Annotated in this window: 113 protein-coding genes, 3 tRNA genes and 3 pseudogenes (2 of these 119 only partly in view); 44 read left to right on the top strand and 75 right to left on the bottom strand. The window is 67.8% G+C overall.

Annotation, left to right across the window (positions count from 1 at the left end; translation table 11 throughout):
- The 16 genes and pseudogenes from hypD to OHA40_RS26665 form a co-directional block, all read right to left on the bottom strand.
- On the bottom strand, positions 1 to 220 hold the 5' end (the start) of the coding sequence (gene hypD / locus OHA40_RS26735; RefSeq protein WP_330229609.1) for a hydrogenase formation protein HypD. It extends 893 nt beyond the left edge of the window; 220 of the gene's 1,113 nt are visible here — the first part of the coding sequence; its start codon is at positions 218 to 220; the stop codon falls past the left edge of the window.
- On the bottom strand, positions 217 to 543 hold the full coding sequence (locus OHA40_RS26730; protein WP_067473178.1) for a HypC/HybG/HupF family hydrogenase formation chaperone: 327 nt from the start codon (positions 541 to 543) through the stop codon (positions 217 to 219). The genes hypD and OHA40_RS26730 overlap by 4 nt, the downstream gene beginning before the upstream one ends.
- A 16-nt stretch (positions 544 to 559) precedes the next feature.
- On the bottom strand, positions 560 to 2,953 hold the full coding sequence (locus OHA40_RS26725; RefSeq protein ID WP_330229608.1) for a carbamoyltransferase HypF: 2,394 nt from the start codon (positions 2,951 to 2,953) through the stop codon (positions 560 to 562).
- Positions 2,950 to 3,192, bottom strand: coding sequence for a HypC/HybG/HupF family hydrogenase formation chaperone (locus OHA40_RS26720; protein ID WP_330229607.1), 243 nt, complete (start codon positions 3,190 to 3,192; stop codon positions 2,950 to 2,952). Before OHA40_RS26720 ends, OHA40_RS26725 begins: the two co-directional genes overlap by 4 nt.
- Before the next feature lie 87 nt (positions 3,193 to 3,279).
- Positions 3,280 to 3,738 (bottom strand): annotated as a pseudogene (locus OHA40_RS26715) (hydrogenase maturation protease); the annotation flags it as partial.
- A 13-nt stretch (positions 3,739 to 3,751) separates the two neighbouring features.
- Positions 3,752 to 4,069, bottom strand: coding sequence for a hypothetical protein (locus OHA40_RS26710; protein WP_330229605.1), 318 nt, complete (start codon positions 4,067 to 4,069; stop codon positions 3,752 to 3,754).
- Positions 4,070 to 4,091: 22 nt separating this feature from the next.
- Positions 4,092 to 4,211 (bottom strand): DUF6893 family small protein, encoded by a 120-nt coding sequence (locus OHA40_RS34785; protein WP_442943819.1) that lies wholly within the window; start codon positions 4,209 to 4,211, stop codon positions 4,092 to 4,094.
- Between the two features lie 13 nt (positions 4,212 to 4,224).
- Positions 4,225 to 5,553 carry a hypothetical protein gene (locus tag OHA40_RS26705; RefSeq protein WP_330229604.1) on the bottom strand — a complete coding sequence of 443 codons (1,329 nt, stop codon included), beginning with the start codon at positions 5,551 to 5,553 and terminating at the stop codon, positions 4,225 to 4,227.
- Entirely contained in the window at positions 5,550 to 6,197 is a 648-nt protein-coding gene (locus OHA40_RS26700) for a DUF6084 family protein (RefSeq protein ID WP_330229603.1), read from the bottom strand. Before OHA40_RS26700 ends, OHA40_RS26705 begins: the two co-directional genes overlap by 4 nt.
- A complete protein-coding gene (locus tag OHA40_RS26695) occupies positions 6,194 to 6,823 on the bottom strand; it encodes a DUF5947 family protein (protein WP_330234394.1) in 630 nt (209 codons plus the stop codon). Before OHA40_RS26695 ends, OHA40_RS26700 begins: the two co-directional genes overlap by 4 nt.
- A gap of 2 nt (positions 6,824 to 6,825) precedes the next feature.
- Positions 6,826 to 7,743: a NifU family protein gene (locus OHA40_RS26690; RefSeq protein WP_330229602.1), complete on the bottom strand. Its 918-nt coding sequence runs from the start codon at positions 7,741 to 7,743 to the stop codon at positions 6,826 to 6,828.
- Between the two features lie 25 nt (positions 7,744 to 7,768).
- Positions 7,769 to 9,565 (bottom strand): nickel-dependent hydrogenase large subunit, encoded by a 1,797-nt coding sequence (locus OHA40_RS26685; RefSeq protein ID WP_330229601.1) that lies wholly within the window; start codon positions 9,563 to 9,565, stop codon positions 7,769 to 7,771.
- A gap of 9 nt (positions 9,566 to 9,574) precedes the next feature.
- Complete coding sequence (locus OHA40_RS26680) at positions 9,575 to 10,630, bottom strand: hydrogenase expression protein HypE (RefSeq protein ID WP_330229600.1); 1,056 nt, start codon at positions 10,628 to 10,630, stop codon at positions 9,575 to 9,577.
- 86 nt (positions 10,631 to 10,716) lie between these two features.
- Positions 10,717 to 11,562, bottom strand: coding sequence for a hydrogenase nickel incorporation protein HypB (gene hypB, locus OHA40_RS26675; RefSeq protein WP_330229599.1), 846 nt, complete (start codon positions 11,560 to 11,562; stop codon positions 10,717 to 10,719).
- Positions 11,520 to 11,894: a hydrogenase maturation nickel metallochaperone HypA/HybF gene (locus OHA40_RS26670; RefSeq protein WP_330229598.1), complete on the bottom strand. Its 375-nt coding sequence runs from the start codon at positions 11,892 to 11,894 to the stop codon at positions 11,520 to 11,522. The genes hypB and OHA40_RS26670 overlap by 43 nt, the downstream gene beginning before the upstream one ends.
- A gap of 232 nt (positions 11,895 to 12,126) precedes the next feature.
- Positions 12,127 to 12,498 carry a PepSY domain-containing protein gene (locus OHA40_RS26665; protein WP_330229597.1) on the bottom strand — a complete coding sequence of 124 codons (372 nt, stop codon included), beginning with the start codon at positions 12,496 to 12,498 and terminating at the stop codon, positions 12,127 to 12,129.
- A 118-nt stretch (positions 12,499 to 12,616) separates the two neighbouring features.
- Here OHA40_RS26665 and OHA40_RS26660 point away from each other — a divergent pair, with 118 nt between their 5' ends.
- The 5 genes and pseudogenes from OHA40_RS26660 (at position 12,617) to OHA40_RS26640 (ending at position 21,292) form a co-directional block, all read left to right on the top strand.
- A complete protein-coding gene (locus OHA40_RS26660) occupies positions 12,617 to 13,291 on the top strand; it encodes a response regulator transcription factor (protein ID WP_330229596.1) in 675 nt (224 codons plus the stop codon).
- Positions 13,292 to 13,326: 35 nt separating this feature from the next.
- On the top strand, positions 13,327 to 14,763 hold the full coding sequence (locus OHA40_RS26655; protein WP_330229595.1) for a sensor histidine kinase: 1,437 nt from the start codon (positions 13,327 to 13,329) through the stop codon (positions 14,761 to 14,763).
- 403 nt (positions 14,764 to 15,166) lie between these two features.
- Complete coding sequence (locus tag OHA40_RS26650; protein WP_330229594.1) at positions 15,167 to 19,897, top strand: DUF3710 domain-containing protein; 4,731 nt, start codon at positions 15,167 to 15,169, stop codon at positions 19,895 to 19,897.
- Positions 19,894 to 20,412: a DUF4760 domain-containing protein gene (locus tag OHA40_RS26645; protein ID WP_330229593.1), complete on the top strand. Its 519-nt coding sequence runs from the start codon at positions 19,894 to 19,896 to the stop codon at positions 20,410 to 20,412. The genes OHA40_RS26650 and OHA40_RS26645 overlap by 4 nt, the downstream gene beginning before the upstream one ends.
- Positions 20,413 to 20,542: 130 nt before the next feature.
- A pseudogene (locus tag OHA40_RS26640) lies at positions 20,543 to 21,292 on the top strand (sensor histidine kinase).
- A gap of 182 nt (positions 21,293 to 21,474) precedes the next feature.
- On the opposite strand, the gene OHA40_RS26635 reads toward OHA40_RS26640, so the two are convergent.
- From OHA40_RS26635 to dhaL, 3 genes and pseudogenes are all read right to left on the bottom strand, one after another.
- Complete coding sequence (locus OHA40_RS26635; RefSeq protein ID WP_330229592.1) at positions 21,475 to 21,909, bottom strand: zinc-binding dehydrogenase; 435 nt, start codon at positions 21,907 to 21,909, stop codon at positions 21,475 to 21,477.
- Positions 21,910 to 22,027: 118 nt separating this feature from the next.
- Entirely contained in the window at positions 22,028 to 22,720 is a 693-nt protein-coding gene (locus OHA40_RS26630) for a hypothetical protein (protein ID WP_330229591.1), read from the bottom strand.
- A gap of 86 nt (positions 22,721 to 22,806) precedes the next feature.
- A pseudogene (dhaL, locus tag OHA40_RS34780) lies at positions 22,807 to 24,501 on the bottom strand (dihydroxyacetone kinase subunit DhaL).
- A gap of 199 nt (positions 24,502 to 24,700) precedes the next feature.
- Here dhaL and OHA40_RS26615 point away from each other — a divergent pair.
- From OHA40_RS26615 to OHA40_RS26580, 8 genes are read left to right on the top strand one after another with little or no spacing between them, the layout of a single operon-like run.
- Positions 24,701 to 26,062, top strand: a complete 1,362-nt coding sequence (locus OHA40_RS26615; RefSeq protein ID WP_330229588.1) for an MFS transporter — start codon at positions 24,701 to 24,703, stop codon at positions 26,060 to 26,062.
- Position 26,063: 1 nt separating this feature from the next.
- Positions 26,064 to 26,600, top strand: coding sequence for a VOC family protein (locus tag OHA40_RS26610; protein ID WP_330229587.1), 537 nt, complete (start codon positions 26,064 to 26,066; stop codon positions 26,598 to 26,600).
- The gene (locus OHA40_RS26605; RefSeq protein ID WP_330229586.1) at positions 26,597 to 27,385 is read left to right on the top strand and encodes an SDR family NAD(P)-dependent oxidoreductase; all 789 of its coding nucleotides are present in this window, start codon (positions 26,597 to 26,599) and stop codon (positions 27,383 to 27,385) included. The genes OHA40_RS26610 and OHA40_RS26605 overlap by 4 nt, the downstream gene beginning before the upstream one ends.
- Positions 27,382 to 28,677, top strand: a complete 1,296-nt coding sequence (locus tag OHA40_RS26600; protein WP_330229585.1) for a 3-keto-5-aminohexanoate cleavage protein — start codon at positions 27,382 to 27,384, stop codon at positions 28,675 to 28,677. The genes OHA40_RS26605 and OHA40_RS26600 overlap by 4 nt, the downstream gene beginning before the upstream one ends.
- Positions 28,671 to 29,084, top strand: a complete 414-nt coding sequence (locus tag OHA40_RS26595; protein ID WP_330229584.1) for a hypothetical protein — start codon at positions 28,671 to 28,673, stop codon at positions 29,082 to 29,084. The genes OHA40_RS26600 and OHA40_RS26595 overlap by 7 nt, the downstream gene beginning before the upstream one ends.
- Positions 29,081 to 29,968 (top strand): 3-keto-5-aminohexanoate cleavage protein, encoded by an 888-nt coding sequence (locus tag OHA40_RS26590; RefSeq protein WP_330229583.1) that lies wholly within the window; start codon positions 29,081 to 29,083, stop codon positions 29,966 to 29,968. Before OHA40_RS26595 ends, OHA40_RS26590 begins: the two co-directional genes overlap by 4 nt.
- A complete protein-coding gene (locus OHA40_RS26585) occupies positions 29,965 to 31,680 on the top strand; it encodes an IlvD/Edd family dehydratase (RefSeq protein WP_330229582.1) in 1,716 nt (571 codons plus the stop codon). The genes OHA40_RS26590 and OHA40_RS26585 overlap by 4 nt, the downstream gene beginning before the upstream one ends.
- 8 nt (positions 31,681 to 31,688) lie before the next feature.
- Complete coding sequence (locus OHA40_RS26580; RefSeq protein WP_330234393.1) at positions 31,689 to 32,438, top strand: SDR family oxidoreductase; 750 nt, start codon at positions 31,689 to 31,691, stop codon at positions 32,436 to 32,438.
- On the opposite strand, the gene OHA40_RS26575 is transcribed toward OHA40_RS26580, so the two are convergent.
- Positions 32,435 to 33,217, bottom strand: a complete 783-nt coding sequence (locus tag OHA40_RS26575; protein ID WP_330229581.1) for an IclR family transcriptional regulator — start codon at positions 33,215 to 33,217, stop codon at positions 32,435 to 32,437. The two genes, OHA40_RS26580 and OHA40_RS26575, sit on opposite strands and share 4 nt — an antisense overlap.
- 75 nt (positions 33,218 to 33,292) lie before the next feature.
- Between OHA40_RS26575 and OHA40_RS26570 the strand changes: the two genes are divergently transcribed.
- The 4 genes from OHA40_RS26570 to OHA40_RS26555 all read left to right on the top strand — a co-directional run bounded on the left by OHA40_RS26570 (position 33,293) and on the right by OHA40_RS26555 (position 39,100).
- A complete protein-coding gene (locus tag OHA40_RS26570) occupies positions 33,293 to 34,171 on the top strand; it encodes an acetaldehyde dehydrogenase (acetylating) (RefSeq protein WP_330229580.1) in 879 nt (292 codons plus the stop codon).
- Positions 34,168 to 35,205, top strand: a complete 1,038-nt coding sequence (gene dmpG / locus OHA40_RS26565) for a 4-hydroxy-2-oxovalerate aldolase (RefSeq protein ID WP_330229579.1) — start codon at positions 34,168 to 34,170, stop codon at positions 35,203 to 35,205. Before OHA40_RS26570 ends, dmpG begins: the two co-directional genes overlap by 4 nt.
- 331 nt (positions 35,206 to 35,536) lie before the next feature.
- Positions 35,537 to 36,487, top strand: coding sequence for an MBL fold metallo-hydrolase (locus tag OHA40_RS26560; protein ID WP_330229578.1), 951 nt, complete (start codon positions 35,537 to 35,539; stop codon positions 36,485 to 36,487).
- A gap of 309 nt (positions 36,488 to 36,796) precedes the next feature.
- A complete protein-coding gene (locus tag OHA40_RS26555) occupies positions 36,797 to 39,100 on the top strand; it encodes a LuxR C-terminal-related transcriptional regulator (RefSeq protein ID WP_330229577.1) in 2,304 nt (767 codons plus the stop codon).
- Positions 39,101 to 39,365: 265 nt separating this feature from the next.
- Here the strand turns inward: OHA40_RS26555 and OHA40_RS26550 are convergent, their stop codons facing one another.
- The 3 genes from OHA40_RS26550 to OHA40_RS26540 all read right to left on the bottom strand — a co-directional run bounded on the left by OHA40_RS26550 (position 39,366) and on the right by OHA40_RS26540 (position 41,110).
- A complete protein-coding gene (locus OHA40_RS26550) occupies positions 39,366 to 39,605 on the bottom strand; it encodes a hypothetical protein (RefSeq protein WP_330229576.1) in 240 nt (79 codons plus the stop codon).
- 88 nt (positions 39,606 to 39,693) lie between these two features.
- Entirely contained in the window at positions 39,694 to 40,272 is a 579-nt protein-coding gene (locus tag OHA40_RS26545) for a hypothetical protein (RefSeq protein ID WP_330229575.1), read from the bottom strand.
- A 502-nt stretch (positions 40,273 to 40,774) separates the two neighbouring features.
- Positions 40,775 to 41,110: a hypothetical protein gene (locus tag OHA40_RS26540; protein ID WP_330229574.1), complete on the bottom strand. Its 336-nt coding sequence runs from the start codon at positions 41,108 to 41,110 to the stop codon at positions 40,775 to 40,777.
- A 282-nt stretch (positions 41,111 to 41,392) separates the two neighbouring features.
- On the opposite strand from OHA40_RS26540, the gene OHA40_RS26535 reads away from it, so the two are divergent.
- Together OHA40_RS26535 and OHA40_RS26530 are read left to right on the top strand one after the other, a co-directional pair.
- Positions 41,393 to 42,283 carry a helix-turn-helix domain-containing protein gene (locus OHA40_RS26535; RefSeq protein WP_330229573.1) on the top strand — a complete coding sequence of 297 codons (891 nt, stop codon included), beginning with the start codon at positions 41,393 to 41,395 and terminating at the stop codon, positions 42,281 to 42,283.
- A complete protein-coding gene (locus OHA40_RS26530; RefSeq protein ID WP_330229572.1) occupies positions 42,280 to 42,483 on the top strand; it encodes a DUF397 domain-containing protein in 204 nt (67 codons plus the stop codon). Before OHA40_RS26535 ends, OHA40_RS26530 begins: the two co-directional genes overlap by 4 nt.
- A gap of 101 nt (positions 42,484 to 42,584) precedes the next feature.
- On the opposite strand, the gene OHA40_RS26525 is transcribed toward OHA40_RS26530, so the two are convergent.
- From OHA40_RS26525 to OHA40_RS26495, 7 genes are all read right to left on the bottom strand, one after another.
- On the bottom strand, positions 42,585 to 43,730 hold the full coding sequence (locus tag OHA40_RS26525) for an acyl-CoA dehydrogenase family protein (protein ID WP_330229571.1): 1,146 nt from the start codon (positions 43,728 to 43,730) through the stop codon (positions 42,585 to 42,587).
- 620 nt (positions 43,731 to 44,350) lie between these two features.
- Positions 44,351 to 45,247, bottom strand: coding sequence for a lysophospholipid acyltransferase family protein (locus OHA40_RS26520; RefSeq protein WP_330229570.1), 897 nt, complete (start codon positions 45,245 to 45,247; stop codon positions 44,351 to 44,353).
- A gap of 248 nt (positions 45,248 to 45,495) precedes the next feature.
- On the bottom strand, positions 45,496 to 46,944 hold the full coding sequence (gene hflX / locus OHA40_RS26515; protein ID WP_330234392.1) for a GTPase HflX: 1,449 nt from the start codon (positions 46,942 to 46,944) through the stop codon (positions 45,496 to 45,498).
- Between the two features lie 198 nt (positions 46,945 to 47,142).
- Positions 47,143 to 48,024, bottom strand: coding sequence for a diaminopimelate epimerase (dapF, locus tag OHA40_RS26510; RefSeq protein WP_330234391.1), 882 nt, complete (start codon positions 48,022 to 48,024; stop codon positions 47,143 to 47,145).
- Between the two features lie 35 nt (positions 48,025 to 48,059).
- Positions 48,060 to 48,896, bottom strand: a complete 837-nt coding sequence (locus OHA40_RS26505; RefSeq protein ID WP_330229569.1) for a TrmH family RNA methyltransferase — start codon at positions 48,894 to 48,896, stop codon at positions 48,060 to 48,062.
- On the bottom strand, positions 48,893 to 49,831 hold the full coding sequence (miaA, locus tag OHA40_RS26500) for a tRNA (adenosine(37)-N6)-dimethylallyltransferase MiaA (RefSeq protein WP_330229568.1): 939 nt from the start codon (positions 49,829 to 49,831) through the stop codon (positions 48,893 to 48,895). The genes OHA40_RS26505 and miaA overlap by 4 nt, the downstream gene beginning before the upstream one ends.
- Positions 49,828 to 50,583 carry a hypothetical protein gene (locus tag OHA40_RS26495; RefSeq protein ID WP_330229567.1) on the bottom strand — a complete coding sequence of 252 codons (756 nt, stop codon included), beginning with the start codon at positions 50,581 to 50,583 and terminating at the stop codon, positions 49,828 to 49,830. The genes miaA and OHA40_RS26495 overlap by 4 nt, the downstream gene beginning before the upstream one ends.
- Positions 50,584 to 50,823: 240 nt before the next feature.
- On the opposite strand from OHA40_RS26495, the gene OHA40_RS26490 reads away from it, so the two are divergent.
- Positions 50,824 to 52,200: a DUF349 domain-containing protein gene (locus OHA40_RS26490; RefSeq protein WP_330229566.1), complete on the top strand. Its 1,377-nt coding sequence runs from the start codon at positions 50,824 to 50,826 to the stop codon at positions 52,198 to 52,200.
- Positions 52,201 to 52,677: 477 nt separating this feature from the next.
- Here the strand turns inward: OHA40_RS26490 and OHA40_RS26485 are convergent, their stop codons facing one another.
- Together OHA40_RS26485 and miaB are read right to left on the bottom strand one after the other, a co-directional pair.
- A complete protein-coding gene (locus OHA40_RS26485) occupies positions 52,678 to 53,412 on the bottom strand; it encodes an Rv2732c family membrane protein (protein ID WP_330229565.1) in 735 nt (244 codons plus the stop codon).
- Complete coding sequence (gene miaB, locus OHA40_RS26480; RefSeq protein WP_330234390.1) at positions 53,409 to 54,875, bottom strand: tRNA (N6-isopentenyl adenosine(37)-C2)-methylthiotransferase MiaB; 1,467 nt, start codon at positions 54,873 to 54,875, stop codon at positions 53,409 to 53,411. Before miaB ends, OHA40_RS26485 begins: the two co-directional genes overlap by 4 nt.
- Positions 54,876 to 55,224: 349 nt before the next feature.
- On the opposite strand from miaB, the gene OHA40_RS26475 reads away from it, so the two are divergent.
- The 7 genes from OHA40_RS26475 to OHA40_RS26445 all read left to right on the top strand — a co-directional run bounded on the left by OHA40_RS26475 (position 55,225) and on the right by OHA40_RS26445 (position 61,443).
- On the top strand, positions 55,225 to 55,953 hold the full coding sequence (locus tag OHA40_RS26475) for an amino acid ABC transporter ATP-binding protein (RefSeq protein WP_330234389.1): 729 nt from the start codon (positions 55,225 to 55,227) through the stop codon (positions 55,951 to 55,953).
- Positions 55,954 to 56,005: 52 nt separating this feature from the next.
- Complete coding sequence (locus OHA40_RS26470; RefSeq protein ID WP_330229564.1) at positions 56,006 to 56,842, top strand: glutamate ABC transporter substrate-binding protein; 837 nt, start codon at positions 56,006 to 56,008, stop codon at positions 56,840 to 56,842.
- 104 nt (positions 56,843 to 56,946) lie between these two features.
- On the top strand, positions 56,947 to 57,627 hold the full coding sequence (locus OHA40_RS26465; RefSeq protein WP_330229563.1) for an amino acid ABC transporter permease: 681 nt from the start codon (positions 56,947 to 56,949) through the stop codon (positions 57,625 to 57,627).
- A 67-nt stretch (positions 57,628 to 57,694) separates the two neighbouring features.
- A complete protein-coding gene (locus tag OHA40_RS26460; RefSeq protein ID WP_330229562.1) occupies positions 57,695 to 58,597 on the top strand; it encodes an amino acid ABC transporter permease in 903 nt (300 codons plus the stop codon).
- Positions 58,594 to 59,028, top strand: a complete 435-nt coding sequence (locus OHA40_RS26455) for a DUF1801 domain-containing protein (protein ID WP_330229561.1) — start codon at positions 58,594 to 58,596, stop codon at positions 59,026 to 59,028. The genes OHA40_RS26460 and OHA40_RS26455 overlap by 4 nt, the downstream gene beginning before the upstream one ends.
- A gap of 363 nt (positions 59,029 to 59,391) precedes the next feature.
- A complete protein-coding gene (locus OHA40_RS26450; RefSeq protein ID WP_330229560.1) occupies positions 59,392 to 60,912 on the top strand; it encodes a flavin monoamine oxidase family protein in 1,521 nt (506 codons plus the stop codon).
- A 78-nt stretch (positions 60,913 to 60,990) separates the two neighbouring features.
- Positions 60,991 to 61,443, top strand: coding sequence for a GlcG/HbpS family heme-binding protein (locus OHA40_RS26445; RefSeq protein WP_330229559.1), 453 nt, complete (start codon positions 60,991 to 60,993; stop codon positions 61,441 to 61,443).
- Positions 61,444 to 61,936: 493 nt separating this feature from the next.
- On the opposite strand, the gene recX is transcribed toward OHA40_RS26445, so the two are convergent.
- The 5 genes from recX to OHA40_RS26420 all read right to left on the bottom strand — a co-directional run bounded on the left by recX (position 61,937) and on the right by OHA40_RS26420 (position 66,044).
- Positions 61,937 to 62,524, bottom strand: coding sequence for a recombination regulator RecX (recX, locus tag OHA40_RS26440; RefSeq protein ID WP_330234388.1), 588 nt, complete (start codon positions 62,522 to 62,524; stop codon positions 61,937 to 61,939).
- A gap of 391 nt (positions 62,525 to 62,915) precedes the next feature.
- Complete coding sequence (gene recA / locus OHA40_RS26435) at positions 62,916 to 63,959, bottom strand: recombinase RecA (protein WP_330229558.1); 1,044 nt, start codon at positions 63,957 to 63,959, stop codon at positions 62,916 to 62,918.
- A gap of 227 nt (positions 63,960 to 64,186) precedes the next feature.
- Positions 64,187 to 64,636, bottom strand: coding sequence for a nuclear transport factor 2 family protein (locus tag OHA40_RS26430; RefSeq protein ID WP_330229557.1), 450 nt, complete (start codon positions 64,634 to 64,636; stop codon positions 64,187 to 64,189).
- A gap of 29 nt (positions 64,637 to 64,665) precedes the next feature.
- Positions 64,666 to 65,550 carry a pyridoxamine 5'-phosphate oxidase family protein gene (locus tag OHA40_RS26425; protein ID WP_330229556.1) on the bottom strand — a complete coding sequence of 295 codons (885 nt, stop codon included), beginning with the start codon at positions 65,548 to 65,550 and terminating at the stop codon, positions 64,666 to 64,668.
- Positions 65,551 to 65,582: 32 nt separating this feature from the next.
- Complete coding sequence (locus OHA40_RS26420) at positions 65,583 to 66,044, bottom strand: VOC family protein (protein WP_330229555.1); 462 nt, start codon at positions 66,042 to 66,044, stop codon at positions 65,583 to 65,585.
- A 156-nt stretch (positions 66,045 to 66,200) separates the two neighbouring features.
- Here OHA40_RS26420 and OHA40_RS26415 point away from each other — a divergent pair, with 156 nt between their 5' ends.
- The gene (locus OHA40_RS26415; RefSeq protein ID WP_330234387.1) at positions 66,201 to 66,716 is read left to right on the top strand and encodes a CGNR zinc finger domain-containing protein; all 516 of its coding nucleotides are present in this window, start codon (positions 66,201 to 66,203) and stop codon (positions 66,714 to 66,716) included.
- A 19-nt stretch (positions 66,717 to 66,735) separates the two neighbouring features.
- On the opposite strand, the gene OHA40_RS26410 is transcribed toward OHA40_RS26415, so the two are convergent.
- The 8 genes from OHA40_RS26410 to OHA40_RS26375 form a co-directional block, all read right to left on the bottom strand.
- Positions 66,736 to 67,980 (bottom strand): phosphotransferase, encoded by a 1,245-nt coding sequence (locus OHA40_RS26410; protein WP_330229554.1) that lies wholly within the window; start codon positions 67,978 to 67,980, stop codon positions 66,736 to 66,738.
- Positions 67,977 to 68,171 carry a DUF3046 domain-containing protein gene (locus OHA40_RS26405; RefSeq protein ID WP_330229553.1) on the bottom strand — a complete coding sequence of 65 codons (195 nt, stop codon included), beginning with the start codon at positions 68,169 to 68,171 and terminating at the stop codon, positions 67,977 to 67,979. Before OHA40_RS26405 ends, OHA40_RS26410 begins: the two co-directional genes overlap by 4 nt.
- A 55-nt stretch (positions 68,172 to 68,226) precedes the next feature.
- Entirely contained in the window at positions 68,227 to 69,384 is a 1,158-nt protein-coding gene (locus tag OHA40_RS26400; protein WP_330229552.1) for a glycosyltransferase, read from the bottom strand.
- Between the two features lie 123 nt (positions 69,385 to 69,507).
- Positions 69,508 to 70,218, bottom strand: coding sequence for a PIG-L deacetylase family protein (locus OHA40_RS26395; RefSeq protein WP_330234386.1), 711 nt, complete (start codon positions 70,216 to 70,218; stop codon positions 69,508 to 69,510).
- Between the two features lie 80 nt (positions 70,219 to 70,298).
- The gene (locus tag OHA40_RS26390) at positions 70,299 to 70,472 is read right to left on the bottom strand and encodes a hypothetical protein (protein ID WP_169811181.1); all 174 of its coding nucleotides are present in this window, start codon (positions 70,470 to 70,472) and stop codon (positions 70,299 to 70,301) included.
- Between the two features lie 247 nt (positions 70,473 to 70,719).
- A complete protein-coding gene (locus tag OHA40_RS26385; RefSeq protein WP_330229551.1) occupies positions 70,720 to 71,358 on the bottom strand; it encodes a PRC-barrel domain-containing protein in 639 nt (212 codons plus the stop codon).
- A gap of 79 nt (positions 71,359 to 71,437) precedes the next feature.
- Positions 71,438 to 71,605 carry a hypothetical protein gene (locus tag OHA40_RS26380; RefSeq protein WP_330229550.1) on the bottom strand — a complete coding sequence of 56 codons (168 nt, stop codon included), beginning with the start codon at positions 71,603 to 71,605 and terminating at the stop codon, positions 71,438 to 71,440.
- Positions 71,606 to 71,770: 165 nt separating this feature from the next.
- Positions 71,771 to 73,309 carry a bifunctional phosphatase PAP2/diacylglycerol kinase family protein gene (locus OHA40_RS26375; protein ID WP_330229549.1) on the bottom strand — a complete coding sequence of 513 codons (1,539 nt, stop codon included), beginning with the start codon at positions 73,307 to 73,309 and terminating at the stop codon, positions 71,771 to 71,773.
- Between the two features lie 254 nt (positions 73,310 to 73,563).
- Between OHA40_RS26375 and OHA40_RS26370 the strand changes: the two genes are divergently transcribed.
- Entirely contained in the window at positions 73,564 to 73,764 is a 201-nt protein-coding gene (locus tag OHA40_RS26370; RefSeq protein ID WP_330229548.1) for a hypothetical protein, read from the top strand.
- 10 nt (positions 73,765 to 73,774) lie between these two features.
- On the opposite strand, the gene pspM is transcribed toward OHA40_RS26370, so the two are convergent.
- The 5 genes from pspM to pgsA form a co-directional block, all read right to left on the bottom strand.
- Complete coding sequence (gene pspM, locus OHA40_RS26365; RefSeq protein WP_330229547.1) at positions 73,775 to 74,740, bottom strand: phage shock envelope stress response protein PspM; 966 nt, start codon at positions 74,738 to 74,740, stop codon at positions 73,775 to 73,777.
- Between the two features lie 139 nt (positions 74,741 to 74,879).
- Entirely contained in the window at positions 74,880 to 75,701 is an 822-nt protein-coding gene (gene pspA, locus OHA40_RS26360) for a phage shock protein PspA (RefSeq protein WP_330234385.1), read from the bottom strand.
- Positions 75,702 to 75,901: 200 nt separating this feature from the next.
- A complete protein-coding gene (locus OHA40_RS26355) occupies positions 75,902 to 76,366 on the bottom strand; it encodes a helix-turn-helix domain-containing protein (protein WP_330229546.1) in 465 nt (154 codons plus the stop codon).
- Between the two features lie 112 nt (positions 76,367 to 76,478).
- The gene (locus OHA40_RS26350; RefSeq protein ID WP_330229545.1) at positions 76,479 to 77,000 is read right to left on the bottom strand and encodes a CinA family protein; all 522 of its coding nucleotides are present in this window, start codon (positions 76,998 to 77,000) and stop codon (positions 76,479 to 76,481) included.
- The gene (gene pgsA, locus OHA40_RS26345) at positions 76,997 to 77,656 is read right to left on the bottom strand and encodes a CDP-diacylglycerol--glycerol-3-phosphate 3-phosphatidyltransferase (protein ID WP_330229544.1); all 660 of its coding nucleotides are present in this window, start codon (positions 77,654 to 77,656) and stop codon (positions 76,997 to 76,999) included. Before pgsA ends, OHA40_RS26350 begins: the two co-directional genes overlap by 4 nt.
- Positions 77,657 to 77,781: 125 nt before the next feature.
- On the opposite strand from pgsA, the gene OHA40_RS26340 reads away from it, so the two are divergent.
- Both OHA40_RS26340 and OHA40_RS26335 read left to right on the top strand, forming a co-directional pair.
- Positions 77,782 to 78,348, top strand: a complete 567-nt coding sequence (locus tag OHA40_RS26340; protein WP_330229543.1) for an amino-acid N-acetyltransferase — start codon at positions 77,782 to 77,784, stop codon at positions 78,346 to 78,348.
- Between the two features lie 25 nt (positions 78,349 to 78,373).
- Positions 78,374 to 78,658, top strand: coding sequence for a YciI family protein (locus OHA40_RS26335; protein ID WP_330229542.1), 285 nt, complete (start codon positions 78,374 to 78,376; stop codon positions 78,656 to 78,658).
- A 4-nt stretch (positions 78,659 to 78,662) separates the two neighbouring features.
- On the opposite strand, the gene OHA40_RS26330 is transcribed toward OHA40_RS26335, so the two are convergent.
- Positions 78,663 to 79,643, bottom strand: a complete 981-nt coding sequence (locus OHA40_RS26330; protein WP_330229541.1) for a TerC family protein — start codon at positions 79,641 to 79,643, stop codon at positions 78,663 to 78,665.
- A gap of 704 nt (positions 79,644 to 80,347) precedes the next feature.
- Between OHA40_RS26330 and OHA40_RS26325 the strand changes: the two genes are divergently transcribed.
- Positions 80,348 to 80,420 (top strand) — tRNA-Trp (locus tag OHA40_RS26325).
- A 30-nt stretch (positions 80,421 to 80,450) separates the two neighbouring features.
- A tRNA-Leu gene (locus OHA40_RS26320) sits at positions 80,451 to 80,527 on the top strand.
- A gap of 6 nt (positions 80,528 to 80,533) precedes the next feature.
- On the opposite strand, the gene OHA40_RS26315 is transcribed toward OHA40_RS26320, so the two are convergent.
- Together OHA40_RS26315 and OHA40_RS26310 are read right to left on the bottom strand one after the other, a co-directional pair.
- Positions 80,534 to 83,125, bottom strand: a complete 2,592-nt coding sequence (locus OHA40_RS26315; RefSeq protein ID WP_330229540.1) for a DNA translocase FtsK — start codon at positions 83,123 to 83,125, stop codon at positions 80,534 to 80,536.
- A gap of 407 nt (positions 83,126 to 83,532) precedes the next feature.
- Positions 83,533 to 84,156 carry a TIGR03085 family metal-binding protein gene (locus OHA40_RS26310; RefSeq protein ID WP_330229539.1) on the bottom strand — a complete coding sequence of 208 codons (624 nt, stop codon included), beginning with the start codon at positions 84,154 to 84,156 and terminating at the stop codon, positions 83,533 to 83,535.
- Between the two features lie 423 nt (positions 84,157 to 84,579).
- On the opposite strand from OHA40_RS26310, the gene OHA40_RS26305 reads away from it, so the two are divergent.
- Complete coding sequence (locus OHA40_RS26305; RefSeq protein ID WP_330229538.1) at positions 84,580 to 84,960, top strand: DUF4189 domain-containing protein; 381 nt, start codon at positions 84,580 to 84,582, stop codon at positions 84,958 to 84,960.
- 29 nt (positions 84,961 to 84,989) lie between these two features.
- Positions 84,990 to 85,547, top strand: a complete 558-nt coding sequence (locus OHA40_RS26300; RefSeq protein ID WP_330229537.1) for a hypothetical protein — start codon at positions 84,990 to 84,992, stop codon at positions 85,545 to 85,547.
- 66 nt (positions 85,548 to 85,613) lie between these two features.
- On the opposite strand, the gene OHA40_RS26295 is transcribed toward OHA40_RS26300, so the two are convergent.
- Together OHA40_RS26295 and dapA are read right to left on the bottom strand one after the other, a co-directional pair.
- Positions 85,614 to 87,596, bottom strand: a complete 1,983-nt coding sequence (locus OHA40_RS26295; protein WP_330229536.1) for a ribonuclease J — start codon at positions 87,594 to 87,596, stop codon at positions 85,614 to 85,616.
- Positions 87,593 to 88,501 (bottom strand): 4-hydroxy-tetrahydrodipicolinate synthase, encoded by a 909-nt coding sequence (gene dapA, locus OHA40_RS26290; protein ID WP_330229535.1) that lies wholly within the window; start codon positions 88,499 to 88,501, stop codon positions 87,593 to 87,595. The genes OHA40_RS26295 and dapA overlap by 4 nt, the downstream gene beginning before the upstream one ends.
- Before the next feature lie 147 nt (positions 88,502 to 88,648).
- Between dapA and OHA40_RS26285 the strand changes: the two genes are divergently transcribed.
- Complete coding sequence (locus tag OHA40_RS26285; RefSeq protein WP_330229534.1) at positions 88,649 to 89,092, top strand: hypothetical protein; 444 nt, start codon at positions 88,649 to 88,651, stop codon at positions 89,090 to 89,092.
- Positions 89,093 to 89,116: 24 nt separating this feature from the next.
- On the opposite strand, the gene OHA40_RS26280 is transcribed toward OHA40_RS26285, so the two are convergent.
- The 7 genes from OHA40_RS26280 to OHA40_RS26250 all read right to left on the bottom strand — a co-directional run bounded on the left by OHA40_RS26280 (position 89,117) and on the right by OHA40_RS26250 (position 95,081).
- Complete coding sequence (locus OHA40_RS26280) at positions 89,117 to 90,316, bottom strand: winged helix-turn-helix domain-containing protein (RefSeq protein ID WP_330229533.1); 1,200 nt, start codon at positions 90,314 to 90,316, stop codon at positions 89,117 to 89,119.
- Positions 90,317 to 90,353: 37 nt separating this feature from the next.
- Entirely contained in the window at positions 90,354 to 91,376 is a 1,023-nt protein-coding gene (locus OHA40_RS26275) for a hypothetical protein (protein WP_330229532.1), read from the bottom strand.
- Complete coding sequence (locus OHA40_RS26270) at positions 91,369 to 92,661, bottom strand: ATP-binding protein (protein ID WP_330229531.1); 1,293 nt, start codon at positions 92,659 to 92,661, stop codon at positions 91,369 to 91,371. The genes OHA40_RS26275 and OHA40_RS26270 overlap by 8 nt, the downstream gene beginning before the upstream one ends.
- Positions 92,658 to 93,359: a response regulator transcription factor gene (locus tag OHA40_RS26265; RefSeq protein ID WP_330229530.1), complete on the bottom strand. Its 702-nt coding sequence runs from the start codon at positions 93,357 to 93,359 to the stop codon at positions 92,658 to 92,660. Before OHA40_RS26265 ends, OHA40_RS26270 begins: the two co-directional genes overlap by 4 nt.
- 193 nt (positions 93,360 to 93,552) lie before the next feature.
- Positions 93,553 to 93,930, bottom strand: a complete 378-nt coding sequence (locus OHA40_RS26260; RefSeq protein WP_330229529.1) for a hypothetical protein — start codon at positions 93,928 to 93,930, stop codon at positions 93,553 to 93,555.
- A 169-nt stretch (positions 93,931 to 94,099) separates the two neighbouring features.
- Entirely contained in the window at positions 94,100 to 94,552 is a 453-nt protein-coding gene (locus OHA40_RS26255) for a flavodoxin family protein (protein WP_330229528.1), read from the bottom strand.
- Between the two features lie 28 nt (positions 94,553 to 94,580).
- Positions 94,581 to 95,081 carry a hypothetical protein gene (locus tag OHA40_RS26250; RefSeq protein ID WP_330229527.1) on the bottom strand — a complete coding sequence of 167 codons (501 nt, stop codon included), beginning with the start codon at positions 95,079 to 95,081 and terminating at the stop codon, positions 94,581 to 94,583.
- A gap of 313 nt (positions 95,082 to 95,394) precedes the next feature.
- On the opposite strand from OHA40_RS26250, the gene OHA40_RS26245 reads away from it, so the two are divergent.
- Complete coding sequence (locus OHA40_RS26245; RefSeq protein ID WP_330228174.1) at positions 95,395 to 96,597, top strand: IS110 family transposase; 1,203 nt, start codon at positions 95,395 to 95,397, stop codon at positions 96,595 to 96,597.
- Between the two features lie 179 nt (positions 96,598 to 96,776).
- Here the strand turns inward: OHA40_RS26245 and dapB are convergent, their stop codons facing one another.
- Together dapB and OHA40_RS26235 are read right to left on the bottom strand one after the other, a co-directional pair.
- Positions 96,777 to 97,523, bottom strand: a complete 747-nt coding sequence (gene dapB, locus OHA40_RS26240) for a 4-hydroxy-tetrahydrodipicolinate reductase (protein WP_330229526.1) — start codon at positions 97,521 to 97,523, stop codon at positions 96,777 to 96,779.
- A 34-nt stretch (positions 97,524 to 97,557) separates the two neighbouring features.
- Positions 97,558 to 98,031, bottom strand: a complete 474-nt coding sequence (locus OHA40_RS26235; protein WP_330229525.1) for a hypothetical protein — start codon at positions 98,029 to 98,031, stop codon at positions 97,558 to 97,560.
- A gap of 76 nt (positions 98,032 to 98,107) precedes the next feature.
- Here OHA40_RS26235 and OHA40_RS26230 point away from each other — a divergent pair, with 76 nt between their 5' ends.
- On the top strand, positions 98,108 to 98,542 hold the full coding sequence (locus tag OHA40_RS26230) for a MarR family winged helix-turn-helix transcriptional regulator (protein ID WP_330229524.1): 435 nt from the start codon (positions 98,108 to 98,110) through the stop codon (positions 98,540 to 98,542).
- A gap of 53 nt (positions 98,543 to 98,595) precedes the next feature.
- Here the strand turns inward: OHA40_RS26230 and OHA40_RS26225 are convergent, their stop codons facing one another.
- Positions 98,596 to 99,708 carry an alcohol dehydrogenase catalytic domain-containing protein gene (locus OHA40_RS26225; protein WP_330229523.1) on the bottom strand — a complete coding sequence of 371 codons (1,113 nt, stop codon included), beginning with the start codon at positions 99,706 to 99,708 and terminating at the stop codon, positions 98,596 to 98,598.
- A 185-nt stretch (positions 99,709 to 99,893) separates the two neighbouring features.
- Here OHA40_RS26225 and OHA40_RS26220 point away from each other — a divergent pair, with 185 nt between their 5' ends.
- The 3 genes from OHA40_RS26220 (at position 99,894) to OHA40_RS26210 (ending at position 101,233) form a co-directional block, all read left to right on the top strand.
- Complete coding sequence (locus tag OHA40_RS26220) at positions 99,894 to 100,283, top strand: VOC family protein (protein ID WP_330234384.1); 390 nt, start codon at positions 99,894 to 99,896, stop codon at positions 100,281 to 100,283.
- Positions 100,284 to 100,308: 25 nt separating this feature from the next.
- Positions 100,309 to 100,701 (top strand): hypothetical protein, encoded by a 393-nt coding sequence (locus OHA40_RS26215; RefSeq protein ID WP_330229522.1) that lies wholly within the window; start codon positions 100,309 to 100,311, stop codon positions 100,699 to 100,701.
- Positions 100,702 to 100,798: 97 nt separating this feature from the next.
- On the top strand, positions 100,799 to 101,233 hold the full coding sequence (locus OHA40_RS26210) for a YbaB/EbfC family nucleoid-associated protein (protein WP_330229521.1): 435 nt from the start codon (positions 100,799 to 100,801) through the stop codon (positions 101,231 to 101,233).
- Between the two features lie 257 nt (positions 101,234 to 101,490).
- Here OHA40_RS26210 and OHA40_RS26205 read toward each other — a convergent pair whose 3' ends face one another.
- The 5 genes from OHA40_RS26205 to OHA40_RS26185 all read right to left on the bottom strand — a co-directional run bounded on the left by OHA40_RS26205 (position 101,491) and on the right by OHA40_RS26185 (position 104,182).
- The gene (locus tag OHA40_RS26205; RefSeq protein ID WP_330229520.1) at positions 101,491 to 101,979 is read right to left on the bottom strand and encodes an FBP domain-containing protein; all 489 of its coding nucleotides are present in this window, start codon (positions 101,977 to 101,979) and stop codon (positions 101,491 to 101,493) included.
- Positions 101,980 to 102,063: 84 nt separating this feature from the next.
- Entirely contained in the window at positions 102,064 to 102,264 is a 201-nt protein-coding gene (locus OHA40_RS26200; RefSeq protein WP_330229519.1) for a DUF6186 family protein, read from the bottom strand.
- Positions 102,261 to 102,674 carry a hypothetical protein gene (locus tag OHA40_RS26195; RefSeq protein WP_330229518.1) on the bottom strand — a complete coding sequence of 138 codons (414 nt, stop codon included), beginning with the start codon at positions 102,672 to 102,674 and terminating at the stop codon, positions 102,261 to 102,263. Before OHA40_RS26195 ends, OHA40_RS26200 begins: the two co-directional genes overlap by 4 nt.
- A 139-nt stretch (positions 102,675 to 102,813) precedes the next feature.
- Positions 102,814 to 102,889, bottom strand: a tRNA-Gly gene (locus OHA40_RS26190).
- Between the two features lie 75 nt (positions 102,890 to 102,964).
- Complete coding sequence (locus tag OHA40_RS26185) at positions 102,965 to 104,182, bottom strand: MFS transporter (protein ID WP_330229517.1); 1,218 nt, start codon at positions 104,180 to 104,182, stop codon at positions 102,965 to 102,967.
- A gap of 93 nt (positions 104,183 to 104,275) precedes the next feature.
- Here OHA40_RS26185 and OHA40_RS26180 point away from each other — a divergent pair, with 93 nt between their 5' ends.
- Positions 104,276 to 104,605 carry an ArsR/SmtB family transcription factor gene (locus tag OHA40_RS26180; protein WP_330229516.1) on the top strand — a complete coding sequence of 110 codons (330 nt, stop codon included), beginning with the start codon at positions 104,276 to 104,278 and terminating at the stop codon, positions 104,603 to 104,605.
- Between the two features lie 21 nt (positions 104,606 to 104,626).
- On the opposite strand, the gene OHA40_RS26175 is transcribed toward OHA40_RS26180, so the two are convergent.
- The 5 genes from OHA40_RS26175 to OHA40_RS26155 all read right to left on the bottom strand — a co-directional run bounded on the left by OHA40_RS26175 (position 104,627) and on the right by OHA40_RS26155 (position 111,148).
- Positions 104,627 to 105,052, bottom strand: coding sequence for a hypothetical protein (locus OHA40_RS26175; protein WP_330229515.1), 426 nt, complete (start codon positions 105,050 to 105,052; stop codon positions 104,627 to 104,629).
- Positions 105,053 to 105,193: 141 nt separating this feature from the next.
- Entirely contained in the window at positions 105,194 to 106,534 is a 1,341-nt protein-coding gene (locus OHA40_RS26170) for a M16 family metallopeptidase (RefSeq protein WP_330234383.1), read from the bottom strand.
- A gap of 38 nt (positions 106,535 to 106,572) precedes the next feature.
- Positions 106,573 to 108,861 (bottom strand): polyribonucleotide nucleotidyltransferase, encoded by a 2,289-nt coding sequence (locus OHA40_RS26165; protein WP_330229514.1) that lies wholly within the window; start codon positions 108,859 to 108,861, stop codon positions 106,573 to 106,575.
- 797 nt (positions 108,862 to 109,658) lie between these two features.
- Positions 109,659 to 109,928 carry a 30S ribosomal protein S15 gene (rpsO, locus tag OHA40_RS26160; RefSeq protein ID WP_039799352.1) on the bottom strand — a complete coding sequence of 90 codons (270 nt, stop codon included), beginning with the start codon at positions 109,926 to 109,928 and terminating at the stop codon, positions 109,659 to 109,661.
- A 248-nt stretch (positions 109,929 to 110,176) separates the two neighbouring features.
- Complete coding sequence (locus OHA40_RS26155; RefSeq protein WP_330229513.1) at positions 110,177 to 111,148, bottom strand: bifunctional riboflavin kinase/FAD synthetase; 972 nt, start codon at positions 111,146 to 111,148, stop codon at positions 110,177 to 110,179.
- Positions 111,149 to 111,405: 257 nt separating this feature from the next.
- Between OHA40_RS26155 and OHA40_RS26150 the strand changes: the two genes are divergently transcribed.
- Positions 111,406 to 112,077: a cupin domain-containing protein gene (locus OHA40_RS26150; protein WP_330229512.1), complete on the top strand. Its 672-nt coding sequence runs from the start codon at positions 111,406 to 111,408 to the stop codon at positions 112,075 to 112,077.
- Position 112,078: 1 nt separating this feature from the next.
- Positions 112,079 to 112,690, top strand: the 5' portion of a protein-coding gene (locus OHA40_RS26145) for an aminotransferase-like domain-containing protein (RefSeq protein ID WP_330229511.1). The gene runs 576 nt beyond the window's last position; only the first 612 of its 1,188 coding nucleotides appear in the window; the start codon lies at positions 112,079 to 112,081; its stop codon lies off the right edge, out of view.

The following is a 112,690-nucleotide window of genomic DNA, read 5'->3' as shown; positions in this document are numbered from 1 at the left end:
TGTCGATCACCTCGAGCGGGGTGACGCAGACCGGGCAGCCGGGGCCGTGGATCATCTCGATCTGGTCGGGCAGCAGCTGGTCGATGCCGTGGCGGATGATCGAATGGGTCTGTCCGCCACAGACTTCCATGATCGCCCAGCGACGGCTGGTCGCGGCGCGGATCCGATCGAGCAGGCGCCGGGCCAGCTCGGGGTTGCTGAATTCGTCCAGATACTTCATGACGTCGCCTCCGGTTCCTCGCGTGGTGGCTCGGCGGCGGGGTTCTGCACACCCGCCTGCTTTGCGGCGATCTCGAACCCGTCGCCGAATTCCTCGTTCAGTACGCCCAGGTGCTCGAACTCGGCCAGGGTGCGCAGTGCGGACTCCTCATCCAGCCGCTGGATCGCGAAGCCGACATGGACCACGACATAGTCACCGACCGCCGCGTCCGGGATGTATTGCAGGCACACGTCCTTGTGCACACCGCCGAAATCGACGACCGACATCAACGTGCCGTCCCGCTCGTGCAGGCTGAGCACTTTGCCTGGTACCGCAAGACACATCGTTGTTCTCCTTCGCTCATCCCTCGCTGCACGCGAGGAGTTGCCCGAACGCGAGGCCGCCGTCGTTGGGCGGCAGTCGGCGGTGGGTGATCACGGTGAAACCGTTGTCCCGCAGCGACGCACACGCTCGTGCGAGCAGCAGGGCGTTCTGGAAGACGCCGCCGGACAGCGCGACCATCGTCGCCGGGGCGGCGTAGCGGAGCGCGAGATCGAGCACCAGCCGGGCCAGGGCGGCGTGGAACCGCGCGCCCACCACCTCGGCCGGTTCCCCCGCGCGCACGTCGGACACGACGGCCGCGAGCACCGGGGCGGGATCGATGACGGCGGGATCGCCGTCATCGATGGGGAACCGGTATTCGGTGGAGTCTTCCGCGCTGCGGCGTGACAGCCCCTCCAGCTCGATCGCCGCCTGGGCCTCGTAGTCGACCACGTGCCGTACCCCGCACAGCGAGGACACCGCGTCGAACAGCCGGCCCATGCTCGAGGTGGGCGCGCAGCCCAGCCCGGTCCGGAACTGGTGGGCCAGCACGGATCGCTCGTCGGCCGGACATGCCGCGACCGCGGGAATCTCCTCCACCCAGTCGATCCCGGCCGCCCACAGGTGCGCCAGCGCCATCCGATAGGGCCTGCGCACCGCGAGATCGCCGCCTGCCAGCGGCACGTACCTCAGATGGGCGAGGCGCCGGTAACCCTTGTAGCCCGCGAGCAGGACCTCGCCGCCCCACACCGCGCCGTCCGGACCGAACCCGGTGCCGTCGAAGGCGATGCCGACCACCTGCTCGGTCGGGCCGAGTCCGTGCTCGCCCATCACGGCGGCGATGTGCGCGTGGTGGTGCTGCACGGTGTACACCGATCGCTCGCCCGCGTGCCTGCGCGCCCACGCGGTGGAGCGGTAGCCGGGATGGGCGTCGGCGACCAGCTGCACCGGAGCCACCCCCGTGAGCGCAGTGAGGTGACGCTGCGCGGTGTCGAAGGACCGCAGCGTCGCCAGATCGTCCATGTCGCCGATGTGCTGGCTGAGCCAGGCGTAGCGGCCGTCGGCCACGGCACAGGTGTTCTTCAGGTCGGCGCCCACGGCGAGCGTCGGCGGCAGCGGCACCGGCAGCATCAGTGGTAGCGGCGCGTAGCCGCGCGAGCGCCGGACCGGCAGTTCGTGGCCGTCGAGGGGGCGCACCACCGAGTCGTCGCAGGGCACCAGGATGCGCCGGTTGTGCGATAGCCACCCGTCGGCCAGTCCGGCCAAGCGGGTGCGGGCGTCGTCGTCCTCGTAGCAGATCGGTTCGCCACCGAGATTGCCCGAGGTCATCACGAGCACCTGCGGGCCGGGCGAATCGCCGGGCAGTCCGAACAGCAGCAGGTGCAGCGGGGTGTAGGCGAGCATGACACCCAGGTCCGGATTGCCGGGCGCGACCGACGCGGCCGGGACCGGGCGGCGAGGCGAGCCCGGCGCGACGGGTTCTCCCGTCCTCGGCGGTCCGACGGCATCGCCTGAGCCGGAAGCGGGCCCGGATGTTCCCGAAGCACCGGCCGCGCCATCCGATTCCACCAGCGTGGACCGGCGGGCGAGCAGGACGATCGGCCGGGCGGGGCTGGTCAGCAGTGCCTCGGCCGCGTCGTCGACCGCGACGATGGTGCGCGCGGTGACGAGGTCGGGCACCATCACGGCGAAAGGCTTGTCACCGCGGCGTTTACGGCTGCGCAACTGGGCGACAGCCGCCTCGTTCGTGGCGTCGCAGGCGAGGTGGTATCCGCCGATGCCCTTGACCGCCAGAATCCCGCCCGTGCGTAGCAGCTCCCGCGCGGCCGCCAGCGGCGAACCGGTGCCCGGCCCCGAGTAGCTCAGGGTCGGACCGCAGTCGGGGCAGGCGATCGGCTGCGCGTGAAAGCGCCGGTCGGCGGGGTCGGCGTATTCCCGTGCGCAACGGTCGCACATGGCGAAGTCCGCCATGGAGGTGCGCTCACGGTCGTAGGGCAGGCTCGCGATGATGGTGAATCGCGGACCACAGTTGGTGCAGTTGACGAATGGGTGGCGATAGCGGCGGTCGGCGGGGTCACGCAGCTCACGTTCGCAGTCGGCGCAGAGGGCGACATCGGGTGAGGCCAGCGTACGACCGCCACCGTCGGAGGTGGTCCCGGCGATGTGGAAGCCGGTGCCGCCGCGCACGGCGATATCGGCCTGCTCGACCGACTCGATCACCGCCAGCGGCGGTGGCCGCAGGTGCAGCCGCTCGGTGAAAGCTTCCAAATCCGCTGGCGCGCCCTCGATTTCGATGACGACCCCGCTGCTGTCGTTGCTCACCCTGCCGGACAGGGCCAGTTCGGCCGCGGTGGTGTAGACGAACGGGCGAAACCCGACGCCCTGGACCACCCCACGCACGACCAGTCGCCGCCGCAGCCGCGCGGCGGTCATGGCTGGTCTCCGCGTTGCAGCAGGCGCAGCCCGTCCATGGCCGCCGCGGCACCCGCCTCGTCGGTCTTCTCCACCGCGAAACCCATGTGGATGATGACCCAGTCGCCCGGTCGCGCCGGATCGTCGTCGAGCAGGCCGATATTGACCTTCCGCTGCTCGCCGGACACGTCGACCAAAGCGATCTGGTCGTGGTAGCCCTCGGGGATTTCCAGCACCCGCCCGGGGATGCCGAGACACATCGGTCAGTCCTCCTGTCGCACTGTGGCCGGCGGATGCGGCAAGGTGTCGTCTCGCGCCCTGCCGTGGTGTGCCGTCCCGGCGTCACCGGAACGTGCGACCGGTGCACCGAGCAGTTCGGCGAGCACACCGCCGATGGCGGCGACCGCCTCGTCGACCGCGGCGGCGACCGGTGCGGACAGGCCGATGCCCTCGTCCACGCAGGCGACCTGGCAGCCGACCACGACGGTCGGCGGCAGCGCACCGCCCAGCGCGCGCACTCCGGCGAAGACAGCGGCCGGAGTCATCGCGTGCGCGTCGAGATGCGCGGGGTCGCCGTCCTCCGGCGCGGCGCGGAAGACCTCGACGCGGCCGGGCGCTCCGCGGCCGGGCACGGCGTCCACCAGTACCAGCGCGTCCCAGGGATCGAGCAGGTCGTAGGCGAGGTGCATGCCGCGGATGCCGTAGTCCACCGCGCGCACCCCCGGGTGGTGCGGCAGGCGCCGCACCACCTCCGGTCCGAATCCGTCGTCGCCCAGGAAGATGTTGCCGATCCCGGCGATCAGCACCGTGGCCGTGGGCTCACCCCTCCCCCTCGGTCGGCGCCGTCGCGCCGCCGACGTCCGCGTCGTCGACCTTGCCCGTTGCCGTCTCGTCGGGCGCGTTGGCGGTCTGCTTACGTCCTTCGTAGGGCGGGGTTGCCGGTTCGGCGCCGGAGGGGGGCGACGAGGTGAACTCGGCCTCCCGTTCCGCGTCGGTGCCGTGGGCGGAGGTGGTCTCCTCGTGGCCGATGTCCCCCGGCTTCCGTTCGGCCGGTCCCCCGGCGACAGTGTCGGCGCCGGTGTCGCGCGAACCCGGCGCTCCGCGAGCCGGCTGTGGCTCTTCGCGTTGCTCACCCATGATGTTCCTTTCCGGTCGTCCACTACATGTGCCGGATCTTCAGGTATCGCCTTAGATCCGGTATCGCCCGCACACCCAGGTACAGGCCCACCCCCGCCAGTACGGCGACGATGGCCGTCGACACCACTCCCACTGCTTCCATAGCGAACGTCCTTTCACTTCTCGGGATCTTCGAGCGGTTCCAGTTCGTCGGGCGCGAAATACAGGTAGCGGCCATACCATTCGTGCAGATCGGCCGCCGGGTCGTCGTCCAGGACCACCCCGACGTGCGCCCGCCCGTCCACGTCCTCGTGCACCGACACGACCCGTGCGCACATGCCGTCGAAGAACAGGTCCTGCGCGTCGGCCCGCCGGGAGGGATGCAGCCGGACCCGGCTGCCCTGGCGCACCAGCACGCCCGCGACCGGCACCGCATCGGCCTCCGGGCGAACGGCGCTGTCGGCCAGCGGATCCCACCAATCGACGCCATCGGGGATCTCCGGAATCAGCCGGGGACGATCGGGGTGCGGATCGCGCAGGACGCCGTGCAACTGCTGCATCGCCTCGGGTGTCATGCCCTCGCAGCGGTCGATGATCTCCGCCGCGCGCGGATCGGTGGCACGCGCCCGCGCCTTCTCCGCGTCGGTCATCGTCAGCACGCGCAGGGTGAGGATCTCGTCGATCTCGGTGGAGTCGAACAGCGCGCCCTCGCTCTGCTCGGCGATCTCCGGATGGTCGTAGAGGATGATCGGCGAGATGAGCAGCATGCTGTAGTCGCCGGGTGGCCCGGCGAGCACGGGAAAGCAGCGGCGCCGCTCGCAGCGGCCGACCGCGGCCGCGGCATCGGGCGGCGGGTCCAGCAGCGAAACGAACTGGCCGCCGGTGATCTCCGCGATGACGTGCGCGCCGATCAGCGAGCGGGCGATGGCGTCGCGCTGGTCGGCCGGGGGCGGGCCCTCGTTGCGCAGCACCAGGGTCAGCCGCAAGTAGCCGTCGTCGCAGTCGGTCGCGAGCGTCAGTTCGCCCGCGAGCGGCAGCCGGGTCCGCACCAACGCACCCTCCGCCGGACCGGCGTCCCCCGAGATCTGCTCGGTCTCGGTTCCGCCCGGAATACGCAGTGGCCGAACGATATTCGCGGGCGCGACCGGACCGACGACGATCTCCTGCTCGACCGCCTCGTCCCAGGACAGCCACGACCGCTGCCCCTCGGTCAGCTCGGCGACGGGCGAGCCGTCGGCATCCACCACTTGTCTGCGCTGGAGCTGAAGAAAGCGGATCGTGAGGGCGACTTGCGGGTTCTCGCCCGGATCGATCAGGCACTGCGCCGACAGCGTCGACTCCTCGCCGAACCCGGTCGCGGCGGCACCCTCCGGTCCGAGCACGCCGAACTGCCACCGCGACTGGTTCTTGCGCGCGTCGGCTCGGTAGGGGTAGAGCAGGTACCCCTCGTAGAGCACGGCGTCGGCCACGGCGCGGGCGCGGGCGCGGGATTCGGCGGTGGTCACGGGAGCTCCTCGGAGCGAGCCAGCAGCCGGGTCACCGCGTCGTCGAAGCCGAGCAGGCCGTGGCCGGATTTGTAGGCGGCGAGCGCGCCGAGGGTGTCCTTGTGCAGGCGCAACCAGCCCGAGTTGGGGAAGTGCGCGGCCATCAGGTCGTGCCAGACCGAGACCGGCATGTCGAACTTGTCTTCGCGATCCCAGGGAATCTGCTGGATGGCGAATCCCCCACTGCCCTTGATGAAGACCGTCCCGCTGAACAGGAACAGCAGCGGAACCACGCCGTCGCGCAACGCGTGCAGATACTTCGATCCGCTCACCTCGAAGTCGTAGGTACACGGCATCGGCAGATCGATCTCCGCGCCCCCGGTGAACCCGGGAATCATGGTGGCGCAGTGCATCCAGAGGAACGAGCGCTGGGTGTCGCGCCACCGCTCCCGCGGACCGAACAAGTCGACCAGCCCCGCGGCCTCTTCGTCGGAGTAGCCGCGGCGGAACGGCTCGATGCGCACCTGCGCGCGTAACGCGATGGCGTGCACGGGTTCCTCCGCGAGCGCGGCGATGCCGACTCGCGCGGACAGGATCGGCGCCGCGGCGTACGGCTCCGGCTTCATCGCGAGCACGGCGAAGGTCGTGGAGTAGACCGGGCTCATGCCGCACCGCCGGGTGTCGCGCGCGCCGACGCGGCGGCGAAGAACTCGTCCAGGTAGCGCCGCACGTCCTGGCCGCCGTCGAATCCGCGCCACAGCAGCCGCATCCGGCCGACGAATTCGTAGCACGCGTCGATCGGCAGCAGCAGGCACCCGGCCTGCTCGGTTCCTCGTTCGGGCATCCGGATCAGCAGCGCCTCCACGTCCGGGGCGAGCACGTCCAGCTCGGGATGTCGCTGGAGCATCGAGTCCCACGCCGCCAGCGGCAGTTCCGATTCGGTGGCGCCCGCCGGGCCGGGATAGAACGCCACCATCCGCCCCAGCGCGGAGTTGCGGAAGAAGAACGCCAGACCCACCGGTATCTCCAGCGTGTCCCATTCCGCCTGGCTGATCGTGACATCGGGAAACGCGAGATACCGATCCGGCACCGCCCGATAACGTAGCTGCGCGTTCTGGTCGACGAACAGCAGATAGCAGCCGCGGCATACGCACATCAGCTGCCTGCCTTCGACGTTCACCACGTGCTGGTGCTCGTCGGCGATCGGCTCTGCACACATTTCGCACCGTTCGCCGGCCCGGGGCGGGGGCGTGCGATCGGCGGCGATCCGCTGCAACGCGCGGAACGGCATGGTCACCCGTGCACCCCCACCGGCACCGCCACCGACAGCTCGCCGGAGCGCAGGAGGACCGGCAACGGCTCCAGGTGCCCGTCACCGTCGACGCGGGCGCCCGCGTGCACGACGTCGAAGTGCGCCCGGCAGGTCGGGCACCGCAGCACCGCGTCGCCGACCGGGAATCCGAGGCGGCGCTCCAGGGCCGCGCCCGCGAGCGAGTTGTCGCATCCCGGGCAGTGGTCCCGGTAGGCGTACACGTCTTCGCCCACCCGGCAGGCCAGCACCGTCAGCCCGGCGACGGCGAAACCGCCCACCTCGCCCGCGCGCAGCTCGGCCAGCTCCGGGACCGCGACCCAGTTGCCGGATCGGCCGCCCGCGTGCACCCGGGAGAACAGCGAGTCGGCGGAGATCACCCCCGCCGACTCCGTCTGCGCGGCGACGACTTCGATGGACTCGATTTCCGGCGCCGCCGCCCGCACCGCGTCCTCGACGGCCAGCTCCAATGTCACCGACGACGACGGACAGCTGCGACAGCTGCCGTCGAGCGCCAAGCGGACCACGCCGTCGGTGACGTCGACGAGGTGGACGTCGCCGCCGTGCGAGCCGAGATAGGGGCGCACGCTGTCCAGCGCCGTCCGCACCCGGGTCGCCACGTCGTGCGGGTGCAGCCCGTGCACGAGCAGCAGGCTCGCGACCAAGTCGTCGCGCGCCAGCCGCTCGATCGCCTCGGCGTCGAGCAGCCGCAGCACACGGGTCAGCCCCGCACCGTAGAGTTCGACGATCTCGCGCACGAGTTGCTCGGCGCGCTCGCGGGCGAGCACACCGCCCGCCGAACTCGCCTCCAGCAAGGTCTCGATGCGATCCCCGGCTTCGCGCCAGCGGGATTCACCGAGCGTTGCGTCGTCCTGGTCGTCCAGGCGATCCTCCACCGTCACCTCCGGTCGGTTACTCGACGCGGACTCACTCCGGGGTGAGTGTCTGCGTCGGTGAGTGCAGCTTCTCCAGGGTCTGTCCCTTGCCGAGGTACATGTGCACGCCGCAGGGCAGGCACGGGTCGAAACTGCGCACGGTGCGCATGATGTCGATGCCCTTGAAGTGCTCGCGGTCGTTCTCTTCGAAGATCGGCTGGCCCTGCACCGCGTCCTCGTAGGGGCCCGGTGTGCCGAAGCTGTCGCGCGGGCTGGCGTTCCACGGCGTCGGTGGATACGGGTGGTAATTGGCGATCTTCCCGTCCCGGATCACCATGTGGTGCGACAGCACACCGCGCACCGCCTCGGTGAAGCCGCAGCCGATGCCCTCGTTGGGCACCTCGAACTTCTCCCAGGTCTTGGTGTGGCCGGCCCGGATCTCGGCCATGGCCTTCTCTGCGAAGTGCAGCGCACACGCCGCCGCGTACGCCTGGAAGTAGGTGCGCGCGCGGTTGCGCTCGATGGTGTTGCTGCCGTGCGCCGGGATCTTCCATTCCAGCGACACCGGCCCTTTGAGCGCGGTCTTGGGCAGGTTGATCTGCACGCTGTTCCCGGTCGACTTCACGTAGCCGATATCGACGAGGTTGGCCAGTGCCGTCACCCAGAGCCGTGCCAGCGGGCCGCCACCGGTGTCCAAGGCGAGGTGGTCGGTGCCGTCGAACCAGCGTGGCGACATCACCCAGCTGTACTTGTCCTCGAGGTCTCGCTTCTGCGGCTTGGGGTTCGTGTGCTGGTTCCATGGGTGGCGCCGGTCCACCGGATTGCCCAGCGGATCGGTCTGGACGAACGTCTCCTGATCGGTCCAGTCGTCGTAATACGAACTGCCCAAGAGAATCCGGATGCCCAGGTTGATGTCGACCAGGGAGGTGGTGAGCAGCTTGCCGTCGACCACGATGCCCGGGCTGACGAACATCTTGCGGCCCCAGTCCTCCATGTCCTTGTATTCGAAGTTGCAGACCTCGGGGTCCTGGAACGAGCCCCAGCAACCCAGCATCGTGCGCCGCAAGCCGACGTTCTCGTAACCCGGCAGCGCCTCGTAGAAGAAGTCGAACAGGTCGTCGTGCATCGGCACGACCTTCTTCATGAACTCCACGTAGCGCATCAGCCGGGACATGTAGTCGGTCATCAGCTGAATGGTCGCGACCGTGCCGGGACCGCCCGGATACAACGTCGACGGGTGCACGTGCCTGCCTTCCATCAGGCAGAACATCTCCCGGGTGATGCGGCTGACCTGCAGCGCCTCCCGGTAGAACTCACCGGTGAACGGGTTGAGCGCCCGCATGATGTCGGCGATCGTGCGATAGCCGTGCTCGCCCGCGTGCGGCGCCTCGGTGTTCTCCGCCCTGGCCAGCACGCCGGGATTGGTCTCCGAGACCATCTTCTCGCAGTAGTCCACGCCGACCAGGTTCTCCTGGAAGATGTTGTGGTCGAACATGTATTCGGCCGCTTCGCCGAGGTTGACGACCCACTCCCCCAGGTGCGGCGGGCGCACGCCGTAGGCCATGTTCTGGCAGTAGCACGAACAGGTCGCGTGGTTGTCGCCACAGATACCGCAGATGCGGCTGGTGATGAAGTGCGCGTCGCGCGGGTCCTTGCCGCGCATGAAGATCGAGTAGCCGCGGAAGATGGACGAGGTGCTGTGGCACTCGACCACTTCCCGATTGTCGAAGTCGATCTTGGTGTAGATACCGAGACTGCCGACGATGCGAGTGATCGGGTCCCAGGCCATCTCGACGAGACGGTCCGGTTCGATCGTTCGGTGCGACGGCTCCGGGATGATCTGGGTCATCGGATCCTCCTACCAGGTGCGGGTCGCGCCGGTTTCCAGCTTCCGGCCCTTGTGCCGCCAGTGCGGCTCCTTGTCGACCGTGCGTTCGGTGATATGACGGAGGCTGCGGATCACCGATCCGTAGAGCCCCGAGGCGGTGGACGAGAACTTTCCGCCGGGCGGTTCGTCCATGAACGGCATGAATTTGTCGGGGAAGCCGGGCATGGTGCAGCCGATGCAGATGCCGCCCACGTTCGGGCAGCCGCCCAGCCCGTTCATCCACCCGCGCTTGGGCACGTTGCACTTGACCACCGGGCCCCAGCAGCCCAGTTTCACCAGGCAGGTCGGCGAGCCGTACTCGGTGGCGAATTCACCCTGCTCGTAGTAGCCCGCGCGGTCGCAACCCTCGTGCACGGTCGCGCCGAACAGCCACTTCGGCCGCAGCGCCTCGTCGAGCGGGATCATCGGCGCCTGTCCGGTCGCCATGTAGAGCAGATAGGTGAGCGTCTCCGACAAGTTGTCCGGTTGGATGGGGCAGCCGGGCACGCAGATGATCGGAATGCCCGCCTTGCTCTTCCACTCCCAGCCGAGATAGTCGGGCACGCCCATCGCGCCGGTCGGATTACCCGCCATCGCGTGGATGCCGCCGTAGGTCGCGCAGGTGCCCGCCGCCACGATGGCGGTCGCCTTCGGCGCGAGACGGTCCAGCCATTCGCTGGTCGTCATGGGCTGACCGGTGGCGGGGTTGTTGCCGAACCCGCACCAGTAGCCTTCCTCCTTGAGTTGCTCGTTCGGGATCGAACCCTCGACCACCAGGACGAACGGCTCGAGCTCGTCGCGGTCGGCCTTGAAGAACCACTCCAGGAAATCGTCGGCGCCGCCGTTGGGGCCGCACTCGAAGTCGATGAGCGGCCAGTGCACGGCGATCTTCGGCAGACCGGGCAGAGCGCCGAGGGCGATTTCTTCGATGCTCGGCTGGGTGGCCGCCGTCAAGGCGACCGAGTCACCGTCACAACTGAGTCCTGCATTGATCCAGAGAACGTGGATCAACGTTTCTTCGGCTTGTACTGCTTCCTGAGTGGGCATATTTCGCCACCTTCCGCAGCGGACCACCGGGGGCCGAATCTCGCCTTTCTCGAAGAAGGGGTCACCCGGAAATGTGATCCTGATCGCTATATATTAGCTCGCCCGGCGGCTCTCTCCAGAGTCGCCGAACCGGCCGCGCGATGCCGCGCGGCCAGCCAGTCGTACCAGTGCGACAGGCCTGCACCGCTGGTCACCGACAGCGGTAGGACCTCGACGCCGGGGTGTATCGAGGCGATGTATTCCCGGCATCGGTCCAAGTCGAAGTCGACGTAGGGCAGCAGGTCCATCTTGTTCACCAGCACCAGTCCCGCTGCCTGGAACATGTGCGGGTATTTCAGTGGTTTGTCCGTCCCCTCGGTGACCGAGATGACCACCACCTTCTCGTCTTCGCCCAGATCGAACAGCGCCGGGCAGACCAAGTTTCCGACGTTCTCCACCAGTAGCAGCGTGCCCGGCGCGGGATCGAGCGTCTCCAGCGCGCGATACATCATCTCGGCATCCAGGTGGCAGCCCGCGCCGGTGTTGATCTGCACGACGCGGCAGCCGGTGGCCGTGATCCGTTCGGCGTCCAGCAGCGTCGCCTGGTCGCCCTCGATCACCGCGATCGGGGACTGGCCGGACTCGCGGATGGTGCGCTCCAACAGAGTGGTCTTGCCCGCACCCGGAGAGCTGGTGAGGTTCAGCGCGACGATGTCGCGCTCGGCCAGCCACGCCCTGTTGCGCTGCGCCAGTTCGTCGTTCTTGGCCAGGACCTTCAGCTCCAGGCTGACCGTCTCGGTGGCGGGCAGATGCATGTGGTGGTGATCGTGGTGATCGTGTGTGTGCCCATGATCCGCCGGGTGAGCGTGGTCGTGCCCGTCGTCGTGTTGATGGTCGTGCGGGACGTGAATCACCGCGGCGGCGTCGTCGCCACATCCGCAGGTTGCGCACATGCCTCACTCACCTCCATCGATCGGATTCGCAGCTCGCGCCCGGAGCGGATGTCGACATCGGCGCTGCCGCAGGAGCACAGCAGGATCGGATCGGAGAGCCGGAACTCGGCCCCGCAGGCCCGGCAGGCCGCGGCACCAGGAATCTCCACCAGGATCAGGTCCGCGCCCTCCGCCACGGTGTCCTCGGCCGCGACTTCGAAGCAGAACCGCATGGCATCGGGCACCACGGCGCACAGTGCGCCGACCTCGACGGTGACGGCGTAGACCCGTCGTCCCGCCGCATGCTCGCAGACGGCGTCGATCACACTCTGTGTGATCGCCATTTCGTGCATCGCGACCTCGATTCCTCGAGCGAACCCTATTGAGGCTACTCCCGGGCAAACAAGACGCGGGCGGAATCGTCGAGGCTCCCGCGAACTCGTCCGCCGAGGTGACAGACACATAACGACCGAAATCCGGGCGTGGCCGAGACGCTCCTTCCCGATCTCGGCCGCCCAGCAGCAACAACGCATGCGTACCCGAACCATCCTGCGTCACACCCACCTCCGGCAGGCGCCGCGCGGATCAGTCGTGGTTGATCTTTGCGAGCACTTGGCCGCTGTTCGCATCGATGGTCACCTCGTGCTCCACGCCGTCTGGCGTGGTGAGCTCGACCTCCCACACCGGGGTGCCGCGATCGGTGTCGAGCTCGGCGGAATCGACGCGCCCGCCCGGCACGGCCTCGATCGCTTTGTCGATAGCCTGCTGCCTGTTGATGCCGGGGTCCGCGACCAGCGACCAGTCCCGCGCCGACGGATTGAAGGCGATGGTGTGATCGTGGCCGCCGGTGGCGACGGCGCCGAGGGCGAAGCTCACGCCGGCGACGACCGCCGCGACGGCCGCGCCGAAGATGACCCAGCGAAGCCCTGCGTAGGCACGGCGGAAAGCGGTAGTCATGGGGAACCTCCTGCGGGAGTAGCGATCTCGATGTGGTGATCACTGTGACAGGGGGAAGCTGAAGGCGAGCTGAAGTCACCTGAAGACCGCTTCAGCATCCATCTGCGACCCTTGGTGGGTGCGTTTGTTGATCGTCGAGGACGAAAAGCGTTTGGCCCTCACTCTGGCAAAAGGGTTGTCGGCCGAGGGATTTGCCGTGGACGTGGTACACGACGGCGCCGAGGGCCTGCACCTGGCGACCACCACCGACTACGACCTGATCATCCTCGACATCATGCTGCCCGGCATGAACGGCTACCGGGTGTGCGCCGCGCTGCGCGCCGCGGGCCACGAGACGCCGGTGCTCATGCTCACCGCGAAGGACGGCGAATACGACGAGGCCGAAGGTTTGGACACCGGAGCCGACGATTACCTCAGCAAACCTTTCTCCTATCTGGTGCTGCTGGCCCGCATCCGCGCCCTGCTGCGCCGCCGGACCCGCGGCGGCGCACGAGTTCTGCGCGTCGGCGATCTGATCGTGGATCCGGGCACCCGCACCTGTCGGCGCGGCGCGCAGGACGTCACGCTCACCGCCAAGGAGTTCGCCGTCCTCGAGCACCTGGCCGTGCGCGCCGGGGAGGTCGTGTCGAAAGCCGATATCCTCCACCATGTCTGGGACTTCGCCTACGACGGCGATCCGAATATCGTCGAGGTCTACATCAGCACCCTGCGCCGCAAGATCGACGCGCCATTCGGGCGCCGGTCCATCACCACCGTCCGCGGTGCGGGCTATCGGCTGGCGGCCGAGGCGTGACCGGCCGGTCCCCCAGGCGCTCATGGTGGCGATCGGTGCGAGCACGCACCACCGTCGCGGCGACAGCCGTGGTCGCGGTGGCGTTGACGGCTGCCGGGTTGGCGGTGCTAGCGGTGTTGCGGCACAACCTGGTCGAGAGCGCGAGCTTGCAGGCGGAGACAACCGCGCGCAATGTAGCGATCGAGCTCGCGGCAGGAGCCGACCTCACCCGATTGACGCTGCCCGACGCCGAGGAACATCCGGTGCAGGTCGTTTCGGTTGACCGCCGAGTGTTAGCCGCCGCCCAAGAACTCCAGGGAAAACCACCGATCGCCGACTTCGGTCCCCACACGAGATCCCGCGACGACGAGGATGACGATGACGAGGAGGAGGACGATGACGCAGAGGAGCGTGACGACGAGAGCGCCTCGACGCCCGCCGATCCCGCGACAGCGGAGGCGGAATTCGGCGACGTGCGGTTGACGGTGGACGCCGACGACGGCCCGCTCCCGTTCCGGGTCGCCGCACTCGCGGTGACCCTCCCGGGCGGACAACCCGCTACCGTCTACGCGGGCGCCTCCCTGGAGACCGCCGACAGCGCGGTGGCGGACGCGCGGCAAGCCATGCTGATCGGCCTGTCGCCCCTGCTCGTCGTAGTCGCCGCGGTGACCTGGCTGGTCACCCGCCGTGCCCTGCGCCCAGTGGAGGCGATCCGCGCGCAGCTCGCGGAGATCATGGACGGCGACCTCTCCCGCCGTGTTCCCGAACCCGCCTCCCGCGACGAAATCGCCAGGCTGGCAACGACTACCAACGCCACGCTCGCCGCCCTGGAAGAATCCTCCGAGCGCCAACGCCAATTCATCGCCGACGCCGCCCACGAATTGCGCAGCCCCATCGCAAGCCTGCGCACCCAACTCGAAGTGGCCCAAGCACATCCAGATCTGCTGGAACTGGATGGGCTGATCGACGACACCATCCGCTTGGAACACCTCGCCGCCGACCTCTTGCTGCTGGCCCGGCTCGACGCGGGCGAGCAACCGCGCTCCGATCGCGTCGACCTGACCACCCTGGTCCGCGAGGAGCTGGCCCACCGCGTCGGCGACCGGATCGCCGTAGACATCACGATCCCGGACGAGCCGATCGTGGTCACCGGCAGCCGGACCCAGCTCGCCCGCGTCCTGGGCAACCTCGTCGACAACGCGCAAAGGCACGCCGCAAGCTTCGTGCGCGTCGCCGTGGAACCCGACAGTGATGGACGAGTGCTGCTGTCGGTCATCGACGACGGCCCGGGTGTGCCACCTGCCGACCGAGACCGCATCTTCCAGCGTTTCATCCGCCTGGACGACGCGCGCACCCGCGACGAAGGCGGCGCGGGTCTTGGCCTGGCCATCGTCCGCGATGTCATCGAGCGCCACGGAGGCACCATCCACGTCACCGATGGTGTGCCCGGCGGCTCCCACTTCGTCGTCACCCTGCCCGCTGGCGATGCGTAGCGATGCCCGTGTCCTACCCGAGTTACCGTCGGCCGCAGGGATATCGAAACAGGCATTGAGCCGGGTGTCGAATTCTGTTGCCACACAGATCATCTTCAACCGTGCGCGGAGCCATCCTCGCGTCGCGGTCGGCTGACGCATCCCGCAGGCCAACCGACCGGTTTGTAAAGTAAGAGGTGGCGGCGTACAACGCTCGCTGACAATGTCGCTCGAATAAGCGTCACTTCACGGCGAATTGATGGATAACATGAGCGCCGGGGGTTCCGATAGATCTCACGCCACTCGAACACGCATGCCTCCCAGGAACCTTCCGCGCACTGTCGGCATCGATCCGGAAGTACAGCCGATGACCAAACCCTCCCCCCACTCGGCTATTCGCCTCTGCGTGCTCCAGGCAGGTGGCGTGCCTCAGGCACTGACGGAACACGGCAAGCTATGGATGCCTGCCGAACCACTGGCGAACGAGCCCGCGTTCACCGAGTCGCTTTCCGCCGCAAAATTCTTCGCTGCGGCAGCGGGTTCGAACGCGCGGAACACCCTGCGCCGGTTGGAAAAGATCTCCACGCTGTCTACGCGGGAGTACCTGTCCGAGTTGCTCACCTTCGCCGACGACCACGACTTCGACGTCGCCGTGCTGCCGGAGTACCTCAGCCCGATCAGTTGCCTGGATCTGATCATCGGTTTCTCGCGTTCTCGGGCCATCGTGACCGGGATGGGCGTCGTCCGGAATCGGGACGAGGCGAGCATTCTTACCGAACACGCCGTCTCCGCATGGCAGCCCGAACAGCTCATCGGACGGAACGTCAGCGTGCTGGTGGAAAACGAACGCGTCCACCTCTCGACCAAGCAGCATCTGTCCGAACACGAAATAGCCGAGTCCGGCGCGGGGCCGATCGTCGTCGATATGACCTTTCGGGACCGGACCGTGCGCGTCGCGGTCGCGGTGTGTATGGACTACCTTCGGCATTCCCAGCGTCTTCTGGAGGAGGCGCCGGAGGTCGTGTGCATCCCGGCGCGTACTGCGACAACTCGGCCATTTCTTCCTGATGCCCCGCGGGATTTCGTCCGGCTCATCGCCAACAATCCCGAATCCGGAGGCAGCACGATAGTCGGCCCGTCACTGCGCGGGTCGGCCTTCACAAACAAGGACGGCGTCAAGCCGCTGCAGGCGGGATGCCAGGGCGCGATAATGATCGATTACGACCGGTTCGAACGCAGACCGGCGTCTCTGGTGAGCACGAAAAACCGACTCGTCGTGCGTTCCCAGATCATCACGCGCTCCGACGATGAAGTGGCAGCGGCCGCCGTGCGGGCACTGGAGGAGATGCGGGGCTCGAAGGGGTGGACCACCAACGTCGATCTGCCCGAACAGATCAGCCGCTGGCTGGACCATCTCAAATTCCCGGGCCCTCTTCGTGACGCACTCGAGGAATATCGCAGGGCGCTCGCGACCGATATGGACGACGAGGCGCTGTTCACCGTGCTCAGTACCCATCTCGTCGTCTCTTCTGTCACCGACGCGAAGGTCACCCGGGCGCGGCAGGCTCGGTTCGTAATCGAACGGATCGGCGAGCTGATCGCGACCGGTATCAGCACCCCGCCACTGGGCGCGCTGCTCGACGCCTACCGCGACCTCGCCGACGAAGCTCCGATGGACGCCAAAGCAATCCGCTCGACCGACGACGGGAATTGGTCGTTCGCATTGCGACTCGGAGCGTATGACAGCGGCAGCGCGGTCTCCACTCTTCCCCGGCAACTCAATTTCCTTCGAGCGATGGGCGATCTCCCCGCGGACGGTATGTCCGTCACCTACCGGATGCAGTCCGCCGCCAACCCGTTGAGCACAGATCTGCGCAACTATTTCGACGTAATCGTGTCCGGGCGGGAATCGGTCGTGAATCCCGGCCAAATCGAGGGGCAGTTGCGGTCCATGCTCGTCGAGAGTTGGCCGATCAGCACCTCCGACGAGAAACCGGAGCTCGCCGCCGGTTCGCACTGCCTGCAGATCATTCCGGACTTCAGCTCGCAGGGGCCGACGATTCGAGACGACTGGTCACCGCTGTTCGATCTCATCCGAACCCAGGAGACGCCCATCATCGTGGAGATGCGGGCCGTCCCGATGGAGATCGATGGGAGGAACCGAGAACAAGACCGGGACGAGGACGAGACATTTCGGCACGCGGTGGTGTCCATGCCGTACATGGCCACCGGCGACCTCGTCGAGCGTCGCGCAAGTGCCTATTTCAATCTGCTGCGCGAGATGTCGAAGCTGGAACCACCGAGCATCGGCATGTCACTCGTGGTGAGCAGCATGAAACCGATTCCCCCCGTCCTCGCGGACACGATCAAGTACGAAATCTTCGGCACCGTGCCCGCGACGGTTCGATCAGTCGGACCCGACCAGGCCCACGCTGACCCGGTGGCCCTGACGCCCAGTCAGTTGATCCGGCTCTTCCATCCGCCATACGGTCACTTTCAGGCCCGCGGGCTGCGTGCCCGGGTCACCCGGGAGATCTCCTACGAAGGACCGAATCTGCCCACGATCGGAACCAAGATCGGAACTGCGCGGGTCGCGGGCCCGATCCGCGACCGCCGGGTGGACGTGCTGCTGGACGAGACAGCGCGGGTTCGCCACCTGTACGCGGTGGGCCGAACCGGCACGGGCAAGACCAACTTCCTCAAAGAGCTGTGCCGGCAGGACATGGAAGCCGGGCGCGGGTTCGCGGTTCTCGATCCCCATGGCGATCTGGTGGACTATCTGGTCCGGCACTCCCAGTCCCGCCTGAAGGACATCGTGCTGCTCGACTTCGGTCAGCCGCACTATCTTCCGGCGTTCAACCCACTCACCGTCGACATCACCGACTCGCGGAGCATGAATCTGCATATCGGAGACTTTCTGCGCACTCTGGAATCCCGGTACTACAACGAGTTCACCGGCCCGGTGTTCGACGATATGGTCCGGCAAGCTCTGGAAACCATGTTCCAGCCCGGGTTTCCGGTGCCGCGATCGCTGGATCTCATCGAGGCCATGTACCGCAATCGCGAGATTCGGAAACTGGTTTCGATGAGCATCGCGGAGAACAGTGTGCTCCGTGACCGGTGGAATGTATTCGAGGCGATCCAGGAGGGCGAGCGGGCCGAGCGAATCGTGTGGATGCTGTCGAAGCTCGCCGACTTGATGCCCGCGGGCAGCCGCATCCGCTCGTCACTGTGCAGCACCCGCACGTCGCCACTGTCCATCGAGCACACGGTGTGGAACGACGGAATTCTCCTCGTCAAGCTTCCGGAATCGGTGATCGGCGCCCAGGCCGCGTCCTTTCTCGGCAGTTTGATTCTCCGTCGCGTCCAGCGCGCCGTCTTCGACTACGAGCGCGGGACCGGACTGCCGCCCGGCAAGCGCGCGGCGTTCAGCCTGATCATCGATGAGTTTCAGAAGTTCGCCACCTCGGGCATAGAGGGATTGATCGCCGAGGCGCGCAAATTCGGCTGCGGACTGGTGCTGGCGCATCAGAATCTGGAACAGCTGTACGCATTTTCCCGGTTCGAAGGAGCACGCAGTCGCGAATTGCTCAACGCGATCCTGGGCAATGTCGGTTCTGTCCTGGCCTTTCGGGTCGGTCCGGAGGACGCCGAGCTATTGGCGCGCATGCTCAAGACCAAAGCGTCGTCCTTCGACGAACTGCCGATGCACAAGGCTCTTTGTCGGCTGACTGTGGACAAGGACGATACGCCGTGCTTCACGCTGACCGTCGATGACTCCGATCGCACCCAAGGCATGACCGGCAGCGTAGGCCACCTCCGGGAGCGCATGATCGAGGAGGGATACTGGGTTGCGATCGACGAGGCCGACGCGGAATGCGAAATGCACCTCCCCCAGTTCGAGCAGGCGCTGGAGAAGACAAGGGAAACCGCGACCGCGCAAGCGGTCAATCGGGCCCTGGATCTCCGCCGAATGGTCGATGAGAATCCCGCCGAGGTTCAGGACCATATCGAGAAGATGACCGAGTCCATGGGCGAATCGGCGATGATGGACATGCTGTCGGATATTCTTTCCGATGTCACCGCCTATCATCTCGAACTCTCCTCGGGGGTACGGCAGGAAATCGTCGAGAGGGTGATATCCGGCCTCCATGATGCGGGCGACGACGCAGACTGGTCCGCCGACGTCGCCGCCTTGCTTCCGTCCGACGCGAATCCGACGCGCGCCGCCGATCTCGTGGACGGCCTGCGCGCGATGGCAGAAGCGTTGTCGGAGATACCCGCTGACGACCTTCGCGCAGTAATGGGCGCTTTCGTCGAAATGATGGTCTCCGGCTATGTAGGCAGGCAATTCGGCCGGGCCGCCATTCGCGATGCCGCGGCGAGAATCACGGACGCAGCCGGCCCGTCGGAGATGTACGACTCGATCCAACAGTTGCCCGCCGCGCTCTCATCGGCGTGCAAGCGGACCGTCAACATGCTGCAGCGACTCCGGCGCAAATTTCCCAGCGGTGATTTCCTCGCGGTGGCGGCCGAGCTGATCGACCGGCGTGAGGTGGGACCGTTCGACATCGACGAATTGCAGGCGGTCCCCCGCACCGGGTGGGACTTCGGGAGCATGATCCTGACCGTCCTCGATCCCGAGATCAAGCTCGGTGGGATCCGGAATGAAGATCGGCTGGTGGCCGTGTCGCTGACACTCGACGGGTGCGAACTTCGCCTGGACCTGCTGCCGACGCACGGCGGTCCCGCATGGGGCGCGGTCCGCAGGTCGGCGCAGAAGCAGCAGGATAGGGCGGGGGTGAGCGTCCAGGAAATCCTGGGACCGTACGGGCCCGAGCTGGTATTCATCGCACCTGACGACCCGCGGAAGCGGATCAGGCTATTCGGCATCGACGGGCCCGGCTGGCTGTTGCGCGCCCACGTTTTCGAACACGCGTCGGCTTCGCTCACGCTGTCCGAAGCCCTCACCGCCGCACTGCGTGGAGTAGTCGTCAGAGTGCGGCCGGACGCTCCTCGCGGATTGTCGGCGCTTCCACTCGAACGTCCGGACCGCCACGCCGCACCGAAGGCCGAACCAACCTCCGAACAGGCGGCCGACCGACTCGCCCGCAATGACGCCGAGACCTCGGAACCCGATAAGGAATCACGATGATGGCGACTACGATACTCAGCCTGATCTCCCCCGCCGTCGCGGTCGCGATCGCCGGGTGGGGCTTTCGCCGCACGAGCAGAGCGGATCGCCTGCGCGCCTATTTCGACCTCACCGAACGGTACTTGTCCCCGGCCAATCGGGAGGGACGACGTCTGATCCATGAGGTGATCGCGCAAACCCCGCACGATCAGTTCGGCGATCTCGCGAGCGATGTCCGGGACAAAGTCAATCATGTGCTGGCGACGATGAATTCCATCGCAATCGCCTGCGACGGTGGTTATGTCGATCGGGTGCTGGTGGAGAACAGTATGGCGAGGTCGTACTCGAACGCCGTCGTCGCTTCGCGGCCCTACATCGACTTCATCGAGCGCAAACGGGGGTTCCGGCCATACCAGTACGCTGAGCGACTCGCCACGTCCTTCGCATCGGCAGCGCACGCCTCCGACTCCGCCATCGGAGGCACGGACCGCAGGCCACTGTTGCGCGCTCGGCCATGGCCGCGACTCAGGCGATGAGCTGCTTCTGACACGCCCGGAGCTGATCGGCCTGTCGCCCTTGCTCGTCGTAGTCTCCGCGGTGACCTGGCTGGTCACCCGCCGTGCCCTGCGCCCAGTAGAGGCGATCCGCGCGCAGCTCGCGGAGATCATGGACGGCGACCTCTCCCGTCGCGTTCCCGAACCCGGCTCCCGCGACGAAATCGCCAGGCTGGCAACGACTACCAACGCCACGCTCGCCGCCCTGGAAGAATCCTCCGAGCGCCAACGCCAATTCATCGCCGACGCCGCCCACGAATTGCGCAGCCCCATCGCAAGCCTGCGCACCCAACTCGAAGTGGCCCAAGCACATCCAGATCTGCTGGAACTGGATGGGCTGATCGACGACACCATCCGCTTGGAACACCTCGCCGCCGACCTCTTGCTGCTGGCCCGGCTCGACGCGGGCGAGCAACCGCGCTCCGATCGCGTCGACCTGACCACCCTGGTCCGCGAGGAGCTGGCCCACCGCGTCGGCGACCGGATCGCCGTAGACATCACGATCCCGGACGAGCCGATCGTGGTCACCGGCAGCCGGACCCAGCTCGCCCGCGTCCTGGGCAACCTCGTCGACAACGCCCAGCGGCACGCCACTGCGACAGTGCGAGTCGCCCTGGACCGCACAGCCGACGGACACGTTCTCCTGACGGTCACCGACGACGGCCCCGGCGTGCCACACACCGACCGAGACCGCATCCTCCAGCGATTCGTCCGACTGGACGACGACGCCCGCACCCGCGACTAAGGCGGCGCAGGTTTGGGCCTTGCCATCGTCCGCGATGTCATCGAGCGACACGCAGGCACTATCCACGTCACCGACGGCGCCCACTTCGTCGTCACCCTGCCCGCCGCTCGCGTCTGAGTACTGCTCGCGGTCAGCGGCGATCGCGGCTGCTCTGCGGGCTCAGCGCAGTTCCAGCACTGCCTTGTCGTGCAGGCGGCGTGACAGCAATGCCTGGGCAGCTTCACCAACCTGAGTCCAGTCCCCCCGCCAGGCGATGTTCGGGTCCAAGGTATCGGTCGCGACTCGGTCGGCCAGCCAGCTCAGATCCGGGCCGAGGTTGGTGCAGGCCAGCAGGAAGAACGTCGTGATCGACCGGTTGTGGCGTCCCTGATCACCGAAGAACGCCCGAACGGGAACGTCTCGTCCACGCCCGCGGCGTGACCGACGGCAACCACGGTGCCACCCTCGGACAAGCGTTGGTAGGCGTCGACGAGTTGCGAGCCGCCCACCAAATCGATAACACCGTCGACCGGGGCCTCCAGATCGGTGGGGCCGCTGATGATCTCGGCCGCGCCGAGTTCGCGCAGACTTGGAGCATGCGTGGCCGGATCGCCGGTCGACGCGATGACGTGCGCTCCACCAAGACGGGCGAGCTGGACCGCGTAGCGGCCGGTGCCGCCGGTCGGCCCCTTGCGGTACCAGCCGGAAGGGGTTACCGATGGGCGACCCCACCGGTATCCCCTCCTACTCGGCACCAACTCGGCGCGGCGCGCGGACCTGCCGCAGGCCCGCGCGCCGCGGCGACCGATAGGAAGGCTCCCATATCCAGGTGGTTGCTGGTCGGACGTCGTCGTGCTCGCTCTGTGAGTCAGATCATTTGGCCGCGAATGGCGCGTTGATCGTCGTGAAGTACTGCACCGCGGCCATGATCGCCACGGGCGCCGTGACGAGTAGCTGACCTGCTATGGTGCCCAGCGCCCCGACGGCGATGACGCCGCCGAGGCAGCCGATCGCCGCTGCTGGGATGAAGGGACCGAACATACCCACGATCGAGGCCGCGGCCACCGTGGCGCCGGCGATTCCGCCGAGAACGCAGCCGACAGCCGCGCCGCCGAGTCCGCCGACTAGCGTGCCGATGCTGGCTCCCATGGCGATGGTGCTCGTCAAACGGCTCCATGCGGCTTGTTCACGGTCGTACGGGGTCTTCCAGGGCGCCTGATCCTCGTACGGGAGGGCGACGGGTTGGTAGACCGCGTGCTCGAGGTCCAGTCGCGGCGTGAGGGTAGCGACCCGGTCGGTGATGCGCGCGGTGATAGGGAAGACGAAATCGTCTACGCGAAAGGTCAATTCCGCTCCGGCGAGCAGTGTGCCGTCAGCGGCTTTGACTTTGAAGACGCCGTCCTCGACCGTCATAGATCCGGCGTCCGCGGAGATAGTCGTGGCATTCTCGGTGATCCGCGCGGTGACGTTCACGGGCGCGCTCTCGCTCGGGGGAGCCGAATGGGCAGTGCCGGTTGTCATGCCGAGTGCCGTCACCAGCAGCGTCGATGCTGCGATCTTCCTCATCTGTGTTCCTTACATTCTCTGGGGTTCCTCGCACCGATTGCGGTGGTTGGAGGCTGGGTGCGCCCGACGGAAGGATCGGGCCGCGGCTATTCGAGGGCCGAGGAGGCTGCCTCGAAGAACAGGGCGACGGTCAACGCGCCGGGGTCGATGACGCCCGCGGCGTGTGCGCCGACGTAGCTGGCTCGGCCTTTGCGTGCGAGCATCCGTTCCGTGCACGCGGCACCGCGCCGGGCCGCGGCGGCGGCCAGGCGCAGCCCCGTGCGGAGGTCGGTGTCGCGTTCGGCCGCCGTGGTCAGAGCCCGAGCGGCGGGTGCCATGGCGTCGACCATCGTGTTGTCCCCCACCTCGGCATGACCGAGACGCTGGACGGCCTCGACAGCGTCGACGAACCCACAGGCAAGGTCGGAGAGAGTGACTCGATTGCCCGGCTCAACCGCACAGCCCGCCGCGATCTTGCGGAACCACACGCCGAACAACGGACCGCTGGTGCCGCCGGTGTGCAGGAAACCGTCGGAGACCGCGGTGAACAAGGCAGCCACGGAATCCACCTGCTGTCGCCGGCGAGCCGCGGTCACGCGACGGAGTGCGGCACGGAGGTTGGTGCCGAAGTCGCCGTCACCGGCCCGGCGGTCGAGTTCGGTGAGTTCTTGGTGGGTTCGGTCGACCTGGTCGATGAATCGGTCGACCCAAGTCTCGGCGGCGTGTGTGTCGAGGTAGTTGTTCATCGGTCCTCACCAGGTCAGGGCAGCTGTGCGGACGGGAGCGTCCCAGAGCCGGAGGACTTCGTCGGTGGCGCGCACCAAACTGATCGAGCAACCGTGCATGTCGAGCGCGGTCACGTAGTTGCCGACCAGGGCGCGGACGGACGTGACGCCACGCGCGGCGAGCACCGTGCACAACTCGCGATAGGCGAGCGACAGTTCCAGCGGATGGGTGGAGCCGAGCCCGTTGACGATCGCGATGACGCTGTCACCGGTGGACAAGTCGAGCGCACGGACAACTGGCGTCGCCAGCGCGTCGATCAACTCGCGTGCGGGTCCGAAGGGAAGCATGCCGGTTCCGCGTTCACCATGGATGCCGACACCTAATTCCACTTCGTGACTCGACAATTCGAAGGACGGCCGCTGCTGTCCCGGATGTGTGCAGGCGGCCAGCGCCAGGGCCATCGTGCGCGCCGACGCGGCGACCCGGCGACCGAGGTCGGCGACGTCGCCGAGACTCGCTCCGGCCTCCGCCGCCGCGCCGCAGATCTTCTCCACGGCTACCACGGCCGCGGTGCCGCGCCTGCCCGGACGTCCATCACTGGCGCCGGACGGGGTGGTCGCGAGGTCGTCGTCCACCAGGACCGTCTCGATGGGAATGCCTTCGTCGGCGGCGAGTTCGGCGGCGATCGCGAAATTGAGCACGTCCCCGGTGTAGTTCTTCACGATCAGCACCACGCCGTGCCCCTGGTCCGCGGACTGGATGGCGGCTCTGATCTGGTACGCGGTGGGGCTGGCGAACACGGCGCCGGGAACGGCGGCGTCGAGCATTCCCGTACCGACGAATCCGGTGTGCAACGGTTCGTGCCCGGAGCCGCCGCCGGATACCAGCGCGACTTTCGGCCGGTCCGATCGCCGGGCGCGGACGACGAAGGCGGGGTCCAGGGAGCAGCGCACCAGGTGCGGGTGCGCGAGCTCGAGTCCGCGTAATGCCTCGGTGACGAGGTCATCCGGATCGTTGATCAGGGCCCGCCGGGCCGAAGCCGGTGGCGGCGGAACACGTTCATCGGTGAAGCGCATGCGCTGGACCATCCTCCGCAAACCTGTGAGGCACAACACATCCGTCTCATTCATTGAGATCCACTGTGGAGTCTCGATGAATGGGATCCATCGGTTGCGAGGTTGGAGGTTTGCGAATGAACTGCTGGTGCGCTGCGATGGGTAGTGACCCAGCCCACACGCGGCGTTCGCAACGACGCGTTGGAGAGGAGCGGTGGATATGACCACTGCCGAGGCCGCTATCGAGGCCAGCGTAATTCGCAAGGTGAGCTGGAGATTCCTGCCCTTCATCGGCTTGTGCTACATCGTCTTGTATCTGGATCGCCAGAATATCGGCGTTGCCGCCTTGACGATGAACGCCGACCTGGGCCTTTCGGCCACGGCGTTCGGGCTCGCCGCGGGCATCTATTTCTGGAGCTACACCCTCTGTGAGGTGCCCAGCAACTTGGTGCTGGCGAAGGTCGGGGCCCGCCGGTGGATTCCCCGGATCATGATCACGTGGGGCCTGGTCACCATCGCTACCGCACTCGTGCAGGGGCCGACCGATCTGTCCATCGCTCGAGTGTTGCTGGGAGCGGCAGAGGCTGGATTCTCACCGGGCGCTCTTTACTTCATCACGCGCTGGTTCCCCTATCGTGCCCGCGCGCGAGCCATGGGCTGGATCGTGACATTCATCTGCCTGTCCGCGATCGGGACCCCGGTGTCCGTGCACATCCTGCAACTGGATGGACTCGCGAATATCGCCGGGTGGCGCTGGTTGTTCGTGATTACCGGCATACCGGCAGTCGTCTTCGGCGTCCTGTGCTACCGCGTGCTGAAAGACCATCCCGCCCAGGCGAAATGGCTCACCCCAGAGGAGCAGTCCTGGCTGCAACGGACGATTGACGCCGAGCACGAACGCAACCAGCAGCGGCACTCGATGTCGGTGCTGCGCGGCCTGACCGACATCCGCGTCCTCGTGCTGTGCCTGGTCTTCCTCACCATTACGTTCGGGCTCAACGGATACAGCATCTGGATGCCGCAGATTCTGGCGAGCTTCGGCTGGAGCAAGCTCGAGATCGGTTGGCTGGGCGCGGTTCCGCCGCTGCTGGCGGTGCTGCCCGCGCTGGCCTGGACGCGCCGCTCGGACCGGCGTAAGGAGCGCGTATGGCACTTCGCGCTGCCGATGCTCGTCTCCGCCGCCGGGTTCGGGTTCGCCTCGGCCAATCTGCATACTCCCACCGCGGCAATGGTCGGATTCTGCGTCGCCGCGATCGGCCTCTACTCAGCGATGTCGATCTTCTTCCTGCTCCCCAGCGCCATGCTCAGCGGTATCGCCGCCGCGGCGGGACTGGCACTGATCAACGGAGTGGGCAACCTAGGCGGGTTCTTCGGGCCGCAGGTCACCGGGATCATCAAGGACACCACCGGTAGTTTCGCACCCGCGATAGCGGCCTTCGGGGCCGTGCTCGCCGTCGGGGCGGTACTCGCGGTCGCGCTCAGCCGTAACCGCGACATGCGACGGGCATTGCGGGAGCACTGGCAGAACGCGGACGACGGGCCGCAAGAGCCTGCGGCAGTCGCCAACACCGAGGGGAAGTGAAATGAGCCGATTGTTCGGGCCGATCCGGCAGAACGGTTACGTCGTGCGGAATCTGAAGCAGGCGATGCACCACTGGATCGACGTGCTGGGTGTGGGACCGTTCTTCTACATCGAACGACTTCCGGTGCGGCAGTTGCAGTTCCGGGACACACCGAGCGACGCCACGATCAGCGTCGCCCTCGCCCAGAGTGGGGAGCTGCAGATCGAGTTGATCCAGCAGCTCGACGACGCGCCGACCGCGTTCCGGGAATTCCTCGACGCGGGGCGGGAAGGTCTGCATCACGTCGCGTTCTGGACCACGACCTTCGACGCCGACCTCCACCGCGCCCGCAGCGGCGGGCTGCGGGTGGTGCAATCGGGGCGATCGGGCCGCGGCGGCCCGGACGAGCGATTCGTCTACTTCGAGCCCGGCGGACATCCGGGCGCCATGATCGAACTGTCGGAGGTCAGCGGCGACAAGGGGCGAGTCTTCCGTGCGGTCGCCGCGGCCGCGGAGGGTTGGGACGGCCGGGACCCGATTCGGGAGATGGTCTCGTGACCGCCGCCCGGACGGCCATCGTGTCCGGCGGCGCCTCGGGAATCGGACTCGCCACGGTCGAACGGCTACTGTGGGACGGCTGGCGCGTTGTCGTCGCCGATCGAGACGCGACCGCGCTCGACCAGGCTCGCGACCGCCTACCGGACTACACCGAGCACGTGCGATTCGAACAACTCGACGTGACCGACGGCGACGCGGTCGACGCGATGGCCGACGCGGCAGCCGCCGAGTTCGGCGGCCTGCACGGTGTGGTCACCGCAGCTGGAATCGGCTCCACCACGGCGTTTCTCGACAGCACACCGGAACTGTTCCGGCAGGTGATCGAGGTGAATCTGGTCGGAACGTTCCTGGTGGCCCGCGCCGCGGCCAGGCACATGCGCACGGGCGGCTCGATCGTGACGATCTCCTCGGTGTCCGGCTTGCGCGGCAGCCCCGGCCGCACCGCGTACAGCGCATCCAAGGGCGGGGTCATCACGATGACCAAAGTGATGGCGGTGGAACTGGGCCCGCTGGGCATCCGTGCCAACTGTCTCGCGCCGGGCGCCACCGAGACGCCGCTCGTGACCGCCGCGCACACACCGGAAGTGCGGGCCGTTATTCTGCCGGCCATTCCGCTGGGCCGCTACGCCCGGCCATCCGAAACGGCGAATGCGATCGCGTTTCTGCTCGACGAGCGCTCCGCCTTCATCACCGGCCAAACCCTGACCGTCGACGGCGGGCAAACTGCCGGGGCGGGTTGGAGTTTGCGGTCGGACCACGCAGGAGTCGGGAAGGCGAACCGGTGAAGAAACTGATTATCAGCGTGCACCCGAACGAAGGCGCGATGCGAGCGCCGAATCCACACGTCCCCTGGACAGCGGACGAGATCGCTCGGGACGCTGCTGCCGCCCGCGACGCAGGCGCGGCGATGATGCACTTCCACGCTCGGACCACCGACGGCGGCGCCGACCACAGCACCGACGGTTACGCGAGGACGATCCGGGCGATTCGCGAACGCACCGACCTGCTGCTCGCACCGTCACTGGCGAACGCGCCGGGCGCCACCATCACCGAACGGCTGGCGAACATCGTGGACAACGCCCATGATCCGATGACCCGCGCCGACTTCTTGTCCGTCGACGTTGGTTGTGCGAACCTCGACCGCTACGACTGGCAGGGGCACGAATTCCGCAGCACCGACCGGGTTTTCGTGAACGACGTCGGTAGCGTCGCACGCGTTCTGCGCACCGCGCGCGAGCTTGCCATGAAACCACTGCTGGCCTCGTTCAACATCAGCTGGACGCGCAGTATCGAGGCATTGCTCGACGCGGGCGAGATCGAGGAACCGGCCTTCGTCCTGCTGGTGCTGGGCGGTCCGGAGTTCGTGGCGGCCCATCCAGGAACAACGGCGGGACTCGACGCCCACTTGGGCTTCCTTCCGGCTGGCAAACAGATCGAATGGGCGGTGAGCGTGCACGCGGGCAATGTCCTCGACGTCGCGACCGCGGCCATCGAACGCGGGGGACACGTCGCCATCGGTCTCGGCGATTACCCGCACTTGGAACTCGGCGCACCGACCAACCCGGAACTCGTCGCCCTGATACGGGATATGGCCCGCGAGCGAGGCAGGGCGGTGGCGACTCCGGCCGAAGCCGCCGAAATGCTCGGCATGCCACCCGCGCGTCCTCGCCTCGTCATCGGGCACGGTCGACAACAAGTGGCGGTGATGGATTCGGTCTCCTACGCCTCGCGCGCCGACGCGGGCCGCGTCATCGTGACCGGTTCGCACGGCGGAGCCAGCGCCGGGGAGTACGCGCGCCGGTTCACCGTGTCGTGCCTGGTGGCCAACGACGCCGGATTCGGTAAGAACAACGCCGGGATCAGAGGGTTGGAAGAAATCGACGCCGACGCGATCGCGGGTGTCGCCGTGGGGCACGAGTCGGCCCGCATCGGCGACGGCACCGACGTCTGGGAACACGGGGTGATCACCTTCGTCAATGACACCGCTCGCCGGCAGGGCTACACCGTGGGCGCACGCGTTCAGAACGAGATCCGCAGGATCACCGTGGACGGGACACAGGAGGCCGCCGAATGTTGAGAAAAGTCGTGCACTCCGGTCGCGGTCGGCAGGTCGTGGTCATGGACAGCCTGTCACAGGCAACCGAGGCCGATCGGAATCACGTGATCGTCGCCGCGTCCAACGGGGGCGCCGCATCCGGTACCGCGGCCCGGCGGCTGAGTCTTGGATGTGTCGTGCTCAACGACGCCGGTATCGGCAAGGATGGCGCAGGCGTCGCGGGAATCACCGCGCTGGACGAGGTCGGCATCCCGGCGGTCGCGGTGAGCCACATGTCCGCCGAGATCAGCAACGGCATGGACACCTGGGACAACGGTGTCGTGTCGTTCGTGAACGAGACCGCGCAGAACGCGGGTTTCCGCATCGGTGAACGTGTCTCCGACGCGGTGCTGCGATTCCTCGAAACCTCCCCGGAGCCGACGCCATGACCGGACGCAAGGTGATCGTCACCGTCGCGCCGACCGGCGGACTGGCGAACAAGGCCGACAACCCGAACCTCCCCACGCAACCGCACGAGATCGCCGCGGATGTGCTGCGCTGCTACAACGCCGGAGCGAGCATCGCCGCCCTGCACGCCCGCCGCCAGGACGACGAGGCCACCTGCGATCCCGCGGTCTACCGGGAGACCAACACGCTGATCCGGGCCCGCTGCGACATCGTGATCAACAACTCCACCGGCGGCGGCGTGAACGGAGACCTGCTCACCTGGAACGAGTCCGGCTACCACGAGGTCAGCTGGGCGCAGCGGCTGCGCGGCCTCGACGGCGGCGCCGACATGTGCACACTCGACGCGATGACGTGCTTCGCGAGCGTCGGCGACCGCGAGGTCTTGCTCGCGACCTCGCCGTCGCGGGGGCGCGAATTGGCGGAGGGCATGCGCGCCAAGGAGATCAAACCCGAATGGGAGGCGTTCGGCCCCACGCACCTTGCCCAGGAGATCGCCGCGCTCATCGGCGGCGGATACGACTCGCCACCGTACTTCGTCAATCTGGTGTTCGGTCTGGACCGGGTGTTCCAAGGGGCGCTGCCGTACTCACCGAAGAACCTGCAGCTGATGGTCGATCTGCTGCCCCAGCAGAGCCTGTTCACCGTCAGCGCGGTGGGCGAGCCGGACACCGATGCTTTGGTGCACGCGCTGCTCCTCGGCGGGCATGTCCGAGTCGGGTTGGAGGACAACCTCCGGGACGCCGGGGGGAAACCGACCACCAATCTTGCCGCCGTGCAGCGGATCGTACGCATCGTGCGCGAGCTGGGTATGGAACCGGCTACCGCGGCCGAAGCCCGCGAAATGCTGGGATTGGAGCGACTATGACCACCGAACTCAGGTCACGCGACTGGTTCGGCCCCCACGACCTGAACGGCTTCGCGGCGCGTTCGTGGATGAAGAACCAGGGCATACCGGCGCGCATGTTCGACGGGCGGCCCGTGATCGGGATCTGCAACACCTGGTCGGAGCTGACGCCCTGCAATGCGCATCTGCGGGAGATCGCCGAGCATGTCAAGCGCGGCGTGTACGAAGCGGGCGGATTCCCGGTCGAATTCCCGGTGACATCGCTGGGAGAGACGTTGCTGCGTCCGACCAGCATGCTGCTGCGCAATCTGGTCAGCATGGACGTCGAGGAGTCGATCCGCGCCAATCCGATCGACGGTGTCGTGCTGCTCTGCGGTTGCGACAAGACGACGCCGGCCCTGCTGATGGGCGCGGCCAGCTGCGATCTGCCGACGCTGGTGGTGTCCGGGGGCCCGATGCTGACCGGCCGGTTCCGCGGACAACGGCTCGGGTCGGGTACGAATGTGTTCTCGATGTCGGAGGACGTGCGTGCTGGACGCATGCCGGTTGGCGACTTCCTCGAGGCCGAGGCCTGCATGTCCCGGTCGGCGGGGCACTGCAACACGATGGGCACCGCGTCCACGATGGCGGGTCTGGTCGAAGCGCTGGGCATGGGGCTCCCCGGCAACGCCGCCATCCCGGCCGTCGATGCCCGCCGCCGGGTACTCGCCCACGACGCGGGCGTCCGAATCGTCGAGATGGTGGCCGAGGATCTGCGGATTTCGCGGGTACTCACCCGCGACGCCTTCGAGAATGGCATCCGGGTCAACGCGGCACTGGGTGGTTCGACCAATGCGGTGATCCATCTGCTCGCCTTGGCCGGACGCCTGGACGTGCCATTGGCACTGGATGATTTCGACCGTCTCGGCCACGATACGCCGCTGCTGGTCGATCTGCTGCCGTCGGGCCGGTTCTTGATGGAGGACTTCTTCGAGGCGGGTGGCATGCCCGCGCTGCTTGCTGAGTTGAGCGACCACTTGCACCGTGGCGCTTTGACGGTCACGGGGAAAACGTTGGGCGAGAATGTTGCCGACGCCCAGTGTTGGGATCGCGAAGTCATCCGGTCCGTCGGGCAGCCGGTGCTTCGCCGCGCCGGGATTACCGTTCTGCGAGGCAATCTCGCGCCGAATGGTGCGGTGATCAAGCCGTCGGTCGCGTCGCCGCATCTGCTGCGCCATCGTGGCCGCGCGCTGGTGTTCGACAGCGTGGAGGACCTCGCCGCCCGAATCGACGATCCGGACCTCGACGTGGACGAGAACAGTGTGCTGGTGCTGAGGGGAGCTGGACCTCGTGGCTACCCCGGTATGCCGGAGGTCGGCAACCTGCCGCTGCCGAAGAAGCTACTGGCGCAGGGAATCACCGACATGGTCCGAATCTCCGACGCGCGAATGAGCGGCACGGCCTACGGCACCGTCGTGCTGCATGTGGCGCCCGAGTCCTCGGCCGGAGGTCCGCTGGCGCTGGTGCGTACCGGTGATGTCATCGAGCTCGACGCACAATCACGCAGCCTGCGCGTCGACCTCAGCGACGACGAACTCGCCAGGCGCGGGCAGAGCCTCACGCCGCCATCACCCGTCGCCGACAGCGGATATCAGCGGCTCTACATCGACCACGTGCTCCAAGCCGACCGCGGAGCGGACCTGGATTTCCTGGTCGGGCGCCGAGACGCGGGCGTGCGGCGGAACAATCATTGAGCGGAGGAATCGTGGCAGACGAACGAATCGCCGTGGTTACCGGCGGAGGTTCCGGGCTGGGGCGGGCGATCTCGGCGACCCTCGCCGACGACGGCTGGACCATAGTCCTTGCCGGGCGGAGGGCGGCCCCGTTGCGTGACACCGCGACCCTGATCGGCCGCCGGGCAATGGCTGTTCCCACCGACGTCAGCAGTCCGGAATCGGTACGGGCCTTGTTTGCCGAGGTCAGCCGCCGCTTCGGCCGAGTGGACCTGCTGGTGAACAACGCGGGCATTTTCGGCGCACCCGCCGCTCCGGACGAGTTACCGTTCGAGCAGTGGCAGTCCTGCGTGGACATCAACCTGACCGGCGCATTCCTCTGCGCACAGCAGGCGTTCCGGATGATGCGCACGCAACGCCCCGAGGGGGGTCGCATCATCAACAACGGATCGATCTCCGCCCACAGCCCTCGGCCGAACAGCATCGCCTATACCGCGACGAAACACGCGATCACCGGGTTGACCAAATCCCTCTCGCTCGATGGGAGGGCATACAACATCGCCTGCGGCCAGATCGACATCGGCAACGCGGCCACCGATATGACCGGGGCGATGAGTCACGGTGTGCCACAAGCGGACGGATCGGTACGCCCGGAGCCGACTATGGACGTCGGCGACGTCGCCGCCGCGGTCCGGCATATGGCGAATCTTCCGCTGGAAGCCAATATTCAATTCCTCACGATCATGGCCACCGCGATGCCGTTCATCGGCCGCGGCTAACCGGCCGGCCGGAATCCACCATAAGCTCGAGCGAGTTCACGTGATACGGCCAGCGCGCTCGCCCGCACCGCGGCGTCCACGCGGGCGAGGTTGATCCGTCCGGCCAATCCCGACACACTCAGTGCGCCGACGACGTCACCGCTGGGCCCCATGATCGGCGACGCAGCGGCCATCACGCCGCGGAACGACTCCTGACGGTCGTATGCGATGCCGCGCTGGCGAATTCGCGCCAGCTCTTCGGCGAGGGCGTCCGGATCGGTGATGGTGTTCTCCGTCAGCCCGGCAAGGCCGTCGGCCAGCACGCCTCGAACATCCTCCGGCCGGGAGAACGCCAGGATCGCCTTCCCACTGCAACTGGCATGCGCGGGCCAGCGCCCGCCCGCCCGCGACGGCACCCGAGGCCCGTCCTTCCCCCGTAGTACCTCCACGTAGAGAACCTCTCGCTCGACGAGTACCGCGACGCCCACGTTCTGCCGCGTCGCCTCCCGCAGGTCGGTCATGAACGGCCGCGCGGCATCCACGAGACTGCGCGGCCGATACACCAATTGCCCCAACTCGAACAGCATGATGCCCAGGCGCAGCGCCCGCCCCTGCCGCTCCAGGAAGCCACAGCGCACGAGTTCACGGATCATCCGATGCGCAGTCGACCGCGGCAAGCCCGAGCGCTCGATCAGCTCGCCGCTGGTCAAGGTCCCGTTCGAGGATCGAAAAGCGTTCAGCAGCACACTCGCCCGGCCGATCCCCGAGATCTCGCCTTCGTCTCGATGAATGGGACTCACGCGTTGAATTGTGCGGCCCCGGAGACGGACTGTCTAGGGGTCCGCCGACGCGGGCGGACGGAAGGAGAACTGGCCATGGCCAAAGCGACGGCCGCAATTGTCGGCTCCGGGAACATCGGCACGGACCTGCTGTACAAGCTGCGCCGCTCCGAGTACGTCGAGCCTCGATACATGATCGGCATCGATCCGGCGAGCGAAGGACTGAAACGCGCCGGCGCACTCGGCCTGGAAACGTCGGCGGAGGGAGTCGACTGGTTGCTGTCCAGGGCGGAATTGCCCGACATGATCTTCGAGGCGACCTCGGCCAAGGTCCACGCCGCGGCCGCGGCGCGTTACGCCTCTGCCGGGATCACCGCGATCGACCTCACACCCGCGTCGGTCGGCCCCTACGTCGTTCCGGCGGTCAATCTCGAGCAGCACTTGCGTGCGGCCAACGTCAACATGGTCAGCTGCGCGGGCCAGGCGACGATTCCGATCCTGGCCGCGATCAATGACGCCGCCGACGCCACCTACGGCGAGATCGTCGCCGCGATCGCCAGCGCCGGCGCGGGACCGGGCACGCGGCAGAACCTCAGCGAGTTCAGCGAGAAGACCGGCCGTGCGCTCGTCACCGTCGCCGGAGCCGACCGCGCCAAAGCGATCAGCGTGATCAACCCCGCCGAACCGCCGATGCTCATGCGTGACACCGTCTACGCCCGCGTGCGGCAGCCTTCCCCGGAACGGATCGAGTACGCCGTGCGCGCCATGGTCGCCAGGGTGCAGCAGTACGTCCCGGGCTACCGGCTGCGGTACTTCGACGTCGACGGCGACTTGGTCACCGTCATGCTCGAAGTGGAAGGCGCGGGCGATTATCTGCCCACCTACGCCGGCAACCTCGACATCATCACCGCGGCGGCCGTCCAGGTCGCCGAGGCCAAGGCGGGCAAGTTCAGCAGCGAAGGAGTCCCGGCATGACCGAGCAGCCGTGGATCAACCTCGTCGACACCAGTTTGCGCGACGGCATGAGCAGCGTCTCCCACCAGTTCAGCGTCGACCAGGTCGCCGCCGTGGCACGCGGCCTGGACCGAGCCAGGATCGGCACCATCGAAGTTGCCCACGGTATCGGCCTCGGCGCCTCGTCCATCCAATACGGATTCGCCGCCGCCTCCGATGCCGAATACGTCCGGGCCGCGGTCGAAGCCGTCGACAACGCGGACATAGCCGTGCTGTATGTCCCGGGCATCGCCACTCTGGCCGAACTCGCGGAGGCGCAGCAGGCAGGAGCACGGACAGTGCGCATCGCGATCCACTGCACCGAAGCCGATTGCGCCGAACAACCCATCGGCTGGGCCAGGGAGAACGGGATGCGGGTCATGAGCTTCCTGATGATGAGCCACAAACTCGACCCCGCCGCACTGGCCGAGCAGGCACGCAAACTCGACGCCTACGGTGCGCAAGTGGTCTACGTCGTCGATTCGGCGGGCGCCCTGCTTCCGCATGACGCGGCCGCACGCGTCGCCGCGCTGCGCGAGGCGATCGGCGCGGACATCGGGTTCCACGCCCACAACAATCTCGGGGTCGGTATCGCCAACTCCCTAGCCGCGGCCGAGAACGGCGCTACTTACCTCGACGGCTCCCTCCGCGGACTGGGTGCGAGCGCGGGGAACGCCCAAACCGAAGTGCTCGCCGCGGCTGCCGAAAGAGCCGGATACCGGACCGGCGCAGACCTTTTCGGCCTCATCGACACCGCCGAACACATAATGGCGCCGTTGATGAAACAACCCCAGGTCATCGACGAGACCGCACTCGTCCTCGGCTACGCCGGTGTCTACTCGACCTTCTACCACCCGACCAAACGTGCGGCCGCGAAATTCGGCGTCCCGGAGCGTGACATCCTCATCGAACTGGGCAGACGCGGCGTCATCGGCGGACAGGAAGACATGATCGTCGACGTCGCGGCCGAACTCGCGCGGTCGGTATCCGCCATCTCCACTACCGAAGACCAGTGAGCGCGGAGACATCCTTCGCTGCTGAGCAGCACCCCTTGCCATCGCCTGAGTGCTCGGCGTCCCTCTTCCGCGAAGCGTCCATACGCCGAGTCGGGAAGCACCGATGAATCGCGACGTCTCTCCGGCGCGAAGGAGCTGGGATGTATCGTGAATTCTGCGGGATATTGTTCAGCGATCTTGCATCCAGTGTATTCGCCGGACCGTGGTCCGAATGCACCGTGGATGGACGGTCTCGGTGGTAGACACGGTTTCGGACGAATCGATCAATTAATCGGAAGAGCGGATGCGTACCAAGCGTGATTCGTAAACTGGACTGGAATGGGGATGTATCGTGATCGCGCGATCCCGCGGCAATGTCGAAATACGTCGCGTCAGCGAACTCGATCGATGGACCTTCAGGGCATCAGATCTGTTCCCGCAAATAACGGAGCATGAGCTACGCGCGGCGAGCGCGATCCTCGGCGATAGATTTTTCGACCAGCAAAGTCATGCAATCGTACTCGCCATCCATACCTACGTAGTGCGCATCGGCACGACTACCGTGCTCGTCGATACCGGAAACGGTAACGGTCGTGATCGGCCGAACCTCGTCGCGCATCATATGTTCGAAACGGACTATCTCGAAAGGCTTCGAGCAGCGCGGATCCAGCCCGACGACGTCGATCTGGTGATTTGCACACATCTTCATCCGGACCATTGCGGGTGGAACACGACACTGAGAAGCGGTACGTGGCGGCCGACGTTCCCGAGAGCCGAGTATCTCTTCCACAGGCCGGAGTTCGAAGCTATGCGAGACTTGGTAATCGGTGGTGCTGACAACGGAGTTCAGGCCGACTTGATCCGTATGTGGAACGACAGTGTCCAACCGGTGCTGGACGAGGGGCGGTGGGGACTCATCGATACGGACTGCGTGCTGGCCGCTGAGGGCGATGCCGTGATCACTGCTCGAACCGCACCCGGACATACCACCGGCCATCTGATAATCGATATCGACGAGGCCGGCGGCGGGTCAATTCTTTGCGGTGACGTCATCCATCATCCGCTACAACTGCTGTTTCCGTACCTTTCCCAAGGCGGGGATTCGGATCCATCGCAGGCTGCGGAAACCCGCGCTGCTTTGCTGCGGCGGTGCATTCACGAAGGCAAGACAATGCTGACTGCCCACTTCCCGGCAGGAGTCGAGGTCTCATTCGACTCGCAGGAAAACACCTATACATGTCTCGGCGATAACCATTCCGAAGCTCGGGCGAGTCGCGCCCAGAACCAGCTCTTGATCGGTTAGTGCGCCAGCTCGGAATCGCCCTGTCACTCCTACCGCTCGGCCCGTCCCTTCGAGGCCGAAGCTGCCGTCGAGTGAATGTCTCCAATTGGACAAGGCGCCCCTGGCCTCGTGAGTGACTTCGTTGACACGGCACCGTGACAAGATCAGAGGCTGGGTAGCGGCGGCCAAGACGGCATCGGTAGAACTACGGATCCCATTCCGCCCGCGAAGGTCTACGTAGCCGTCGCCGCTCCCGCGTCGTCCGCCGTCTCGATCAGCAGTTGCTGATGCTGGACATACAGCGGCACATGGTGTAGTGACGAATCTATCATGGGTGACCCACCGCGATGGGCGCGGCAACTGCCGAGCGAAATCACCAGTTTCGTAGGCCGAACGGACGAGCTGGCTGAGGTAACTCGACTTGTGCGATGCACGCGCTTCGTCACGTTGACCGGCGCGGGTGGGGTCGGCAAAACGCGTTTGGCACTCCAAGCGGCCCGACTCATTGCTGATGCCTTCCCCGATGGAGTCTTTTTCGTCGACTTCTCCGACATTACGACCAACGAACTCGTCGCCTCCACCATCGCGCGGCGTCTGGGCCTCGTCGAAGACGCCGGACGGTCGATGATCGACCTCGTGGTCTCCTACCTGAGCAGCCGCCGAATTCTCCTGGTCCTCGACACCTGCGAGCATCTCCTCGACACCTGCGCGGAGGTCACCGCTGAGATCGTCCGGCGTACCGAACTGGTTCATATCCTGACTACCACTCGGCAACCGTTGGGGGTGCGCGGCGAACATTTGTTCGAGGTGCGTCCCCTGGACTTCCCGCCGAACCCTGAAATCAGCGTCGGCGAACTCGAACGCTTCGACGCCGTGAAGCTTCTCATCGACCGGGCATCGGCAGTAAGCCCAGCATTCGAGGTATCGAATGCGAACGCCCCTTATGTCGCCCAGCTCTGCGCACGGCTCGACGGGCTGCCGCTCGCGCTCGAACTGGCCGCTGTCCGATTGCGAGCGTTCACCGTGCAGCAACTCATCGACCATCTCGATCGCCGCTTCAGCCTCTTTGCGGCACGGGGAATCTCTGTGCCGCCGCGCCAGCAGACTCTCGATGCTCTCATCCGGTGGACCTACGATTTGTGCGAGCCGGCCGAGCAACTGCTGTGGGCCAGGCTGTCGATTTTTCCCGCCACATTCGATCTAGCCGCGGCGCAAGCCGTCTGCGCAGATGACGAGTTCGAAGCAGACAAGGTCCTGGAACTGATCCCCTCGCTGGTCGACAAATCGGTCGTCGTACCGATCGAATATGGAAACGCTGGTGTTCGCTACAAGCTACTCGACACGATACGCGCGTTCGGTGCATTGAAAGCAACTGGAACGAATACTTTTCGGGACGAGCTGAAGAGACATCGTGATCACTACATGCTCACAGCCGAACGCGATACGAGTTGGATGTGCTCGTCACGGTCGGACCTGAACTCTACTGCGCAACTGGAACTTCCGAACTTCCGAATGGCGCTCGCCTATTGCCTCGAGAATTCCGATGAGAGAGCCGCAGGACTGAAATTGGCGGCATCCCTGTGGATTCACTGGCGAACCACTGGACACCTGGCTGAAGGACGACAGTGGTTCGAGAAGTTCCTGGACGTATCCCCGGCTCCGACGTCCGCCAGGGCGAAAGCGCTCTGGGCGAGTGCGTGGCTTGCGACACTCCAAGGCGACTTCATCGAAGCCGACCGGATGCTCAGCGAGGCCGAGGGCATAGCGGCGGAGATCGGCGACAAGGTCGCCTCGACGAACGCAACGGAAATTCGTGGACTCGGCTACCTGCTGCGTGGAGATTACAAGAAGTCGATCGCGCTACTCAGCCTGGCGCTCGAGGGACATATCGCATCGAAGCAATGGGTCTCACGGCTGTTCTGCCTGCACCGTCTCGCTCAAGCAGCACTCGGAGCAGGCGAGCCTGCCAGCGCCCGTGACCTTGCCCAACAGTGTTTCGATGGATGCCCGGAGCCAGCTTCATGGTTGGCGATCAATGCCCAGTGGATCCTCGGCATCTCCCTGTGGCGACTCGGCGAGACATCGACCGCCCTCGAACTCGAGAGGCGAGTGGCGGTGACGAGCTACAAGATCCAAGACCGACTAGCCTTCAGCCTTGCCATACAAGTCATCTCATGGATCGCCACTACGAATGGTGACCACGACCGGGCAGCGCTTCTGGTCGGCGCGGTCGAGCGGTCATGGCGCGAGATCGGCGCCCATTTCGCTGCGCGAGGATACCTGTCCTCATTCCAGCGAAGCTGTGCCGAGGCGACCATGCTTGCCATCGGCGCGAAGAAGTACGAGTCGTTGGTACGGCAGGGAGTGGCGCTCGGCGATGATGCATTACTCGCCGAGATCGACGCCGCTGTACAGTTCGATGCCGCTGGGTCCGAGCGACGAGATACGAAGAAGATCTTGACCGCCCGAGAATTCGAGATAGCCGGCCTGGTCGCGAACGGACTCACCAACTCTGCCATAGCCGAAAAACTATTCATCTCCACCCGCACGGTCGATGCTCATATCCAGAACACATTCACGAAGCTCTCCGTCAATTCTCGTGCGCAAATCGCGGCCTGGTTCGCAAGTCATTGAAAGTTGTGCTCATATCACGAGCCGCGCCCGGAACCGGCACCAGGCGCTCGCGGCCAGAGATCCGCAAAGCCAGCTGTGCCACTTTTCGGTCGGCCGCACTCAGTCCGTCCCGGCCGCTGTTCACTGGGTGCTCCGCGTCATAGCAGGCTATCGTCCAGCGCTGAAGCGCTGCGGGAATCCGAAGACCCGAGCGACCATGTGCATGTCGTGCGGTGTGACATAACCCGCCGTTCGCGCTGTTCCGGAGGGCGATACATCATGCATCTCATTGCAGCCGTCGGTGCGTCCCCTCCAATTGAGCCCACACCTGGCGCGCTGCGGCGGGCGCATGTTCCCACTCGGCGCGGATGGTGTCGACGCGGTCCAACGTGGCATGAAGTTCGGCGGCAGTGAGGTCGTGGTCGGAAGCCGCCGCGGCCAGCTGGAACGCGAGTTGCTGTAGACGAGCGAAATCCTCGTATAGGCGTGTTTTCCACGCCTGGGTAGTGGTCCGGTCTGTGATCATCGTTGGTACCTCCTGGGATCGAGTCCACCGCAGCTGTCTGTCGAGGGCACAACGAGCCGCTGATCGGGGTGCGCCCCCTCAGCTCGGGTCAGGAACTTGCAGACCTGGTGACATCCTTCGACGCCCGATCACCCGGCTCGGCCGGTCTGTTCGTCCAGATTCCGACCGAACCCAATGGCAGCTGGAGATGTCTTGCTCTAATTTGGCTGACCATTTCCGAATATCCCTCCATAGCCTCGCCCAGGTGAAACCACGCCTGATGACGAATTTCTTCGTCCGTTGCATGCCGCATCGTCCACCATGCCTCGGCATAATTTCTGGCGATGTGCGCGATCACTTCCCCCAGCGAGTGCGTGTGCATGCGCGCGCTGCCCGTTCGCGGCAGATGGCGCGCTGCCCACACATCGATATCGACAACAATCTGATCGATTCCCGCCCGAATTTGCCGACAACCGATACCCGGTGGCCGTGGCGACTTTTCGCACCGGAACGGTATCAGTGCGGCATGCAGATCGCTCAGTTCTCGCGCCCACTCGGCGAGCGGTGAAGCAGCAATAGCTCGACCGGAAATCGCCCGGAACAGCTGTCCGGGCTCCAATAGCGGCACCGCGCCGGCCGGCGGGCGTCCCCGCAGCTCGACCTCTGCTGAACTTCCGTTCAGGTACATCGCTCACCGCCTCACCACAACGTCCCACGCGGTGGGTCGTAGTCGTTTGTCATCGCCACTCGCACTCGGGCGATCCCGACGAGCCGCACCGTCCGATCCGTCCCGTTGTGAGCCTGAGCACCGACACATTCCAGCTTGAGGGGCGAGTCGCCGACGCACATCGGTAGAACTCACGATATGGGTACCTATCTACCTCCTGATGCTCTTCCATGCAGGTAGGTGCCCGCCGGAGGTCGATGTTCGGGCTGAGCGCTTCGGCTCCTTGGGGAGCCCTGGACGCCACGGCTTGCGCCGCACCGCCCGTCGGCGGGCCAGCTCGTTGGAAGTGGGACTGGTCGACGTAACCACCTCCGCCGCGACCCTGGCCGCGCTTTCGCCCGCGGCCGAGCGAAGGGTGGCATGGTCGAAGCGGACCAGCTTCGCAGACGCAACGTCAGCCTTGCGCACGGTGGCTTGCATCGCCCCATGCCACGAGCCGAAGATCGTCCGGGTATCTCAAGCTTCAGCGCGGTCGTGCCATCGTCATGCCCGCGATGACCCCGGCGTGCCCCTTGTGGTACCAGCCGTAGGGATGGCCGACGAGCAAGCCGCATCGCTGCACGATTTCCGGGGCTCGGAAGTTGATGTGCGGCAGGCTGTAGGTGATCAGAATTTGGTACCCAAGCCCTATGGCCTCCTTGAGCGTCCACGGGATCGGGTCGGCGCTGTCAGCGATGACCGTTTTCTGCACATCGCAGCCGTGGGCAGCGGCGAGTCTGCCGCAGTGCAGTTCCTGTACGTCCCGAGTCTCGATTTGGCTGAACAGTTCGGCTCGCAAAAAGATGATCGCTGTGGGCACACCGCGCTCCTGGCTAGTCTTGGTACGCGCCCGGTGCAGGGTCCGGCGGGATGACCGTCCGGGATGCCGGACCATCGCCGCTCAGCTCTCCGGGCTTCGAGGCGATGTCCCCCTTTCGAGGGGCTGGCCTGCACCGGGCGCTTCTTCAGTAGACGTGGGACACAGCGGGATTCGCAGCGCTATCGTGGTGGATCTGCGGCGGAATCCCCACCATTTCATGACCGGGCATTCCGCCACGGGGGTATGCCATATTTGACGAATCCAGTTAGCAAGGGGAAGCAAATGGCCGCTGGATCTACCCTGCCGAGACGAGCTTTGGGCCGCCAGCTGCGAAAGCTGCGGGAGCGCAACGAGATCTCGCAGAACGGAGCAGCACGGATCATCGAGACGTCGCCTCAGACGTATGGCCGATTGGAGGAAGGAAAAGTCACCAAGACCACGGACCTGATCATCAATGCCCTGGCCAACGCCTTCCGGGCCGATGACGTGGAGCGCAGGCTACTGCTTGACCTGGCCCAGGAGATCCGGCAAGCCCCAACGTCAAAGGCTGGCTTGTGGCGAGCGCACGCTGATGTCATCCCGAAAGCCTTCAATCACTTCTTGGGGCTGGAAGAGTCCGCGAGCCATGTCGTCTCTTGGCAGACGACCCTGGTCCCGGGGCTGCTGCAAACCCGCGAATACCGTCGTGCGCTGGTGTGGGCAGAGCATCCGGACATGCCACCGGAAGAGGTGGAGCGCGTGCTGGACTTGGTGGTGAAGCGACAAGAACTGTTGACCAACAGCGACTTCCGTTTCGACGCGATCCTCTCTGAGGCCGTCTTGCACTATCTGGTGGGTGGCCCAGGAGTTACCTCGGATCAGTTTCGGCATCTGGTCGAGTTGTCCGAGATTCCGAATGTCTCGGTACGGATCGTGCCGTTCACGGCCAAGAGTCCAGTAGGGCTGTTGACCCGCTCGTTCGTCATGTTCGGGTTCGGGCCACTGCCAACGTCGAAACAGATCGAGCCGCCGGTTGTCTACGTGGAGGGGTTTGTCGGAGACCTCTACTTGGAGCGCGACGTCGAAGTGACACAGTATGTAGACGTATCCCAGAAGCTGGCCGATGTAGCGTTACCCGAAGCGGCATCCAGAGACTTGCTGCTGGCGAGAATCAATAAGGAGCTGGGAGAGTGATCGACCTATCCGGGGCGAAGTGGTTCAAGAGTAGCCGGAGCCAGGGGGCCAAGGACTGTGTGGAGGTAGCTCACCTGAGCGGGAGCATGGTCGGCGTGCGCGATAGCAAGGACGCATCCGGCCCAGTCCTGGTGTTCACGCCAAGCGAGTGGGATGCCTTCACCGCTGGCGTGCAAGACGGCGAGTTCCACCGCCGGTAAGGGCGCGCCGCGCCAGACATCGAAATGCGAAACTGCCCCCAATATCTGGGGGCAGTTCCACTCTGGCCAGCGACAGGAGGCCGCTGCCAGAGCCGGAGGCATCAGGACAGTTTCAAACTGCGCCCGATGATTTCCTTCATGATCTCGGTGGTGCCGCCGTAGATGGTCTGGACGCGGGCGTCCATGTAGGCCTTGGCGATCGGGTATTCCTTCATGTAGCCGTAGCCGCCGTGCAGTTGCAGGCAGCGGTTGATCAGGTCGAGTTGTTCTTCGGTGCTCCACCACTTGGCCATGGCGGCGTCCTCGGCGGTGAGCTTGCCCTCGTTGAGCAGTTCGATGAACTTGTCCACCATCAGCCGCACCGCGGTGGTCTTGGTGGCCAGTTCGGCCAGCACGAAGCGGGTGTTCTGCTGGGCGCCGATGGGCTTGCCGAACGCCGTGCGGTCGCGGACGTACTGGATGGTCATGTCCAGGCAGGACTCCATCGCCCCGGCCGCCATGACGGCGATCGACAGACGTTCCTGCGGCAGGTTGTGCATGAGGTGGAGGAAACCCATGCCCTCGGTGCCGAGGAGGTTCGCGTTGGGCACGCGCACGTCGGTGAAGCTCAGCTCGGCGGTGTCCTGTGCCTTGAGGCCGAGCTTGTCCAGGTTGCGGCCGCGCTCGAAGCCGGGCATGCCGCGCTCGACCACGAGCAGGCTGAAACCCATCGCGCCCTTGTCCGGGTCGGTCTGCGCGACCACGATCACGATGTCGGAGTTGATGCCGTTGGTGATGAAGGTCTTGGCGCCGTTGAGGATCCAGTCGTCGCCGTCGCGCACCGCGCGGGTCTTGATGCCCTGCAGGTCCGAACCGGTGCCGGGCTCGGTCATCGCGATCGCGGTGATGATCTCGCCGGAACAGAAGCCAGGCAGCCACCGCTGCTTCTGCTCGTCGTTGGCCAGCTCCAGCAGGTAAGGCGCGATCACATCGTTGTGCAGCGCGAAGCCCAGACCGGAGTACTGCCCGCGCACCGACTCCTCGTCGACGATGGCGTTGTAGCGGAAATCCTGCACTCCGCCGCCGCCGTACTGCTCCGGCATGGCCATGCCGAGGAATCCCTGTTTACCCGCCTCGAGCCAGACCGCACGGTCGACGATGCCCTGCTCTTCCCACTGCGCGTGGTTCGGCGCGACGTGTTGATCGAGAAACTTGCGGAACGACTCCCGGAACAGCTCATGTTCGGGTTCGAACAGTGTGCGCTCCACGCCAACCTCCTAGTGACCACACCGGCCGGTCCGCACCGACCAGTCGTTGCCTCATACCGTACCCGGATTGAGAATCCGTGTTCACTTCCGGGCCTGAACGGCGGTCTCACCTGGACCGGCGGCGCGGCTTTGGAACGACCGGTGAGATGCACGGCAAACGGCCGGTTCTCTTCGCAGCGCCTGCTGCGTATGCAGTCGCCCGCCGAGAGGTTCAGGAACGGGCGAGGTCGGGGCACCGAGCCCGATGAGAACTTGATCGCCGTCGGTTGTGACGACCTTCGACGGTCAGGCGGACGAGCCGGGTGGCAGCTTGGCGGAAAGGCGGCATCAGCGCCGTAGCGACCCGTTAACGGATCGGTGGCTGATCGCAGGTGAGCACCGCCGCAACAGCGTGAGCCGCCGTGACCGGGTGATGTGCTGACCGGCACCGGCGCGGAGGGTTGGAAGAAGCCCCGTCGAACGCATCAGCGGCGCAGCCGCGTTCGGTGATGCGGCGGGATGAAATCAGGTGTCGAAATCGACAACCGGCGGCCGACCGGTGACGAGAAAAGTCGCGAGCCGCGCGGTCCGCTTCTCCGACCGTCGATGGAACGCGGCGAATGCCGAAAGCGCAGCGGCCGTCAGCGTTTCAGCCAACCACGCAGACGCCCCACCAGGGTGCGGCCTTCGTCGCGCTCCCGTTCGGCGAAGAGGAACTTCATCTCCTCCTCCAGCGCCTTGCGCACGACGTCGCGGAATTCCGTCGCGGCCGCGTGCTTATCGTCGGCTTCGCGCCAGGGCGCCGGGTCGATCGGGGCGCCTGCGGAGAAGTAGAAACGCTCCGGCCGCGGGATGACGGTGGGGCCGACGCCGCGGATCAGCGGAGGGGTGAGCTCACGACTGAGCCCGAGTGCCTCCACGGTCCAGCGCAGCGGGCGCAGGAGCGGATGGTTGCCGTCGACCACGATGTCGTAGGCGTCGTCGACGCCGATCATCGCGACCGGGACGATCGGGGCGCCCGCCTCGATCGCCATGTGCGCGAAGCCGCTACGACCCTCCCACTTCAGCACGTACTTCTCGTTCTTGCGGCGGACCGCCTCGCGACCGCCGCCGGGGAACACCATGACGGCCTCGCCGCGCCGGAGCAAAGCCAGGCAGTTGGACCTGCTTCCGCGCACCGCACCGAAGTAGTGCAGCAGGTGACGCACGCCGGGGACGTTGATCAGGACGTTCTCTGCGAGACCGCGGATGAGGCGCCCGCGGCGGCGCAGCACCTCGGGCAGCAGCATCGGGGCGTCTATGCCACCCATCAGATTGTGGTTGCCGACCAGCAGCACCGGCCCCTCGGCAGGGATGTTCTCCAAGCCGTAGAAGCGCGGGCTGGTCCACGCGCGCAGTGGCCCGAGCAGGGTGTCGATCAGCCGCAGATCGGTGTCGCTCAGCGAAACCGACAGCGGCGCACCGTCGCTGAGTACCGGATCAGCGCTGTCCGCGGCGCCGGAATGGCGAGCACCGGAAGCGGAGCGGGCGTCCGACATGAACCCTCCTGATGTCGATTCGACGACGATAGCGTAACGAAATCGACTGCGTCGCATCGGATGTGCGCGTCACGCCGCGACACGCCCCGTGCGGTCGATCGACCGGCTCACCGGTCGCACCGGGGAGCCCGTCATGAATCCGCATGTCATCACCGGTCTGGGAGCCTCATCGCCGCAGGACCATCGTCCGATGTGAATACGCCCACACCACAGTGGAAGTCACCGAGCAACAGCGGCAAGCCACACGTCTACGGGGAGACGTGCTCGCCGTTCTCCCCCGCACCGTCCGTGCCCGCGTGCGCGTACTCGGACACCGCGGCGGCGAGGGCGTGCGGGACGCGCGCGCGAACCCGGGTGCCGCCCTCCTCATGGCTGGAACTCAGGATGCGACCGTCGGCGTGGATGCGAGCCAGCAGGTCGCCGCGCGTATACGGCAGCAGCACACTGATCTCCACGTCCAGTCCGCCGAGCATCTCGGCGAGCCGCTCCCGCAGCGCGTCGATGCCAAGCCCGCGGTGCACGGAGACGAAGGATCCGTCGGGCACCAGCGCGCGCAGGTGGGTGAGGTCGGTCGGACCGACCGCGTCGAGCTTGTTGACCACCAGCAGTTCCGGCGGGGGCGGCGTGCCGGATTCCTTGATCACATCGGTGATCACCTCGCGCACGGCCTTGATCTGCTCGGCGGGCAGCGCATCGGAGCCGTCCACCACGTGCAGCAGCAGGTCGGCGCCGGTCACCTCCTCCAGGGTGGAGCGGAACGCCTCGACCAGCTGGGTCGGCAGGTGGCGAACGAAGCCCACGGTGTCGGTGAAGACGACCTCGCGGCCGTCGTCGAGCTCGGCCCGGCGGGTGGTCGGGTCCAGGGTGGCGAACAGCGCGTCCTGCACCAGCACGCCGGAGCCGGTGAGGGCGTTCATCAGGCTCGACTTGCCCGCGTTGGTGTAGCCGACGATCGCCACCGACGGAATGCCGCTGGAGGTGCGGCGTGCCCGCATGGTGTCGCGCGCGGTCTTCATCTCCCGGATCTCGCGGCGCAGCTTGGCCATCCGTTCGCGGATGCGCCGGCGATCGGTTTCGATCTTGGTCTCACCGGGGCCACGCAGACCCACACCGCCGTTGCTGCCCGCTCGGCCACCGGCCTGACGGGACATGGACTCACCCCAACCGCGCAATCGCGGCAGCATGTATTCCATCTGGGCCAGCGAGACCTGCGCCTTGCCCTCCCGGGAGGTGGCGTGCTGGGCGAAGATGTCCAGGATCAGCGCGGTCCGGTCGATCACTTTCACCTTGACGACCTTCTCCAGCGCGGTCAGCTGAGCAGGGGTCAGCTCGCCGTCGCAGATCACGGTGTCGGCGCCGGTTTCCAGCACCACAGTGCGCAGCTCGTCGGCCTTGCCGGAGCCGATGTAGGTGGCCGGATCCGGCCGGTCGCGACGCTGGATCAGCGCCTCCAGCACCTGCGAACCCGCGGTCTCGGCCAGCGCCGCCAGCTCGGCCATGCTCGCCTCCGCCTGCGCGGCGGTCCCCGCGGTCCAGACACCGACCAGCACGACGCGCTCCAGGCGCAGCTGCCGGTACTCGACCTCGGTGATGTCGGTGAGCTCGGTGGACAGGCCCGCCACGCGGCGCAGCGAGCTGCGCTCGTCCAGCTGGAGCTCACCCACGGTCGGATCGGCCGACCAGCCCGACCGCCGCATGCGAGCGGCATGCTCGGCGACGACGTCACCGGGCGCGGCGTCCGCACCCGTCACAGCGTCGTCGGAAGCCTCGGCGGGGGGCTCGTGCTCGGCCGCCGGGGTGAATTCATACGTCTCTGATTTCCTCATACACCATCCATGCTGCCACGACATCACCGCAGCACGCATCCGGTTATCCGCGGGCCCCGCCGCTCGAGCTCACAAGCCGTCCCACCAGGCTCCGGCGAGGCGTCCGGTGGCCACCAGGACCGACGGCCCGCGCAGCCACGCCGAGCCGCGCTCCAGTCCGACGGTCACCGCCCCGCCGGGCACCCGGACGGTCACCCGTCCGGTGTCCTCGGCGATCCGGAAACCGTCCGCGGCCAGCGCGGCGGCGGCCGCGGCGACGGTGCCGGTGCCGCAGGACCGCGTTTCGCCGACGCCGCGCTCGTAGACGCGCATGTCGACCGAGCGCTCGGCGTCCAGCGCGGTGACGATCTCGATGTTCACCCCGTGCGGGAACAGGTCGGGATCGAAGCCGGGCGACACGCTCAGGTCCAGCTTGGCCAGCGCCTCCGCGGACATCCCTGGATCGACGCAGGCCAGGTGCGGGTTACCGACGTCGATGCCGATCCCGGACAGCGCCCAGCCCGCGATCGTCGCGGTGGATGCGCCGAGTTCGCGCACCGGCCCCATACCGACGGTGACGTCGCCGGCCACCGCGTCCGCGGCGTGCACCGTCACCGGACGCGCCCCGGCTCGGCTGCCGACAACGTAGCTGTCGCGGGTCTCCAGCCCCGATACCGCCAGATAGTGGGCGAAGACGCGCACACCGTTGCCGCACATCTCGGCGACCGATCCGTCGGCGTTGCGGTAGTCCATGAACCAGTCCTCGCGGCCGACGCCCTCCGGGATCCGCGCGAGCACACCCGCGGCCTCGAGCGCACCGGCGCGCGCGACCCGCAGCACGCCGTCCGCGCCGAGCCCGCGCTGACGATCACACAGCGCGGCGACCTGCGCCGGAGTCAGCGCCAGCTCGGCGCGCGGGTCCGGCAGCACCACGAAATCGTTCTGGGTGCCGTGCCCCTTGGTGAACTCGATATCCGGCACGTGCGCTGTCTCCCTCTGTCTCGTCGTCACTTCGCAAACGCCCGGCGCTGCCGGGAAATTTCGTAGAGTGCCACCGCGGCCGCCGACGGCGCTCCCAGTGAACTGGCCGTGCCGCCCATCGGGATGTGCACCATATCGTCGCAGGCCGCCTGCCAGGCCGCGCTCATCCCGCTGGTCTCGTTGCCGACGACCAGGATCGTCGCGTCGGTGAAGTCGTAGTCGTAGGCGGCGCGGTGACCGTGCTCGTCGGTGCCGACGATCCGGGTCGGAATGCCGCGGCGCATCTGCCGGTTGCGGAACTCGAGCACCTGGGCGGGCCCGGCCGCGCGGATCACCGGCACGGCGAACAGCGATCCCGTGGAGGCGCGGACGGCCTGCGGGTCGTACTGGTCGGCGCCGTGCCCGGTGACGATGACGCCACAGGCTCCGAAGGCGTCGGCCGAGCGGACCAGCGTGCCCAGATTGCCCGGCGAGTTGGGTCGGTCGAACACCACGACCACCGGCGCGTCCTCCCCCGGCTCGCCCGGCTCGAAGGTCTCCAGCTCCGGCTGCCGCGACATCGCGACGGCCACCAGTTCCGGTATGCCAGTGGACTTTTCGCCGAGTTCAGCGATCAACTCGGGCACCAGCCCGACCTGCGGCACCGCGCTGGTGTCCAGCAATTCGCGCGCCCAGCTCGACAGCTCGGGGCCACCGAGGCGATACAGCAGCGTCTCCAGCGGCCAGTTGTTGGCCACGGCCTGGGTGATCGGACGGACTCCCTGCACCAGGAACCGGCCGTCCCGATGGCGCTTGGTGCGGTTGTTCAGATAGGCCTGCCACACCTGGACGGAAGCGTTGCGTGTGCTCACACGTCGGGTCACTGCGGAGTCCGTTCTTTCTCTTTCTCGTCGAGCAGGGCCAGCGCCGTCGCCGGCAGATCGGGTGCGGCGCCGTCCACCCAGTGCACCCTGGGATCGCGCCGGAACCAGGATCGCTGCCTGCGCACGTAGCGCCGGGTGCCGATCAGTGTGCGTTCCTGCGCGTGGTTCAGGTCGTATTCGTTGTCCAGGTAGGCCAGGACTTGTGCGTAGCCGATGGCACGCCGGGCCGTGACACCCTCGCGCAGACCGCGCTCGATCAGGCCGCGCACCTCCTCGACCAGGCCGCCCGCGAACATCGCGGCGGTGCGCTGCTCGATACGCGCGTCCAGTGCCGCGGTCTCCCGGTCGACGCCGATGATGACCGTGCCCCAGCGCGGCTGCCCGATCGTCGGCGCCGAGGCGGCGAACGGCCGACCGGTGAGTTCCACGACCTCGAGCGCACGCACCATACGGCGTCCGTCGGTGGGCAGGATGGTGGCCGCGGCCGCCGGATCGGCCTCGCGCAGCGCCGCGTGCACCGCCTCGACACCATGCTCGGCGAGCAGCGCTTCCCAGCGCGCCCGCACGGCCGGATCGGTGGCCGGGAAGTCCCACTGGTCCAGCAGCGCCTGGACGTACATCATCGAGCCGCCCACGATGACCGGCGCCCGCCCACGCCCCATGATCGCGGCGACGTCCGCGCTCGCGGTCGCCTGGTAGGCGGCCACGGACGCGGTGTCGGTCACCTCGAGCACGTCGAGTTGGTGGTGCGGGATGCCGCGCCGCTGCGCGACGGGCAGTTTCGCGGTGCCGACGTCCATGCCGCGGTAGAGCTGCATCGCGTCGATGTTCACGATCTCGCCGCCGAGCCGTTCGGCCAAGTCCAGGGCGAGGTCGGACTTGCCGGTGGCGGTGGGGCCGACGACGGCGATGGGAGTGATGCCGGAATCCGTCACGGGGCATCGTCTCCCGCCGGGCGCCAGAGACTCACGTGGTAGCCGACGCCGAACGGCGCGTCGCGGTAGCGCGTCTCGACCGCCGGATCGGCGCGGAACAGCCCGGCCAGCACCTGGTAGGCGGGGCGTCCCGCAAGGGACAGTTGGGCGCACAACACCGGATCGAGCACGCGCAGCGCCGCGCGGTCTCCCGTGGTCAGAGCACGATCGAGGCCGTCCTGCACGGAGCGGGCACGCTCGTCGAGGTAGCCCGGCGCCTTGGTGGACAGCGTCGCCGCACCGTCGGCCACCACCAGCACGCCGTGCCGCGCGACGGCGCCGTCGAGCTCGGCGCGCAGCTTTGCCCCGAGTTCGCCGCAGTGCTCGGGCAGTGCGTGCACCGCCACGATGCGGGCCTCGGCGACGGCGCTCGGCGCGGCCTGCCGGCGCAACCATCCGGCGATCAGCGCGGCCAGCGGCAGCTCCGGGTCTGCTCGTTCCGTTCCGGCGACCGCCGCGGCCGAGAAACCGACCCGGACGTCGGCGCCGAACCCGTGGAAAGTGCCGACGGTTTCCGGACCGAGCGTGCGGTCCGTGGCGCCCGCTCCGATCACCATCCACTGGTCGGTCACGGACGCGAAGGCGCGCACGGTGTCGAGCACCGCGGCACGCAGCACGCGGCGCGGATCGGGTTCCCCCGCGTCCGCCACGCCACCGCACAGCTCCGGCACCAGGATGGGCGGCGATGGAACCAGAGCGGCGATGGAGAACACGTCGTAACCGTAGTCGTTGCCGCGACCACGGGCGCCGTCCGGCTTCGAGTGTCTCTGCCGGAAACAGGCCCGGGATTGATAGTGTTCGAGAAGCTACAACCCAGGTCATCAGGGGTTGGAATCCCCGGGATTCCTCCGCGGGAAGGCGAGGATCGATGGTCACAAGAGCTCGGACCGGGTTGAATGGGATGAGCTAGGGCGTAACCAGGCAGCCGTGACGCGCGGCAGGGACGAGGAAAAATGACCGACAGCAACGGAACCGCGAAAGCCAGCCCCGGCAAGATGCCGCGCTCTTCCGGTGTCCCGAAACCCGGTAGCTCGACTCAACCACCCAAGCCGCACGCGGTCAAACCCGCCCCGGGCCCGGCCCAGCAGCACCCGCACCCCGTTGTCGTGCCCACCGTCTCCGATCCCAGCGTGTGGGGCCGGGTCGACGAGGACGGCACCGCGTGGGTGAAAACCGCCGAGGGCGAACACCAGGTCGGCTCCTGGCAAGCCGGTGACGCCGCCGAGGGCCTGGCCCACTTCGGCCGCCGGTTCGACGACCTGGCCACCGAGGTCGCCCTGCTGGAGGCCAGGCTGGCGGCGGGCGCGGACGCCCGCAAGACCAAGGCCGCCGCGATGGCGCTGGCCGAATCGCTGCCGACCGCCGCCGTCATCGGCGACATCGATGGCTTGGCCCGCCGTCTGCAGGCCATCGCCGAACACTCCGAGGAAGCGGCCGCGCACGCCAAGGAGGAGAAGGAGCGCGCCCGCCACGAGCACACCGAGCGCAAGGAGGCGCTGGCCGCCGAGGCGGAGAAGATCGCCGCCGAGTCCACCCAGTGGAAGGCCGCGGGCGATCGGCTGCGCGAGATCCTCGAGGAGTGGAAGTCCATCCGGGGGGTGGACCGCAAGGTCGACGACGCGCTGTGGAAGCGCTACTCCAAGGCGCGCGAGGCATTCAACCGCCGCCGCGGCGCGCACTTCGCCGAACTGGACCGCGAACGCGCCGCCGCGAAGGTACGCAAGGAGGAACTGTGCGTGCGGGCCGAGGAGCTGTCCGGGTCCACCGACTGGGTGACCACTGCGGGCGTCTTCCGTGACCTGCTCGCCGAATGGAAGGCCGCCGGCCGTGCCCCGCGCGAGGCCGACGAGGCGCTGTGGCGGCGCTTCAAGAGCGCGCAGGACGTCTTCTTCGCCGCGCGCAACGCCGCCGTCTCCGAGCGCGACGCCGAGTTCGAGCAGAACGCGTCGGCGAAAGAGGAACTGCTGAGCGCCTACGCGAACATCGACCCGTCCGCCGGCCTGGACGCCGCCCGCAGCGCGCTGCGCGAACTCCAGGACAAGTGGGACGCCATCGGCAAGGTGCCCCGCGAGCGCATGCAGGAACTGGAGGGCAAGCTGCGAGCGATCGAGAAGCGGGTCCGCGACGCCGCCGACGCGCAGTGGCGGCGCACCGACCCGGAGGCGATGGCACGCGCCGCCCAGTTCCGGGAGCGCGTGGCGCAATTCGAGGAACAGGCCGCCAAGGCGCAGGCCGCAGGCAACGTCCGCGACGCGGAGAAGGCGCTGGAGCAGGCCAAGCAGTGGCGCGAGTGGGCCGAGGCCGCCGAGGGCGCCGTCAGCAACCTCTAGGCGGCTGCCTCGCCTTCGCTCGGCCCGGCACACAAGCGGCTGCCTCGAGCCTTCGCTCGGCCCGGCGCATAAGCGGCTGCCTCGAGCCTTCGCTCGGCCCGGCACACAAGCGGCTACCCCGAGCCTCCACACAGCCCGGCACACAAGCGGCTACCTCGAGCCTTCGCTCGGCCCGGCACACAAGCGGCTACCCCGAGCCTCCACACAGCCCGGCACACAAGCGGCTACCCCGAGCCTCCACACAGCCCGGCACACAAGCGGCTACCCCGAGCCTCCACACAGCCCGGCACACAAGCGGCTACCCCGAGCCTCCACACAGCCCGGCACACAAGCGGCTACCCCGAGCCTCCGCACAGCCCGATGCGGCCTGATGACGGGACTGTGTCCGGCAGCGCCGATTGTGCCGGGTACCGGCCCGGATCAACGGCGGCGGTCCCTCTGGTTGGAGGGGCCCCGTGCCGTCGGCATGAATTCTGGTCAGGATTCGCCGGTGAGGCGGCGGCGATCGCGTTCCTCCGCGGATGCGGCGGCGTTGCGGCGCTGCTCTTCGGCGGCCAAGTGCAGTGCGGTGCGGCTCCACACCACGCGCACCCAGTGGAAGGTGAGCACGATCGCGACGATGGCGCCGAGGATCAGGCCGAAGCCGGGGCCGGCGCCGACATAGTTGCCCAGCCCGGGGGTCTGGCGGTGCCAGATCGAAAGGACGCCGAACACGCTGGCGACAGCGCTGCCCGCGACGGCGATCCAGGCCAGCACCCAGCGGCGGGTCATCAGCGCCAACGTCGAGAATCCGATGCCGAAGACCGCGATGAACCAGACGAAGACCCGCGAGGGCAGCCCGATGTGCTCGATGCGCGCGACGTCGGTGTTCAACAGCACGTCGAACCCGCGTGCCGCGCCCGCATGCGGCAAGACCAGCGACACCAGCAGCAGGAACACGGCTCCGGCCACCACCATGGCGCGCACGCCGGGGTCGATCTCCCCCGCGATCCTGCGCTCGACAGCATCGAGATCGTCCCGGAATTGTTCGAAGTCGCTGGCGCTCTCGACCGAGCTCACTGAGTCCTCGTTTCGTTCGTCTCCGGCGGCGCTCGCGGATTTCCCGGCCTGTTCCGGGGTCTCCGCAGACGTGCCGCGCTCGTCGTCGCCGGACGCGGGTTCGACCCCGCCGCGGCGCGCGGCGTCGCCCTCGTCGTCCGGCCTGGTGGTCATGCGCCGCAGCCGGTGGAGCAGCCCGCGGCCGCCGGTTCAGGGGCGGGCGCACCGATACGCGGCAGGCCGAGACCGACGCCGATGGGGGCTGTCTTCGGCGTGACGCCGCGCTCGTGCGCGTCACCGGCGCGGGTGCGGCGGTGCGTCTTGATCCCGGCGTCGGCGATCAGATGATGCGGGGCCGCGCCGGTGATGTCGACGGTGACCAGATCGCCGGGGCGGATCGGCTCGGCGGTGCCGCCGGGGCGGAAGTGCACCAGCCTGCCGTCGCGGGCGCGTCCGCTCATCCTGGCGGTCGCGGCGTTCTTCTTGCCCGCCCCCTCGGCAACCAGCAGCTCCACCTCGGTACCGACCAGCTCATGGTTGGCGGCCAGGGAGATCTCCTCCTGCAGCACGATCAGCCGGTCGTAGCGCTCCTGCACGACGGCCTTGGGGAGCTGATCGGGCATGTCAGCGGCGGGGGTACCGGGCCGCTTGGAGTACTGGAAGGTGAACGCGCTGGTGAAGCGCGCCCGCCGGACCACGTCCAAGGTCTCCTGGAAGTCCTCTTCGGTCTCGCCGGGGAAGCCGACGATGATGTCGGTGGTGATCGCCGCGTGCGGCATCGCGGCACGCACCTTCTCGATGATCCCCAGGTAGCGAGCCTTGCGGTAGGAGCGCCGCATGGCCTTGAGCACCCGGTCCGAACCCGACTGCAGTGGCATGTGCAGCTGCGGGCAGATATTCGGGGTCGCGGCCATCGCCTCGATCACGTCATCGGTGAACTCGGCCGGGTGCGGCGAAGTGAAACGGACCCGCTCCAAGCCGTCGATGGTCCCGCAAGCGCGCAGCAGCTTGGCGAACGCGCCGCGGTCGCGTGGCTCGGCCGGGTCGGCGAACGACGCGCCATAGGAGTTCACGTTCTGGCCGAGCAGGGTCACCTCGAGCACGCCCTGGTCGACCAGCGCCTGCACCTCGGCGAGCACATCACCGGGACGGCGGTCGACCTCCTTGCCGCGCAGCGCGGGCACGATGCAGAAGGTGCAGGTGTTGTTGCAGCCGACCGAGATGGAGACCCACCCCGCGTAGGCGGACTCGCGCTTGGCGGGCAGGGTGGACGGGAACGCCTCCAGCGACTCCAGGATCTCCACCTGGGCTTGCCGGTTGTGCCGCGCCCGCTCCAGCAGCACCGGCAGCGAGCCGATGTTGTGTGTGCCGAACACCACATCCACCCAAGGCGCCTTGCGCACCACGACGTCGCGGTCCTTCTGCGCCAGACAGCCGCCGACGGCGATCTGCATGCCGGGACGGCCCGCTTTGACCGGCGCCAGGTGGCCGAGCGTGCCGTAGAGCTTGTTGTCGGCGTTCTCACGCACCGCGCAGGTGTTGAACACGACGAGGTCGGCCGTCGCGCCGGGCGCGGCCTTCACGTATCCCGCGTCCTCCAGCAGGCCCGACAAGCGTTCGGAATCGTGCACGTTCATCTGGCAACCGAAGGTGCGGACCTCGTAACTGCGTGCCGTGCCCTCTGCGGGCGCGGGCGACAACACTGCCTGTCCGATCGAATCCACCCATCCAGGGTACGGGGGCCCGTCCGGCGGGTTTCGCGGGCATCCGCGCAGGCTCCGGGCACATATCCGGGCGAACGGAGCGGTGGACCGATTGGTTACGTCGACGTGTCAAATCGGCGCGGCGAGACGGTGTGTCGCCGAAACCCGGGCAAATCCCCAATTTTTGCTTAAGGTCTTGTCCATGACCGACGACGCCGCTATCCCCGACACGATCGGGGACGCTCCTGCCGGGGCCGTCAGCGCCGCCACCAGCGCGCCGCCGATGATCTCGATTCGCAGTGTGGATAAACACTTCGGCGACCTGCATGTACTCCGGGACATCAACCTCGAGGTTCCCAAGGGACAGGTCGTCATCGTGCTGGGCCCCTCGGGTTCCGGTAAATCGACGCTGTGCCGCACCATCAACCGACTGGAACCGATCGACTCCGGCGACATCGCCATCGACGGTGTCCCGTTGCCCGCCGAGGGCCGCGCGCTCGCCGCGCTGCGCGCCGACGTGGGCATGGTGTTCCAATCGTTCAACCTTTTCGCGCACAAGACGATCGTGGAGAACGTCATGCTCGCGCCGATCAAGGTCCGCAAGATCAAGAAGGACGCTGCCCGCACCAGGGCCATGGAACTGCTCGACCGGGTCGGCATCGCCAACCAGGCCGACAAGTACCCGGCCCAGCTCTCCGGCGGGCAGCAGCAGCGCGTCGCGATCGCCCGCGCGCTGGCGATGAACCCGAAGGTGATGCTGTTCGACGAGCCGACCTCCGCCTTGGACCCGGAGATGGTCAACGAGGTGCTCGAGGTGATGGTGTCGCTGGCCAAGGAGGGGATGACCATGCTGGTCGTCACCCACGAGATGGGGTTCGCCCGCCGCGCCGGGAACCGGGTGCTGTTCATGGCCGACGGCCAGGTGGTAGAGGACGCGCCGCCGGACGCCTTTTTCACCGCCCCGAAGTCCGACCGCGCCAAGGACTTCTTGGGCAAGATCTTGAGCCACTGACCTGCCGGACACAGCGGCCAGCAATACCCACGAGAGGGAGAAGGAAAACTCGATGAGGATCAACCGTGCCCTGCGATTCGGTGTCGGGGCGATCGCCCTGGCACTCGCCGCCGCGACCGCCACCGGCTGTGGCGGCGGCGACGACAAATCCGCCCTGGACCACGCCAAGGACGGCAAGCTCACCATCGGCATCAAGTTCGACCAGCCGGGTCTGGGCCTGCGGAACAAGGACGGCTCCTACAGCGGTTTCGATGTCGAGGTGGCCAAGTACGTCGCGGGCAAGCTCGGCGTGCAGCCCGAGGGCGTCACGTTCAAGGAATCCCCCTCCGGCCAGCGCGAGACGCTGATCGAGAACGGCCAGGTCGACTACATCGTCGCCACCTACTCGATCAACGACCAGCGCAAGGAGAAGATCGACTTCGCCGGTCCGTACTACATCGCGGGTCAGTCGCTGCTGGTGCGTGCCGACAACACCGCCATCAACGGCCCCGATGATCTGAAGGGCAAGAAGGTCTGCTCGGTGAAGGGCTCTACCCCGGCGCAGAACATCAGCAAGAACTTCCCCGACACCCAGCTGCAGGCCAACGACACCTATTCGCTGTGCCTCGAGGGCCTGCGCGCGGGTTCGTGGGACGCGGTGACCACCGACGACATCATCCTGGCCGGATACGCCGCGCAGAGCACCGGCGCGTTCAAGGTGGTCGGCAAGCCGTTCACCACGGAGAACTACGGCATCGGGTTGAAGAAGGGCGACAAGGAACTGCGCGACAAGATCAACGACGCGATCGAGGCGATGATCGCCGACGGCTCCTGGAAGAAGGCGTTCGACTCGACCGTCGGCGCCTCGGGCTACCAGGCCCCGCAGCCGCCGACGGTGAACCGGTACTGAGTTCCTCCGTCTTCCCCAGCACGGGTGGCCCGGCCCCGACCGGACCGGGCCACCCGCCGCACTTCCCCTGACCATCGAGACCCGATCGGAGGGACGCGTCCGCCGTGTTCGACCTGATCTCGAGGTACGACACCGAAATCCTCGAAGCCTTCTGGGTGACCATCCAACTGAGCGTGCTGTCGGCGATCGGCGCGCTGATCCTGGGCACCGTCGTCGCCGCGCTGCGCGTATCACCCGTGCCGGTCGCGCGCTGGATCGGCACCGCCTACGTCACCATCTTCCGCAACACCCCGCTCACGCTGATCATCGTGTTCATGTCGCTGGGCCTCTACACCACGATGGGCTGGCGGCTCGCGGGTGAGGGCCCGGATTCGCTGGCGCAGAACAACTTCCGCTTCGCGGTCATCGGCTTGAGCATCTACACCGCCGCCTTCGTCTGCGAGTCGCTGCGCGCGGGCATCAACACCGTGCCGATGGGCCAGTCCGAGGCGGGGCGCTCGCTCGGCTTCGGCTTCCTGCAGAACCTGCGGCTGATCGTCCTGCCTCAGGCCTTTCGCTCGGTCATCGCCCCGTTGGGCAGCGTCCTGATCGCGCTGACGAAGAACTCCACCATCGCCTCCGCCATCGGCGTCGCCGAGGCCGCGACTTTGATGGCGGAGATGACCGAGACCGAGGCCGCGGTGCTGGCGATCGGCGCGATCTTCGCGCTCGGCTTCGTGATCCTGACCCTGCCGACCGGCCTGTTCTTCGGCTGGCTGGCCAAGCGTTACGAGGTGGCCCGATGAGCGAGCGAAGCATCAACACAGCCGCAAGTGCGGTCATGCCGGAGCCGAGCGTCAGTGAGGCGCAGGCATGAGCGCAGGTGCTTCGGTTCTGTTCGACGCGCCAGGTCCGAAGGCGAGGCTGCGCAACAGCGCCTACTCGGTCCTGGTCGTGGTCGCGGTGGCTGCGGCGCTCTGGGTGCTCTACCGCGGATTCGCCGACAAGGGACAGTTCACCGCCGAGAAGTGGCAGCCGTTCCTGGAAGCCGAGGTCTGGTCGACCTACCTGCTGCCGGGTCTGCGGGGCACGATCGTCGCCGCGCTGCTGTCGATCGTGCTGGCCTTGATCCTCGGCATGATCTTCGGCGTGCTGCGGCTGTCGGACCATCGGGCCGTGCGCTGGGTGGCAGGTGCGATCGTCGAGGTGGCACGCGCGATCCCGGTGCTGATCCTGATGATCTTCCTGTTCGCGGTGTACTCCGACTACGACCTGTTCAAGTCCGACGACCTCGCGCTCGCCGCGGTGGTCACCGCGCTGACCATCTACAACGGCTCGGTTATCGCGGAAATCGTGCGGGCGGGCATCCGGTCGCTGCCGAAGGGGCAGGCCGAGGCGGCTGTCGCGCTGGGCATGCGGAAGGGCCAGCTGATGCGCTTGGTCCTGTTGCCGCAGGCGATCACGGCGATGCTGCCCGCGCTGGTCTCGCAGATGGTGGTCGCGCTCAAGGACTCGGCGCTGGGTTACCAGATCACCTATGTCGAAATCGTGCGCTCGGGCCAACAGCTCGGCGCGGCCGAACAGAACACCGTCCCGGCGCTGATGATCATCGCGGTCATCATGATCGCGCTCAACAGCGCGCTGACTCTGGTGGCGACCAAGCTGGAACAGCGGCTGCGGGCGCGTAAGCGCGGGAAGGGCGCCGGCGCCGTGGTCGCCGCGGACTCCGTCATCACCGACGCGGCGCCTGGCGTCGACATCAGCGCGAAACCGTGAGCATCGACGAGCAGGAGTTCGAACGGTTCCTTGCCGCGGCGGGTGACCGGTCCGTGGAGTTGCGTGCGCTGGACGTGGTGATCCGCTCCAGCGCACCGACTTTCGAACCGGTGCTCACCAAGGGCATGGGTGCGCCCATGCTGGGGTACGGCATGCTGCCGTACCGGTCCAAGAGCATGAGGGAACCGGGCGAATGGCCGGTCGTCGCGCTCGCCGCACGTAAGAACTATGTGTCGCTCTATATTTCGGCGCTGGAGGCCGGGGAGTATGTGGCCGAGCGGTATGCCGACCGGCTCGGGAAAGTCAGCTGCGGGAAGTCCTGTATCCGGTTCAAGCGCTTGGACGATCTGAACCTGGAGACGGTGCGGGAGATCCTGCGCGAACTGGAGCGGCGCAAGCTCGCCGGAGAGAAGCTCTACGGCGAGCCCTGATACGAGTATCGCCCTACCCGAGTCCGGGCTGCGACCCGACAACGTCACCGCGGGAGCACATTTCAGTCGCACGCTGAGTCTTCGACAATCCATGGGGACGCGGGGATCGGCGACGCGGCGGGATCGGCCGATTGCACATAATGCTTTGGGAAGTATTGGCCCGCAACGGCTCTCACTGTCAGCTTCCGAAGCGGGCCGACCGGGCATCGAGCGGCTTGCTGCACCGAGGTGTTGCGCTCGAGCTGAGCACAACACTCGTCCCGTCGGCGGCTGAACGCCAATCTCGTAGGCAGACACCGATCCCCGGTAGCCGACCGGTGGAACGGTCATCAGTGCTTCATGCCGATGGGGAGTTGACGATCGATGACCAGCCGTACCTCCGACCGCCTGTTCGACGAGTCTTTCGCGTTCCCCGGCGAGCTGCGCCGCCCCGGTTGCGCGGGTCCCGCCCGCGTCGCCGTGATCGGCGCCGGTGCCAGCGGTCTGGCCGCCGCCTATGAGCTGCAACGGCACGGCCTCGACGTCACCGTGTACGAGCGCACTGCGCGGCCCGGCGGACGTGTCCGCACCTGGCGGTTCTGGGACGGCACCCACGGCGAGCTGGGTGCGATGCGGATCCCAGGCAATCACCACTGCACATTGCATTATGTCGACGAGTTCGGCTTGGCCACACGGCCTTTCGTCAACGCCAATCCCGACGCGTACTACCTGCTGCGCGGACGGCGGGTGCGCAGGTCGAAGGTGGGTGAGGTGCTGCCCGCCTATCAGCTGCGCGAGGCCGAGCGAACCGACCCGCTGCTGGCGCTCGAACGCCTGCTGCGCGATGCCTGGCACAGGCTCGGCGACCATCGGCGCAAGGCGCTGTTGGCCGGGGACGTGGCCGATCCCGAACTGGACCGGCTGGCCGCGACCTCGCTGTGGCAGTTCGCCAGGCAGCGGCTCTCGCCGGACGCGTGGGACCTGATCGGGCACGCCAGCGGGCTGCTGCACTACGAGCACGCCTCGCTGCTGGAGGTGCTGGTCGACTACTTCGGGCTGTTCAATGTCGACCAGCTGGAGCTGGTGGACGGAACCGACGCGCTGATCCGCGGTTTCACCGACGCGTTGCGCCCGGGCAGTCTCCGGCTGGCCACTCGCATCACCGAACTGCACGTCACCGCCGACGGCGTGCGGCTGCGGGGCGAGCGGCACGGCGCTGCGCTCACCGACGAGGTCGACTTCGTGGTCTGTGCGACTCCGGCGCCCGGCCTGGACCAGATCGACATCTCCCCCGCGCTGCCCGCACAGCAGCGGCAGGCGATCCGCGGAATCAGCTACGCCAGCAGCACGAAAACGCTCGTGCACGTGCGCGAGCGGCACTGGGAACACGTCGACGGGATCTTCGGCGGCGGCAGCTTCACCGATCTGCCGATCCAGCAGGTGTGGTACCCGTCGGACAACGCCCAGCCGGTGCCCGGCGAATCCCGCTGGGCGGCAGCGGATCACGACCGGTCGCACGCCCCGGCCGTGCTGACCGCCGCCTACCTGTGGGAGAACAATGCCCGGCGGTTCGCGGCGCTGCCCGAAACCGACCGCACCAGGGTGGTGCTCGCCTCGCTCGAACAGCTGCACCCCGGTCTCACCGCCGCGGTGGACGACGTCGTGCACTGGACCTGGGACGAGCAGGTCGGCATGGGCGGCGGCGCGTTCGCCTACCTGGCGCCCGGGCAGCACGCACGCTACCTCGCGGGAATCGCCGCGCCGCATCCTGCCCCGGCGCCGCGGGTGTTCTTCGCGGGCGAACACCTCTCGGTCGCGCACGCCTGGATCCAAGGCGCGCTGCAATCGGCGCTGCAATCCGTCCGCCACGTGCTGGATCAGGTGAGCGTGCCGCGTGCGGCTTGACCGAGCCACCTTGCTGCTCGCCTCGGTCAGCGCCGTCTGCGGCGCAAGCCACCGAAGTTCTCGACACAGGAGTACAGAATGACGATCACCACGGGCGCGATCACGCTGGAACGCGCGGCGCTCATCGTTGCCGAGGCGCTGACCTTCGGCGCGGCACAAGGGTTCGACCCGCTCACCGTCGCGGTGCTCGACCCTGGCGGACACCTCGTCGCCCTGCAACGTCAGGACGGCTCCGGCATCCTGCGCCCGCAAATCGCGATCGCGAAGGCTTGGGGCGTACTCGGCTTGGGCGTCTCCAATCGTGAGATCGCCCGCCGCGCGGCGGCCGCGCCGACCTTCTTCACCTCGGTCGCCGCGCTTGCCGAGGGGCGCATCCTCGACGTGCCCGGCGGCGTCTTCATCCGCGACGCGGCGGGCAGGCTTCTGGGTGCGGTCGGCTCCACCGGCGCTGCTACATCCCTCGAGGACGAACGCGCGGCGGTCGCGGGCATCGCGGCCGCCGGTCTGGTCGCCGAAACCGGTGAGGTGTAGACCGACGATGCCGCGCCCGAATCCCGCATGGCGTTGCACGTCCGTGGCGGCGGTACGACGGGTCAAGACCTCGACCGCCGCGGGCCGGGCCCCGATCGGCTGTCCGAGCTCGAACAATCAGCAAACCGACCGAAAACGCCGCAGCCGCCCGAGATTCCGGTAGCGGCCGACAGCTGGAATAGGCGGTGCCGCCGCCACAGTGGTCGACACCTGTCGAGTATCCGCATCCCGCACGCCGACCAGCGTGGAGCGCAGTTGTGAGCGGGAGCCCTCGAGTAACCGCGCCGCACGGCTGGATCCGCAATCGAGGAGACACTCACATATCCCGCCCCACAGTGATCCCGGATATGCGGCCGCTTCTCGTGCATGGCGCGCGATTCGCAGGCGCAGCTCGCCTTCCGCCGGTGATCACGATCGTTTCGGCTGGACACGCCCCACCATCTCTGCGAGCACTCGCCCGGATTACCGCGGAGTCGGCTCGCCGCAGCGCGATTCAGTCGACGGGGTCGATGAGATCGCTGTCTGCGCCGTGATCGGCCAGTGCCTGCTTGACCACGCGGTAAGCCGTGGACTGGCCGTAGCCGCGGCGGGCGAGCATGCTGACGAGACGACGAATCGCCTTGTCGTGGTCCAGGTCTCGCGGCAGCGAACGCATTTTGCGGCGGACCAGTTCGGCGGCGCGGGATTCCTCGTCGTCGGCGGTGATGGCGGCGAGGGCGGACACGACATCCTGCTGCGGGACGCCTTTGCGCCGGAGTTCCTGAGCGAGCGCCTGCTTTCCTTTGCCGGAGAAAGTGTGGCGGGAGTGCACCCATTGCTCAGCGAAAGCGGCGTCGTCGACAAGGCCCACGTGAGTGAGGCGCTCCAGCGCCCGATCGCTCACCTCGGGTGAGTACCCCTTGGCGGCCAGCCGCTGGGCGAGTTCGGCACGGCTGCGGGCGCGGACGGCGAGCAAGCGAAGACATGCCTCCTTGGCTTGCTCGACCGTCCCGCCCGGTGAGTTGCGCTCCGAAGAGGACCGGCTCGCACCGGCTTCGGCCTCGGGCGCATCCCACTCGGGTCCGGCCGCCACCGGATCCATCCAGCGGCTCTCGGCCCGTTCGACGTCGGCCGACTGGAAGTCGCTGTGCCCGAGTGCATTCCGGCGTCCTCGCCGGGACCCGGTCGAGCGCACCCGCTGCGGATCGGGCGCGCTCGACCGAGTTCCCATGGTGTCCACCTCGGCCGAACCGGCCGACCGGACTGGTCCCGGTTCTCGCTCCTCCGACCGGAATCCGGCGGTCACCGGACCCGCTGATCGGCCTGCCGCAGTCGGTACGACGGAATCGTGCCCGCTCGCACGCGACACACCTGTTGCCGTCCCGGCGTCATCGACACCGAGACGAGCCAGCTGGCGCCGCATGTCCGCGATCGGATCAGAGGACGATGTCGCCCGCGCGCCCCGACCCGACGACCGCCGGCTGTTCATCGACTCAGAAATCGGCCGGTACCTCGGCGGCGCCCTCCGCGGTCACGTCGGCGCCGATACCGAGCTTCTCCTTGATCTTCTTCTCGATCTCGTCGCGGACGTCGACATTCTCCAGCAGGAACTTGCGGGCGTTCTCCTTGCCCTGGCCGAGTTGATCGCCCTCGTAGGTGTACCAGGAGCCGGACTTGCGGATGAAGCCCTGCTCGACACCCATGTCGATGAGCGAGCCCTCCTTGGAGATGCCGTGCCCGTAGAGGATGTCGAACTCGGCCTGCTTGAACGGCGGCGAGACCTTGTTCTTCACGACCTTCACCCGGGTGCGGTTGCCCACCGCGTCGCTGCCGTCCTTGAGCGTCTCGATGCGGCGCACGTCCAGGCGCACCGACGCGTAGAACTTCAACGCCTTACCGCCGGTGGTGGTCTCCGGCGAGCCGAACATCACGCCGATCTTCTCGCGCAGCTGGTTGATGAAGATCGCGGTGGTGCCGGAGTTGTTCAGCGCGCTGGTCATCTTCCGCAGCGCCTGGCTCATCAGGCGAGCCTGCAGGCCGACGTGGCTGTCACCCATCTCGCCCTCGATCTCGGCGCGCGGCACCAGCGCGGCCACCGAGTCGATGACGATGATGTCGATGGCGCCGGAGCGCACCAGCATGTCGGCGATCTCCAGCGCCTGCTCGCCGGTGTCGGGCTGGGAAACCAGCAGCGCGTCGGTATCGACGCCGAGCTTGCGGGCGTAGTCCGGGTCGAGCGCGTGCTCGGCGTCGATGAACGCCGCCACACCGCCCGCGGCCTGCGCGTTGGCCACCGCGTGCAGCGCGACGGTGGTCTTACCCGAGGATTCCGGACCGTAGATCTCGACGACGCGGCCGCGCGGCAGACCGCCGATGCCCAGCGCCACGTCGAGCGCGATCGAACCGGTGGGGATCACCGAGATGGGCTGGCGCGCCTCCTCGCCGAGGCGCATGACGGCGCCCTTGCCGAAGCTCTTCTCCACCTGGGCCAGCGCGAGCTCGAGCGCCTTGTCCCGGTCGTACGCCTGTGGTGCCATGTCCTGATCCCCTTTTCGACGGGTAGGTCTCGTTCTGTGGTTGGCGCCTACAGTAGAGCCCGGCACCGACAAGTTCTGACGACAACACTAGACGAACAGGTGTTCGAGTCAAGCGACGCGCCCGGCGACACCCCGCACCGTCCGCACCGCCCTCGGCTGACGCCGCGCGATCACCGCACCAGCGTCGTCACCGCCGCGCCGCCCTGCGACGGTGACGTCCGGCGCCCCTATCGCTGCGGCTGCACCGACTCGTCGCCCGGATCGCGCGGCCCGAAGATGCGCCGGTCGGACTCCCCGATCCGGACATCGTTGATGCTGGCCTCCCGCCGGGACATCAGGCCGTCCGGTGCGAACTCCCACTGCTCGTTGCCGTAGCTGCGCCACCACTGGCCCGAGTCGTCGTGCCATTCGTATTGGAAGCGCACGGCGATGCGGTCTCCTTCGAATGCCCACAGATCCTTGCGCAGTGCGTACCCGTTCTCGACAGACCACTTCCTGGTCAAGAACTCGACGATGGCGTCGCGGCCGGTGAAGAACTCGTCGCGGTTGCGCCAGGTCGAGTCCTCGGTGTACGCGGCGGCGACGCGCTCGGGATCGCGGGTATTCCAGGCGTCTTCGGCGGCCCGCACCTCGAGCTCGGCGGATGCCGCGTCGAATGGGGGTAGTGGAGGTCGCATGAGACAACTCCCTTCCTGATAGATGGGGTTCACGGATTGACGGGCGAGAGTTCGGCGGCGCCCCAGCGCAGCGCTCCCTGACGCCGCTCGACCACTTCCTCGATGGTGAAGTCGAGGGAGCACTGCGCGCCGGTCGCGAAAGTCTCCGGCGCCCAGATCAGTTCGGCGGTTCCGGTCAGCTGGAGGGTCGCCCCGGTGGGCCAATCCGGGATCAGAATTCCGCACGGGGGATTCACCTCGATATTGCCGAGGGTCATGAACATGGAATTGCCCCGATAGTCCGGCCAGCGCAGCCGCGTGGGCGAAAGCACCTGCAGGAAGCCGGGATTCCCGCCGCGATGGGAGGCGTCCGCGTTGCCGTCCGCGTCGGCCGTCGCGACGAAGAACGTGTCGGCCGCCGCGACCGCGGCCTGCTGGCCCGGGTCGAGTTCGCCGCTGCGCCGGGCCGCCGGGGCCCCGGCTTCCGGCGTATAGCTCTCGATATTCCGGCGGGAGATGTACTTCGGGCAGTTCGAGTACACCTGATCGGTGACGAGGCGCAGCCCCGCGCCCTCCGGCGTCGCTCTGCCATTGACCCGCATCCGCCTGCGTCGCTGCGGTTGCAGGGCGATCATGCCGACGCGGGCATGCCGCGTCAGCGTCTCGTACAGCGGATCGGCCGCGGCGGGCCTGGCGCCGACCACGATCGTCCGGTCGTCGAGCGCGTGCACGAATCCCGGCGGCCCGACCAGCTCGCTCGCCCACAGACGGCCGGTCGCGTCGGCGGCGGCGAGCACCACCATCCGCTGTTCGGCCAGGAAGTCGGCGGCGGCCGCGGGGATCTCGGGGCGGATCATGCGGCCGACCCGCTCGGCGATGTGCGCCTGGCCCATCCGGCGCTGGACGGCGACCTCCCCGGCATGGAACGGCTCCATCACGCTTCTCCTGTCGCTTCCTGGGCGAGCGATCAGAAGAACCCGCAGGTCGGGGCAGCACCGCTGGGGGCAGGCGCGGATTCGGCTCCGCTGGGCGCGTAGACCTCGAGCCGGATCCCGTCCGGGTCGGTGAAGAAGATCCCACCGGAGGCGATGCCCTCGCCGTGCGCCACCACCCCGTCGTGGGCGAAGGTGACCGACAATTCGCGCAGCACCCGCTCGACGTCACGCACTTGGTCGATGCTGTCGACCTGGAACGAGAGATGGTGCAGCCCAGGCGTCTCGGTCGAGAATGTGCCGTCGCTCTGCTCCCACAGCGTGACGACGAGCTTGCCGTCCGCGCCGAGGAAGGCCCAGCGGCGTTCGCTGTCGGTACTCGCGGCGAGCTGTTCGAAACCCAGGGCGCGGCGATAGAAGTCCACCGAGCGATCCAGATCGGAGACGTTCAGTCCGATGTGCCCGGTGGCGAGCTGGGGTGCGGCGACAGCGTTCATGGTGTTCCTCCTCGGGAAGGTTTAACCTGTCTATATGCGTTTACTGGTTAGAACATACCGACAACGCGACAACCACGTCAACCACTGAAGCTGATTTTACTAGTTAGACAGGAGGTGGTCGCCGTGCCCAGCGACGCGGACTCGATACCCTCGGGTATGCCCGATCCACGCCCCCACCTCGGTGAACCCCTGGCGCTCGATCTGCTGAACACGCGGTGGATCGAGCACGGGCCGCAGGATCTGCTCACCGACGTGGCCGGTCTGCGCATCTGGCTGGCGTCGGCGGGCCTCGCCGATCGCGCGAGCGCCGACGCGGCCACACTGGCCGCGGTGCTGGCCGCCCGCGCGGCCGTCTACGACGTTGTCGTGCACGCCGCCCATGACGCGCTCAATGAGGTGCTCGCGCACGGCCGGATCCGGCGCGCGCTCACCGAGTCCGGGCCCGCCGAGGTGGTGGAGGTTACCGAGAAGCCCTGGCTGCCCGGCTGGCTGGCCGCCGACAACCTGCTCGACCTGCTGCGCGCCGCGCCCGACCGGATCCGTCAGTGCGCGCACCCGGACTGCGTGCTGTTCTTCTACGACACCTCGAAGAACGGAACCCGGCGCTGGCACTCGATGGCGACTTGCGGCAACCGCACCAAAGCGGCCCGGCACTACGCGCGGAAGGCGTGAGGCGCGGAAGGCTTGCGGCTCAGAACAATTCGTCGAGCAATCGGTAGTACTCGAGGCGGCTCACGTCCGGTTCGGCCAGCCCGTAGGAGGTGCAGAAGGCGGTCACCTCGGACTCGCCGAAGTCCTCGCGCAGATCACGAACGGCCAGCGCCAGATCACGGTAGCGGTCGGCGATGCCGAGTGCGCCCAGGTCGAGCAGGATCTCGCCCTCCAGCACGTTCGACGGGGTGAAATCACCGTGCGTGACCACCAGATCCTCTCGGTCCGGCCGCCGCGCCAGCAGCCGTGCGAGGATCTCCGTCGGCGTCGATCCGCGGTTGTCGTCGTCGAAGTCGTCCGGATCCACCAGGTCTTCGACCACATTGCGGCGCGCCTGCGCTAGCACCACGTCGAGCCGTCCGTCGAACGGGCACTCGGCGACCGGAATGCTGTGCAGCCGACGCAACACCGAGCCCATGGCGGTGCCGATCGAGGTCGGATACCCGGCGCCGGAGCCCGCTCGGGCGGCCAGGCTCGGCGCAGCCGCGTCGGCGAGCAACAGCACGTCGTCCTCGAAGGCCGCCACTTCCGGCAAGTGAATCCCGCGACCGCGCAACCAGTTCAGGCGTTCGTACTCGGCGACCGCCTTCGGTCCGCGTTTGAGCCAATAGGCGCCGTTCACGAGCACGACATCACCGCTCATGCCTTCGTGCTCATCCGACCAGGCCGACAACTCGCCGAGTAGTGCGGCGACCATGGGCGGCAACGGAATCGGCAGCTCACCCAGGATGTCCAGGGCGGCGCGGGTGGATTCGATCTCCTCGGGTTCACCTTCGACGAGGCGCAGCCGCATCGCCTCGGTCAGCATCGCGTGTGCCTCCGGCAGCTGATTCCGCTCGGCGAGCGCCTTGCCCAGATGCTGGAGGGCGAACGAGAGCACGTCCGGCGCGGCCGTGCGCGCGTGCTCGACGGCGCGGCGATAGAGCATCTCGGCCGTGCCCGCGTCACCGCGGTAGCGGTAGACATCGCCGAGGTTGATCCACACGGTGATCCTGCGTTGCTCGGTGTCCACCAGTTCCAGCGCACGATCGAGGTGATCCAGCGCCTCGTCGTAGCGACCGAGCAGCATCAGTTCGATGCCGGTCTGCCGGAATTCGGTGAAATCGACGGGGCGGGCCTGCGCGACCCGGGCGGCGAGGCGCTGCGGGTCGTGCGGGATCATCCGCTGCCGCTCGTCGAACCGGTAGAGCGGCTCGTCGTGCTCGACCCGGTCGGGGGCGTTCACCAGCGCGCCTTGGGGACGTCGAACTCCGCGCACAGCGCGCGCCACACATCACGGGGATCGATCCCGGCCTCGATGGCGGCGGATCCCGTGCGTCCGCCCAAGGCGGGAATCACATGGTCGTTCACCAGGGCGTCGCCCCGGGCCACACCGAACTCGGTGTGCAACAGTTCCTGGAACTCGGTCAACCGCACCGTTCCGAACTTACTCGCCTCCCACGCGTGCCCAGCTCAGTGGCACGCTCGCCGTTCAGGGATGGACGGGTTGCATAATCCGGTGGCAGAGGGCGATGGGGTCTGGGAGCGAGGCGGGCGCGGCAGCCGCTTCGGCGGCCTCGGTGTAGCCGGGGCCGGCGAGGATCTCCTCGACCGCGGCACGAAGGGCCCCGGGCGACAACGGGCGGACGACGATCGAACTACCTTGGCGGGCAGCGCGATTGGCCAGCTCCCACTGATCGCCGCCGCCGGGAACGGTGACGATCGGGACGCCCGCCGACAGGGACTTCGCGAGCAGGCCGTGCCCGCCGCCGCCCACCACGACGGAGGCGTGGGTCAGGAGTTCGTCTTGGCGGCCCAGCCCCGCTGTCGCCCACGGGGGAAGATCGGTGGGTGGCGTGTCCAGCATCGAGATCGCCACGCGGACACCGGCGCCCTCCAGTGCCTCGAGAACCGTCTCGACCATGCCCGCGACGCCGGTGTGCGCGGTGGAGGGGGCGACCATGACCAGCGGCCCGTCGCCGGGCGGAAGTTCGAGGATCGCATCGGTCGGCTCCCACAGCAGCGGACCGACGACGTGAGCCGCTTCCGGCCAGTCGGGGCGCGGTACCTCGAGCGCGGGCAAAGTGGCGATCAGACGGGCGGCGGGGCCGGGGTCGGCGGCGGGCAGTCCGACGCTCTCGCGCGCCCGCTCCCGCTGACGGTGGCCGTGGCGAACAGCGCGGGCGGTCATGCCGCGCAGCAGACCGTCCCGCATCCGCCCATACACGCCCGCACCAGGAGCGAGGCCACTCCCGATGGGCGGCAACGCCTTCGACGGCAGGTACAGCGGATGCGGGGACAGTTCCACCCACGGCACGCCGAGTCGTTCCGCGGCCATCCCGCCGCCCGCGGTCAGCACATCGGAGACGACCAGCTCGGGCAGCATCGCGCTCAAGTCCGGCAGGATCTCGGTGGAGACATGCGCGGCCCGCTCGTGAATGCGCTGCCCCGCGTCGGTGTCGTCGTCCACCGGCCGCGGCGCCAGACCCTTGAGCCGACGCACGCCGATCCCGGCCGCGAGCGCCGCCTCGAACCAGCGCGGACCGGTGAACAGCACGGGCTCGTCACCGGCGGCCAGAAACCGCAAGCACAACGCGATAGCGGGAAACGCATGCCCGGGATCGGGTCCTGCGACGACGGCTACTCGCATTCGCCTAGCCTGCCACACGGCTACCGGGGCGGATGGCACCTATCTCGGGGCGCGTCCGGAGTCGCGACGAATCCATGCCTCGTGCTGTCACCACGTCGACGCCGGAAGACGGCACAGTGCGGATCAGCCGCCGAAATAGAAAAGCTCGAAACCAACCGCGTGTTCGGCGGGGAAGCCCTCGATAGGGCCGGTCGCCCGCGCGACGACGGCCCGAACCTGGTCGGCGACCGGCTCGGGGCTCAGGGCCTCGAGGTAGCGGTGATGTTCGGCGAGCGAGGCGGCGGCCTGGGCGAGGGTCTCGCTGACGTCCACGGCGTGCGTGACGACCGGTCCCACGACCGCCGCCCACCGTGCCGACCACGGTTTCCACTCGGCGATGTCCGGGAAGATCCACTCGTTGCCCGCATCGGAGACGGCGTCCAAGGCGGCACGGCCGACTGCGCGGTGATCGGCGCTGTTGGTGTAGCCGGGCGCCCAGGTGTCGCCGAAATTGAACAACACCACCATCTCCGGCCGATGCCTGCGGATCGCGGCGGCCAAGTCGCGGCGCAGGTCCAGACTCTCCTGAACTCGACCGTCCGGGTAGCCGAGGAATTCCACCTCCCGCACGCCCACCACCTCGGCCCCTGCGACCTCTTCCGCCTCGCGGAGGGGTCCGGCGACCGCAGGCTGCAGACCGGCGATACCGGCCTCTCCGCTGGTCACCAGCACATAGCGAATGTCCTTGCCCTGCCCGGTCCAGCGTGCGACCGCAGCGGCAGCACCGTATTCGATATCGTCAGGATGCGCGACGATCACCAAGCCGCGCCGCCAGTCTTCCGGAACCTGATCCACGAGAGACATTCAAGCACTGCCGTCCCGGTGACCGGCCGTGCGACGCCCCCGACCGGACGCCGCACGGACCTCCGCTGTCGCTACAGCTTGCTCACCGTCGACTTGTCCGAGCCCGATACCGCCTTGTACAGCAGGTACAACCCGAACACGATCGCGCTGATCACGAGAATCGGGAACAGCCCTTTGATCAGCGCACCGATGACGGCCAGCGCGATCCAGACGACCGCGACGACGCCGATGATCTTCCACAACATGTGATGCCTCCCAGAAGTCCGTTTACGCTTCGAGCATGACACCTGACCGGGCGGGAATCAGCAGGTGAGACGGGATATCGGGGTGTAAATCAGGGTTCACCCCCACCCGCGCCGCGCACAGCATCAGCCTGCGCGCCGTCGACCGGTCACACGCCATGCCGTGGCGCCGCTGTGGGCGGGCACGGGAGGCCACGCGCGAATCAGCCGCGCCCGGGTGACACCCTGGCGCGGCCGTTTCGTGCGCCGGTCAGCGCATTCGGTCCTCGGGGTTGTACATCTCGTCGGTGAGCCGCTCTTCATGCGGGACGGCCTCTGGCTCCTTGGTACCGAGATCGGCCGAGTCGACAGCGTACGGGTCGGTCATCGGTTCACGCCGAATCCGCATCCCGTCGCCGCTCGCAGGCATGCGGAGCGTCTCCTCTTCGCTCTCCAGGTACGTGCGCATCCGCGCCATGCCGAGATCCTCGTGCTCCGCGCCGGTATCGCAGCGCTCCTCCGAGCGCACCATCCCGGCATCGGCACGTGGCGGCTGGTCCGGAAGCGGCTGCCTGCCGTAGACGTCCCAGGCGGCCTGATCCGGGTCGATCTGATAGTGGTCGAACAGTTCCTGCTCGGCCTGCGGGCTGATCTGCCCGTTGTGGTCCAACTGGGGCGCGGTTTTCACCGCGTCCTTCTCGACCTGCACCTGCAAGATGCCGGAGTCGGCGCGGTGCTCGGCTCCGGCCAGCGGAACCAAGGCGTCGGCGCTGAACAGCCCGGTGGATACCGCGACCCAGGTGGGCGAGCCGGAGTTGTTGTCGACGTAGACCCGTTTGACCTTGCCGATCTTGGCGCCGCCGGGGTCGTACACAGAGCTGCCGATGAGCATTTCCAGCATTTCGGTCATGGGTTCCTCCGCAGTTCGTTCGGTGCGATGCGCAGCCCGACAGAACGCGGCCGTACACCGCGCGTACCGAGAAAGGGGTTCAGTCGCTTGTGGATCGGTCGGTCACGTCGAGTCCGGCGGCGACGCGCTGAGTCCTGCGCGCCTGTCGCACCGGGTCATCGGCGGATTCACACGCCAGATAGCGGCTGATGTCCAGCCGCTGGGTATCCTCGTCGAGCAGCGATTGACGGTGGGAAACATCGAGCATGACGTGCTCCTGCCCAGTAGTGCATGGTCCCGGCCCCCGCACCGGGTCGGGTCGATCAGCTACAGATTGGCTACTACCCTGGTTCCGGCTAATCAAACCGGATCAACTGGTGAATTCGATCAAACACCCGCAGCGGTACCAACCGCATAGCAATCTTTGCGCTACCTAGCGCGACCTGGCCGCGCCGCCCGCTGCACCCCCAGCGATCGCACTGCGTTCGCCCTTGACCAGGAGCAACCCCGCGGGCCTGCTCGTGAACCGGAAATCCTTGCCCCGATGGTCGACTTCCCCGTCGGTCGCCACCGAGACCGGTTCCTCGGCTACCCGGACGTCGAGCCGGGAAACCCGCCGATGCACATAAGTGGCGGAGCGCCCGAGCGTGCCGGTGAACGTCGCCGAGATCAGCCGCAGCCGCGACAGCGGGACATCCGCCCGGAGGTAGCGAAGGTCGAGGGCGCCGCCGCGCAATTGCGGGCGCGACATCGGGATCTGATCGGCTGGTCGGTAGGCGCCGTTTCCGACGAAGAGCATCCACAGCGCGGCGCTGGTGCCGTCCACGGCGATGTGCAGCGGCCGGGCGCGGAACAGCACGCGCACCATGGCGATTCCCGCGGCGGGCCACTTGCCGATGCGGCGCTCCCAACGCTCCCGGATGCGGACGAAATCGGGATACCCGCCGAGGCTGGCGGTGTTGACGAAGATCCGCTCGTCGGCGTTGTCGAAACGCACCTCCGCCACGTCGACGCGGACCGCCTCGCCCGCTTCCAGCGCGGCGAAGGTCACCTCGGGATCCTCCACCCCGGCGTCCCTGGCGAAATGGTTCAGTGTGCCGCCCGCGAAAACCGCGAGCGGCAACCGATGGCGCACCGCGTACGCCGCGACAGTGGATACCGTTCCGTCGCCGCCGACCGCGCCGAGCGCGACGATGTCGCCGCGTCGTACCAGATCCTCGATCCGTGCTTCGAGGTCGTCGGCGCCGCCGATCGCGAGCACCGCGGCGGCGGGCAGTCGCTCGCGCAGGACGGCGAGCGCGTCGTCGCCCGCGCCCGCCTGCGGGTTGCCGATCAGCAGCAATCCGGCGCCGCGCGGTAGAGCGTCGATGTGTTCGGCCGGGCCGACTGTGGCGGGTTCGTCGTCACGAACAGCCCACCACCGCCGGGTGACCAGCGCGACCGCGGCACCGAACAACGCACCCGCCACTACGTCGGATGGCCAGTGCACGCCGATGTGCACCCGCGAATAGCCGACCGCGGCGGCGATCGGGGCCACCACAGCGCCCGCCGCAGGTGATTCCAGCGCCAGCCCCGCCGTGAACGCGGCGGCCGAGGCCGAATGCCCCGACGGGAACGACGACGACACCGGCGGAGCGACCAGCCTGCGCACGAACGGAACGGATTCGTCAGGAGGACGGCGACGCGGGAACAGCGGCTTGGCGATGCCGTTGGCCACACCGCTGGCGATTCCCAACGCGAGCAGACCACGCACCGCGCCCCGCCGAGTCGAGCGGTCCCCGGCGACGAACAGGACCGCGCCGAGCGCGATCCACAGGCGGTTCTTGTCGGCCGCGCCGCTCAACCCTTTCAGCACCCGGTCCGCGGGCGTCGGCCGGACGCGCGCGCTGTGCTCGACCAACCAGCGATCAAAGCCGTACGCGATACCGGCGACATGCCCACCGTCGCGTCCGCGAGTCGGGAGAAGCCGCATCGCCGAAGCCTACCGATTGTTCGAGGCAGCATGCCCGAGCTGGTCAATTCCCTTGCCGACGCGCGCAATTCCGCTGGCCAGACGCCTCCGGCATGCCGACCGCCCGGCCGATACCCCAACTCAGTGCACGGATGTACTCTGATCTCTACTGCACACTGGCCTCGAACGGCGCGAAGGAAGGGAACATTCAACGATGCAGATACCCTATCCAGCACACAGTCATGCACTGAATCTCCTGTGACGGTCGGGACCTGATGGAACACACGAACGAGCTGGCCCAAGAACTCGCGGCGGCGGCACGGCGGCACGGTTCGGCGATTGCGGGAATCGTCGGCTCCGCCGCACGCAAAGCATCCTGGGAGGTGCTCGACCTCATGGCCGAGAGCCGCGAACTGGTGGGTGCGGCGTTCCGCGCCAGAGCCGAAGAGCTGCGCGGCCGAGACCGGACGCGCTGAGCTGGATCGATCAGATCGGTGGTTGCGGCGACGCGGGCACCGATCGGTCGGCGACCTCGGTAAGGGCCTGAGCCCATCCGTCCAGCCGATCGGAGGCATGCCGGAGATCCGCGACGATCGTGTCGAAGTTGTGCCGCACCACGGTGTTGTCCGGGATCGCGAGAATCCGGCCCGCGGCGGCGACAACCTCTTCGTACTCCGCCACCCCGGTATCGAGCCTGCCCAGGGTGAGCCGCAGGTTCTCGGTGAGTACCACGGCCGCAGGCGAATTCGACTGCCCGACCGCGGCGAGCCCCTGCTCCATCGCCGTGATGTCGGCAGCGAGCGCGTGCAACGCCGCCGCACCCGATGCGGCCGTCTCCAGCATGTCGGCCAACTCCTCCTGCGGCAGTCGCTTCGAGCGGCCGATCTGCGCGCCGAGTTCGTGCAATGCCTTCTCCGCCCGCACCAGTCGCACGATCGGCGGCCGGGCATTCGACCACAGCGGCGGCTGCTTGCGCGGGATGAACGCCGCGTGCGGCAGCGGCGCACCGCGCAGACGCAGGTAGCGGCGGGTGCTCAGCGCGGCGCCGGTCACCAGCGCGACCGCGCCGCCGCCGACCACTACCACGGCCCAGACCGGCGCCGAAATGACCACGAGCCCAACGGTTCCCGCCGTGGTGAGGCCGGAGACGGTGCCGAGCTGGAAACTGCGCCTGCGGGCCCTGCGGCGGCGGCGCAACTCGCGCTCTCGCGGATCGGCCCAGCGCCGCACCGCGACCAGTGCGTTCTCGCCGACCTCGCGAATGCTGTCCGGCAGGCTGCCCGGCTGCGGCGCGAGCGCGGCCTGCGCCCGGATCATCGCGGACGAACGCGGGCGCCGTGTTTCGCGCCGCGGCTCGCGAAATGCACTGCCGCTCATGCTGTATCCCGTTCCGGCATGAGCGGGGCCTTCCGTGGTCACGCTCCGCTGCCGCTTCCAGGCCTGACCGCTCATGCCATCTCTCCCACCGGTCGCGCGCATCGGACAGGCCCGGACCCGACCCGGCCGACGGCCGGCCGGTCGTGTACCCGCGCCATGTCCTTCAGTGAAGCAGCCCCCACCGACACATCCTCGCCGAATGTCCGGCCGCGGGCTACTGCTGCGCGGCCTGCCCCTTGTTCATCTGCGGCTGCGCCGCATTCGGCTGCGCCTGGTCGATGGCCGCCTGGCCGCCACCGGCGGGCAACTGCTCGCCGCGCATGGACGCGCGAATCTGCTCGAGCTTGCTGTGCCCGGCCATCTGGATGCTGGCCTGCTGCACCTCGAGCATGCGGCCCTGCACCGTGTTCTGGGCGAGTTCGGCGGAGCCGAGCGCGGTGGCGTAGCGGCGTTCGATCTTCTCGCGCACCGCGTCCAGGCTCGGCGTGCTGCCCGGCGCCGACAGCGTCGAATCCATCTGCTGCAGCGACGCGGAGACCTGCTCCTGCATCTTGGCCTGTTCCAGTTGGCTGAGCAGTTTGGTGCGCTCGGCGACCTTCTGCTGCAGCAGCATCGCGTTCTGCTCCACCGCCTTCTTGGCCTGGGCGGCGGCCTGCAGCGACTGATCGTGCAGGACCTTCAGGTCCTCGACGGACTGCTCGGCGGTGACCAGCTGCGCGGCGAACGCTTCGGCCGCGTTCGTGTATTGGATCGCCTTCTCGGTGTCGCCCGCCGCGTTGGCCTGATCGGCCAGCAGCACGGCCTGGCGTGCGTTGGCGTTGAGCTTCTCGACCTCGTCCAGCTGCCGGTTCAGCTTCATCTCCAGCTGGCGCTGATTGCCGATGACCGACGCGGCCTGCTGCGAAAGGGCCTGGTGCTGGCGCTGGGCTTCCTCGATAGCCTGCTGAATCTGGACCTTCGGATCCGCGTGCTCCTCGATCTTGGCGTCGAAGAGGGCCATCAGGTACTTCCAGGCCTTGACGAACGGATTAGCCATCGATTGATCCCGCCTCCATCTGACATGCCGCGCCAAGGCGCGACTCCAGTGCGCGACCGTCACGCACTCGATATCTGCCTATCCTCCACCATGTGACACCCGGGCCGGGCGAACCCGGCCCGAACGACGCATTACGGAGAATCTATCCGCTTTTCACGTCGGCCCGCAGCGTTGCCGCGACCGCCACATCTCGTTCCGCGTCACATGCCCTTCACCAGGACCAGCATGTCCGATCTCGGCGCTGGAATGACGATCCTGGTGTCTTCGGCCAGCGGCAGCGGCCGCGGGGAGGCCACGGCCGCCGACATGGAGGCGGAGGCGGGAGCCAGCGCGGGCTCGGCGCTCGCCGCGGGCTCGGCGGCGCTCTCTTCCGGCTCGGCCGCGGCGGGCGCGGCAGCGGCCTCGTCCGCGGACGACGCGGCCGGCAGTCCATCGGCGCCGGCCATGATCGTGCTCACATCCCACAGCACGCGTGACAGCGGCACGTCCAGCGCCTCGCAGATGGCAGCGAGCAGTTCACTCGATGCCTCCTTGCGACCCCTCTCGACCTCGGAGAGATAGCCCAGGCTCACCCGAGCCGACGTGGACACTTCGCGCAGGGTCCGATTCTGGGCGAGACGCGCACGCCGCAGACTGTCTCCGATCGCCTCTCGCAGCAGCGTCATCTCGTTCTCCTTCGTTCCCGGTCGCCGGGCCGACGCGATTCGTGACCCCACGCATGCCGTTCTTTCTCGCACAACGTCGGAGCAGGTCCGGTTGGTTCCCGCCCGGGCACGTTCAATCGATCCGCCCGGCGCGGCCGACCGAGCCCGGCTCCCGCACACAGCGCAGCAATTCCGACACCGCCGTGCGTGTTGCGCCGATTCTGATCGTCCACCGGTCGCCGGGGAGTTTCAACCGCACCACTTCGGAATGCCCTGGACCCGCGACCCCTAGGAAGACGGTGCCCACCGGGTGACCGTCCTGCGAATCGGGGCCCGCGACGCCGGTCAGCCCCACACCCCAGTCCGCGACGCATTTCGTGCGGGCGCCGACGGCTAGTTGCTCGGCGGTGCTCGCCGCCACCGGGCCCTCCGTCGCGAGTACGTCCGCGTCGACGCCCGCGAGACTGTGTTTGAGGTCCGTCGCGTACACCACCAACCCGCCACGCAGGACGGCGCTGGCGCCGGGAACCCCGGCGATGGTGGCGGCGAGGAGTCCAGCGGTCAGTGACTCGGCGGTCGCTACGGTTTGCCGCATCGTCACCAGCGCCCGCACGAGTTCGGCGGCGGGTACCTGAGCGAGGAGCGGATCGGTCATGCGCCGCGCGTCCGGCCCGATCCGCCCGCGAACCACACCCTGGCGGCCTGGCCGACATAGTCCAGCCCGGTGATCACGGTCAGCGCGACGGCCAGGTACATCAGCCCCATTCCGAGCTCGGCTGACCAGCCCGACAACGGCAGCAGCAACAGGGCGATCGCCAGCGACTGGACCAGGGTCTTGAGCTTGCCGCCGCGTCCGGCGGGAATCACGCCGCGCCGCACCACCACCAGCCGCAGCAGCGTCACGCCGATCTCGCGACCGCAGATGACGATCGTGATCCACCACGCCAGGTCGCCGAGCAGCGACAGCCCGATCACCGCGGACCCGATGAGCGCCTTGTCCGCGATGGGGTCGGCGAGCTTGCCGAAATCCGTCACCAGTCCGTATTTGCGCGCCAGTTGCCCGTCGAACCGATCGGTGATCGCGGCCAGGCCGAACAGCGCGGCGGCGGTGATCCGCCAGCCGGTCTGGTGACCGTCCCCGACGAACAGCGCCACGACGAACAGCGGCACGAGCGCCATGCGCAGCATGGTGAGCGCGTTCGCGATGTTCAGCAGCGGCGCCCTGGTCTCGGCCGGGGCTGTCGCGAAACCGGGTCGGACCGGCGCGGGCGCCCCCCAGGGGCGGTCCGTCTCGTCAGGTTGCACGCTCACGCCGTGCCTCTCCTCAGCCGCCTCGTCATCCCACCGCACTGCCCGGCGCGATGCGGTGAGCGGAGCGACTGGATCTGCGGCACAGGTTCAGACTATCGGTAACCGGGCCGACTACTGTGCACCCCATGACCTCTCGGGGACCACTAGGTGGTTCGACCAGCGACGCGCACCCGGGCGCGGCTTCCGCCGCCCAGACCTCCATCCCGGTCGTCCGACGCGCCCGCACCTCCGACGTGCCCGAGATCAAGCGCCTCGTCGACGTGTACACCGGTCGCATCCTGCTGGAGAAGAACCTGGTCACGCTCTACGAGGCGGTGCAGGAGTTCTGGGTCGCCGAACTGGACGGCCGCATCGTCGGCTGCGGCGCGCTGCACGTGCTGTGGGCCGATCTCGGCGAGGTGCGCACCGTCGCGGTGCATCCCGACGTCAAGGGCTCCGGCGTGGGCAAGCTCATCGTGCGGCGGCTGATCGCGGTGGCCCACGAACTCGAGCTGCAGCGCCTGTTCGTGCTGACCTTCGAGGTGGAGTTCTTCGGCAGGCACGGCTTCGTCGAGATCGACGGCACACCGGTCACCGCCGAGGTGTACGCGGAGATGTGCCGCTCCTATGACACCGGTGTCGCCGAGTTCCTCGATCTCAGCTATGTGAAGCCGAACACCCTCGGCAATACTCGAATGCTGCTGACGCTCTGATCCCGTCTCTCAGGAAGCGATACCCGTGCCGATCTTCGCCGTTCACTACGTCTACTCCGAGTCCACCGCGGCCGGCCGCGACATCCACCGTCCCGACCACCGCGCGTGGCTGGCCGGCCTGCTCGAGGCCGGCACCCTGCTCAGCAGCGGTCCGTACCCGGACGGGTCCGGCGCGCTGCTGATCTTCCGGTCGGAGGACGCGGGTGCGCTGAAGGACCTGCTCACGCAGGATCCGTTCGCCACGGCGGGCCTGATCGACGACGTCCGTGCGGTCGAGTGGGCCCCCGTGTTCGGCGCCTTCACGTCCTGAGCCGCTAGCGGCCGACCCGGGTGCGCGTCCGGATCAGGCTCGCGATCGTGGCGACGACCAGGATGGTCAGGATGACGCTCAGCGAGACCGGCGTGGAGATCTCCGGGACCGCGACGTGCTCGCCGCCGTTGACGAACGGCAAGGTGTTCTCGTGCAGGGCGTGCAGCACCAGCTTCACGCCGATGAACGCGAGGATGGCGGCCAAGCCGTAGGACAGGTAGACCAGCCGGTCGAGCAGCCCGCCGATCAGGAAGTACAGCTGCCGCAAGCCCATCAGCGCGAAGGCGTTCGCGGTGAACACGAGGTAGGGCTGCTCGGTCAGACCGTAGATGGCCGGGATGGAGTCCAGGGCGAACAGCAGGTCGGCGAAACCGATGGCCAGCAGCGCCAGCAGCAGCGGCGTGACCACGCGACGTCCGTCGATCCTGGTCACCAGCTTGTCGCCGTCGTACTCGTCGGTGGTGGGCAGGATCCGCTTGGTCAGCGCGACGATGCGGCTGTCGCGCTTCTCCTCGACCTCGACCTCGTGGCCGCTCTCCCGCATCAGCTTGACCGCGGTGTAGATGAGGAACAAGCCGAACAGGTAGAACACCCAGCTGAACGCGCTGATCGCGGCGGCGCCGACGCCGATGAACAGCCCACGCATCACCAGGGCGATCACGATGCCGATCAGCAGCACCTTCTGCTGGTAGATCCGCGGCACCGCGAAGGTGGACATGATGATCAGGAAGACGAACAGGTTGTCCACCGAGAGCGCCTTCTCGGTGACGAAGCCTGCGTAGTACTCCCCGGCGTAGGTCGAGCCCCACTTCCAGGCAACCAGGCCGCCGAAGGCCAGCGCCAGCCCGATGTAGACCGCGGACCAGAATCCGGATTCCCGGAACGTCGGCTCGTGCGGGGTGCGGACGTGCGCATAGAAGTCGAAGACGAACAATCCGAGTATCACCGCGATGGTGATCAACCATTCGAGTGCGGTTACCTGCATGCGATGTGCCGATCGGAAGCGAAGGTCATGGCGTCCATAATGCCCGATTTGTCCGTAATAACTGGTAGCGGATTAGTTGCCGACCATACTTCCACATGCGCTCCCTCGATCGGCGGCGCGGTAGCCGTCGGCCGTGACCAGCGCCTACCGCCCCAGAACCGGACGCCCCTTGGCGCATTGCCGCATACCGCCACACGGTGGACGGGCCGACCCGGACTTCCTCGGCGACGTAGTGCTGCTCGAACCATCGTCTCAGCGAGGTCTCGACAACACCGGCGGACGCCGGCCCCGACCATCACCGCGCCGATCGAGCACCACAGCGGCGGTGAAATGCGCTGGCCCACGGCGAATGGCGCCTGACCGAACGCCCGGAGCGGCTACCGCCGAGCGATACCTTTGCGTCACGCACGAACTGAACCGCGGCGGGGCGGCCGCGAAAAGCGGTTCACAACATCGGAATCGGGTGTTACTTTCGACACCGGCGAAGATCACGGAAGGACGAAGGCGATGACCGGAGCGGTGCGGCGACAGTTATCGCCCCACACTGTCCGGCTGTCGCACGCCCGCGCTGTGCTATCTGCCTCGTCCGCCCTGGCTTGGCGGATGAGCGTGCGGAGCGGCCCCTGAACGTGTCTTTCGCAAGGACCCGTGCGGAAAGGGGCCACCCCGGCGAATAGCCGAAGGGCGGCCCCTTTTTCGTGCAGACGGACGTAGCTCAGTTGGTAGAGCAACGGTCTCCAAAACCGTTGGCCGGGGGTTCGAGTCCCTCCGTCCGTGCCGGACCGGGTGGTCCGCACCACCCACCGATCCCTCGTAGCCCAATAGGTAGAGGCGCCGGACCTAGATTCCGGGAGATGCGAGTTCGAATCTCGCCGAGGGAACCATCATGATCACTCCTGTGGCTGGGACGGATCGCCGCTCTCGCCGCCGCCGCGGATCGACCACAGCAACCCTTCCAGCTCATCGGGTTTAACGAGCACGTCACGTGCCTTGGAGCCCTCGCTCGGGCCGACCACGCCCCTGGTCTCCATGAGATCCATCAGCCGCCCCGCCTTGGCGAAACCGACCCGCAACTTGCGCTGCAGCATGGAGGTGGACCCGAACTGGGAGGTGACCACCAGTTCCACCGCCTGCAGGAAGACGTCCAGGTCGTCGCCGATATCGGGGTCGACGTCCTTCTTCTCGCCCGGTTTGGCCGCGGTCACGCCCTCTTGGTATTCGGGTTCGGCCTGGTTCTTGGCGAAGTCGACGACGCCGTGGATCTCCTCGTCGCTGATGAACGCACCCTGCAGACGAGTCGGCTTGCCCGCGCCCATCGGCAGGAACAACCCGTCACCCATGCCGATCAGCTTCTCGGCGCCGGGCTGGTCGAGGATGACCCGCGAGTCGGTCAGCGACGAGGTCGCGAACGCCAGCCTGGAGGGAACGTTGGTCTTGATCAGACCGGTCACCACGTCCACCGACGGACGCTGCGTGGCCAGCACGAGATGAATGCCTGCCGCACGCGCCTTCTGCGTGATGCGGACGATCGCGTCTTCCACATCGCGCGGTGCGGTCATCATCAGGTCGGCCAGCTCGTCGACGATGGCGAGGATGTACGGGTAGGGCCGGTATACCCGCTCGCTGCCCAGCGGCGCCGTGATCGCACCCGACTTCACCTTCTTGTTGAAGTCGTCGATGTGGCGCACCTTGTTGGCCTGCATATCCTGATAGCGCTGCTCCATCTCCTCGACCAGCCAGGCCAGCGCGGCCGCGGCCTTCTTCGGCTGCGTGATGATGGGCGTGATCAGGTGCGGAATGCCCTCGTAAGGCGTCAGTTCCACCATTTTCGGATCGATCAGGATCATCCGGACCTCGTCCGGCGTCGCACGCTGCAGCAGCGACACCAGCATCGAGTTCACGAAGCTCGACTTACCCGAACCAGTGGAGCCCGCGACCAGCAGATGCGGCATCTTCGCCAGATTGGCGGAGACGAACTCGCCCTCGATGTTCTTGCCGAGGCCGATCACCAGGGGATGGTGGTCGGTGCGAGTGGAGGGCGACTTGAGCACGTCGGCCAGCCGGACCAACTCGCGGTCGGCGTTGGGCACCTCGATGCCGACAGCGGACTTGCCCGGGATCGGTGCGAGCAGCCGGACGTTCTCCGTCGCGACGGCGTAGGCGATATTGCGGGCCAGCGCGGTGATCTTCTCGACCTTCACACCTGGCCCGAGTTCGACCTCATAGCGGGTGACCGTCGGACCGCGCACGAAGCCGGTGACCGCCGCGTCGATCTTGAACTGCACCAGGACCTCGGTGATCGCCTCGATCATCGATTCGTTGGCGGCGCTGCGCTTCTTGGGCGGGTCGCCGTCGGTGAGCAGCGACAGCGGCGGCAGCGTGTAGTCGCCCTCGACTTCGCGATCGGTGACGAATTCCAGCTGCTTCGGCGCCGGTGGCGTCTGGTCCTCGACTACCGCGGCCGGACGCCGCTTCTTCGGCTTCGGCTTCGCCGCGGGTTCCTCGCCCGCGATCGACTTGGCGTCCCGCAGCGGCGGCTCGCCGAGCACCTCGGTGACCGCGTCGGAGTCGCCGAACTCGTCGGGCGGGTAGTTCTCGGCAGGTGTGCGACCGCGCCGTTCGGCGCCGGAGCGGTGCAATGGGAAGCCGTCGGCGTCATAGTTGGCCGGATCGTAATCCCGCTGGTCGCCGTCATATTCGCCGTATTCGTCGCCTCCGTGCGCGGTGCCGAAGTACCGGCGCAGTTCGGCGGGAACCTCGCGCACCGTCGTACCCGTCACCAGCAGTAGGCCGAAGACGATGGCCAGCAAGAGGATCGGAATCGAGAGCCAGGCGGTCAAGCCGTTGGTCAGCGGCCCGCCCACCACGAAGCCCACGAAACCGGCAGCGCGGGAACGGCCGTGCGCATCGGTGGGTGCGCCCGCCGCGATGTGCCATAAACCCAGCATCGGAAGGCCGATCAGCAGGCCGCCCAGCACCAGCCGCGGCCGGATCTCCGGGCGCGGTTCGGTCCGCATCAGGACGACGGCGATCCCGGAGGCCACGAAGGGCAATGCGGCCGAGGCCGATCCCGAGATCGCGCGGATGACGTCCTCGACCCAGTGGCCGACCGGCCCGCCCGCCGACAACCACACCGCCGCCGCGATCACGGCGCTGAGCGCGATCAGGGCCAGCGCGATGCCGTCGCGCCGATGTCCGTGTTCGATCTCCCCGGCTCGGCTCAACGTGCGGGTGGTCGCGCCGAGGCCGCGGGCCAGCATGGTCCAGCCGCCGCTGATACCGCGACCGATCACCGCGAGCGGCGCGGTGTTCGAGGTGCGGGCCACCGGACGCCGGGCCCGGGTGGTGCGTCCTCGGGACGCCGCGGATGCGCGCGGCGCCGCCGCACGGGGCGTGGCCGCGCGAGACCGTGCCGTGGTCCTCCCCCGCGCCGATCCCGCCCGCGCCCGAGTCGTCGTGGTGCTGCGGGACTTACCTGCCATGGCCCCCAGGCTAGCCGCAAACGCCCCGCTGTTCCGCCTCTCCGGGTCTTTAGGCCGTACGAGTCGGGTGCCACTGGACCTGCGTTCAGGTCCTACGTCAGGTGTCCCTAAGGCTTGGGCGTACCCGGCGAGTTACCCATGTGCTTGCGAAATCAGTGGTTGCGTAATGTGCCGTACCAGTCGGGTGGCGCCGGATTTGCGTTCAGGTCGCGCTCAGGGGTTCTCCCATGTTTGGGGCGTATTCGGTGAGTTAGCCAGGTACCTACGAGATGAGTCGCCGCGTTGGGTCGAGGTCCGGTGCGGAAACGCTGACGTTGCCGCGATATCACGGCTTCGAGGCACCGGGGTGGTGAATGCCGACGTCAGCAGAGATAGCGGTAACGTCGCGGCGAGCTGTAGTGCGTAGATCACACCGAGCGGTCCAGGCCGAGTACCGCGCGGACGGCGTCGGGGGGACCGGCGGTCTCCAGCCGTACCTCGTCCCGGCCGAAGGCGTGCAGCAGTAATTCCGATGGCCGACCGGTCAACGTAACCACCGTGCCGGATCCGGAGCGGGCTCTCGTGCGCCTGCCGTCCGGCGTGGCCAGCTCGACCGTGACCGACGCCCTGCGATAGGACGTCGGCGCCGTTCTGCACACCAGCGACCACAGTTTGTCGTCGTCGGCGGCGGTCAGTTCGCGCGGCCGCCAACCCGGTTCGGCGCGGCGCACGTCTTCGTGGTGGACGAACATCTCCGGCAGATTGGCCACCGCGTCCACCGGCCGCAGCGGCGACCACCAGGGCGGACCGGTGCGCACCTGGTCCAGCAGCACGGGGAACGGCCGGCTCGCCGCTTTCGCCTGTACCCGGGCCAGATGCCCGGCCAGCGGCTTCAGCAGGATGCCCGGCGCGGCGTCGGGCCGCCGCTCGCGAACCACCAAGTGCGCGGCGAGGTCCCGCACCGTCCACCCGGCACAGAGCGTCGGCGCGTCCGGTCCTACGGCCCGCATCGCTTCGACGAGCCCTTGACGTTCCCGCTGCGCCATAGTCACGCTCAGACCATACCGAGCGTCCGGTCGCGGCGGCGCGAAGCAGGACACACCCGTCGCCGAGGCTCCGGCGCCACGCGAAGATCAGCGGCAGCACACGCCGCCGCATCCGATCGGCTGCGGAACGCCCTGCCCGGCGGGGTCTGCGAAGCCAGACGCTCGTGAGCGCAATGGCGTTGCCGGTCATCGTGTTTCACCGCGGCCGTCGATCGAAGTCCCCTCCCGTGCACGGGTTGCGTGAGCAGCGATGGTGAACCACACTGAGCTCTACGCTTGCTCTGCCAATGGGCGCGGTTTTTCCATACCGCGGAGTCTTTTACTCCCTGTGCCGGGAAATCTCCGGCTAGCGCAATGAGAGTCGGCTCTGTACCTTGTCTCTCGGTCCATCGGGTCGTGGACCTAATGACAAGAAGGGGCAAATCCTCCGTGAAGAAGTTTGCTACCGGTGTGGCCGCCTTGGCGGCGGCGGGTACCGTGCTGGCCGTCAGCGCGCCCGCGGCGAATGCCTACACCAACAACTACGGCGCCATCGCGCTGTCCACCTCCACCGGGTTGATCGGGTACTCCTACGACTACCCGGATTCGGCTTCCGCGCAGCGTCGCGCCGTGAGCTCCTGCGGCGCCGCGGACTGCAGCACGGTGGTCTGGTTCCGCAACGGTTGCGGCGCCGTGGCGTACTCCAGTAACAGCGGCAGCTGGAGCTGGGGGTACGCGTCGTCCCGGCGCGCCGCGCAGGGCCAAGCCCTGGCGCACAACGATTCCGCCGCCTACATCGTGCACTGGAACTGCACGTCCAACCACGGCTGATGCCCGGTATTCGAGTCGAAGGAAACATTGTGAAGCACCGCACTTTCCGGACCGCCGTGGCCGTCGTCCTCACCGCAGTGGCCTGCTCGCTGACCGCCTGCGCCTCCGGCGACGACTCCTCGTCCCCGAGCACCAGCGCCAACCCGAGCCACACGCCGGGTGAATTGGAAGGTGGCTCCGACAAGGGCGACAAGGAGGCCGGCTCCGCGCCGACCACCCCGTCCTCGCCCGCACTGGCCAAGCCCTCCGTGCAGCAGCTGAACGAGCGGCTGCAGAAGGCGTTCGATCCCAACGTGCCCAACGCGGAGAAGATCAGCTGGATTCAGGCCGCCGAACAGGATCCCTACCTGGTCGCCAACCTCGTCGACGCCGCGAAGAAGCAGAAGGTCGTCGTCGAGGTCACCGGCGTCGGCGACCCGAAGGACGGCAAGCTGAAGGCCGATGCCAAGGTCACCATCGACGGCACCCCCGTGGACGACGCGTTCATCCAGTTCGTCTCCGAGGGCGGCCAGTGGAAGGTCGACCACACCTTCGCCTGCAATATCGTCAAGAGCGCGAAGATCGAGTCCGCGGCCTGCCAGGAGTGACCGCGCACGCATGAGCGAAAAAGCGCCGGATAGCTGAGCTATCCGGCGCTTTTCGCAGTTCGGAGATCAGACGCCGATAACCGTCGGCACGATCATCGGACGACGCCGATAGGTGTCCGCCACCCAGCGCCCGACCACCCGCCGCACGCTCTGCGCGATTCGGTGGGTGTCGGTGACGCCCTCGCCCGCCAGCCGGAGCAGTTCGGCCTCCACCAATCCCGCCGCGTCCAGCAGCGCGGCCGGATCGTCGGAGAAGCCACGCCCGCTGACCTCGGGCGTGCTGACCGCCTTGCCGGTGGTCTCATCGATCGCGACGGTGATCGCGATGAAACCGCCCTCGCCGAGCACCAGCCGGTCCGATAGCGTCGACTCGCCGACATCGCCCACCGACAGCCCGTCGACATACACATGCCCGACCGGCACTCGGCCGACGACCGAGGCGATGCCGTCGACCAGATCGACCACCACGCCGTCCTCGGCGAGCACCACCCGGTCTTCGGGGACGCCGGTCGCCACCGCCAGGGCCGCGTTCGCGCGCAGGTGGCGCCACTCGCCGTGCACCGGCATCGCGTTGGTCGGCCGCACCGCGTTGTACAGGTACAGCAGCTCACCCGCGGACGCGTGCCCGGAGACGTGCACCTTGGCGTTCTGCTGGGTGATCACCGTGGCACCCAGCCGGGCCAGGCCGTTCACCACCGCGAATACGGAGTTCTCGTTGCCGGGGATGAGTGAGGAGGCCAGCACCACCAGGTCGTCGGCGCGAATGTTGATCTGCCGGTGCTCGCCGCGCGCCATGCGCGACAGCGCCGACAGCGGCTCGCCCTGCGACCCGGTCGAGATCAGCACCAGACGGTGGGCCGGGAGAGTCGCGGCGACATCGAGGTCGACGACCACACCGTCCGGGACCGTCAGATAGCCGAGGTCCTGCGCGATCTGCATATTGCGGACCATCGAGCGGCCGATGAAACACACACGCCGCCCGTACTTCTGGGCCACGTCCACCACCTGCTGGATGCGATGCACGTGACTGGCGAACGACGCGACGATCACCCGGCTGCTCGCCTTGCCGATCACCGTGTCCAGGACGCCGCCGATCTCACGTTCCGGCGTGACGAATCCGGGGACCTCCGCGTTGGTGGAGTCCACCAGGAACAGGTCGACGCCCTCGTCGCCGAGCCGGGAGAATCCGGCCAGGTCGGTGAGCCGTCCGTCCAGCGGCAGCTGATCGAGCTTGATATCGCCGGTGTGCAAGACGACGCCGGCGGGCGTACGGATGGCGACGGCGATCGCGTCGGGAATGGAGTGATTGACCGCGAAATACTCGCAGCCGAACGGGCCGTGCGTAGTGTGCTGTCCCTCGGCAACCTCCACCAGCTTCGGATGCTGACGGTGCTCCCGGCATTTCGCGGCGACCAACGCGAGAGTGAACTTCGAGCCGACGACCGGAATGTCCTGCCGCAACCGCAGCAGGAACGGCACCGCGCCGATGTGGTCCTCGTGGCCATGGGTGAGCACGACGGCGACCACATCGTCCATCCGGTCCTCGATAGGACGGAAGTCGGGCAGGATCAGGTCGACGCCGGGCTGCTGGTCCTCCGGGAACAGCACGCCGCAGTCGACGACCAGCAGCTTGCCGCCGTACTCGAAAACGGTCATGTTGCGGCCGATCTCGCCGATGCCGCCGAGCGCGAACACGCGTAGCCCGTTCTCGGGCAGGGCCGGCGGGGTGCCGAGACGGTCGTGCCTGGCGATCGCAACCGGCTGCGGCGCGGGCGCTTCGGCTCGCCGCCCGCCGGAGGACGCACGTCCGCGACGCCGGGACGGCGCCTCCTGCGCCCGGCGCTCCGGTCTCGCCTGCGCCGGCTTCGCCGCCTCGGCGCGCACGATCGGTCCGGCCTCCACCGTCACCTCGGCGGGCGCCGCCTCGGCCGGTTCGGCCGCCTTCGACGAGGCGGGCGGCGTCGTCCGCTCGACCGGTGCGGCCGGGGCGGGCGCTCCCGCGGGCCGGGATGCGCTGCGACGGGAACGACGGGCCAGGGGCTCGCTCACGAGAGCACCCCCAAGGTCCGCAAATCGGCAGCCAACGCGTCCAGTTCCCCCTCGCTCGGCATCAGCTGCGGCAGCCGCGGCTCGCCGACCTCGACCCCGAGCAGGCGCAGTCCGCCCTTGCTCATCGCGACGCCGCCCAGCCGCGCCATCGCCGCGTGCAGTGGCAGCAGCGTGGCGTTGATCTCGCGGGCACGCACCACGTCACCGGCGGTATACGCCTCGATCATGGCGCGCAGCCGTTCCGGCACGAGATGCCCGATGACACTGATGAATCCGGCCGCGCCGACCGACAGCCACGGCAGGTTGAGCGCGTCGTCGCCGGAGTAGAAGGCCAGGCCGGTGCTCGCGATGAGGTCGGCGCCCATGTTCAGGTCGCCCTTGGCGTCCTTGACCGCGACGATGCGCGGGTGTTCGGCGAGTGTGCGGATGGTGCCGCTGGCGATCGGCACCACCGACCGGCCCGGGATGTCGTACAGGGTGACCGGCAGGTCGGTAGCGTCGGCGACGGCGGTGAAGTGCGCGATCAGCCCGGCCTGGGTGGGCCGGGAGTAGTACGGCGTCACCACGAGCAAACCATGTGCACCCGCGCGCTGCGCGCAGCGCGCGAGTTCGATCGAATGCGCGGTGTCATAGGTGCCCGCGCCGGCGATCACGGTGGCACGATCGCCGACGGCGTCGACGACGGCACGCAGCAGATCGGCCTTCTCGGACTCGGTGGTGGTCGGCGACTCGCCGGTTGTTCCGGAGATCGCGAGCAGGTCGACGCCGCGGTCGACCAGGTCGGCCGCGAGCGCGACCCCGGTATCGACGTCGAGCTTGCCGTCGGCACTGAAGGGGGTCACCATCGCGACACCTACCGTGCCGGACGCGCGCAGCTCCGTTGGCGTCGATTCACCGTTCGTCATGGTCAGAAAGGCTACCCGCTCCGGGACACACCCTCGACACCCTTGTCGGCGATCGAGCCGCAACAAGGGACGATCGCCAGACACTGACTGCACGATGATGTCAGACATACTCTTGCTAGACATTATTTTAGACGTCACACTGGTGTCATGGATTTGAACAAGTACACCGCCCAGCTGCGCGAGAACCTGATCGCCGCCGCAGCGCTCGGCGACGAGAAGACCCAGGCCACGGCGGCGGCGCTGGCCGCGGCGACGGAGAGTTCGGCCCGGTTGGTGTTGCTCGCCGCGCTGTCCGAGCTCGCCGCGGAGGTCAGCTCGGCGCTCGGCGACCGCACGGTGCACGTGTCGGTCGACGGCACGGACGCCTCGGTCGATGTGCGCAAGAGCACGGCAACCGACGAGCCGCCCACGTTCGAGGAGATGACCGGAGACATCAGCCGGGTCACGCTCCGGCTGGTCGAACAGATGAAGGCGCGCGCGGAAGAAGCTGCCGCACAGAGCGGTCAGTCATTGAACTCCTGGCTGTCGGGTGCCGTGCACGGCGCGCTGCGCGACCAGATGCGCGGCTACGGACCCAAGCGCGACAGCTGAGCCCGGCCGCGCGAGCCCGGCACGCTACAGCAGCGGGGCGAGATCGCCCCGGTCCCCGATCGCCACCTCGTCGAGTTCGAGCCAGTCGGCCAGTTCCCGCAGCGCACCGGTGAGCGCATGCGCGGTGGCCGGAGTGTCGTACCCGGGTTCGGCGAACGCGGCGGGCACCCACAGCCGACCGCTCGCGCGTTCGGCGCGCAGGTCGACGCGGCCGACGAGTTCGCCGTTCAACAGGAATGGGAAGACGTAATAGCCGTGTACCCGTTTGTGTTCCGGCGTATAGATCTCGATCCGGTAGTGGAAGTCGAAGATCCGCTCCGTGCGAGCGCGGAAGAAGATCAGCGGATCGAACGGGCACAACAGCGCGGCGCCGTCGATGCGGCGCGGCGTGGACGCCCCGGCCCGCAGATAGGCCGGTTTCGCCCAGCCCGCCACCTCCACCGGGATCAACTCGCCCGCGTCCACCAGATCGGCGATGGCCGGCTCGGTCTGGGTGCGCTGTAGGCGGTAGTAGTCGCGCAGGTCGGCCTCGGTGCCGATGCCGTGCGCGGTGGCCGCCCGAAGTATCAGCTCCCGCACCGCGTCCTGCTCGGAAACGCGACGCGCCAGCACATCCGGCGGGATCACCCGCTCCGCGAGGTCGTAATGCCTGGTGAACCCGACGCGGGCGGCCACAGAAAGCGCGCCCGCGGCGAAAAGCTGCTCGCAGATCATCTTGGTGTCGCTGAGATTCCACCAGGAGCCCTTGGGCCGCGGCTTGTCCAGCTCGAGATGGCGCTCCACCTCACCGGCGGTGGCCGGGCCCACGTCGGTGATCACATCCAGGATGTCCTTGCCCAAGGTGGGATTGCGCTCCACCACCTTGCGCATACCGGCCCAGCGCCCGTGCTCGTAGCGCCGCATCCGCCAGCGCAGCAGCGGCCAGTCCTGCACCGGGATGAGCGCGGCCTCGTGCGCCCAGTACTCGACCAGTGCGCGCGGGCGCCGCACGCCGTTGCTCCATGCGGCCTGATCGAGCAGGGCGCGATCGTAGGGACCGATTCGGCTGAACACCGGCGCGTAATGCGCCCGCACCACCGCCGACACCGAATCCAGCTGCAACAGCTGCGTTCTATCCAACACGCCGAGCACCGATCGCCTGGTCGCCCGACCGGGCTTGCGCGCCCCGAAACCCTGCGCCGCCAAAGCCGTTCGACGCGCCGCCGCCGCACCCATCTTCCGCATGGACCGCACACTGCCATGTGGCACCGACAGGCTCTCGTCAGGTCGATACGGTGACGGCGCCGGTCGTGTCGATTTCGGTGCGGCGGTCTCGGTCCGACGCGGTGGCCAGTACGGTCGCCAGGATCCGGCGGCCGGTCGGGAGGATGCGGACCGTGACCGATCCCTCGTTCGCGGCATCCAGCTCGCGGGTGGCCGCGTCGATCACCTGCTGCCGCACCCGGGCGGGGACGCCCGCGAAACCGCCGTCGTCGAGCAGGACCACCTCGACGCCACGCGAGCGGGCGCCGCGGGCGGCACTGCTGAGCTGTTCGGTGACCAGGTGCGGGGCCCGGAGGCCGTCGCGCAGTTCGGCTTCCAGGAGCCGGCACTGTTCCCGCTCGAGGGCGGTCAGTTCGTCGCCGTCGGCGATGCGCTCCAGAATCGGGCGCGCCACCGCGTCCAGGCGGGCGAGTTGCCGGTCGCGTTCCCCGTTCTCCGCGGCCATGGCGGCCTCGGCGGCGGCGCGCATGGTGGCCTCCTCCCGCAGCAGGCGCAGCGAGCGCTGCGTGGGACGCATGATCGCCGCGAACAGTGACACTCCCGCCACCGTCGCGACCGGCACGATCGAACCGACGACCACACCGACGCGCAGCCCGGCCACCACACCCACGACCGCGATCACCACACCGATGCCCGCGACGCCGAGCCAGGCCGCGGCGGGCCGTCCGCGCAGCACCAGCACGGCGAGCACGTACGACGCGGCGAACGCCGTCCACACCTGCTTCGACCAGCCGTGTTCGACGTCGAACGAGGTCAAGATCGTGGCCAGCGGCCCGGAGGCGGCGACGAACACGGTCGCGGGCCAGGGCAGCGGATCGACCGGCGATGCCACCACCACGACGCCGGCCAGCGCGAGCACGACCAGCGCCGCGATGACCGCGACCAGCGGCGTCTCCGAGAAGTTCCGGACCATGTAGAGCACGATGGTCGCCTCGAGGATGACCAGGAACAGCCAAGCCGCCCGGTCGCGCAGTCCGAGCAGATCCCGCAGCCCGAATTCGGTGTCCTGCTGCTCAGCCATTGCCGCCCCATACCAGCGTGACGCTCGTCCCCTCGCCCGGCGAGGATTCCACGAACCCGGCGCCACCCGCCAGCTGCCGCATGCGGCCGAGGATGCTCACCGAGATGCCGAGCCGGTCGACGGGCACCTCGCGCAGATCGAAACCCGCGCCGTCGTCGCGGAATACCACGCGGATGCCACCAGCGCTGATCGTCACTGTGACGGTGCGCCGCACGTCGCGCCCGGCCACGGTGGCGTGGCGCAGACTGTTGCGCACGGCCTCGGCGAGCGCGGCGGCGATCGTGCTCGCGGCGGCGACCGGCAGGTGCAGATCGTCGAATCCGGTCCAGCGCCGCGCCGTGAACCGGATGCCGGGGTTCACCTCGTGCACGGCCGAGCGCAGGAATCCGATCGCGGATTGCGCGTCCAGCCGGTCGGGTTCGGTCTCCCCGACCCGGGATTCGTCGAGTTGTTCCAGCGTGCGCTCGGCCTGGCGGCGCAGCACCGGCGATTCTGTCCCGGCACGCGAAGCGTCCAGCAGGGTGGACAGCACCGCGTCGTGGATCAGAGCGGCGAAACGCGCGCGCTCCCGGTCCCTGGCCGCCGCGCCCGCGACGGCCGCGGCACGGCTGCTCTCGATCGCCGACTCCCGATCCACGCGGTCGGCCGCGGCCCTGGCATAGATCACACACCACAGGAACAACGCGCTGAGCCCGGCCGCCCTGGCGAAGTCGCCGAGCAGCGCCAGTGCGGTGGTCTCGCGCAGCACGACCAGGTTCGCCAGCGCGCTGAACGCGGCGCCGACCATCAGGTACGCGACGGCCAGCGGCGGGCGCCACGCGAGCACGGCCGCGAGGACGCCCAGTGCCAGTACCCGGTACAGCCACACCGAGGCCGCGTCCTCGGCCTCCGGTCCGGCGTAGGCGAACGGGACGACCGCCATCGCCGCGAGGAAACTCACCGCCGCCGCACCGGCGACCAGCTGGATCCCGCGCCGGCCCAGGGCGATCGAGGCGACCGCGAGCACGGGGAACCACCCGAAGGCCAGCGCTACCTCGACGACCGTCCAGCCGACGGACACGAACCGGCTCTGGTCGGCGATCTCGGGTAGCTCGACAACCGCGGCGATCATCCCGGCGATGCCGATGGCCAGCCCCAGCCTGCGCAGGATGCGGTCGGCAGCGCCCTCGGAGGTCTTCTCACGGGACAGCGCCACGACACCGCGGCGCCAACGGCTCGGGCGGAGCCGGTCGAGCGGGGAAGAGCGGGAGTGCGACGGGGTGTCCAGCATGCTGGACGCGGTCATCCGCGTGGATGCCGCTCGGGCACCGGGAGCCAGCCGTCCTCCACCGCCCGCTTGTACAGGTCGGTCTTGGTCGGCGCCGGACGACCGGCGTCGGCGTACTTCTGGCGGATCCGGCCGAGATAGTCGTTGACCGTCTGCTCGGACAGACCGGTCAACCGCGCGACCCGGGAGGCCTTCTCACCGGACGCGTACAACGTGAGCACTTCTTCCTGGCGTGGGCTCAGACCCACGTCGGACAGCTGCGGGTCGCCGTCGATGGCGGCCGCCCAGTCGGTGGTGACCACCTGTTCGCCGGAGGCCGCACGGCGCACCGCTGCGACGACAGTGGGCACATCCTCGGACTTACGCACCACGCCGAGCACACCGGCACGCGCCGCGGAGCGCACCAGGAAGGCGTTGTCCGCGCCGGTGAAGACCAAGACCTCGATGCCGCGGCCGCGCAGGGCGCGCACGTTGTCCTCGGGCGAGGACCCGTCGGCCAGCCGCAGGTCCAGCACCACCAGATCGACTTTCGGCGCGCCGTCGGCGGCGGCCAGCAGTTCCGGCACGGTGCCCGCGGTCAGCACCAGATCGAGATCGGTTTCCGGCGCAAGCATCGCGGCGAGACCGATCGCGACGGATTCGTGGTCTTCGACCAATCCGATCCTTCGCGGCGCGCTCTCGCCTCCTTCGGCCCACGTCACCTGACTCTCTCCCATCCTCCACATCCCCACCGGAACAAACGCCCTGCCAGTATGCCGGGCCGTGGGGCGGAATGGTCAGACACCAGAAATCGGGGGACGAACCGCTGTCGACCATTGCGCGCCGAACGCCACGAGATGGTTCGTGCCCGCAGTTCCAGTTCGTCGCGTGGACCATCCCGCATGGCAGTGTCGGCCTGCGGGCCGCCGGTCAGACGAGATCGGTGTCGTTGTCCGGTGCTTCGGGCCGTAGTTCTTTGAGTCCGCCGTCGGCCGTACATTCGTAGAACCGAGCTCCACGCTCGGTGAGATAGTCCGGCCCGACAGGTGCCGCCTCGGCGGGCATGACACCGACGCTGTGGCCGAAGAGGTCGATGACGGCTTCGACCTTCATCGTGGCCGCCTGCCGGTCTGCGGCCATGAACGCCAGCTCGAGCCGTTGCCTCTGTTCGCTCGTCACCTCTGTGTAGGTGCCGTCCAGGTACGTCAGGCGGGTTGTCGGCCGACCGTCGTCCATTCCGGCTATCAACCACATCGGTGCGTGATAGTCGGCATGGATCAGCGTGGTCTCGGTCGCCTCGAATGCCATCGCGCCCCCTTCCGCTTGGTCGATCGTCGCCAGCTTACCGCGCAGCGACAGCGGACGGACCGCGGCGGCGCACCGAGTTGAGTTGTGAGCCAGCCAGTTTCACGGAGAACCGCTGCAGTCGGCGGGCACTGCCGGTGTAATTCGAGGCAACGCGAGGCGGCGCCCGGTGTCACTCCATCAGCTGAGCCGCCACCGTCGCGCCCAGCTCCCAGCATCTCGACAGATCGGCCTTCGTCGGCGGCCCCAGCACCACCACGGGGGCAGCGGCCTTCACCCAACCCATTCCCGTGGTGACACCATCGACGCTGCGCTCGGCGCCCTCGGTGCCCTGATTGCCGTGAATGTACAGACCGTAGGGACGGCCTCGCGTCGAATCCAGGCACGGGTAATAGCAAACGTCGAACGCGTGCTTGAGCGCGCCGGACATGTACCCCAAGTTGGCCGTCGTTCCGAGCAGGTAGCCGTCAGCCTGGAGCATGTCGACCGGCGTGCAGGCCAACGCCGCGCGACGAACCACCTCGACGCCCTGGATCTCCGGGTCGGTCGCGCCCGACAACACAGCCTCGAACATCTCCTGCATATGCGGGGACGGCGTGTGATGAATGATCAGCAACCGGGCCACCCTGCGATGGTATCGGCCGGTGCGGCGATCAGCTGTTGTCGCGCTCGTGCCGTTCCAGCGCCACCGCGCGGCGCATGCTCTCGCGCGCTCTGGTCCGGTCGCCCGCGTAGTCGTAGGCCCGCGCGAGGCGGTAGGAGACGCGCCAGTTGTCCGGATCGGCCTCCCATTCGGCCTTGACCGTCGCGAAGAGTTCGTCGGCGGCAGCGCGTTCGATGCGACCGGACGGGAGACGCGGCAACTGCGAAGTGTCCAGCTCGAGGCCTTCGTCGTGGATGCGCCGCGCCAGGTGCTGATGCGCCAGCGCCGCGCGGACGGTGGCCGCGACGATCCAGACGCCCAGCAACGGCAGGATCAGCACGCCGACGCCGATGATGATCGCCGCCACGTCGCCGGAACCGATCAGGCTGAACGCGATCCGGCCGAGCAGCAGGAAATAGAAGCCGAGCACCAGCACAAGGGCTGCGATCAACGCGACGAGCTTGACGACCTCCGTGCTGCCCTTCGGATCAACCGGTTCCGCGCTGCTCACGACGGTGCCTCGCTGGTCGGCTCCGCCGTGCGCCGCCGCGCGCCGTGCCGCCGGTTCACGCGCTGACGCCCGCTCATTGGGGCACCATCCCTTCTGCAGCCCGAACAGTTAGGGTTGTTGTCTCTCGGTTCCGGTGGGTGCATGGCCTTCGTCGCGTGCCATTTGATGGCCAGCATGAGTTCTGCCAGCCCCACCGGGCCGAGGGCCGCGGACCGGCGTCAGGGACATGCCCCGCAGAGGGCCGATCAATGAGCTTCCGGCGGCGGCCCTCGCTTCCGAGGAGGCAGTTCATCGACCTCGAGGGAGCACACCTGTGGCGTTCGCCGGCTGGGACTGGGGCAGCACCACTCACGACGTGACCGTGATCGACGATGCCGGTGGCAAGATCGAACGCTTCCCGGTGCCGCATACTGAAGACGGCATCGCTCGCGCGTTGGCACGGCTGGCCTGCTACGGCGGGCCCGGTGAGTTGCCGGTGGCAATCGAGACCACCCGCGGGCTGGTCGTGGACCGGCTGCTGACCGCCGGGCATCCGGTGATTCCGGTGCACCCCAACGCTTTTCATGCCGCTCGCCCCCGTTGGGGCGCCGCCCGCGCCAAGAACGATCCCGGCGATGGGTTCAAGCTGGCCGACTACGCCCGCACCGACGGCCACCGGCTGCCGGTACTGGCCCCGACCCTGCCGCAAACGCTCGAACTGCAGGCATTGACCCGTCAGCGCGGCGACCACCTGGGCATGCGCATCGCCGCGGTCAATCAACTCGCCGCGCTGCTGGACACGCACTGGCCCGGAGGCAGGACGATCTTCGCCAGCCTGCACTCGCCGATCGCGCTGGCGTTCCTGGACCGCTACCCGAGCCCGCAGGCCGCTGCTGGGCTCACCGCGGCCCGCCTCGAGGCGTTCTGCCGCCGCCACCACTACAGCGGCCGCCGTCCCGGCACCGAGCTGCTCGCCCGGCTGCGCGAGGCACCCACATCGGCCAGCAGGCTCGGCGAGCCGGTCATCGCGCAGCTGGTCCGCGCCCAGACCGGGCTCGTCCGCTCGATCCAAACCAGCATCGACGCACTCGACGCCGTGATCGCCGACGCTCTCGCCGCACACCCCTACGCCAGATTGCTGGCCGATCTGCCCCGCGTCGGCACACTGAACCTGGCCCAGATCATCGGCGAGGTCGGCCCAATCCTGGAGCGCGCCAACAGCTTCGATCAACTCGCCGCCGAAACCGGCATCGCCCCGGTCACCCGCTCCTCCGGCAAAATCCACACCGTCGCCTTCCGCCACGCCACCAACCAGCGAGCCAGACAAGCCTTGGTGACCTGGATCGACAACAGCCGCCGCGCCAGCGACTGGGCAGACCAGCGCTACACCGCCGCCCGCGCCCGCGGCCAACGACACCCCCACGCCATCCGCACCCTCGGCCGCGCCTGGCTGCGCATCATCTGGGCTTGCTGGCGCACCAAAACCTGCTACGACCCCACCAAAAAACAACCGACTCAACAACCGATCGCCGCATAGGGGTTGACTCAGGGAACTCATGCCTGCACCTCGCTGACGCTCGGCTCCGGCACGAGCGAGTGCTCGGCTGTGTCGATGGTTCACTCGCTGACGCTCGCTCATGCCTGCACCTCGCTGACGCTCGGCTCCGGCACGAGCGAGTACTCGGCTGTGTCGATGGTTCACTCGCTGACGCTCGCTCACAGGTCCAGGAACGGATCGAGTCCGACGGTCAGACCCGGACGGTTCGCGATGTCGCGCACACCGAGCAGGACACCGGGAGCGAAGGACGAGCGGTCGATCGAGTCGTGCCGGATGGTGAGGGTCTCCCCCTGGGTGCCGAACAGCACCTCCTGGTGGGCGACGAGACCTGCCAGGCGCACCGAGTGCACCCGCACCCCGTCCACGTCGGCGCCGCGCGCGCCTTCCAGCTCGGTCGTGGTCGCGTCGGGGCTGCTGCTCAACCCCGCCTTGTCTCTGGCCGCGGCGATCAGGCCCGCGGTGCGGTAGGCCGTGCCGGACGGCGCGTCCGCCTTGTTCGGATGGTGCAACTCGATGACCTCGACCGATTCGAAGAACCGGGCGGCCTGCTCGGCGAAACGCATCGACAGGACCGCGCCGATGGCGAAGTTCGGCGCGATCAGCACGCCGACGTCCGGACGTCCGGCCAGCCAGCCGCGCACCTCCGCCAGGCGGGCCTCGTCGAACCCTGTGGTGCCGACCACCGCGTGAATACCGTGCTCCACCAGGAACTTCAGGTTCCCCATCACCACGTCCGGGTGGGTGAAATCGACGACCACCTGGGTGTTCGCCGTGGTGAGCAGGTCGAGCGAATCGTTCTTGTCGACGGCGGCCACCAACTCCAGATCGTCCGCCGCCGTCACCGCCGCGCAGATCGCCTGTCCGACTTTGCCACGCGCTCCGAGCACTCCGACCCGAATGGTCACCGCACCTCCTGAATCCGCTTCGGTCGGTGTCAGCCTAATGGTCGCCGTCGGACGAAGTCCCTCCGCGGCCCCGCGCCGGGCCGCCGACCTCCGTACTCGGCGTGGCCGCGAGGTTCGCCGCCATCTGTTGCAACCTGCGCACGGTCTCGGCGAACTCCTCGGCGCTGATCCCCTGCGCCATCTGCCACCTGCGCAGGCCGATCCGGAGCCACGTCTCGTCGTGCATCGCACGCCCCGCCTCGGTCAGCGACAAGACTTCTCCGTCCTTGGCAACCAGTCCGAATTCGATGAGTTCGGCCAGTTCGGCGGGCCATTCGGCGTCGTCGGCCCAGAAGGTGTCGAGCGCGTCGTGGACGTCGTCGGCGCGCTGTGGGCCCTTCACCAGCGAGTGCAGTGCCTGCCAGCGTCTACGGCCGAGCCCGCCCGCGGCGAGGTCCTCGTCGAAACGCTGGTTGATCAGCCGGTCGAGTTCCACGAGCCAGTACCCGATTCCACGCTGGATGGCCATCGCGACCCCTTATGTATGTCGATGAACAACTAAATGTAATAATACATCTAGTTGTCGGATGTGACAGGCTGAGCGAGTGGACGAGCACGACGCGAGCACCATTGCCGTAGAAACCGCGATGGTCCGGATCCGGCGCAGGCAGACGCGCGGCGCGCTGAGCGACGGCGCGATTCCGGTCGCCGTGTTCCGTGTGCTCGACGCCGTCGCCGATGGCGCCGCCGATACGGTCGGCGAACTCGCCCCCACTCTCGGTATCGACCAACCGCGCGCGAGTCGCCTTGTGGCCCAAGCGGTCTCGTCCGGATTGCTGGAACGGGTGGCCGATCAGCGCGACGGACGGCGGGCGGTCCTGCGCCTCACCTCCGCCGGACAGGACGCGGTGGCCGCCGCCAGGACCGGGCGTCGCAAAGCCATGGCCGCCGCCATGGCGGGCTGGACCGCCGCCGAGCGCGCCGACTTCGCGCGGCTGCTCGAACGATTCGTCGACGCGCTGGACCCGCCTGCCGAGTGAACGGCCCCGGTCCACGTTCCCAGGGAGGGTCACCGCCGCATCACCGGGACGCGTCAGTCGAAGACGATCACCTGACGCAGCGCGTGGCCCGCGGCGAGTTCGTCCATGGCTCGGTTGATGTCGTCGAGGCCGACACGCGCCGAGACGAGCCGTTCCACCGGCAGACGCCCCGACCGCCACATGCGGATGTACTCGGGAATGTCCCGGGAAGGCACGGCGGAACCGAGGTAGCTGCCGACGATCGAACGCCCCTGTGCGACCAAGGCCAGCGGCGAGATGCTCGCGCGGGCATGAGGAGCGGGCAGTCCGACGGTCACCGTGGTGCCGCCGGGCGCGGTCGCGGCGACCGCGGTCTCGAAAGCGCGGATGTTGCCCGCGGCCTCGACCACCACTTCGGCCTGTATGCCGAGCTCGGCGACCTCGGCCGGGGTATACGCCGCGTGCGCGCCCAAATCCCGTGCGAGAGCAAGCTTGTCGGGCACGGTGTCGACCGCGATTACCTCGTGGCCCTCCGCCGCGAGCGACACCGCGACCAGGATCGCCGCCATGCCGACACCGCCGAGGCCGACGACCATGATCCGGTCCCCGATGCCCGGCTTCGCCGAATTCAAGAGGGCGCCACCGCCGGTCAGTACCGCGCAGCCGAGCACGGCCGCGACGTCAGGGGGCACGTCGTCTTCGACCGGCACCACCGACCTGCGATCCACCACCGCATACGTGGCGAAGGCGGATACGCCCAGGTGGTGGTGCACTTCGGCGCCCTCGCGGAGCAACCGCCGCCCGCCCCCGAGCAATTCACCCGCGTTGTTGGCGATACTGCCGGGCACGCAGGGTGTGCGGCCGTCGGTCGCGCAGCCCGCGCATTCGCCGCAACGCGGCAGAAAGGTCATCACGACGCGCTGCCCGACCGCGATATCGCCGTCGCCGGGGCCGACCGACTCGACCCGTCCCGCGGCCTCGTGCCCGAGCAGCATCGGCACCGGCCGTACCCGGTTGCCGTCGACTACGGACAGGTCGGAATGGCACAGTCCCGCCGCTTCGATCCGCACCAGCAGCTCCCCGGGGCCCGGTTCGCGCAGGTCGAGTTCGCATACGGCGATCGGCGTCGATGCGGCGAACGGCGCCGGCGCCGCGATCCGCTCCAGTACCGCGCCACGAATCCTCATTCCGCCGACGCTACCGTGTTTGTTTTCGCACCGCCCGCGGCGCGGTGGTTGCGTACGGCCGCCACCACAGGACCTGGCGACACCAGGGATTCGGTGCTATCTTCTTCGACCGTGACGGTGCTCCCGTTGGCCGCCTTGCACCGAGCCCGGGGTCGGGACCGTCACGACTCAGAGGAGAAATTCCACTGTCTGTGCAGTTCAACCACACCATCGTCGGTTGCCACGACAACCGCGAGTCCGCCGAATTCTGGGCGGACATCCTGGGACTGGAAGTCGGGACACCGTGGGGACCGTTCATTCCGGTTTCCCTCACGGGCGGCGTCACCTTCGACTTCGCGAACGTACCGCCGGACCTCGGCGAAATCCAGCCCCAGCATTACGCCTTCCTGATCTCCGAGGCCGAGTTCGACACGGCCTACGCCAAGATCCAGCGTTATCGAGTGGATCATTGGGCCGATCCGCGCCAGCAGCATCCCGGCGAGATCAACCACAACGACGGCGGCCGCGGCGTGTACTTCCTCGACCCGAGCGGTCATTACCTGGAGGTGATCACCGTCCCGTACGGCGGCGCGTGATTTCGCTCGACGTACGATGCCGCGCATGGGTTTCGATCTGGTCGGCGTAGTCGAGCGGCTGCATGCCGACCTCGCGACGTGGCTGGGGTCACAAGCTCCGGTCGAGGTGTTCGAGCGGTTCGCGGCGGCACAGCACGAGCGCTTCACCATGGTGACGACCGGCGGTGACCTGCTGGGCCGCAGCGAGCTCATCGCCGGTCTGCGCCGGGCCGGGAACTCCGTGCCGGGGCTGACCATCGAGGTGTCCGACGTCGAGGAACTCCTGCGCTCCGAGAGTGCGGCGGTCATCCGTTTCCTGGAAGCCCACCGGGTGGCCGGGAGCGTGACCCGCCGCTGGGTAACCGCGGTGCTGACCACCGATGACCCGGGTGGCGTGCGCTGGTTGGCCGTGCAGGAAACCGAGGCTGCGGCGGACTGACCACACCATCCTTCCCGTTACTGGGAAGGCCTCTCCGCGGCCGCTCGGCCATGCCGAGACAATTCGGTTTTCAGGCCAGGTGGGTTCGAGGAGGTAGGTGCCGGTGGATCGGTGGGAACGCGACGGGCTGCGCTCCGCCAACAGCGGAATCCGCAACCAGGTGGACCACATTCTGGATGCGCTCGCCGAGCAGCGCGCCCACCTGACGGACGTGCACGAGAAGCTGTCGGCGGTGCGGTGCACGGCCGAGTCGGCCGACGGCTTGGTGGAAGTGACCGTGGACGCCGGGGGCGTGCTCACCGATGTCCGGTTCACCCAAGCCGCCCTCCGCGTGACCCCCGAACAGCTGGGCCGTTCGGTCACCGAGGCGGGACGGGAGGCGGCGCGACTGGCCCGCGAACAGCACGCGGAGATCATCTCCCCGATCGTCGACGAAGCGGGGGCCGTACCCGACCTGCCCGATCTGGTGCCGGGTGCACCGAGCTGGCGCGAGGTATGGGAGGAACCCGGGCGCCAGGACACGTCGCAATGAAGCGACTGCGGGCTAATCACCGCGATGGATCCGATGCGGACTCACCGCTCGCGCAGCGCGGATTGCTCGCCGGATGGGACGGTCCGGGCGGTCCGGGCCGACTCAACCAGCGAGGAATCCTGCCGCCCCGAGTTCTGTTGCGGTATAGCTGAACTCGGGGCAGCTCGGCCGGTGATCCTCGAGTGTCGGCACATGGCATCTACCTCCGTTCGGGCGGCAGCTCATGGGCTGCGGTGTGGACAGGCATAGCAGGGCGATCAGGCGTAGAGCTTCGCGAGGAACGCGGTCATGTTGTCGCGCACCCGCTCGACTTTCTCCTCGGGCGTGAGGTCTTCGCGATAGCGACTCCCGAGCGCGGGCCGCTTCTTGTTCCGTGCGTACAGCGAGCAGGCGAGATCGGTGCACATGTAGGTGCCGACCGAGTTACCGCGGCGCCCGGATTCCCCGGCCTTGTGGGCGGTCATCAGGGATACGCCGCCGCCGGTGTGCGTGGTCAGGCAGATCGTGCACATCTGTGCCCGCCCCGGTCCGCCGGTGGCGTAGCGCAGAGCGACGCCGACCAGGCGGTCGTCCTGCGGGACGATCAGGTAGCCCCGACCGGGCAAGGACAGATCGCTCCAGCCGAGGAAGTCCAGATCCTCCCATGGCCGCTCGTTCAGGTCCCTGGGCACGGGCAACCGTTTGGCGTCTCCTTTCGAACAGTTGACGAACGACGACCGGATGTCGCGTTCGGTGACGGGTTCCATGACGGATCTCCTTCGGTTGATCGGTGGACAAACCGAAGCGACGTTAGTGGTCCGGTCCGTGACTGGACAATGAGTTTTCCGTGGCTACCGTGCGAGGAAGTGCCAGCCGAGCCACGCCCACACGAGCACAGCGGCAATCCTCGCCGCCCGGGTGCGGGTGAGGTAGGTGATCGTTTCACCGAGGGGCGCCACCAGATCGCGGCGCAGGTGCGTGACCACAACCGTGCCGAGCGTGGCCGCCAGTATCAGCACGAACCCGACGACGATGATCGCCCGATCGCTCATTTCGACACCAGCCACCAGCCGACACCCAGCCACACCAACCATCCGGCGATCCGCAGCGGCCACTGCTCCAGAGCCGGATCCAGCAGCGTCGACAATGTCGGATGTTCGTCGCTGGGCCGCGTCCATTCCGGTTGCCGGGCAAACGCATAACCCTCCCACAGCGCCGCCGCGACCAGCAGTGTCGACCATACGGCCGCGCCGCGCCGCAGCCGGGCGGTGGGGCGAGTACGCACTGGCCTGACCCGCCAGGCCAGGACCGCAACCACGACCACCAGCACGACCACCAGCGCGTTCGCCGGCCAGCTGAAGGGTCGGGTGGCGGCCCCACTTGCCGCCAGGGCAGCGCCGACAGCAAGCAGCGCCACGCGCCGCCGGGATGGTCGCGCCGGGCATGCCGGTTCGCTGGTCACATTGGCAGAATATTGCTCCCAGGCGACCGTCCTCGGGATTCCGGCAATCGGTCGCAACACCATGTCCGGGGTTGTGGGATTCCTCCGAATGGAGGTGGAGCCGAGGAGCAGGCCAGAATTCACCGTGGCGGTCGTTTCGTGGAGCGGATGACGGGATTCGAACCCGCGACCCTCACCTTGGCAAGGTGATGCGCTACCAGCTGCGCTACATCCGCACTCGCATCGCGGTGTTGTCCGTGACGCGCCCGGAGAACATTAGCGGACAATCGCGGGAAAAGCCCAATCGCCGCTCACGTCGCCCGCTCGGCCGTCTCCCTGCTGCCGCGCAGACCGAGACCGGCCGCGATCAGGCAGGCCAGGGCGACGACACCGACGAACCACGGGAACACGGTGCTCAGGCCCCAGGTGGTGGCGGCCCAGCCGGCCAGGATGGTGGGCAGGGCCATGGCCGAGTAGGCCAGCAGGTAGTACGCCGACATCGTCTCGCCCCGCTTGTGTTGCGGCACAACCTGCGACAGGTGACGCAGCGAACCGCCGAAGCCGAGGCCGAAGGTCGCTCCGAGCGCGACGCCCGCGACGAGCACCGCGACCCAGTTGTGCGTAGCCAGCGCGGGCACGGTCGACAGCAGCGACAGCGCCATGCCGGTGTCACCGAGGATCGCCGCCCATCGGGCGGGCACCCTGGTCGCGAACAGCTGCGCGGTGGCGCCGGAGAGCGCGGTGGACGCGACGACCGTGCCACCGAAGACCAGATTGTGGATGCCCGTCTGCTGCGCGGCCAGCGAGGGGTACAGCGACAGCAGCACGCCGAGCACCGACCAGGCCGCCATCACGCCGATCGCCGAGAACCAGAAGTCGGCACGGATTTCCTGCGGCACGGCGGGTTTCGCGATCCGGATGCGTCCGGACACCCGCGCGGAATGCGGTTCGCGCAGCGCGAGCACGCCGGCGCCGATCGCCAGGCAGACGACGGTGATCACGACGTAGGGTGTGCGCAGCGGATGCGGGGCGTACTGGGCCAGCAACGCCGAGCCCAGAATCGCCACCGCCATCCCGATGTTGAACGCGACGCCGCTGAGCTGCCCGGATCGCGCTCCCCGGTGTGGACGTAGATCCAGCAGCGCGGCCGCGCCCGCGACCACGGTCGAGCCGACCGCGATACCGTGCAGCGCACGCGCCAGCAGCAACATGGGCACGCTGTCGGCGAGCATGAACACCACCAGCCCGACGACCATCGTGCCGAAGGCGCCGAGCAGCACCGGCTTTCGACCGACCACATCGGAGATCCGGCCGGACACCAGCACCGCCGCCAGCGCGGCTACGGCGTAGACGGCGAACACGATGGTCGTGGTGAGCGGCGAGAGATGCCACTGCGTTTCGTAGATGCCGTAGAGCGGTGCGGGCACACCGGACACCCCGAGTGCGACGCCACTGGCCGCAAGAATCAGGGCGTAGGCCCAGCGTTGCGAGGTCTGCTCGTCGGCTGCCACCGCCATCGTCGCTGCCATCAGATCTCCGATCAGGTAAGTTTGATAGTGATCGAACCGCAGTCGACGATACATCTGGTACGACAATCATCAAACCTGGGAGTGAGCCAGATCATGTCCGACGCTAACGGCGCCGCACCGGAGCCGCCTCCGGTGGCCGGGCTGTCCACCGTGCTCGGCGCGCTGCAGGACCCGGTGCGCCTGGAGATGGTGCGGCGGCTCAGCAATGCGGGAACGGCGGTGCGCTGCGGGGCGCTCTACGAGGCGATCAACAAATCGACCGCCACCCACCACTTCAAGATCCTGCGCGAGGCAGGCCTCACCGAACGCGTGATCGTCGACGGCCACACCTGCCAGCGCCTGCGCGCCGACGACCTGGAATCCGCACTGCCCGGCGTGGTCCCGACGATCGTCGACGCCGCCAATCGCGCCCACTCTTCGTGACCCGCCGGGGCGAGCTCACGCTCAGCAGTTGTCGAAGCGCCACTGTCCGTCGATGAACGTCCAGGTCTTCGGCTTCGCGTCGTCCTCGGCCGCGCGGGCGTCGAAGTTCTTCACCGTGACCGATCCCGTCGTTCCCGAGGTGGTGACGCTGACCTCGGACGGCTTGGTCTTCAGGTCCCTGCCGTCGTAGAGCTGCGCCATGGACGCCACGTAGTCGTCCTGGTTCAGGGTGAGCTTGCAGCGCGTGGAACGGAATCGGTATGCCGCCGCGTAGTCGTGACTCGCCAGTGCGGCGTTCATCTCGGTGGCCTCCGCGCGCAGCGCGGCCGCGGTCGGCTCACCTGCCTTCCCTACGGCTTCCGCGTTCTCACCGCCGCACCCGGACAGCACGAGGATCGGCATCGAGATCGCGCCCAGTACGCGGAGGGCACGATTCGTTCGGTTCATCTCGACTCCTTGCCAGAAATCGCCGGATTCGACACCCGGACAATCGCGTTCAGCGTCTTTCCGACGCGGACGGCCGAAACAGTATCGCGCCACCGGATTGCGCGCCGAGCCGCGGGTTTCCCGGACCGCGGCCCGCCGGGATCAGTTCGGGACCAGCCGCCGGACGGCGGCGGGCAACTCACGGGTGCGCTGGTACGGCCCGGCCACCGATGCCGCGAACGGCCGCGCCAGCATAGCCCGCGCGACAGCGGAAACCTGGTCGGTGGTGACTGCGTCGATGCGGGCCAAGGTCTCGGACACACTGCGGTGATTGCCGTAACTGAGTTCGCTGCGCCCGAGCCGGTTCATGCGCGAGGCGGAGTCCTCCAGGCCGAGCACCAAACCGCCGCGCAACGAGCCCTTGGCGCGTGCGCACTCGGCATCGCTGATGCCGTCCGCGGCCACCTCCTCGAGCACACCGCGCGCCAATGCCGCCACGTTGCCGAGGTTTTCCGGCTGGCAGCCGATGTACACCGAGAACGCACCGGTGTCGGCGAAGGTGTCGACGCTGGAATACACCGAGTACGCCAGCCCGCGCTCTTCCCGAATGCGTTGGAACAGCCGCGAACTCAGCCCGCCGCCGATCACCGTGTTGAGCACCGACAGCGGCCAGCGCAGTTCCCCTTCATGCCGTCCGAAGGCACGCACGCCGAAGGCCAGGTGCGCCTGTTCGCTGTCGCGGTGACTCCGGTGCAGCCGCGGAGCGCCGTGCGGGCGGAACAGGCCCTCGCGCCGCGGCGCGGGCGCCGCCGCGGGGTCGAGCCGGTTCTCGAAGGCACGATGCACCAATTCCACGGTGTGGTCGTGCTCCACATTGCCCGCGACCGCGATCACCATCCGGTCCGGACGGTAGCGGCGCACGTGAAAGGACCGCAACTGAGCCGCGCGCATGGCTTCGATGGATTCGACCGAGCCGATCACCGGACGCCCGATCGGGTGGTCGCCGAACAGCGCGCTCAGGAAGGAGTCGCCGACCAGGTCCTCGGGGTCGTCGTCGCGCATGGCGATCTCCTCGAGTACGACCTGGCGCTCCACGTCCACGTCCACCGACCGGCACAGACCGTTGAGCACCACGTCGGAAACCATGTCGACGGCCAGCGGCAGATCCTCGTCCAGGACATGCGCGTAGTAGCAGGTCTGCTCCTTGGCGGTGAACGCGTTGAGCTCACCCCCGACCGCGTCCATGGCCTCGGCGATGTCGAGTGCCGACCGCGTCGGCGTCGCCTTGAACAGCAAGTGCTCCAGGAAATGGGCGGCGCCCGCGACGGTCGGGCCTTCGTCGCGCGAACCGACCCCCACCCAGACGCCGATGGACGCCGAGCGCACCCCGGGCAGGTGCTCGGTCACCACGCGCAATCCGCCGGGCAGCACGGTCCGCCGAACTCCGCTGTCCGTGTCCACCTGTAGCTCGAGTGACGAACCCCCCTGCCCGGTGCTGAGCAGAGGGGTTGTCGTCTTCTTCTTCGTCACAGAGACAAGTACTACTCGGTCCCGGCCGAGCCCGCATCGGCCGCGTCGTCGCCGGATTCCTCGGCGGTCTCGTCGACCGGCACCAGCGAGATCTTGCCGCGGTTGTCGATGTCGGCGATCTCCACGCGCAGCTTGTCACCGACGTTCACCACGTCCTCGACCTTGGCCACACGCTTGCCGTTGCCCAGCTTGGAGATGTGCACCAAGCCGTCGCGGCCGGGCAGCAGCGAGACGAACGCGCCGAAGGCGGTGGTCTTGACGACCGTGCCGAGGAAGCGCTCGCCGACCTTCGGCAGCTGCGGGTTGGCGATGGCGTTGATCGCGTCGATCGCGGCCTGCGCCGACGGGCCGTCGGTCGCGCCGACGAACACGGTGCCGTCGTCCTCGATGGAGATGTTGGCGCCGGTGTCCTCGGTGATCTGGTTGATCACCTTGCCCTTGGGCCCGATCACCTCGCCGATCTTGTCGACCGGGATCTTGATGGCGGTGACGCGCGGCGCGTACGGGCTCATCTCGTCCGGGGTGGTGATGGCTTCGGCCATCACGTCCAGGATGGTGGTGCGCGCGTCGTGCGCCTGGCTCAGCGCACCGGCCAGCACCTGCGAGGGGATGCCGTCCAGCTTGGTGTCCAGCTGCAGCGCGGTGACGAAGTCGCGGGTGCCCGCGACCTTGAAGTCCATGTCGCCGAAGGCATCCTCGGCGCCGAGGATGTCGGTCAGCGCGACGTAGCGGACCTCGTCCTCGCCCTGGTCGTTGGTGACGGTGTCGGACACCAGGCCCATGGCGATACCGGCGACCGGCGCCTTCAGCGGCACACCGGCGTTCAGCAGCGACAGGGTGGAGGCGCACACCGAGCCCATCGAGGTGGAGCCGTTGGAACTCAGCGCCTCGGAGACCTGACGGATGGCGTACGGGAACTCTTCCTGGCTGGGCAGCACCGGGATCAGCGCCCGCTCGGCCAGCGCGCCGTGGCCGATCTCGCGGCGCTTGGGCGAACCCACGCGGCCGGTCTCACCGGTGGAGAACGGCGGGAAGTTGTAGTGGTGCATATAGCGCTTGCTGGTCTCCGGGCCGAGCGAGTCGACCTGCTGGGCCATCTTCACCATGTCGAGCGTGGTGACGCCGAGGATCTGGGTCTCGCCACGCTCGAACAGCGCCGAGCCGTGCGCCCGCGGCACGACCGCGACCTCGGCCGACAGGGCGCGGATGTCCGCGAGACCGCGGCCGTCGATGCGGAAGCCGTCGGACAGGATGCGCTGGCGCACCAGTTTCTTGGTGACCGAGCGGAAGGCCCCGCCGAGCTCCTTCTCGCGCCCGGCGAAGTCGTCGCCGAGGCGATCGAGCACGGCGAGCTTGATCTCATCGATCTTCTCCTCGCGCTCCTGCTTGCCCGCGATGCTCAGCGCCTCGCCCAGCTCGCGCTTGGCGGTGCCCTCGACGGCCTCGTACACGTCCTGGCCGTACGGCGGGAAGAGCGGGAACTCCTCGGTCGGCTTGGCGGCCAGTTCGGCCAGGTCCTGCTGCGCGCGGCAGAGCCGGGCGATGAACGGCTTGGCGGCCTCGAGCCCCTCGGCCACGACGGCCTCGGTCGGGGCCTGCGCACCACCCTCGATCAGCGCGATGACGTTATCGGTGGCCTCGGCCTCGACCATCATGATGGCGACATCACCGGACTCGACCACACGGCCCGCCACGACCATGTCGAACACGGCGTCCTCGAGCTGCTCGGTGGTCGGGAACGCCACCCACTGAGACTCCGCCCCGGTGTGGATCAGCGCGACGCGCACGCCGCCGACCGGGCCGGAGAAGGGCAGGCCCGCAATCTGCGTGGACGCGGACGCGGCGTTGATCGCCACCACGTCGTAGAGGTCTTTCGGGTCCAGGCTCAGCACGGTGACCACGACCTGGATCTCGTTGCGCAGGCCGTCGACGAACGACGGACGCAGCGGGCGGTCGATCAGGCGGCAGGTCAGGATCGCGTCGGTGGAGGGACGGCCCTCGCGGCGGAAGAACGATCCGGGGATGCGACCCGCGGCGTACATCCGCTCCTCGACGTCGACCGTCAGCGGGAAGAAGTCGAACTGGTCCTTGGGCTGCTTGCCCGCGGTAGTGGCCGACAGCAGCATGGTCTCGTCGTCCAGGTAGGCGACGACCGAACCGGCGGACTGCCGGGCCAGGCGCCCGGTCTCGAACCGGACGGTGCGGGTGCCGAAGCCGCCGTTGTCGATCAGCGCGACGGATTCGAAGACGCCGGGCTCGACCTCGACGGCCGTGCTCTTGCGTTCAGTGGTTTCGGTCATTTCTCTTCTCTCAACCTCTCGTCTTCGCCGGCTCGAGCGCGTTGCGAGCGCGATCCGGCTCTCGTCAGCCGTACCGGGCACGGGCGCGCGGCAACCCTCCTGGCTGCGACGCGCACACCCGGCCGAATCCCCTTGGAGACGGCGACGCGGAGGCGGTCATCGATCGAAGCCCGACGGCGCGAACTCGCAGCCGAAAGGCCACTACCGAAGACCGACGCCACGCGGGCGGGTGCATACGGCTGTGCAATGTTGTCGTGCGACGGGACAGATCCGTCCCTGGTACACAAGTAGCCAACGAAAAGATTGTACGTCTCCCCGTTCGCCGAGCTATCGACCGCCTCGGCTACGGCACGGATCGAGCAATAAGAGAGCCACTCGGCAGCGAGCCACCGCACCGTTGGGTCGCCCAGCCGCCACCCAACGGGTAGGGCGAGCATCTAGTAGCGCGTTGTCTTCCACCGCGACACGTCGGCCCCACTCCCATTTTCGAGCGAAGCGAGACCGAGCATTCCCCGGTTCGCGGCCCGGCTCCGTCCGAGCGATTGCTGCGTCCGCGAGCCGGGCCGCCATCCAACCGGTACGCGAGCGTCCAGTAGCGCGGTTGTCTCTCACCGCGACACGTCGGCCCCACTCCCATTTTCGAGCGAAGCGAGACCGAGCATTCCCCGGTTCGCGGCCCGGCTCGCGTCCGAGTGATCGCTGCGTCCGCGACGAAGTCGCCAGCAGCGGTCACTCGGACGCGAGCCATCAGGGGGCCGCGAACACGCAGCGCCGCAGGCGCTGCAAATCGAACACAGCTACCTACGCAGCCCGAGGCGCTCGATCAGCGAACGGTAGCGGTTGATGTCGTTGTCCTGCAGGTACTTCGACAGCCGCTTGCGACGACCGATCAGCGCCATCAAGCCGTGGCGGGTGTGGTGGTCGTGCTTGTGCTTCTTCAGGTGCTCGGTGATGTCGGCGATCCGCTTGGACAGCAGCGCGATCTGCGCCTCCGGCGAACCGGTGTCCTTCTCGTGCAGGCCGTACTCGGCGAGAATCGCCGACTTCTGCTCGGTGGTCAGTGCCATGGGGCATCCACTCCTAATTTCTCAGTTCCGCGCTCGAAGACCCGGTTACCCGGTGCGGGCGCCACCGCGGACCGCAGCAAACCCGAGGATCCACCCTACCGGACCAGGATGCTCCGGCCGAAATCACCGGTCGATTCGCCCGGTCCAGAGCTCCGGTTGCGCCGGTCCGCATTCCGATCGAGCACGAGAGCCACCGCCGCGACGTCGCGTCCGGCCACCGGGGAGCCCGACCTCGTGCGGGCCGAGACTCACCTGTCGTCGACGGCGGTCAGGATCTTGCGCGCGGTCTCCACGTCACGGCCCATGGTCTCGATGAGCTCGTCCACGGAGTCGAACTTGCGCTGTCCGCGCACGTGCTCGACGAAATCGACCGCGACGTGCTGGCCGTAGAGATCCGCCTCGCCGTCGAGGACGTACGCCTCGACCGTGCGGGCACGGCCGGAGAAGGTCGGGTTGGTGCCCACCGAGATGGCGGCCATGGCCCGCTCGCCCGGTGTGACCGTGCCGATCGTGGGGCCGGGGCCGAGCACGGTGAACCACCCCGCGTACACACCGTCGGCCGGGATCGCGGCGTGCATCGGCGGCGCGACGTTCGCGGTCGGGAAACCGAGCTGCTTGCCGCGGCCGTCGCCGTGCACCACGACACCCTCGACCCGATGCGGGCGGCCCAGTGCCTCGGCCGCGGCCGCCATGTCGCCCGCGTCGACGCAGGCGCGGATGTAGGTCGAGGAGAAGGTCACGGCGTGTTCGCCGAGCAACGTCACGCCATCGACCTCGAACCCGAAGCGGTTCCCGAGCTCGCGCATGGTGTCGACCGTGCCCGCGGCCTTCTTACCGAAGGTGAAGTTGTCACCCACCACCACCTCGGCCACGTGCAGCCGCTCGACCAGCAGATCGTGGACGTACCGGGCGGGGGCCAGCTTCATGAATTCCTGCGTGAACGGCATGACGCAGAACACGTCGACGCCCAGCTCCTCGGCCAGTTCGGCGCGGCGGGTCAGGGTGGTCAGCTGGGCCGGGTGCGAGCCCGGGCGGACCACCTCCATCGGGTGCGGGTCGAAGGTCATCAGCACGGCGGGCACGCCGCGTGCGGCGGCCGACTTCACGGCCCGGCTGATCAGCTGCGCGTGGCCGCGGTGCACACCGTCGAACACACCGATCGTGACGACACAGCGGCCCCAGTCCGCGGGGACCTCGTCGAGACTTCGCCATCTCTGCACAGTGCGCAGCCTACGCATATCAGGTAGCGAACAGTATTCGGGCGTGCTGACGTCACACAACGTTTCCGGTGCCGGGAGCCGACGAGCCATTCCGACTCCGAGCGCAGGCGTCGGCCGCCAATCCAACCGCCGCCACGCAAGGACTATGACCCGGGCACCTCCGCCCCTCGTCCGGCCCACTGAGACCGCCCATCGCGCTCGCACAGCGAACCCGCCTTCGGTGCGCCGCGCGACGTCATCCGAGAGTTAGCCGACGGGTGACCGCGCACGCCGCATCGGTGTGGACTGTTGTGCCGCAACGTCGCGGTTCACGACACCGCGGGCCGGAAATTTCGCCTACCCGAAATGCTCCGGACGGATACGCGAAAGCGCCGATACATCCAGGGTTTTCCACGCTCGAGAAGCTCATCGCACGCCAGTGGCGGGAATGGTCTAGCGTCCGAATCGTCGGCGACGGAAGTGCCCCCGGAGTAGCCATGAAAAGTGCAGTCAAACAGGTACGTGTGATCAAATCGTCCGATTCGGCCGAGACGATCGGACGGCAACGACAACGCCTCATCCCCTGTATCACCACCGAAACCTGTGGCGCGACCGGCATCTCGGCGGGCATGGTCACCATGCCTCCCGGTGCGGTATCGAAAGCGCATTACCACGCGCACAGCGAGATCGTCGTCGTCTGCCTGCGCGGCAGGGCGGTCACGCTGATCGGCCCGGACCTGACCCCTTATTTCCACGGGCCGGGCGAGTTCATCTACATCCCGGACGGTGTCGTGCATGTTGCGGTGAACTTCGAGGAGGCCGACGACCTCCTCGCGGTGGAAATGCGAACCGATCCTCTGTTCAACGACGACGTGGTGCTGACGCCGGAATACGACGCCCGCGTGCCGGAAGTTGTTGTCCGCCTTCGCCTCGACCGGGCCGGTTCGTGAGATGGCTCTCGTCAAACGCAGCAGCGCCGCGGCCGCGGTGACCAGCGGACCGATCGACGACATCTTCGCGGCGCTCGCGCAGCGCCCTGACGTCGTCTCCTTCGCCGTCGGGGCACCGGACCCGGCCCTGCTGTCCACCGAACTCGTCTCGTCGCTGTCCCTGGACGCCATCCGGAAGTACGGAAGCACCGTCCTCCAGTACGGCATGACCCAGGGATTCGCCCCCCTCCTGGACGAAGCCCGAAACCTTTTGCGCAACCGCCATATTCGATGCTCACTCGACAGCATGCATATCTCCACGGGCGGATCGGGAGCATTGCACAACGTGTGTTCTGCGCTGCTCGATCCCCATGACGTGGTGCTGGTGGAAACGCCGACTTACGGCCCGGCGGTCAAAGAATTCGGGAGCCATGGCGCCACCGTTGTGGGGGTGCCGTCGGACGATTTCGGAATCGTGCCGGAAGCGCTGGAGGAAGCTCTGGCCCGATACGACGTCGCATTCGTTTACGTGTTGCCTACTTTCCAGAACCCGACCGGGCGAACGATGCCGACCGAACGGCGCGAACAGATCGCCGAGATCGTCGTCCGTCGCGGCACCTCGATCGTCGAGGAC

This window comes from Nocardia sp. NBC_00508, from assembly GCF_036346875.1.
GTDB lineage: Bacteria > Actinomycetota > Actinomycetes > Mycobacteriales > Mycobacteriaceae > Nocardia.
Note: the sequence above shows the minus strand (reverse complement) of the source record. Positions and strands in the feature narration are given on the sequence as shown.

Bases quoted from the DNA above. Each gene is read 5' to 3' on its own strand.
- OHA40_RS26390 (WP_169811181.1), bottom strand. From the start codon at position 70,472: ATGTTGTGGAAGATCATCGGCGTCGTCGCGGTCGTCTGGATCGCGCTG.
- OHA40_RS26235 (WP_330229525.1), bottom strand. From the start codon at position 98,031: ATGGCCATCCAGCGTGGAATCGGGTACTGGCTCGTGGAACTCGACCGG.
- OHA40_RS26185 (WP_330229517.1), bottom strand. From the start codon at position 104,182: ATGGCAGCGACGATGGCGGTGGCAGCCGACGAGCAGACCTCGCAACGC.
- OHA40_RS26385 (WP_330229551.1), bottom strand. From the start codon at position 71,358: ATGACCGAAATGCTGGAAATGCTCATCGGCAGCTCTGTGTACGACCCC.
- OHA40_RS26460 (WP_330229562.1), top strand. From the start codon at position 57,695: ATGAGCGCAGGTGCTTCGGTTCTGTTCGACGCGCCAGGTCCGAAGGCG.
- OHA40_RS26430 (WP_330229557.1), bottom strand. From the start codon at position 64,636: ATGCGACCTCCACTACCCCCATTCGACGCGGCATCCGCCGAGCTCGAG.
- OHA40_RS26180 (WP_330229516.1), top strand. From the start codon at position 104,276: ATGTCCGACGCTAACGGCGCCGCACCGGAGCCGCCTCCGGTGGCCGGG.
- OHA40_RS26165 (WP_330229514.1), bottom strand. From the start codon at position 108,861: ATGACCGAAACCACTGAACGCAAGAGCACGGCCGTCGAGGTCGAGCCC.
- hypB (WP_330229599.1), bottom strand. From the start codon at position 11,562: ATGTGCGCAACCTGCGGATGTGGCGACGACGCCGCCGCGGTGATTCAC.
- OHA40_RS26680 (WP_330229600.1), bottom strand. From the start codon at position 10,630: ATGCCCACTCAGGAAGCAGTACAAGCCGAAGAAACGTTGATCCACGTT.
- OHA40_RS26520 (WP_330229570.1), bottom strand. From the start codon at position 45,247: ATGTCGGACGCCCGCTCCGCTTCCGGTGCTCGCCATTCCGGCGCCGCG.
- pspA (WP_330234385.1), bottom strand. From the start codon at position 75,701: ATGGCTAATCCGTTCGTCAAGGCCTGGAAGTACCTGATGGCCCTCTTC.
- OHA40_RS26215 (WP_330229522.1), top strand. From the start codon at position 100,309: ATGGGTTTCGATCTGGTCGGCGTAGTCGAGCGGCTGCATGCCGACCTC.
- OHA40_RS26550 (WP_330229576.1), bottom strand. From the start codon at position 39,605: ATGATCACAGACCGGACCACTACCCAGGCGTGGAAAACACGCCTATAC.
- dmpG (WP_330229579.1), top strand. From the start codon at position 34,168: ATGACCGAGCAGCCGTGGATCAACCTCGTCGACACCAGTTTGCGCGAC.
- OHA40_RS26670 (WP_330229598.1), bottom strand. From the start codon at position 11,894: ATGCACGAAATGGCGATCACACAGAGTGTGATCGACGCCGTCTGCGAG.
- OHA40_RS26545 (WP_330229575.1), bottom strand. From the start codon at position 40,272: ATGTACCTGAACGGAAGTTCAGCAGAGGTCGAGCTGCGGGGACGCCCG.
- OHA40_RS26315 (WP_330229540.1), bottom strand. From the start codon at position 83,125: ATGGCAGGTAAGTCCCGCAGCACCACGACGACTCGGGCGCGGGCGGGA.
- OHA40_RS26260 (WP_330229529.1), bottom strand. From the start codon at position 93,930: ATGGCATTCGAGGCGACCGAGACCACGCTGATCCATGCCGACTATCAC.
- OHA40_RS26700 (WP_330229603.1), bottom strand. From the start codon at position 6,197: ATGAGCCCGGTCTACTCCACGACCTTCGCCGTGCTCGCGATGAAGCCG.
- OHA40_RS26590 (WP_330229583.1), top strand. From the start codon at position 29,081: ATGACCGGACGCAAGGTGATCGTCACCGTCGCGCCGACCGGCGGACTG.
- OHA40_RS26725 (WP_330229608.1), bottom strand. From the start codon at position 2,953: ATGACCGCCGCGCGGCTGCGGCGGCGACTGGTCGTGCGTGGGGTGGTC.
- recX (WP_330234388.1), bottom strand. From the start codon at position 62,524: ATGGATCCGGTGGCGGCCGGACCCGAGTGGGATGCGCCCGAGGCCGAA.
- OHA40_RS26400 (WP_330229552.1), bottom strand. From the start codon at position 69,384: ATGCGAGTAGCCGTCGTCGCAGGACCCGATCCCGGGCATGCGTTTCCC.
- OHA40_RS26490 (WP_330229566.1), top strand. From the start codon at position 50,824: ATGACCGACAGCAACGGAACCGCGAAAGCCAGCCCCGGCAAGATGCCG.
- OHA40_RS26280 (WP_330229533.1), bottom strand. From the start codon at position 90,316: ATGCGGAAGATGGGTGCGGCGGCGGCGCGTCGAACGGCTTTGGCGGCG.
- recA (WP_330229558.1), bottom strand. From the start codon at position 63,959: ATGGCACCACAGGCGTACGACCGGGACAAGGCGCTCGAGCTCGCGCTG.
- OHA40_RS26270 (WP_330229531.1), bottom strand. From the start codon at position 92,661: ATGACCGCGTCCAGCATGCTGGACACCCCGTCGCACTCCCGCTCTTCC.
- OHA40_RS26470 (WP_330229564.1), top strand. From the start codon at position 56,006: ATGAGGATCAACCGTGCCCTGCGATTCGGTGTCGGGGCGATCGCCCTG.
- OHA40_RS26665 (WP_330229597.1), bottom strand. From the start codon at position 12,498: ATGACTACCGCTTTCCGCCGTGCCTACGCAGGGCTTCGCTGGGTCATC.
- OHA40_RS26200 (WP_330229519.1), bottom strand. From the start codon at position 102,264: ATGAGCGATCGGGCGATCATCGTCGTCGGGTTCGTGCTGATACTGGCG.
- OHA40_RS26380 (WP_330229550.1), bottom strand. From the start codon at position 71,605: ATGCTCGATGTTTCCCACCGTCAATCGCTGCTCGACGAGGATACCCAG.
- miaB (WP_330234390.1), bottom strand. From the start codon at position 54,875: ATGAACGTGCACGATTCCGAACGCTTGTCGGGCCTGCTGGAGGACGCG.
- OHA40_RS26630 (WP_330229591.1), bottom strand. From the start codon at position 22,720: ATGAGGAAGATCGCAGCATCGACGCTGCTGGTGACGGCACTCGGCATG.
- OHA40_RS26585 (WP_330229582.1), top strand. From the start codon at position 29,965: ATGACCACCGAACTCAGGTCACGCGACTGGTTCGGCCCCCACGACCTG.
- OHA40_RS26595 (WP_330229584.1), top strand. From the start codon at position 28,671: ATGTTGAGAAAAGTCGTGCACTCCGGTCGCGGTCGGCAGGTCGTGGTC.
- pspM (WP_330229547.1), bottom strand. From the start codon at position 74,740: ATGAGCGGTCAGGCCTGGAAGCGGCAGCGGAGCGTGACCACGGAAGGC.
- OHA40_RS26275 (WP_330229532.1), bottom strand. From the start codon at position 91,376: ATGGCTGAGCAGCAGGACACCGAATTCGGGCTGCGGGATCTGCTCGGA.
- OHA40_RS26535 (WP_330229573.1), top strand. From the start codon at position 41,393: ATGGCCGCTGGATCTACCCTGCCGAGACGAGCTTTGGGCCGCCAGCTG.
- OHA40_RS26570 (WP_330229580.1), top strand. From the start codon at position 33,293: ATGGCCAAAGCGACGGCCGCAATTGTCGGCTCCGGGAACATCGGCACG.
- OHA40_RS26485 (WP_330229565.1), bottom strand. From the start codon at position 53,412: ATGACCACCAGGCCGGACGACGAGGGCGACGCCGCGCGCCGCGGCGGG.
- OHA40_RS26355 (WP_330229546.1), bottom strand. From the start codon at position 76,366: ATGACGCTGCTGCGAGAGGCGATCGGAGACAGTCTGCGGCGTGCGCGT.
- OHA40_RS26720 (WP_330229607.1), bottom strand. From the start codon at position 3,192: ATGTGTCTCGGCATCCCCGGGCGGGTGCTGGAAATCCCCGAGGGCTAC.
- OHA40_RS26420 (WP_330229555.1), bottom strand. From the start codon at position 66,044: ATGAACGCTGTCGCCGCACCCCAGCTCGCCACCGGGCACATCGGACTG.
- OHA40_RS26710 (WP_330229605.1), bottom strand. From the start codon at position 4,069: ATGGGTGAGCAACGCGAAGAGCCACAGCCGGCTCGCGGAGCGCCGGGT.
- OHA40_RS26285 (WP_330229534.1), top strand. From the start codon at position 88,649: ATGGATTTGAACAAGTACACCGCCCAGCTGCGCGAGAACCTGATCGCC.
- OHA40_RS26685 (WP_330229601.1), bottom strand. From the start codon at position 9,565: ATGACCCAGATCATCCCGGAGCCGTCGCACCGAACGATCGAACCGGAC.
- OHA40_RS26340 (WP_330229543.1), top strand. From the start codon at position 77,782: ATGACCTCTCGGGGACCACTAGGTGGTTCGACCAGCGACGCGCACCCG.
- OHA40_RS26175 (WP_330229515.1), bottom strand. From the start codon at position 105,052: ATGAACCGAACGAATCGTGCCCTCCGCGTACTGGGCGCGATCTCGATG.
- OHA40_RS26205 (WP_330229520.1), bottom strand. From the start codon at position 101,979: ATGGAACCCGTCACCGAACGCGACATCCGGTCGTCGTTCGTCAACTGT.
- OHA40_RS26425 (WP_330229556.1), bottom strand. From the start codon at position 65,550: ATGGAGCCGTTCCATGCCGGGGAGGTCGCCGTCCAGCGCCGGATGGGC.
- OHA40_RS34785 (WP_442943819.1), bottom strand. From the start codon at position 4,211: ATGGAAGCAGTGGGAGTGGTGTCGACGGCCATCGTCGCCGTACTGGCG.
- hflX (WP_330234392.1), bottom strand. From the start codon at position 46,944: ATGCGGCGGTCGGGCTGGTCGGCCGATCCGACCGTGGGTGAGCTCCAG.
- OHA40_RS26475 (WP_330234389.1), top strand. From the start codon at position 55,225: ATGATCTCGATTCGCAGTGTGGATAAACACTTCGGCGACCTGCATGTA.
- OHA40_RS26610 (WP_330229587.1), top strand. From the start codon at position 26,064: ATGAGCCGATTGTTCGGGCCGATCCGGCAGAACGGTTACGTCGTGCGG.
- OHA40_RS26265 (WP_330229530.1), bottom strand. From the start codon at position 93,359: ATGGGAGAGAGTCAGGTGACGTGGGCCGAAGGAGGCGAGAGCGCGCCG.
- OHA40_RS26555 (WP_330229577.1), top strand. From the start codon at position 36,797: ATGGGTGACCCACCGCGATGGGCGCGGCAACTGCCGAGCGAAATCACC.
- OHA40_RS26375 (WP_330229549.1), bottom strand. From the start codon at position 73,309: ATGCGGCTTCTCCCGACTCGCGGACGCGACGGTGGGCATGTCGCCGGT.
- OHA40_RS26225 (WP_330229523.1), bottom strand. From the start codon at position 99,708: ATGAGGATTCGTGGCGCGGTACTGGAGCGGATCGCGGCGCCGGCGCCG.
- OHA40_RS26695 (WP_330234394.1), bottom strand. From the start codon at position 6,823: ATGCCGTTCCGCGCGTTGCAGCGGATCGCCGCCGATCGCACGCCCCCG.
- OHA40_RS26350 (WP_330229545.1), bottom strand. From the start codon at position 77,000: ATGACCGATCCGCTCCTCGCTCAGGTACCCGCCGCCGAACTCGTGCGG.
- OHA40_RS26445 (WP_330229559.1), top strand. From the start codon at position 60,991: ATGACGATCACCACGGGCGCGATCACGCTGGAACGCGCGGCGCTCATC.
- rpsO (WP_039799352.1), bottom strand. From the start codon at position 109,928: ATGGCACTGACCACCGAGCAGAAGTCGGCGATTCTCGCCGAGTACGGC.
- OHA40_RS26615 (WP_330229588.1), top strand. From the start codon at position 24,701: ATGACCACTGCCGAGGCCGCTATCGAGGCCAGCGTAATTCGCAAGGTG.
- OHA40_RS26370 (WP_330229548.1), top strand. From the start codon at position 73,564: ATGGAACACACGAACGAGCTGGCCCAAGAACTCGCGGCGGCGGCACGG.
- dapA (WP_330229535.1), bottom strand. From the start codon at position 88,501: ATGACGAACGGTGAATCGACGCCAACGGAGCTGCGCGCGTCCGGCACG.
- OHA40_RS26645 (WP_330229593.1), top strand. From the start codon at position 19,894: ATGATGGCGACTACGATACTCAGCCTGATCTCCCCCGCCGTCGCGGTC.
- OHA40_RS26415 (WP_330234387.1), top strand. From the start codon at position 66,201: ATGCCCGATCCACGCCCCCACCTCGGTGAACCCCTGGCGCTCGATCTG.
- OHA40_RS26730 (WP_067473178.1), bottom strand. From the start codon at position 543: ATGTGTCTTGCGGTACCAGGCAAAGTGCTCAGCCTGCACGAGCGGGAC.
- OHA40_RS26330 (WP_330229541.1), bottom strand. From the start codon at position 79,643: ATGCAGGTAACCGCACTCGAATGGTTGATCACCATCGCGGTGATACTC.
- OHA40_RS26450 (WP_330229560.1), top strand. From the start codon at position 59,392: ATGACCAGCCGTACCTCCGACCGCCTGTTCGACGAGTCTTTCGCGTTC.